Annotated in this window: 99 protein-coding genes, 2 tRNA genes and 1 pseudogene (1 of these 102 running past the window's edge); 36 read left to right on the top strand and 66 right to left on the bottom strand. The window is 59.6% G+C overall.

All coding sequences use genetic code 11. From position 1 onward, the window contains the following. From H9627_RS11965 to H9627_RS11900, 14 genes are all read right to left on the bottom strand, one after another. A protein-coding gene (locus H9627_RS11965) for a glycosyltransferase (protein WP_191734266.1) crosses the window boundary here: on the bottom strand, window positions 1–444 show its 5' end (the start). 678 nt of this gene lie to the left of the window's left edge; the window shows 444 of its 1122 coding nt (coding positions 1–444); its start codon is at window positions 442–444; its stop codon lies off the left edge, out of view. 200 nt (window positions 445–644) lie between these two features. After that, window positions 645–2159: an O-antigen polysaccharide polymerase Wzy family protein gene (locus H9627_RS11960; RefSeq protein WP_191734265.1), complete on the bottom strand. Its 1515-nt coding sequence runs from the start codon at window positions 2157–2159 to the stop codon at window positions 645–647. Window positions 2160–2561: 402 nt separating this feature from the next. Further along, window positions 2562–3674 carry a non-hydrolyzing UDP-N-acetylglucosamine 2-epimerase gene (wecB, locus tag H9627_RS11955; protein WP_225213827.1) on the bottom strand — a complete coding sequence of 371 codons (1113 nt, stop codon included), beginning with the start codon at window positions 3672–3674 and terminating at the stop codon, window positions 2562–2564. A gap of 20 nt (window positions 3675–3694) precedes the next feature. Beyond that, complete coding sequence (locus H9627_RS11950) at window positions 3695–4810, bottom strand: polysaccharide biosynthesis C-terminal domain-containing protein (protein WP_191734263.1); 1116 nt, start codon at window positions 4808–4810, stop codon at window positions 3695–3697. A 2-nt stretch (window positions 4811–4812) separates the two neighbouring features. Beyond that, the gene (locus H9627_RS11945; RefSeq protein WP_191734262.1) at window positions 4813–5841 is read right to left on the bottom strand and encodes a polysaccharide biosynthesis protein; all 1029 of its coding nucleotides are present in this window, start codon (window positions 5839–5841) and stop codon (window positions 4813–4815) included. A 60-nt stretch (window positions 5842–5901) separates the two neighbouring features. After that, window positions 5902–7119, bottom strand: coding sequence for a glycosyltransferase family 4 protein (locus tag H9627_RS11940; protein WP_191734261.1), 1218 nt, complete (start codon window positions 7117–7119; stop codon window positions 5902–5904). Window positions 7120–7121: 2 nt separating this feature from the next. After that, window positions 7122–8027 (bottom strand): 1-aminocyclopropane-1-carboxylate deaminase/D-cysteine desulfhydrase, encoded by a 906-nt coding sequence (locus H9627_RS11935; protein WP_191734260.1) that lies wholly within the window; start codon window positions 8025–8027, stop codon window positions 7122–7124. Then, entirely contained in the window at window positions 8021–9145 is a 1125-nt protein-coding gene (locus tag H9627_RS11930; RefSeq protein WP_191734259.1) for a GNAT family N-acetyltransferase, read from the bottom strand. The genes H9627_RS11935 and H9627_RS11930 overlap by 7 nt, the downstream gene beginning before the upstream one ends. Next, entirely contained in the window at window positions 9142–10152 is a 1011-nt protein-coding gene (locus H9627_RS11925; protein WP_191734258.1) for an ATP-grasp domain-containing protein, read from the bottom strand. The genes H9627_RS11930 and H9627_RS11925 overlap by 4 nt, the downstream gene beginning before the upstream one ends. After that, window positions 10153–11298 (bottom strand): DegT/DnrJ/EryC1/StrS family aminotransferase, encoded by a 1146-nt coding sequence (locus tag H9627_RS11920; RefSeq protein ID WP_191734257.1) that lies wholly within the window; start codon window positions 11296–11298, stop codon window positions 10153–10155. It lies immediately after the preceding gene. Beyond that, window positions 11298–13112: a polysaccharide biosynthesis protein gene (locus tag H9627_RS11915; RefSeq protein ID WP_191734256.1), complete on the bottom strand. Its 1815-nt coding sequence runs from the start codon at window positions 13110–13112 to the stop codon at window positions 11298–11300. Before H9627_RS11915 ends, H9627_RS11920 begins: the two co-directional genes overlap by 1 nt. Further along, window positions 13103–14113 (bottom strand): beta propeller repeat protein, encoded by a 1011-nt coding sequence (locus H9627_RS11910; protein WP_191734255.1) that lies wholly within the window; start codon window positions 14111–14113, stop codon window positions 13103–13105. Before H9627_RS11910 ends, H9627_RS11915 begins: the two co-directional genes overlap by 10 nt. After that, complete coding sequence (locus H9627_RS11905; protein ID WP_191734254.1) at window positions 14113–14718, bottom strand: arsenate reductase/protein-tyrosine-phosphatase family protein; 606 nt, start codon at window positions 14716–14718, stop codon at window positions 14113–14115. Before H9627_RS11905 ends, H9627_RS11910 begins: the two co-directional genes overlap by 1 nt. Beyond that, window positions 14711–16108 carry a polysaccharide biosynthesis tyrosine autokinase gene (locus H9627_RS11900; RefSeq protein WP_191734253.1) on the bottom strand — a complete coding sequence of 466 codons (1398 nt, stop codon included), beginning with the start codon at window positions 16106–16108 and terminating at the stop codon, window positions 14711–14713. The genes H9627_RS11905 and H9627_RS11900 overlap by 8 nt, the downstream gene beginning before the upstream one ends. A 482-nt stretch (window positions 16109–16590) precedes the next feature. On the opposite strand from H9627_RS11900, the gene H9627_RS11895 reads away from it, so the two are divergent. Continuing rightward, a complete protein-coding gene (locus H9627_RS11895; protein ID WP_191734252.1) occupies window positions 16591–17697 on the top strand; it encodes an alpha/beta hydrolase in 1107 nt (368 codons plus the stop codon). Window positions 17698–17790: 93 nt separating this feature from the next. Here the strand turns inward: H9627_RS11895 and H9627_RS11890 are convergent, their stop codons facing one another. Further along, the gene (locus H9627_RS11890; RefSeq protein WP_191734251.1) at window positions 17791–18099 is read right to left on the bottom strand and encodes a monooxygenase; all 309 of its coding nucleotides are present in this window, start codon (window positions 18097–18099) and stop codon (window positions 17791–17793) included. A 63-nt stretch (window positions 18100–18162) separates the two neighbouring features. On the opposite strand from H9627_RS11890, the gene H9627_RS11885 reads away from it, so the two are divergent. From H9627_RS11885 to H9627_RS11875, 3 genes are read left to right on the top strand one after another with little or no spacing between them, the layout of a single operon-like run. Continuing rightward, window positions 18163–20187, top strand: coding sequence for a prolyl oligopeptidase family serine peptidase (locus H9627_RS11885; protein ID WP_191734250.1), 2025 nt, complete (start codon window positions 18163–18165; stop codon window positions 20185–20187). Window positions 20188–20199: 12 nt separating this feature from the next. After that, entirely contained in the window at window positions 20200–21588 is a 1389-nt protein-coding gene (locus H9627_RS11880; RefSeq protein WP_191734249.1) for a M1 family metallopeptidase, read from the top strand. After that, window positions 21585–22823 carry a hypothetical protein gene (locus H9627_RS11875; protein ID WP_191734248.1) on the top strand — a complete coding sequence of 413 codons (1239 nt, stop codon included), beginning with the start codon at window positions 21585–21587 and terminating at the stop codon, window positions 22821–22823. The genes H9627_RS11880 and H9627_RS11875 overlap by 4 nt, the downstream gene beginning before the upstream one ends. A 21-nt stretch (window positions 22824–22844) precedes the next feature. On the opposite strand, the gene H9627_RS11870 is transcribed toward H9627_RS11875, so the two are convergent. The 12 genes from H9627_RS11870 to grpE form a co-directional block, all read right to left on the bottom strand. Continuing rightward, window positions 22845–23180: a hypothetical protein gene (locus tag H9627_RS11870; protein ID WP_191734247.1), complete on the bottom strand. Its 336-nt coding sequence runs from the start codon at window positions 23178–23180 to the stop codon at window positions 22845–22847. After that, window positions 23177–24346 (bottom strand): ATP/GTP-binding protein, encoded by a 1170-nt coding sequence (locus H9627_RS11865; RefSeq protein ID WP_191734246.1) that lies wholly within the window; start codon window positions 24344–24346, stop codon window positions 23177–23179. Before H9627_RS11865 ends, H9627_RS11870 begins: the two co-directional genes overlap by 4 nt. 119 nt (window positions 24347–24465) lie before the next feature. Further along, window positions 24466–25404 (bottom strand): tryptophan-rich sensory protein, encoded by a 939-nt coding sequence (locus H9627_RS11860; RefSeq protein WP_225213814.1) that lies wholly within the window; start codon window positions 25402–25404, stop codon window positions 24466–24468. Between the two features lie 168 nt (window positions 25405–25572). Then, on the bottom strand, window positions 25573–25848 hold the full coding sequence (locus tag H9627_RS11855) for a PspC domain-containing protein (protein WP_225213813.1): 276 nt from the start codon (window positions 25846–25848) through the stop codon (window positions 25573–25575). Between the two features lie 22 nt (window positions 25849–25870). Next, window positions 25871–26374, bottom strand: a complete 504-nt coding sequence (locus H9627_RS11850; RefSeq protein WP_060563774.1) for a hypothetical protein — start codon at window positions 26372–26374, stop codon at window positions 25871–25873. Further along, window positions 26371–26592: a hypothetical protein gene (locus H9627_RS11845; protein ID WP_191734245.1), complete on the bottom strand. Its 222-nt coding sequence runs from the start codon at window positions 26590–26592 to the stop codon at window positions 26371–26373. Before H9627_RS11845 ends, H9627_RS11850 begins: the two co-directional genes overlap by 4 nt. A 65-nt stretch (window positions 26593–26657) precedes the next feature. Beyond that, a complete protein-coding gene (locus H9627_RS11840) occupies window positions 26658–28439 on the bottom strand; it encodes a TRAFAC clade GTPase domain-containing protein (RefSeq protein ID WP_191734244.1) in 1782 nt (593 codons plus the stop codon). Window positions 28440–28447: 8 nt separating this feature from the next. Next, entirely contained in the window at window positions 28448–30865 is a 2418-nt protein-coding gene (locus H9627_RS11835; RefSeq protein ID WP_404826210.1) for a GAP1-N2 domain-containing protein, read from the bottom strand. A gap of 36 nt (window positions 30866–30901) precedes the next feature. After that, entirely contained in the window at window positions 30902–32059 is a 1158-nt protein-coding gene (locus H9627_RS11830) for a TRAFAC clade GTPase domain-containing protein (RefSeq protein WP_191734242.1), read from the bottom strand. A gap of 14 nt (window positions 32060–32073) precedes the next feature. After that, the gene (locus tag H9627_RS11825) at window positions 32074–34818 is read right to left on the bottom strand and encodes a fibronectin type III domain-containing protein (protein WP_191734241.1); all 2745 of its coding nucleotides are present in this window, start codon (window positions 34816–34818) and stop codon (window positions 32074–32076) included. Window positions 34819–34933: 115 nt separating this feature from the next. Continuing rightward, window positions 34934–36541: an Hsp70 family protein gene (locus H9627_RS11820; RefSeq protein ID WP_191734240.1), complete on the bottom strand. Its 1608-nt coding sequence runs from the start codon at window positions 36539–36541 to the stop codon at window positions 34934–34936. A 70-nt stretch (window positions 36542–36611) separates the two neighbouring features. Next, window positions 36612–37118 carry a nucleotide exchange factor GrpE gene (grpE, locus tag H9627_RS11815; RefSeq protein ID WP_191734239.1) on the bottom strand — a complete coding sequence of 169 codons (507 nt, stop codon included), beginning with the start codon at window positions 37116–37118 and terminating at the stop codon, window positions 36612–36614. A gap of 702 nt (window positions 37119–37820) precedes the next feature. Between grpE and rfbB the strand changes: the two genes are divergently transcribed. From rfbB to H9627_RS11785, 6 genes are all read left to right on the top strand, one after another. Further along, window positions 37821–38840, top strand: coding sequence for a dTDP-glucose 4,6-dehydratase (gene rfbB, locus H9627_RS11810; protein ID WP_191734238.1), 1020 nt, complete (start codon window positions 37821–37823; stop codon window positions 38838–38840). A 3-nt stretch (window positions 38841–38843) separates the two neighbouring features. Next, window positions 38844–40205 carry a sugar nucleotide-binding protein gene (locus H9627_RS11805; RefSeq protein WP_191734237.1) on the top strand — a complete coding sequence of 454 codons (1362 nt, stop codon included), beginning with the start codon at window positions 38844–38846 and terminating at the stop codon, window positions 40203–40205. A gap of 1 nt (window position 40206) precedes the next feature. Then, entirely contained in the window at window positions 40207–41073 is an 867-nt protein-coding gene (gene rfbA / locus H9627_RS11800) for a glucose-1-phosphate thymidylyltransferase RfbA (protein ID WP_191734236.1), read from the top strand. Window positions 41074–41076: 3 nt separating this feature from the next. Then, complete coding sequence (locus H9627_RS11795) at window positions 41077–41439, top strand: SdpI family protein (protein WP_191734235.1); 363 nt, start codon at window positions 41077–41079, stop codon at window positions 41437–41439. Window positions 41440–41729: 290 nt separating this feature from the next. Continuing rightward, on the top strand, window positions 41730–43340 hold the full coding sequence (locus H9627_RS11790) for an FAD-dependent oxidoreductase (RefSeq protein ID WP_191734234.1): 1611 nt from the start codon (window positions 41730–41732) through the stop codon (window positions 43338–43340). 54 nt (window positions 43341–43394) lie between these two features. After that, window positions 43395–44438, top strand: a complete 1044-nt coding sequence (locus H9627_RS11785) for an NAD(P)-dependent alcohol dehydrogenase (protein WP_191734233.1) — start codon at window positions 43395–43397, stop codon at window positions 44436–44438. Window positions 44439–44506: 68 nt separating this feature from the next. Here H9627_RS11785 and H9627_RS11780 read toward each other — a convergent pair whose 3' ends face one another. Together H9627_RS11780 and H9627_RS11775 are read right to left on the bottom strand one after the other, a co-directional pair. Next, window positions 44507–46624 carry a bifunctional metallophosphatase/5'-nucleotidase gene (locus tag H9627_RS11780; protein WP_191734232.1) on the bottom strand — a complete coding sequence of 706 codons (2118 nt, stop codon included), beginning with the start codon at window positions 46622–46624 and terminating at the stop codon, window positions 44507–44509. A gap of 198 nt (window positions 46625–46822) precedes the next feature. Continuing rightward, on the bottom strand, window positions 46823–47881 hold the full coding sequence (locus tag H9627_RS11775) for a glycosyltransferase family 2 protein (RefSeq protein ID WP_191734231.1): 1059 nt from the start codon (window positions 47879–47881) through the stop codon (window positions 46823–46825). A gap of 166 nt (window positions 47882–48047) precedes the next feature. On the opposite strand from H9627_RS11775, the gene H9627_RS11770 reads away from it, so the two are divergent. Further along, entirely contained in the window at window positions 48048–48782 is a 735-nt protein-coding gene (locus H9627_RS11770; RefSeq protein WP_191734230.1) for a glycosyltransferase family 2 protein, read from the top strand. Continuing rightward, window positions 48779–49147, top strand: coding sequence for a DUF2304 domain-containing protein (locus H9627_RS11765; protein ID WP_191734229.1), 369 nt, complete (start codon window positions 48779–48781; stop codon window positions 49145–49147). Before H9627_RS11770 ends, H9627_RS11765 begins: the two co-directional genes overlap by 4 nt. Before the next feature lie 563 nt (window positions 49148–49710). Here the strand turns inward: H9627_RS11765 and H9627_RS11760 are convergent. The 7 genes from H9627_RS11760 to H9627_RS11730 all read right to left on the bottom strand — a co-directional run bounded on the left by H9627_RS11760 (window position 49711) and on the right by H9627_RS11730 (window position 57702). Then, window positions 49711–50646, bottom strand: a complete 936-nt coding sequence (locus H9627_RS11760; RefSeq protein WP_191734228.1) for an NAD-dependent epimerase/dehydratase family protein — start codon at window positions 50644–50646, stop codon at window positions 49711–49713. 33 nt (window positions 50647–50679) lie between these two features. Continuing rightward, complete coding sequence (locus H9627_RS11755) at window positions 50680–51882, bottom strand: MFS transporter (protein ID WP_191734227.1); 1203 nt, start codon at window positions 51880–51882, stop codon at window positions 50680–50682. 110 nt (window positions 51883–51992) lie between these two features. Continuing rightward, window positions 51993–52628, bottom strand: coding sequence for an MBL fold metallo-hydrolase (locus H9627_RS11750; protein WP_191734226.1), 636 nt, complete (start codon window positions 52626–52628; stop codon window positions 51993–51995). A 2-nt stretch (window positions 52629–52630) separates the two neighbouring features. Beyond that, complete coding sequence (locus tag H9627_RS11745) at window positions 52631–53737, bottom strand: S-(hydroxymethyl)mycothiol dehydrogenase (RefSeq protein WP_191734225.1); 1107 nt, start codon at window positions 53735–53737, stop codon at window positions 52631–52633. Between the two features lie 89 nt (window positions 53738–53826). Beyond that, window positions 53827–55842 (bottom strand): glycoside hydrolase family 3 protein, encoded by a 2016-nt coding sequence (locus H9627_RS11740; RefSeq protein WP_191734224.1) that lies wholly within the window; start codon window positions 55840–55842, stop codon window positions 53827–53829. Between the two features lie 69 nt (window positions 55843–55911). Next, window positions 55912–56826, bottom strand: a complete 915-nt coding sequence (locus H9627_RS11735; RefSeq protein WP_191734223.1) for an RluA family pseudouridine synthase — start codon at window positions 56824–56826, stop codon at window positions 55912–55914. Between the two features lie 51 nt (window positions 56827–56877). Continuing rightward, window positions 56878–57702, bottom strand: a complete 825-nt coding sequence (locus H9627_RS11730; RefSeq protein ID WP_225213810.1) for an endonuclease domain-containing protein — start codon at window positions 57700–57702, stop codon at window positions 56878–56880. 516 nt (window positions 57703–58218) lie between these two features. Between H9627_RS11730 and H9627_RS11725 the strand changes: the two genes are divergently transcribed. The 3 genes from H9627_RS11725 to H9627_RS11715 are packed head-to-tail and all read left to right on the top strand — an operon-like array spanning window position 58219 to window position 61165. After that, window positions 58219–59613 (top strand): MBL fold metallo-hydrolase, encoded by a 1395-nt coding sequence (locus tag H9627_RS11725; RefSeq protein WP_191734221.1) that lies wholly within the window; start codon window positions 58219–58221, stop codon window positions 59611–59613. Between the two features lie 37 nt (window positions 59614–59650). Continuing rightward, window positions 59651–60256, top strand: coding sequence for a rhodanese-like domain-containing protein (locus H9627_RS11720; RefSeq protein ID WP_191734220.1), 606 nt, complete (start codon window positions 59651–59653; stop codon window positions 60254–60256). Between the two features lie 54 nt (window positions 60257–60310). Beyond that, on the top strand, window positions 60311–61165 hold the full coding sequence (locus H9627_RS11715; RefSeq protein WP_191734219.1) for a sulfite exporter TauE/SafE family protein: 855 nt from the start codon (window positions 60311–60313) through the stop codon (window positions 61163–61165). Window positions 61166–61169: 4 nt separating this feature from the next. Here H9627_RS11715 and H9627_RS11710 read toward each other — a convergent pair whose 3' ends face one another. The 3 genes from H9627_RS11710 to H9627_RS11700 form a co-directional block, all read right to left on the bottom strand. Beyond that, window positions 61170–61709 (bottom strand): hypothetical protein, encoded by a 540-nt coding sequence (locus H9627_RS11710; protein ID WP_191734218.1) that lies wholly within the window; start codon window positions 61707–61709, stop codon window positions 61170–61172. 114 nt (window positions 61710–61823) lie between these two features. Continuing rightward, window positions 61824–61899: transfer RNA gene (locus H9627_RS11705), tRNA-Thr, on the bottom strand. A gap of 81 nt (window positions 61900–61980) precedes the next feature. Beyond that, entirely contained in the window at window positions 61981–63225 is a 1245-nt protein-coding gene (locus tag H9627_RS11700; RefSeq protein ID WP_191734217.1) for a DNA polymerase III subunit delta', read from the bottom strand. 64 nt (window positions 63226–63289) lie between these two features. Between H9627_RS11700 and H9627_RS11695 the strand changes: the two genes are divergently transcribed. Together H9627_RS11695 and H9627_RS11690 are read left to right on the top strand one after the other, a co-directional pair. After that, entirely contained in the window at window positions 63290–64816 is a 1527-nt protein-coding gene (locus H9627_RS11695) for an adenylate/guanylate cyclase domain-containing protein (protein ID WP_191734216.1), read from the top strand. Window positions 64817–65092: 276 nt separating this feature from the next. Next, window positions 65093–65863, top strand: a complete 771-nt coding sequence (locus H9627_RS11690; protein WP_191734215.1) for an Ltp family lipoprotein — start codon at window positions 65093–65095, stop codon at window positions 65861–65863. Window positions 65864–65921: 58 nt separating this feature from the next. Here H9627_RS11690 and H9627_RS11685 read toward each other — a convergent pair whose 3' ends face one another. The 3 genes from H9627_RS11685 to H9627_RS11675 form a co-directional block, all read right to left on the bottom strand. Next, window positions 65922–66641 (bottom strand): lysoplasmalogenase family protein, encoded by a 720-nt coding sequence (locus H9627_RS11685; protein WP_191734214.1) that lies wholly within the window; start codon window positions 66639–66641, stop codon window positions 65922–65924. Window positions 66642–66644: 3 nt separating this feature from the next. Beyond that, a complete protein-coding gene (topA, locus tag H9627_RS11680) occupies window positions 66645–69638 on the bottom strand; it encodes a type I DNA topoisomerase (RefSeq protein ID WP_191734213.1) in 2994 nt (997 codons plus the stop codon). Window positions 69639–70137: 499 nt separating this feature from the next. Continuing rightward, complete coding sequence (locus tag H9627_RS11675) at window positions 70138–70341, bottom strand: cold-shock protein (RefSeq protein WP_006770210.1); 204 nt, start codon at window positions 70339–70341, stop codon at window positions 70138–70140. A 321-nt stretch (window positions 70342–70662) separates the two neighbouring features. Here H9627_RS11675 and H9627_RS11670 point away from each other — a divergent pair, with 321 nt between their 5' ends. The 3 genes from H9627_RS11670 (at window position 70663) to H9627_RS11660 (ending at window position 73923) form a co-directional block, all read left to right on the top strand. Then, the gene (locus tag H9627_RS11670) at window positions 70663–73056 is read left to right on the top strand and encodes a DEAD/DEAH box helicase (protein ID WP_191734212.1); all 2394 of its coding nucleotides are present in this window, start codon (window positions 70663–70665) and stop codon (window positions 73054–73056) included. 79 nt (window positions 73057–73135) lie between these two features. After that, on the top strand, window positions 73136–73588 hold the full coding sequence (locus H9627_RS11665) for a hypothetical protein (protein ID WP_191734211.1): 453 nt from the start codon (window positions 73136–73138) through the stop codon (window positions 73586–73588). Further along, on the top strand, window positions 73585–73923 hold the full coding sequence (locus H9627_RS11660) for a transcriptional regulator (RefSeq protein WP_191734210.1): 339 nt from the start codon (window positions 73585–73587) through the stop codon (window positions 73921–73923). The genes H9627_RS11665 and H9627_RS11660 overlap by 4 nt, the downstream gene beginning before the upstream one ends. A gap of 20 nt (window positions 73924–73943) precedes the next feature. Here the strand turns inward: H9627_RS11660 and H9627_RS11655 are convergent, their stop codons facing one another. From H9627_RS11655 to ssd, 7 genes are all read right to left on the bottom strand, one after another. Further along, window positions 73944–74282, bottom strand: coding sequence for an Rv3654c family TadE-like protein (locus H9627_RS11655; RefSeq protein ID WP_191734209.1), 339 nt, complete (start codon window positions 74280–74282; stop codon window positions 73944–73946). Further along, entirely contained in the window at window positions 74254–74556 is a 303-nt protein-coding gene (locus tag H9627_RS11650) for a hypothetical protein (RefSeq protein ID WP_191734208.1), read from the bottom strand. Before H9627_RS11650 ends, H9627_RS11655 begins: the two co-directional genes overlap by 29 nt. 12 nt (window positions 74557–74568) lie before the next feature. After that, on the bottom strand, window positions 74569–74793 hold the full coding sequence (locus H9627_RS11645) for a DUF4244 domain-containing protein (protein ID WP_191734207.1): 225 nt from the start codon (window positions 74791–74793) through the stop codon (window positions 74569–74571). Window positions 74794–74880: 87 nt separating this feature from the next. Beyond that, on the bottom strand, window positions 74881–75498 hold the full coding sequence (locus H9627_RS11640; protein ID WP_191734206.1) for a type II secretion system F family protein: 618 nt from the start codon (window positions 75496–75498) through the stop codon (window positions 74881–74883). Next, the gene (locus tag H9627_RS11635; RefSeq protein WP_225213808.1) at window positions 75495–76283 is read right to left on the bottom strand and encodes a type II secretion system F family protein; all 789 of its coding nucleotides are present in this window, start codon (window positions 76281–76283) and stop codon (window positions 75495–75497) included. The genes H9627_RS11640 and H9627_RS11635 overlap by 4 nt, the downstream gene beginning before the upstream one ends. Next, window positions 76268–77407, bottom strand: a complete 1140-nt coding sequence (locus tag H9627_RS11630) for a TadA family conjugal transfer-associated ATPase (protein WP_191734271.1) — start codon at window positions 77405–77407, stop codon at window positions 76268–76270. The genes H9627_RS11635 and H9627_RS11630 overlap by 16 nt, the downstream gene beginning before the upstream one ends. 8 nt (window positions 77408–77415) lie before the next feature. Beyond that, window positions 77416–78525: a septum site-determining protein Ssd gene (ssd, locus tag H9627_RS11625; protein ID WP_191734204.1), complete on the bottom strand. Its 1110-nt coding sequence runs from the start codon at window positions 78523–78525 to the stop codon at window positions 77416–77418. Window positions 78526–79047: 522 nt separating this feature from the next. On the opposite strand from ssd, the gene H9627_RS11620 reads away from it, so the two are divergent. From H9627_RS11620 to H9627_RS11610, 3 genes are all read left to right on the top strand, one after another. Then, window positions 79048–79869, top strand: coding sequence for an HAD family hydrolase (locus tag H9627_RS11620; RefSeq protein ID WP_191734270.1), 822 nt, complete (start codon window positions 79048–79050; stop codon window positions 79867–79869). Between the two features lie 279 nt (window positions 79870–80148). Then, window positions 80149–80739, top strand: a complete 591-nt coding sequence (locus tag H9627_RS11615; RefSeq protein ID WP_191734203.1) for a phage holin family protein — start codon at window positions 80149–80151, stop codon at window positions 80737–80739. 166 nt (window positions 80740–80905) lie between these two features. Further along, a complete protein-coding gene (locus H9627_RS11610; RefSeq protein ID WP_191734202.1) occupies window positions 80906–81994 on the top strand; it encodes an alpha/beta fold hydrolase in 1089 nt (362 codons plus the stop codon). A 30-nt stretch (window positions 81995–82024) separates the two neighbouring features. On the opposite strand, the gene H9627_RS11605 is transcribed toward H9627_RS11610, so the two are convergent. The 4 genes from H9627_RS11605 to nth all read right to left on the bottom strand — a co-directional run bounded on the left by H9627_RS11605 (window position 82025) and on the right by nth (window position 85527). Continuing rightward, entirely contained in the window at window positions 82025–83221 is a 1197-nt protein-coding gene (locus tag H9627_RS11605) for a MarP family serine protease (protein ID WP_191734201.1), read from the bottom strand. Window positions 83222–83384: 163 nt separating this feature from the next. Next, window positions 83385–84149 carry an NUDIX hydrolase gene (locus H9627_RS11600; protein ID WP_191734200.1) on the bottom strand — a complete coding sequence of 255 codons (765 nt, stop codon included), beginning with the start codon at window positions 84147–84149 and terminating at the stop codon, window positions 83385–83387. Then, window positions 84149–84727, bottom strand: a complete 579-nt coding sequence (locus H9627_RS11595; protein ID WP_191734199.1) for a TlpA family protein disulfide reductase — start codon at window positions 84725–84727, stop codon at window positions 84149–84151. Before H9627_RS11595 ends, H9627_RS11600 begins: the two co-directional genes overlap by 1 nt. 5 nt (window positions 84728–84732) lie before the next feature. Continuing rightward, window positions 84733–85527, bottom strand: a complete 795-nt coding sequence (nth, locus tag H9627_RS11590; protein WP_191734198.1) for an endonuclease III — start codon at window positions 85525–85527, stop codon at window positions 84733–84735. Window positions 85528–85591: 64 nt separating this feature from the next. Here nth and H9627_RS11585 point away from each other — a divergent pair, with 64 nt between their 5' ends. Continuing rightward, entirely contained in the window at window positions 85592–85795 is a 204-nt protein-coding gene (locus H9627_RS11585; RefSeq protein ID WP_191734273.1) for a hypothetical protein, read from the top strand. A 258-nt stretch (window positions 85796–86053) separates the two neighbouring features. After that, on the top strand, window positions 86054–86737 hold the full coding sequence (gene glxR / locus H9627_RS11580) for a CRP-like cAMP-activated global transcriptional regulator GlxR (protein ID WP_006770229.1): 684 nt from the start codon (window positions 86054–86056) through the stop codon (window positions 86735–86737). A gap of 150 nt (window positions 86738–86887) precedes the next feature. Here the strand turns inward: glxR and H9627_RS11575 are convergent, their stop codons facing one another. The 6 genes from H9627_RS11575 to H9627_RS11550 all read right to left on the bottom strand — a co-directional run bounded on the left by H9627_RS11575 (window position 86888) and on the right by H9627_RS11550 (window position 92162). After that, window positions 86888–87724, bottom strand: a complete 837-nt coding sequence (locus tag H9627_RS11575) for an MBL fold metallo-hydrolase (protein ID WP_191734197.1) — start codon at window positions 87722–87724, stop codon at window positions 86888–86890. A gap of 143 nt (window positions 87725–87867) precedes the next feature. Continuing rightward, window positions 87868–88329: a RidA family protein gene (locus H9627_RS11570; protein WP_191734196.1), complete on the bottom strand. Its 462-nt coding sequence runs from the start codon at window positions 88327–88329 to the stop codon at window positions 87868–87870. Between the two features lie 4 nt (window positions 88330–88333). Continuing rightward, window positions 88334–88489: a DUF4177 domain-containing protein gene (locus tag H9627_RS11565; protein WP_006770232.1), complete on the bottom strand. Its 156-nt coding sequence runs from the start codon at window positions 88487–88489 to the stop codon at window positions 88334–88336. Between the two features lie 91 nt (window positions 88490–88580). Beyond that, complete coding sequence (locus H9627_RS11560) at window positions 88581–88931, bottom strand: WhiB family transcriptional regulator (RefSeq protein ID WP_191734195.1); 351 nt, start codon at window positions 88929–88931, stop codon at window positions 88581–88583. A gap of 296 nt (window positions 88932–89227) precedes the next feature. Beyond that, window positions 89228–89833 (bottom strand): YdhK family protein, encoded by a 606-nt coding sequence (locus H9627_RS11555; protein WP_191734194.1) that lies wholly within the window; start codon window positions 89831–89833, stop codon window positions 89228–89230. 46 nt (window positions 89834–89879) lie between these two features. Further along, the gene (locus tag H9627_RS11550) at window positions 89880–92162 is read right to left on the bottom strand and encodes a copper-translocating P-type ATPase (protein WP_191734193.1); all 2283 of its coding nucleotides are present in this window, start codon (window positions 92160–92162) and stop codon (window positions 89880–89882) included. A gap of 377 nt (window positions 92163–92539) precedes the next feature. Here H9627_RS11550 and H9627_RS11545 point away from each other — a divergent pair, with 377 nt between their 5' ends. Both H9627_RS11545 and H9627_RS11540 read left to right on the top strand, forming a co-directional pair. Next, the gene (locus H9627_RS11545) at window positions 92540–93151 is read left to right on the top strand and encodes a CueP family metal-binding protein (RefSeq protein ID WP_191734192.1); all 612 of its coding nucleotides are present in this window, start codon (window positions 92540–92542) and stop codon (window positions 93149–93151) included. A gap of 177 nt (window positions 93152–93328) precedes the next feature. Then, entirely contained in the window at window positions 93329–95719 is a 2391-nt protein-coding gene (locus H9627_RS11540) for a transglycosylase domain-containing protein (protein WP_225213817.1), read from the top strand. A 21-nt stretch (window positions 95720–95740) separates the two neighbouring features. Here H9627_RS11540 and H9627_RS11535 read toward each other — a convergent pair whose 3' ends face one another. Beyond that, the gene (locus H9627_RS11535; protein ID WP_191734190.1) at window positions 95741–96001 is read right to left on the bottom strand and encodes a DUF2249 domain-containing protein; all 261 of its coding nucleotides are present in this window, start codon (window positions 95999–96001) and stop codon (window positions 95741–95743) included. Between the two features lie 84 nt (window positions 96002–96085). Between H9627_RS11535 and H9627_RS11530 the strand changes: the two genes are divergently transcribed. The 3 genes from H9627_RS11530 to H9627_RS11520 are packed head-to-tail and all read left to right on the top strand — an operon-like array spanning window position 96086 to window position 99886. After that, window positions 96086–97225, top strand: a complete 1140-nt coding sequence (locus H9627_RS11530) for a hypothetical protein (RefSeq protein ID WP_318247787.1) — start codon at window positions 96086–96088, stop codon at window positions 97223–97225. Beyond that, complete coding sequence (locus H9627_RS11525) at window positions 97222–98439, top strand: beta-carotene 15,15'-monooxygenase (protein ID WP_191734189.1); 1218 nt, start codon at window positions 97222–97224, stop codon at window positions 98437–98439. Before H9627_RS11530 ends, H9627_RS11525 begins: the two co-directional genes overlap by 4 nt. A 4-nt stretch (window positions 98440–98443) precedes the next feature. Next, window positions 98444–99886: a multicopper oxidase domain-containing protein gene (locus tag H9627_RS11520; protein WP_191734188.1), complete on the top strand. Its 1443-nt coding sequence runs from the start codon at window positions 98444–98446 to the stop codon at window positions 99884–99886. A gap of 30 nt (window positions 99887–99916) precedes the next feature. Here the strand turns inward: H9627_RS11520 and H9627_RS11515 are convergent, their stop codons facing one another. Further along, complete coding sequence (locus H9627_RS11515) at window positions 99917–100381, bottom strand: GatB/YqeY domain-containing protein (RefSeq protein WP_191734187.1); 465 nt, start codon at window positions 100379–100381, stop codon at window positions 99917–99919. Window positions 100382–100390: 9 nt separating this feature from the next. On the opposite strand from H9627_RS11515, the gene H9627_RS11510 reads away from it, so the two are divergent. Together H9627_RS11510 and H9627_RS11505 are read left to right on the top strand one after the other, a co-directional pair. Then, entirely contained in the window at window positions 100391–101338 is a 948-nt protein-coding gene (locus H9627_RS11510) for a metallophosphoesterase (RefSeq protein WP_191734186.1), read from the top strand. A 96-nt stretch (window positions 101339–101434) separates the two neighbouring features. Further along, a tRNA-Pro gene (locus H9627_RS11505) sits at window positions 101435–101511 on the top strand. 239 nt (window positions 101512–101750) lie between these two features. On the opposite strand, the gene H9627_RS11500 is transcribed toward H9627_RS11505, so the two are convergent. Both H9627_RS11500 and H9627_RS11495 read right to left on the bottom strand, forming a co-directional pair. Then, on the bottom strand, window positions 101751–103520 hold the full coding sequence (locus H9627_RS11500) for a hypothetical protein (protein ID WP_225213807.1): 1770 nt from the start codon (window positions 103518–103520) through the stop codon (window positions 101751–101753). Window positions 103521–103572: 52 nt separating this feature from the next. Then, window positions 103573–104544 carry a site-specific integrase gene (locus H9627_RS11495; protein WP_191734184.1) on the bottom strand — a complete coding sequence of 324 codons (972 nt, stop codon included), beginning with the start codon at window positions 104542–104544 and terminating at the stop codon, window positions 103573–103575. A 168-nt stretch (window positions 104545–104712) separates the two neighbouring features. On the opposite strand from H9627_RS11495, the gene H9627_RS11490 reads away from it, so the two are divergent. After that, a complete protein-coding gene (locus H9627_RS11490; RefSeq protein ID WP_191734183.1) occupies window positions 104713–104949 on the top strand; it encodes a helix-turn-helix domain-containing protein in 237 nt (78 codons plus the stop codon). A gap of 271 nt (window positions 104950–105220) precedes the next feature. Here the strand turns inward: H9627_RS11490 and H9627_RS11485 are convergent, their stop codons facing one another. Next, entirely contained in the window at window positions 105221–106216 is a 996-nt protein-coding gene (locus H9627_RS11485) for a site-specific integrase (protein ID WP_191734182.1), read from the bottom strand. Window positions 106217–107221: 1005 nt separating this feature from the next. On the opposite strand from H9627_RS11485, the gene H9627_RS11480 reads away from it, so the two are divergent. The 3 genes and pseudogenes from H9627_RS11480 to H9627_RS11470 all read left to right on the top strand — a co-directional run bounded on the left by H9627_RS11480 (window position 107222) and on the right by H9627_RS11470 (window position 112067). Further along, window positions 107222–110032, top strand: a complete 2811-nt coding sequence (locus H9627_RS11480; protein WP_191734181.1) for a class I SAM-dependent DNA methyltransferase — start codon at window positions 107222–107224, stop codon at window positions 110030–110032. A 290-nt stretch (window positions 110033–110322) separates the two neighbouring features. Further along, window positions 110323–111637: pseudogene (locus H9627_RS11475) on the top strand (ISL3 family transposase). 121 nt (window positions 111638–111758) lie between these two features. Continuing rightward, complete coding sequence (locus H9627_RS11470) at window positions 111759–112067, top strand: hypothetical protein (protein WP_191734180.1); 309 nt, start codon at window positions 111759–111761, stop codon at window positions 112065–112067. Window positions 112068–112155: 88 nt separating this feature from the next. Here H9627_RS11470 and H9627_RS11465 read toward each other — a convergent pair whose 3' ends face one another. Together H9627_RS11465 and H9627_RS11460 are read right to left on the bottom strand one after the other, a co-directional pair. Then, window positions 112156–114570, bottom strand: coding sequence for a CHAT domain-containing protein (locus H9627_RS11465; RefSeq protein WP_191734179.1), 2415 nt, complete (start codon window positions 114568–114570; stop codon window positions 112156–112158). Window positions 114571–114738: 168 nt separating this feature from the next. Next, entirely contained in the window at window positions 114739–115179 is a 441-nt protein-coding gene (locus H9627_RS11460) for a transposase (protein WP_318247789.1), read from the bottom strand. Window positions 115180–115343: the final 164 nt, after the last annotated feature.

Raw genomic sequence — 115343 nt, 5'->3', positions numbered from 1 at the left:
TTCCCCAGCAGCAGCTGCTTCTGAATTACCATAAACTAGTAAGCCTGAAACAGATCTATTGAGAACTTCTTGAATATAACGCTTTATACCTCGTTCGCCAACGCGACCATTCTGTCCCCAAAGATAAGTTCTCTGACCAGAAATCCGTCGACCGAATACTATTAAAAGAGTAGGTATCGACGTTGTAGCAGGGCCTAGCACCACAGAATCGAATTCGCTCGACAGGGCTCGTTTTAGGATATTATGCTGCCACGTAAACGGTCCCAATTTTGTTGTTTTAAGATCAGTAATGAAATTAAGTTCACTCGAAGTTAGCACTTTAATATTGGCTTTAGCTTCTTTGCCTGACGCAAATACGGATGCGCCGTCGGACTGCGCATTAAGTTCCTCAAGGATCTCTCGTCTATAATGAGGAAAAGCGAAATAGTAAAAAAGAGTCTTCATTTTTTCCTTTAAACTCTATGACATTAATTGCTAGTAATAATTTGGTTTATTATCCTGTCGGATTCTGCCCATCTAGTTTAATGGACCTTGTCTTCTATGCGCAGTAGATTTCACCTGGATTAGCGGACTGGGCGGTTAAACCACATCGCTACAAAGTCATCAGTAGAAAAATAAAGCCAGTAAGATACTGTTAAAATTAACTAGTTATAAATTTTCGGATACCCCCTCGATGAATTCGCAAGCTCCCGCGATCGATTGCTCTTAATCCTTAAGGGAGAAAATCGTGACCGTTTAGCAACACCAATATGCACAAGTACTATACCTAGTACTAATAAAACGCTTGCGTTCGCAAGGTCGTAAAAAAAAGTAAAAAATGACGCCCTCGGGGAATACCAAATTGCAGGCAAAACCATAAGCGCAAGCAATAAAGGAACTCGGTGGTAAAAAACCGAGCGAGTACGAGTATAGGACAAAATTATACCGAACAGTACCGACCCCAGAATGACACCAATGTATCCAAAATCTTGATAAAGCTCCGCTATGTAAGACGATCCCAGCCCCCCGCCAGAGGCAAACGTAATAGGTGATACTATATACGTTAAGATTAGATCGAAATGGCCGGAGTTTAGAGCGCTCTCAGAGCTTCTTGGGGCATTCGTTTCTTCAACAAAAATTCGATAAATTGGGTTCGTAGTAACTGCGTCAATAAGTGGAGCGAATACATAAAAACCATATTGCGATAGGGTTTCCCTATATTCGAATCCTTGCGCGATAACCCTAATGCTACCGCCCTGTTGCTCAAGCAGTGCTACAGACCCTTCCAGTACTGAGCCCGATTGAACTTCCTCCCCCTGTCGTTGATAGCTAACTACATATAAAAAGCTTAGAACGAATGGCAGTGCAACCATAATTCCTACGACCAGCCGCTTCGGGAACCACTCGCCCTTCCGATTAGAACCTACCTCTCTAATTGATAGGTAAAATAATACAATGAGCACAGCGATCATACCAGGATTTCGTTGCCCGTAACCTAGCGCAAGAAGCTGTAAACCAATGTAGATAATCGAAGCTTTATATACATGTCGTCGCGAAGGTTTCGAAGCCAAGTATAAAGCAAAAGAAAATGTAAACGCGGTAGCCGCAAATCCAAAAATAAAGGGAATTGGGGCAGCGTAAGAAGAATAATAGGATAGATATCCATTATTAGCTACATGGAGTGACTTGTGTAACTGTGAAAATAAATGAAGTACCCCGGAGGCGCAGAAAAGGACCCAAGAGATTTTCCGCACTGAATTCCATCGAAAATCTGTTGAATTCCCACCAGTAAAACTATCGCGGGACACATCCAAAGACTTGAACTTTACCGCATAACCAATATCTACTGCAACCAAACTTGTGAATAGGCAAACTAAAACATGCGTTCGCGTAGTTAAAGAGAATGCCTCGAGTAGATTTCCCTCTTCTTTAAAAAGACTTACTAACAGAGAATTTAAGAGGAAAAAATTGAACATAAGCAAAAACACGATGTAGCCGAAGTTTTTGAATGGTTTGATTACCACCGTTGTAAGATCTAATAAGAAATAGGAAAAGAGAACCAGCAGCGGAGTGGTGCCGCCAGGATCAACTTGGAGGCTGATCACAAACACCAATATTATTATTATTCGAAGAAGCCACACTACCGGCGTAAACTTTTCCGAATTTTTTACTTCATGCATTTTAAATACCTGACTCCACTGTCTGGTCTGTGCCGCCTAAAAATTATCATTACTGTCGGCGAGCAATCTTTCTAAGGCTTAGTGTTTCAATTGAGGTGGCTGCAATTACAAGCTTAAAGCCAGAGTAATGGAGATAGGGGCAGCGAAATCAAAAATTAGCCAAGACTTAGCATAAATTAATTTACTCAGGCTAACAATGAAAGCATCCACAAGTCATAGACAGTTATTCAGGCATCGTTTTCTATGGTAACCATGTCTTCTGGATAATACGCTTGCACGGAATAAACTAACCGCTTATTAGTAGTGTCTTACGATATTTGACCTCAAACCAATATGCCGGCGAAAGTCTCAAACTCAGGATTATGTAAGTCTTACTACTTTCTCATTCTTCGAAAAATATTATTATACTATACGTATTCCCTTTCTCATGTGATGTGTGGTTGCATGAGAACGTATAAAGTTTAGGACACGGCGAGATGTGTCTTCAATTTTGTAATCATTAGGCACAACCGGCGGACCATCAGCCTCAAATTGCCCAATCGCGATATTGACTGAATCCACTACGTCATCTGGTCTGAGACCGGTAACAATGATTGCTCCGGTGTCTACAGCTTCGGGGCGTTCAATTGCGTCTCGCAAGGTGACTGCAGGGAACTGCAGCATTGAGGACTCTTCTGCAATCGTCCCCGAATCAGAAATCACACAGCGTGCTGAGATTTGCAACTTGTTGTAATCATGGAACCCAAGGGGCTCATGAAGACGGATATTACTCGCTGGAGATAAGTCAAACTGTCCGATCCTCTTACGAGTTCGAGGGTGAGTAGATACTAACAATGGAACACCCTGATCTTCAGCTATCGCATTCAAAGAGTTAAAAACTCTATCGAGACGATCCTTTTGATCAACATTCTCTTCGCGGTGAATACTCGCCAGCAAGTAACCATTTTCTTCAAGACCTAAACGCTCAAGGACATCCGAAGCGTCAATCTGAGTGCGGTACGTGTTAAGTACTTCGTACATTGGGGAACCGATCACGGTTACATCCTGAGGCCTAAGACCTTCAGCCAACAGATTCCTACGGGAGTGCTCCGTATATGCAAGATTGTAATCGCTCACATGGTCTACTAAATGTCGATTAATTTCTTCCGGTACATTGGCATCAAAGGAGCGATTACCTGCTTCTAGATGAAATACTGGGACTTTCAGCCTTTTACCTATAACTGCCGAAATGCAACTGTTAGTATCCCCCAGTACGACCATCGCGTCAGGTCTCTCTTCAAGAATTACCCTCTCGGTACCCCGCATCACATCACCGAGTAATGCTCCCAGACTTGAGGTATTCACTCCAAGGAAATGGTCTGGCGCTCGCAGTCCCAGATCATCAAAGAACACCTGGTTCAAGGAGTAGTCGTAATTCTGACCGGTGTGCACAAGAACATGATCTGTGTACTCATCGAGTCGTTTCATAACACAAGCCAACCGTATGATTTCAGGCCGAGTACCTACGACCGTCATTACTTTAAGTTTATTGGACATTAAACCGCCTCTACAATCGTATCTGGGTTTGTTGGATCGAAGATATCGTTCGTCCAAAATGCCGTATACAGGGTTTGACCCCCGATATTCTCAATCTTGTGGGTATAGAAAGTAGGCATATCAATACTCAATGGAGCTTCACCAGAAACTTTATAAGTAAATACTTCATCAGTAAAAATCTTACGCAGTGAAATCTCCGCCTCTCCGGAAAGCACAGTGAAGCGTTCAACTTTCCTCCGATGGAAGTGATCTCCCCTGGTGACCCCGGGCACGGTGGTCGAAAAAGAGGTTTGACCAGTACCACCATTCGATCGAACAATCTCGAAAAATGATCCACGATCATCAGCATGACGAGTGATCAAAATCGGCGCCTGCGCTGGGAATACATAGGATCGATAAGTATTGAAAAGATTTCGACGGAAAGTTGTTGAAATATCCGGGAACTCACCAGCTGAATAGAATTCTTTGAATTCTTCCAATAAGCGCTTTATTTCTGTAACAGTCACAAGTTCGCAGTGAGAACCCATCTCAGAAACTTCAACAACCCCCAGAAGAACATCAGCAGCGTCCTGAGCATGAAGTAGGGTTAGTTCTTTATCCTGTTTGACCTCCGGACGCTCGCCATTAGCAATCTGATGAGAAAAAGTTGCCACTACAGAGTTATAAAATGGACGTCCGAACTCTCCAAAAAGATTTGGAAGCTCAATATTCTTGAATGTTGATTCAATCCCATTCGCTACGTCTTCAAGGAACACACCAGCTTGCTCCTTGGCTAAACCGTATACGCTTCCATTACCTGCCTGGATGCTGTTTGCATAAACGATCTCAGCTGGAGGATTTTCAACAGTCTTCAAAGCCGTGGAAAGCTGCTTCGCAAACAATAGATTTCCATCAGAGACTTCCTGATCCGTACCGCGGTTTACACCAGCAAGATGAATCAGTTGAGTCGCTCCTTCAAGTGCTTTTTCCGCATTCGTTAGACTGAAGGAATCTCCTAATGGGATACAGACTGCGTTGCCGCCATATTCCTGCATCGCTGCACGAACATGGAAACCCAAAAATCCGTTTGCGCCCGTGATTGCAATTTTCTTCTGTTCAGGATGAGCAAGTGACATGATTATGCACCCACCAGCTTCTGCATTTCTGGAAGCTTCAAAAGCAGCTGCTTCGTCTCTTCGATAGATAGCTGCACCGTGTTCGCAGAATCATAATCTTCAAGCCTCGGCGCTTCAGTCTCTCCCTCCTCGAAATACAGCTCATATTGCAAAGAACGAGCATCCAATGGAATACGGAAGTAATCTCCCTCATCGCTGGCCTTTGCCAGCTCTTCACTACTCAGAAGCGCTTCATGAGATTTTTCGCCATGCCGAGCACCAATCACCTGAATATCTGGATCATCATTACCCAACAAACTAGCAACTGCCCTAGCTAAAACCTCCACAGTTGCTCCAGGAGCCTTCTTTACGTAAATATCTCCTGGGTTTGCATTCATAAATGCATGTTCCACGAGATCGACAGAGTCATCGAGTGACATGAGGAATCGAGTCATTGAAGGATCCGTCAGGCTCATCGGTTTTCCTTCTTCCAATTGCTTCACAAAAAGAGGAATAACCGATCCTCGGGAATACATAACATTTCCGTATCGAGTAACGGAAACAGTCATCTCTGAATCAATAAAGTTACGAGCATAAGCTTGAGCAGTTTTCTCCATGAGTGCTTTTGACATGCCCATTGCGTTTACAGGATAAACAGCTTTATCAGTACTCAGACACACCAAGGACCTAACGCCAGCCTTTTCAGCTTCCTTGATTACATTGTCGCTTCCCACAATGTTCGTCAAGACAGCTTGCTGAGGGAAAAACTCGCATGACGGAACCTGCTTAAGGGCAGCTGCATGAAAGACGAAGTCAGCCCCACGCATCGCAGGAGCAATGCTTGCTGCATCGCGCACATCACCGATGAAAAAACGCAACCGTTCATCAGAAAACTTTCGACGCATTTCGTCTTGTTTGGCTTCATCACGACTGAAAATGTTAATTTGCTGCGCACCCTTTTCCAAGAGCTGCCTTGCCATCGTTGATCCGAAAGATCCGGTTCCACCTGTGATCGTTACGGTGGAGTCCGCAATATTATTGATTTGAGTCATAGTTCAATTGCTCTTTTCCTCTTAATCCCTCTAGCTTGCCAGGATGGCCTTTATGTAAAATTACTTTGAATCGACGACAGATGTCAGTAACGATTCTAGAGAATCAATCCCTGATTTCGTGGAGAACCTATCGACAAAGACCGCACGTGTCCGAGCACAGAGATCAGAATAATCTACTGAACTCAATGTCGCTGCCGACTCAATAGCTGATGCCAAAGATGCGGGATTTTCGCTTTCAGCAGTAAAACCAATATCTTCTTTCTCAACGATCTCCCTCAAGTCACCCTGAACTGTTGTAACTACTGGAAGTGCATTCGCAATAGAACCCTGGAACTTTGAAGGAATGGTTCCCTCGAAAACAGGCAGATCCTTAAGAGTAACCAGAGAAAAATCAGCGTCAGTGTACAAGGCTTCCATCTGCTCGCGTCGCACTTTTCCCACAAAATCTACATTTTCAAGCTCTAGCTCTCGAGCAAGTTTCTTCACTTTATCGAGTTGAGTGCCATCACCGACGATTTGAATCTGAATGGAATGATTACGCAAAATATCTGCAGCCCGAACAATACTTTCAACATCTTGCATATTTCCAATATTGCCGGCAAAAATGAATTTGATAGCTTTTTCACCGAAATGGCTCTCATCAAGCTCTAATTCTTTTCCATGATCATCCGCCCAATTGAAAATTAAATGCGGCCTATCCTTCGGATTTCCTCTTTCAGCTAGGCGTTTGACCATTTGAGGAGCAATGCCAATAACGCCAGACGACACCTTATAAATGCTCTTCAGCCAAATATTGATGATCTTTTCGATTACTCGCGCGCTCAATTTTTTTGAGACTAGCGCTGAACCTGTAATTGAATCAGGCCACAGGTCCTGCACATGAACGACATATGGTGCTCCACCAAGCCGACGCCAAATCCATGGTCCAATCGCAGCTGTTGGTTGAGGCGCATAGACATAAATCACGTCCACATCTTTTACCCACTTTAGTGCTGTGGCAGAAGACAGGCCGAATGACACATAGTTCATAATTCGACGCAGTGCATTCTGTGAATGGTCTGTATAAAGAGGTACCCTCAGGACTTCGACTCCATATGATGTTTCTTCTCGCATCCTCCAGCACTGTTTATAACCCGAATGAACTATCCCCTCGGGGTAATTAGGGTATCCAGTTAAAACACGTACTGAATGGCCTCGAGCTGATAAATTTCTTGCAACAGAATCCGGATAAAAGGAATTCTCGGGCGGGAAATACTGAGATAAGACGAGAATTTTCATTTTCATTCACCACCCTTCGAAAAATCGTGAGTTAACCAATTGGCCAGGCCACCTGTATGCCAAAACAAAACTGAAGATCCCAGCTCACCTTTTCGAGAAAAATCGAGGATAGCGGCGAATGCTTTTCCGGTATAAGTTGGATCTACTGGCAGACCATATTTCCAAGCAATCTCAACAGCATCATAAATCTCTGCGTCAGCTTTTCCATAGCCCCCAGCTCTATAAGCACCCGTGAAATGTACTTGCGGATCAGTACTGCCTGCCCATCGAGCTGCCTCGTCCACAGCCAATGGCCCTCTTTGTTCGTCACGAGCTACGGAGATTCCTATTACACTACTCTGCGGAGCATACTTTTCAGCAGCAGTAATAAGCCCTCCCTGCGTGGCACCCGTCCCAGAAGCCACAAATACTTGATCAAACCAACAATTTTTGAAAACAGATTCTCCAGCATCTCTAAAAGCCTTGGCACCTAGTGGAGAATGGCCACCACCAGGAAATACGATAGGATTCTTCCCCCTAACGGTATATTTACTACGCGCTACCGAAATACGATCCGCAATGGTGTCAGCAGGACCAATATCATAAGAAGCTCCAAGAGAGTCTAAAATTTGAAGTCCTATCCCATGATCATCAACAGGGTCTCCATGAAGTACTAGATGTACTTTAAAACCCCGTTGTGCCCCAAACATTGCTAATGTTCTGCAGTGGTTTGAGTCAACACCACCATTTGTGATGATTACTTTAACGTCCGGCGAGACTGCTGATAATTCAGATTCTATCTTACGAACTTTATTGCCGGGGAGGGGAAATGGTAAAAGATCATCTCGCACTACCCAGAATTCTGTCCCTAACAAAGAATCCAGATTTTCCCATCGTTGCAGGATAGGAGCCCATTGATTGGCTACCATTTAATCTCCATTCTGATTCGATTTTCAGGTAGCTCAGCATCAACCATTTCAAAGCCTAAACGCTCATGAATCTTTATCGATCGAATATTGGATTTAAAAATCTCCCCTGCTGCGCCATTTAATTCAGGGCGTGACTTCATGAAGTCCAACAGTAAAAGCAAAGTTGCGCTTCCAATCCGTCGCCCTTGCATATCAGGATCTACCGCGAAATAAAAGATCGGAATATCCTCAGCGGTGTGAGCTTTATAGCCGGCGATAGCAACAATCTCTAGAGTTTCTAGATCATAAACGGCTAGGTCTCTCCGAAGTGGATCTTTTCGAGCAGATTTGAGCCAATTCTCAGTACCTTCAACAGTGATTTCACCGCTCACTGTTAAAGTTTCCCGAGTACGTGGGTCATTCAACCATTTGACTCTTGCTTCAATATCCTTGGGTTCAAACCTTCTCAAACCAAATTTTCCATCATTTGGGTAGCTACGGTAAACACTTAGATATTCACCCTGTGTCCAAGGTTCAGCAACCGTACCCTCACGCTTTAACACACCTTTAAGCGTCTTGAAAATGATATGGAAATCGTCAGAAATCTTACCATCGCGAGCATATTCAGCGTCGAGCTCCAAGCGCTCATCCCAACCCAGATCGTTTCTACCGCTGACCTGTGAAACTCCAGTTATTCCAGGACGAACAGAATGACGATACCGCTCAAAATCTTTATAGTGCGGCAAATACTCCACCAATAGAGGTCGAGGTCCGACCAAAGACATGTCACCACGCAGGACATTTAACAGCTGAGGAAGTTCATCAAGGCTCGATCGCCTTAAAAGTGCGCCAAATGGTGTCACCCGCTTGCTCGGAGAAAGCTTCTCTCCATCTTTTGTACTTTCTGGGAGCATAGATCGAAACTTCAAAAGTGAAAAAGTATTCTCATTAAAGCCAATACGCTCTTGGCGATAAAAAATAGGAGAGCCCATTTTAGCCCTTACTGCTACAGCGGTAACCAGAGTTAAGGGTAATGTAACTGGGGCAGTCGCTAACACCAATACTGAATCAAGGATCCGCTTAAGTGCTATTCTTCGCCGCTGGCGACTACTAATATCAAAAATTTTTACTGTACTCATGCAACTACCACAGCTTCTACGAATTTACTTCCTACGATCTCTGGGTCGCTCTTTAACCAGGAGTTATCCGGCGTAGTTTTAGCAGCCCATGAAACATAAGCGCTAGGAACTCGTGCGCCAGCTAGATGTGAGAAAGGATAACCACCTCCGAAACGAGGATTAATGTCAATAACATAGATCTCGCCATTGCTATTGACCATCACGTCTACATCGATAGTTCCACGATGCGGTACAGCCTCAGCAATTTTACGTGCAACTGGTTCAAAGATATCTGAGTCAACAGAAACTGCACGGTCAGTTTCTCCGGCACGCATTGCGATCTTCTTACGCGCCAAGACCGTTGCAAATTTTCCATCAAAGTCAGAGACAACATCAAGGCCGTATTCAGTTCCTTGAATCATTTCTTGAACTATAAGAAGATCCTCAGGGATACACTCAGACTGTTCCTTAGCCAGTACTCCTTGTCTGGTCGTAACCTCATTCAGCGCAAGAGCAACGGCTCCTAATAAATTTTTTCCATCCGTAAATTGCAGCCCTCTAGAAGCGCTACCGAAGCGACCTTTAGTCACCAATTCACCAGAAATATCTGTAGAAGCAATAGCGTCTGAGCCACTCCACGTTTGCGGAGAAGGAATCTCGAACTCCACTAATCTTTTTGCCATCTTCAGCTTATCTTCAACCAAAGACTGGCTCTCTGCGGAAAGGCGAATTAACTTCTCAAATTCTAGAGATTCAGTCAGTTGAGACCATTCAGATAACTCAAAATCATTGATAGAAACAGCAAAATTAATGTTCTGTGTTTCAATTGTCCGTGCAAGCCATGATGAATACCCTGAGCTAGTGACTGCTGGTGCTTCGATGAAGTCATCAGCAAAAGTCTTAGCCGGAGACATCGGATCCATATCAGCCGCAATAACTTTCCCGGACAGGCCATTATCGATCAAGGCTTGTTGAAACCAACGCACCAAATACGGACGCCTGCCTGTTGAACAAAGCAGAATGTTCATTTAGGCCCCAGCAAACTCTCGTATAACACGTAACACTCGATCCATCTGCTCTTCATTCAGAACAGATCCACTTGGAAGTGACACTCCGTTGCTGAATAGCCATTCAGAATTGCCATTTACAAAAGCACGGTTGCCTGAGTAAATCGGTTGCAAATGCATTGGCTTCCAGAGCGGGCGTGCCTCAACGTTCTCATCAGCAAGTGCTTCTCTGAGCTGATCAGCACTGAATCCAGCTTCCTCTTCATTAACGAGAACTGAAGTCAACCAAAAGTTATCCTGCGTATTACCGCCCTCAAGACCAGAAGGCTCACCAAACAGTTCAGTTCCCGGAATCGTAGAAAAAAGATCTCGATACTGAATACGATGGGCTCGGCGCTTTTCAATCATTGAGTTCAAGCGTTCCAGCTGAGCTCGTCCCAATGCTGCAAGAATGTTAGACATCCGGTAGTTATATCCGACATCAACATGTTCGTAGTGCACAACAGGCTGACGTGCCTGAGTGGCTAGATAACGAATATTATCTGCAAAACCCTTCTCATCTGTGAGCAGTGCGCCACCACCTGAGGTGGTCATAATCTTGTTTCCATTAAAGGAAACAATTGCAGCTACGCCAAAAGTACCAGCAGATTTTCCATCTCGAATTGCGCCTAGAGATTCAGCTGCATCCGACAGAACCGGTACCCCATATTTTGCTGCTACTGCGGAGATGCGTTCATGATCAGCCACTTTGCCCAACAGATCTACGGGGACAACCGCCTTCACTTTACGACCTTCGGCCGTCAGTGTCTCAAATGCTTCTTCTAACAGATCCGGATCCATATTTCCAGACAAATCTGAATCCACAAATACAGCTTCAGCTCCGGTATAAGTAATCGCGTTTGTAGTTGCTGCAAAGGTCATTGACGAAGTCAACACCAGATCGCCCTGACCAACTCCTAATGTCAATAATCCAAGATGCAAAGCAGCTGTACCAGAAGAAAGAGCTACAGCGTAACCACGCCCACAGTATGCTGCTAGTTCAGCTTCAAAAGAATCAACTTCTGGCCCGAGAGGAGCAATCCAACCAGACCGAATAGCACGCACCAAAGCATCTTCTTCAAGCTGCGTAACATCCGGTGACGAAAGGTGAATACGATCGTTACTCATTACTTTTCTTCCTTATCAATTTCAGAAAGCTTTCCCGCACGTTCCATGAAACGATTCTTGTCTAGATTGTCTGGTGACAGACTCTCGGCTTGTGCATGAGAAATCTTAGGGTGGAATGGCCGATCCTCAGACTCCCCATCTCCAACGAGCTCTTCATGCATCTTTTCACCTTCACGTAGACCCGTAAATTTGATGTCGATATCCTTACCGGACATTGCGATCATCCGCTGGGCAATTTCCAGAATGTTTACTGGTTCTCCCATATCCAAGATCAAAACCTCGCCAGTGCGTCCGATACCGCCAGCTTGGAGTACAAGCTGACAGGCTTCAGGGATTGTCATGAAGAATCGGGTTGCCTCCGGGTGCGTCACCGTCACTGGCTTGTCTTCCATAATCAACCGGGTGAAGGTCGGCAGCATGGAACCACGGCTGCCAATTACGTTGCCAAAACGAACTGAAAGATACCTCTTGCCAGTGTGCTGGCCGTACCAGGCAGTCAGCTTCTCTGCCACACGCTTGGAATGGCCAAGCACACTAGTGGGGTTTGCAGCCTTGTCGGTGGAGATATTGACGAAGGTTTCCACATTTACAGCGTCAGCTGCTGCTAGAACATTCAGGGTGCCCAGCACATTCGTCTTCCATCCCTCATCTGGATACTGCTCCAGCATGGGAAGGTGCTTGAGGGCTGCCGCGTGGAAAACCACCTCTGGCTGGCGCTTCTGGAATAGTTTCTTCAGCGCTTCCGCTTCGCGAATATCAGCAAGCACCACAGCATCAGTATCAAGAAGGCCATTGCCTGCAACATTGATCAGAACCTGCTGCAGACCGGTTTCATCGCGGTCAAGCATGATCAATTCAGCAGGACCGTACTTGGAAATCTCAGTACACAGCTGTGCACCGATGGATCCACCAGCTCCTGTGACTAGAACTCGCTTGCCGGTTACATAGCCGGCGATCTCAGACACATTCGTGTCCACCGGTTGACGGCCTAAAAGATCCTCAATAGAGAGATCTCGAAGATCATTTCCTCGAACACCCTTGGACACCACTCGATCAATAGCCGGCATGACCTTGACCGCAAGTCCGCTCTTATTAGCCACGTCCTGAACTCTTCGGAGGAGGGACGCATCCGCATCGCCAATAGCCACGATGACCATTTCAGCACCTGTCTCCGATGCCACCTTGGCAATATCATCGAAAGTGCCTAGCACCTGCACACCGCGAATCTTCTGCCAGGCCAGATCAGGATTATCATCAATAACCCCGACTGGACGGAAAGGAGACTTGGGATCTGACATCATCCACTGGATGAGGTTGGTGCCAATGTACCCGCCACCGAGGATGAGCGCTGGTGTGGAGTCAGCTGCAGGTCTGGTTAATCTTTCCACCCTCATGCGGGCCGCATAACGGATACCCAGGATCATCACCAAAGCCAGTGGTGTGGCAATAAGCATGACGCCACGGGAAACCTCCCAGGCATCGCCGAACACGAGAGAAGAAATCCAGAGGATCATTCCTACGCCACCAACCGAAATGGAAATATTCAGGGTGTCTTCAAAGCTGCCAAACGGGTGGCGTAGCCCCTTGCGGTAGAGGTGCAGGAACAAGCCGAAGAGAAACTGCAATACTACTGCTGCCACTGCGAATCCTACGAAGGCATTCCAGTGCACGCTGGTCATATTGAACTCATAGCGGAAAAGCTTCGCCAGAAAAACCGCCATGATCCAGGAAAAGGCATCAAGGATAAAAAGGGTCTTCCCGACCGGCACTCTCGGCCTGGCCTTGGTCACGCCCGCGCTAGTTCCTAAAGCCATGTTTGTCCACCATCCGTTGAAATATGTTGATTCTCTCCAACCCATAGCACCAGGCTGTTACCAGATTGCGCTGCTGCGATATCGCCGGCCGCTACGGACCCGAGATTCACCATCTCAACGCAGGACACCTGCTCCGTGCCACCATCGGTTCCAAGATTAAGCAGCTGCATCCCGGAGCAAGTCTGGCCATCACCATTGGCCACGGCCAACAGGTTCTGCTTTGAATAAGCTAACGCCATGACGCCGTCCACCGGAGCTGTATCAGACCAGGTGGTACCACCATCAGTGGTGGTGATGATCGAACCATCGGCGCACAGCACACCCACTTCACGGTCGGTCACCGGGGAAAGCCCCAGCGCCTCGCAGCCAATAGTTTTGGCGCCACCTGGTGCACCGAGAGTAGACGGCGATGCCGGATCCAAATACCACGTTCCCACTGCAGAAAGTGGCCCATTCCAGGTGGTTCCATTATTGGAGGTGGAGTAGATCTGCGGCTCGCATTCTCCATTCAGTGCCACCACAAAGGTGGTGCCGCCATTGGCGGGCAGGATGCGCAGAATCTGGGTGGCGCTGGTCGCATCAAATGCCACTGAAGGGGTCCAGCTCTGTCCACCATCCGTGGAAAACTCAATGCTTCCGGGGTTGGTGCACTCCCCCACATCAGCGCGCACCCCTAAGGAACCGTCCAAAGCAATCAGGCGAGACTGGGCAACCAACTCAATCTGTTCACCGGCATTTGCCGCTTCAGTCTCCCGTGCCTGCTCACTCACAGGAGCTTCCGGAGGCGCGTCCGGCTCTTCTGATTCAGCTGGTGCCGGGATAGAAGATTCAGGGGCGGCGGTGTTGGTTGTGGCAAAGCCTTCAGGGTTTGGGTCGCTTAAGTTTTGAAAAGCCAGGTAGGACAACGCCACAGCTGCAACCGCCAGAATGGCGATGATAGCTATGCTCGCCCCCAGGGGCAGGCTCCGCCCCTGTGATTTTCTCCGCTGCCGTTTAGCCATTACTCCATCTCCATTGCGCGCCGGAGGTAGGAAGCCACATCTGCCACAACAGGAACCAACTGCTGCGCGGAGGCGTCGTACACGGCTTTGTCCTGTCCGTAGGGGTCAACAACATCATCATCATCCGGATTATCCAAAGGGATCAGATCGCTGCGGCCCAACCGGGCGGCATCAACAGCTGCACGCAGCTTGCCGACGGGTGTACCGTCGGAAGCTAGGATTTCAGCTCGGAGATACTCATCTGTAGTCACATCAATCAGTCTCTTGAACTCCCGGACGGTAAACACCTTACGGGTAGCACGCGAGCTAAGCTCGACAATCTTCCTGCGGTGCCCCCGATCCATGGCCAGAATCAGATCGGCAGAGTCTAGGTGGGCCTCGAGCAACTGCTTTCCACGGTGCAACTCAGCGTCGCTGATCTCGTTATTCTTTGCGATTTCGAGGGAATGCTCAGGCATGGGATTGTCCACCATGGCCTGGGTGCCGGCTGAATCAAATTCGATATGCTCCACCCCCCGAAGGGCAGATTTCAACAGTTGTTCCGCCAGAGGGGACCTACAGATATTACCGGTGCAGACAGTGAGAATACGGAAACTGTCACTCATCAGGATTCACCGCTGCTGTCGCGATCTTCTTCGGGTCACCATATCCGTAGTTGCCATAACCATAACCTGCCGCAGCCTTCGGTGGCAGCATGGTTACGACAACACCAAGCATGTTGGAGCCTGCATGATCAAGAGTCTGGATTGCCGCTTCAAGCTCCGGCTTCTTGGTGGCACCTGCGGCAACAGCCACCAGAATTCCGGCCTTACCATGCCCAATGACTGCAGCATCAGTAACCGCCAGGATTGGAGGCGCATCAATGATCACGTAGTCAAAGCCTTCATCCAGTTGATCAATCACCTGGGTCATGGAAGAGGATCCCAGCAATTCGCTTGGGTTGGGTGGGATACGCCCAGCGGGCAGGAAGTAGAGCTGAGTCCTACCCCACCGCTGTAGCACATCGTTGAGCTCTGCCTTGCCAATGAGCACATCGGTGAGACCTGCTCCGCCTTCTACATCGAGATACTTGCTCACCTTTGGCAGACGGAGATCTGCTTCCACCAGTGCCACCCGCGCACCCGATTCAGCCAGGGCGAGCGCCAGGTTGATGGAGGTGGTGGACTTGCCCTCACTAGGATTGGGAGAGGTGATCACAAAGACAGATGAGCTGTTATCAACATCGAGGAACTGTAGGTTGGTGCGGAATGCCCGGTAGGCTTCTGCATTTGGGCTATGTGGCCTGGCCTGCATTACCAGAGGATTCTTCTTCACCTCTGGATCTTCGAGGACACCACCAAGTAGTGGTTTATCGGTGATCTCTTCCACGTCGCTGAGGGAGTGAATGCGGGTATCCAGGATGGTGCGCAGCACAGCGATACCCACACCGATCGCAAAACCAACCAGCAGGCCGAGGATGATATTCATCGGCACATTGGGGCTCACCGCCGAGGTTGGAGTATTGGCAGTCTGAATGGTGGTGAGATTGACGGGGCTGCCTCCGGCACCAGTATCAGGCTCCAGCTCGGTCTGCACCACATTCTTGAAGCTCTCCCCCACCTCATTGGCAATCTCAGCCGCCTGCTCCGGCGACGGGCTGGTGGCGGTGATATTGATCAATGCAGTATCCCCAGGAGAGGAAGCGATAATGTGGGCTCGCAGCTGACCTGCGGTCATTTCCAAGCCAAGCTTTTCGACGACCGGCTCCAACACCACACCCGAGGTAACCACGTCAACGTAACTGTTAACAATCTGGCGGGAGAAGGTTGCGCCCTGGGCCAGTTCCGAGGTGGTACCTGCACCGGACCTGACCGAAACATAAAGCTGTGTACGAGACTGGTACTCAGGTGTGGCGAGCAGAGAAAACCCTGCTCCAGCTGCAATTCCAAGAATGGATGCAACAACAATGAGCACCCAGTTCTTCATCAAGATTGTCGCGTACTCGCGTAGTTCCATGTTTCCGGAGCCCTCATTACTTGTGGATTTTTACTTCTGGGACGTTAGAACTACCTAACCACCCATGCTATCGCCAGAAAAAATCCAGCTTAAAACAACGTTTAGACTTAAATCAGCATAACCCGATTTCGGTAACCCAGCTCCCTGAGTGTCCAAATAGACAAATGTAGCCTGTCAACGGAACAAATTCAGCGCATCCCCGAAATGCGCCTTCCCCCGTCCTCCCCCGTGAACATCGGGAGGGAACTGTCGCGGAAAACTATCGAATATAAAAATAAGATTTCAGATTCCCACTGAAACTGTTAACGTCAAGTCACGAATCGTCGATGTACCAAAAAGAGCCTCGCTAATAAGAGGCATAACGGGCTGTACGGCCACTTTTGGTTTATATTAACTATCACATGGGTTTAATACCCCGGATGTCCCGATCTGGTTCTAACCAGCCTTTGGGGCCACTGACCATAATTTCACGAGGGAAAAACATGAAGCTTCTTCGCCGTATTGCCGCGCCCATCGCCGCGCTGGGTATTGCCATGTCCGCCATTGCTGCTCCTAACGCTGCAACGGCAGCTGAGCTGAGCCCAGCTGATGTTGCCGGTGACACCGCATTATCTACCATCACCGAGGGTGCGAAATACCCGGAGAAGCCGGCACCGCGTTGGCGCGCATACGTCAACGCTGCTGATGACCGCGTGAAGGAGATGTGGGCCTACTCCCCCTCCATGGACCGCGATGTTCCCCTCGTTGTCATCACTGCCGATGAGTCCGCTGGCCCGCGCCCGGTCATCTACCTCCTCAACGGTGGCGACGGCGGCGAAGGCGCAGCCAACTGGGTCATGCAGACCGACGTGATTGATTTCTACCTTGAGAAGAACGTCAACGTGGTCATCCCCATGGAAGGCAAGTTCTCCTACTACACCGATTGGGTGCAGGAGAATGCAGCACTCGGCGGCAAGCAGATGTGGGAGACCTTCCTGGTCAAGGAGCTTCCAGGGCCGCTGGAAGCAGAGCTCAACGCTGACGGACAGCGCGCCATTGCCGGCATGTCCATGTCCGCCACCACCTCACTGCTGTTCCCGCAGCACTACCCCGGTTTCTACGATGCGGCTGCGTCCTTCTCCGGTTGTGCATCCACTTCTCAGCCTCTGCCGTGGGAGTACCTGAAGCTCACCCTCGATCGTGGCAACGCCACCCCGGAGCAGATGTGGGGTCCACGCGGTGGGGAGGTCAACATCTACAACGATGCCCTGATCAACTCCGACAAGCTGCGCGGCACCGACCTGTACGTCTCCAACGCCTCCGGTCTGGCTGGCCACTGGGAGTCGGCCGGCAGCCCCCGCTTCGAAGGTCTGGATCAGGCCTACCTGTCCCTGGCCATGACCGAGACCATCGTCACCGGTGGACTCATCGAGGCAGCCACCAACAAGTGCACCCACGACCTCAAGGCAAAGCTGGACCACGCCGGCATCCCTGCCGACTGGAACCTGCGCCCCACCGGCACCCACTCCTGGGGTTGGTGGCAGGATGACCTCCGCGGATCCTGGGACACCTTCGCCCGTTCCTTCGGGCTGGAGAACGAGAACGCTTAAAGGTCCCCTCGTTTAGCCTCTAACTACAACGGCACCCCACTTAAAAGGTGGGGTGCCGTTGTGGGTTTCCCTTACGAGTGGTTTCAGACGAGATCAGCGCTCCAACACCGCATGATCAATACGTGACAGCCCTTCATTCACCTCATACGATGTCGCAGTGATATCGGTTATCCCGAAACCAGCCAGCCGCGCGGTGTGCTTCTCCACATAAGCCTGGGCGCTTGCCTCGTCTGCGAAGAGGTAGACACCGCCAGCGACCTCGCGTTGTGGGTCCTCCGTCCATACCTTCCAGATCAGGCCGTCCTGACCGGCGATATCGTGGGCCAGCTCAGCGTAGGCAGCCTCGGCATCAGCACCGAAGGGGCCTGTGGAGGGGAATTCAAAAACCAGAAGTGTAGTCATGCCCCCGAGGATACGCCGGGACGGACCACTTCCCTCCCGCCCCATACAGCTACCCTTGTCCCCATGACTGATTACTCCTTCCTCGAACCCATCGATTCACCCGAGGCCCTGGAATGGGCGGAAAAACATTCGGAAGCCACCGTCGACAAGCTCCCTGAGGCGCCACGCACCGCACTGCAACAGCGCCTCCTGGAGGCACTGGACACCGATGACCGCATCCCTTATGTCAGCCGGCGCGGGGAGAGGCTGTACAACTTCTGGCGTGATGCCACCCACCCGCGGGGGCTGTGGCGCACCACCACGCTGGAGTCGTATCTCACCGGCGAGCCAACCTGGGAGGTGCTCATTGATCTTGATGCCCTGGCGGAAGCCGAGGAGGAGAACTGGGTGTGGAAGGGGGCTCAGGTGCGCGCCCCGGAATATGATCTGGCGCTGGTGAAGCTCTCCCGCGGTGGTGCGGATGCCACCGTCATCCGGGAGTTCGACCTCACCACGGCAACCTTCGTGGAAGATGCCCCCTTCACCATCCCCGAAGCTAAGACGGATGTGTCCTGGTTGGACCGGGAAACCCTGTTGATCGGCACGGATACCGGTGAGGGTTCGCTGACCACCTCCGTGTACCCGGCGCGCGTGCTCACCTGGAAGCGCGGGGAAGATCTTGCCAGCTCACCGCTGTTCTTCGAAGGTGAAACAGAGGATGTGGCGGTGGGTGCGTGGGTGGATCCAACGCCTGGCTGGGAGCGTACTTTTGTGTCCCGGGCAGTGGATTTCTACAACTCCCGTGAGTTCGTGGAGGTAGATGGTGAGCTCATCGCCCTTGAGGTGCCGGATGATTGTGATGTGGTGGTGCGCAATCAGTGGATCTTCATCAATCCACGCACGGAGTTTGCCGGCATCCCGGCCGGTGGTCTCGGTGTGATGGAGTTTGCTGCTTTCCTGGATGGCCAGCGTGCATTTGAGCCCGTGTTCACCCCGACGGCCTCCACCTCGCTGCAGGGATTATCCTCCACCAAGAATCATCTGCTGTTGACCCTGCTGGATAATGTGTCCACCTCGATCGCGGTGGTGGATATTGATAACCCCACCGGTGAGCAGCGCCCGTTGCCCCTGCCGGAGCATGCCACCGCGCACATTGTGGCCACCTCTGCGTTGAGTGGGGATGAGATCTGGGTGCAGGCCACCAGCTTCACCCAGCCAGGTGCCCTGTTGCGTGGGGATCTCTCTGAGTCCCTGGAGCTGACCGAGGTACGCCGTTCGCCCTTGCAGTGGGATAACACCGGGCTGGAGACCCGTCAGCATTGGGCAACGTCCAAGGATGGGACGAAGATCCCGTATTTCATCTCCGGACGGTTCAGCTCTGACCAACAGCCACTGCCCACCCTGGTGCATGCCTATGGCGGTTTCGAGGTTTCTCTCACCCCGGGTCACTCCCCCACCCGGGGTATCGCCTGGCTGGAGAAGGGTTACCTGTTTGTCGAGGCCAATCTGCGTGGCGGTGGTGAGTTCGGACCGCAGTGGCATTCCCAGGCCACCAGGCTGAACCGGCTGAAGGTGTGGGAGGATCACCGCGCCGTCCTGGAGGATCTGGTCGCCCGCGGGTATACCACCCCGGAGCTCATCGCCATTAGGGGTGGGTCCAATGGTGGCCTGCTCACCAGTGGGGCACTCACCCAGTATCCAGAGGCGTTTGGGGCGGCGGTGGTGCAGGTGCCGCTGACCGATATGCTGCGCTATCACACCTGGTCGGCAGGGGCGTCGTGGATGGCGGAGTACGGCAACCCGGATGATCCAGACGAACGGGCGGTGATTGAATCGTATTCGCCGTTGCATAATATCTCGGGCGTCGACAAGCGCCCCTACCCGCCGGCCCTGGTGACCACCTCGACGCGGGATGATCGCGTGCACCCCGCGCACGCCCGCTTGTTCGCCCAGGCGCTTGACGATGCCGGCCAGCCCGTGGATTATTACGAAAACACCGAAGGCGGTCACGCAGGTGCCGCGGATAACAAGCAGGTGGCGCACATGGAGTCGTTGATCTACACGTGGATCGAAACGGCGCTGGGTTTGGTTTCAGCTGATGAGGGGTAATATCACCTAGCGATGACTACGAGACGGATGCGATCCACCCCTGTACCCGGTACCCGTGATTCCTACACCGGTATCGACTTCAACCTCGGATTCCACATCCGGAACTACGAGCTTGACCTCACCTACCGGGTATCACCGAATCTGCTCATGGGGACTGCGACGCTGCATATGGTGAACTACCATCCGCTGACCTCGCTGACCCTGGATTTGAGCAACAACCTCCGCGTGGAGAAGGTCACCGCGCAGGGCACCGCCGGCACCAATGTGCAGGTGGCACGGTTTAGGCACAGCAACAAGAAACTGCATATCAGTTTCCGCGAGGCAATCCCGGTGGATCAGGAGTTCTCCCTGACCATCCGCTACCGCGGCAACCCGCGTCCCACGCGCACGCCCTGGGGTGCGATCGGGTGGGAGGAGCTGGACAACGGAGCCCTGGTGGCCTCACAGCCGTGTGGCGCGCCGAGCTGGCTGCCCAGCGATGACACCCCCGATGAGAAGGCGCGTTTCGATATAAAGGTCACCGCCGACAATGACTACATGGTGATCTCCAACGGCGACCTGGTCGGGCGCATCACCCGTGGCAGTGCCACCACCTGGCACTACCGCACCCGCGAACCCATGGCTACCTACCTGGCCACCATCCAGGTGGGTTCGTATGAAGAGGTGTCGCTGGGGGCGTCGAAGTCCGGGGTGCCGGTGCTGGCGTATATCCCCACCGGTGATATCGACCTGCGCGAACGGGTGCTGCAGGACTTCCGCCCGCAGGCGCAGATGGTGGATGTGTATGAGGAGCTGTTCGGCCCCTACCCGTTCGCTAACTACCGCGTGGTGATCACTGAGGATGACCTGGAGATCCCCATCGAGGCGCAGGGGCTGTCCACCTTCGGATCCAACTTCGCCACCGGGGACGGCGAATGGGAACGCCTGATCGCCCATGAGCTCTCCCACCAGTGGTTCGGCAACTCCCTGGGCTTGGCGCAGTGGAATGACATCTGGCTCAATGAGGGCTTCGCCTGCTACGCCGAGTGGTTGTGGTTTGAGAAGTCCATCGGGATCTCCGCCGCGGAAAGCGCCCGGAGGCATTACGCGAAGATCGCCGAGCTGGGCCAGGACATTGTGCTCGCCGACCCCGGCCCCAAGGACATGTTCGATGACCGCGTGTACAAGCGCGGTGCGCTCACCGTCCACGCCTTCCGGGTGTTGCTTGGTGATGCCCACTTCTTCCCCGCCCTTCGCGCCTACGTCGCCGAGGGCAAACACGGGCTGGTGGAACCACGTGATCTGTGGCGACACCTCGCCGCGGCGTGCGCGTCGGCGGGGGTCGCCGAATCCGAGCTTGTCGACGTCTGGAACGCCTGGCTGAAAAACCCCCAGCTGCCAGCGTTTCCTGACCGCCCATGAAATACCTGACTCTGGCCACCATCATCGCCGGTATCTCCGGCTTCGTGGTCATTATCATCGCCGCCTGGGCACTCGGCTCCTCCGGCACACTGACCGAGGAGTTCACCGCCTACTGGGGGCTGTTCTTCGCCGGCACTGGCGTGCTGACCGGGCTGACGCAGGAGACCACGCGGGCGGTGTCGGCGGCGCGGGGTGGGGAGAAGGTGGCGTCGAGAAGCTCGGTGCGGCCGATCCTGTTCTCACTGGGCGCTGCTGCGGTGACCGCGGTGGTGCTCGGGCTGACCGCACCGTTCTGGATCGGGCGGCTGCTTAGCGAGCACCAAAGCATCGGCGTCGGCATGCTCGCCGTCGGCCTGGGCAGCTACGCCGTGCAGGCGACAGTCTCGGGGATTTTGTCGGGATGTCAGCTATGGAAGCAGTACGCGGCGCTGATCTCCCTGGACACCGGCGTGCGTATGATCCTGGCTGTGGTGGCGTGGCTGCTGGGATACCAGCTGCTGGCCTTCCTGTTCATCACCGTGGTGGGGGCGGTGTCGTGGGTGGTGATTGTGGGGCTCTCGCGCTCGGCGCGGGCGGCGCTGGGCTCGGTGACCGATGTGTCGGGGCCGGTATTTATGCGACAGGCACTCACCGCGATGGCAGCATCTGGCTCGACGGCCGTGCTGATCACTGGCTTTCCTACGCTGGTGAAGCTGACCAACCCCGACACCACTGGCCAGGCCGTGACAGCTGCGGCCGTGATCTATGCGGTCACGCTGACACGCGCTCCTTTGCTTGTGCCGCTGCAGCAATTCCAATCCGCGATCATCGTGCGATTCGTGCAGGGTGGGCGTTCCCCGTGGAATGCACTTGCCGGGCCCCTGGCGATTGTGTGGGGGGTCGGGCTGGTTGGCTCCGGGTTGGCGTGGTTGATCGGGCCATGGCTTTTCGAGGTGATCCTGCGTCAGGAGATCTTCGCCGTGCCGGGTAGTCTGCTGGCTGCGCTGACGCTGGGGGCTACGACAACTGCGATGTTGATGGTCACGGGTTGCGCGACGATTGCCTACGACCGGCATGGACTGTACCTGGCCGGCTGGGTGGTCGCGACGGTGGTAGCGGTGGCGATTTTGATGGGGCCGTGGTCACTGGCGATGGGCGCTGCGCTGGCTTTGATTGTTGGGCCGTTGGTGGGGCTGGTTGTGCACCTGGTGGCGTTGTTCGGGAAGAACGCGCCGGTGGTGGGGGCTGGGGTTTGAGCACCCCATGTCTAGCAGTTTCTAGCCGTCCCATACCTCGGCGTACCTGTCTGCCACCAGGGGCCAGATAATCTCTACCCCATCCTCCACAGAATCCACCTTCTCGGCGAGATCCGCCAGCAGGACAAAATCATGATAGATAAACCGTCCAGCCTGATCCTTGCGTCCCTCAGGATCCTTCATTCTGAGCGCGACACGCTCCGGTGAGACCCGGCGGCAGAACTCATCCTGCTGTATGAAGGGCTCGAAGGCATCTTCATACACGGTGAGGGGATTCCAGGAATCGTCATTCTGGCTTCCCTCCTCCAAGAACTCAAATCCCCACTGATACCCGCGGGCCAGCCAGATGAAACTCATAACGGACTCCGGAAAAGAACTTTCTCCTCTTCTCCCCTCTTAAGATCACGAGCAAAACGAGCCAGGATTCCACTCAACGCATCGTGCTTAACGCTTGCATCACGGTTGATCTCTGCGATTTTCTCCTGAACCTTCTTCATGATCTCGATCATCGCCTGTTTCCCCACTACCTTAATGACGGCTTTCTGGATCATCCCGAAAGGTCCAGGAAGGTCCTTCTTCAGGAGGAACGCCAAAGCGATCTCCGAAGCCAGTGATCCCGCGCCCAACAGATTCTCGAGAACATCCGAAGGCAACTTAATCATCTCCGCCCACTTAAGATGTCGTTCGAAAGGCAACATCGCAGAGATCGGCAGTAAAAGATCCAGCCCCACCCGCTTCGTCACCACGATTTTCTCCGGCTCAAATTTCGCCGATGACAACAGCACAAAATCCTGGGCCAGGGAGAGAGCATCAGGGGTATCAACGAACTCTGCAATTGCAGCGCCAAGGTGAGTGAGGTCTTCCCCAGCTTTACCGATCACCAGATCCCGGAAGGCAATGATATCCATATCAGGAAGCAGATCAGCCTTAGATAACGCTAGAACCCATACTCGTGGGAATTCCGTCAGCTTTTGCCCGTCCTCAAGGATGTCCTCCTTCAGATTAAGCAGGCCCGTCCTGAAATTGGAGAATAATAACTTCAGATACCGTTCTTCCTCACCCGCATAATCGATGAGCCTCTGCCCATCGACTAGAAGGAGTGCCACATCTGCACTCAACAGGGAACGAAACGTATCAACACGGCGTTGGGTAATCTCCGCATTCTCAATGTCCTGCGTAAACCACTCCCCCGGATAGTCATGCCAGACGAGCCGGAGGGCATCAAAAGGACCCTGACTCTGGGCACCTTCACTACCTTTTTCTTTAAGCTTCACTTTGAACGAGTACTCATGCGCCTTCAATTTTGTACCTTGAGGGACTACACCGTCATTCTTCATCCCAAGGAAGATCTGTTGAAGGACAAGACCTTGCTCTCCGCTTTCTGCGATCAAGTGATAGTCGCTGGTATCAAGAAATTTCGGTTCTTGAGCAGCACCATAAAATGATGACAGCAGCACTGTTTTTCCGCTGCCGGCTTCGCCGAACACCGCGATTTCCTGGTCAAGGGTTCTGAGGATAGGCATGGGAGAAGTCTACGGTGAAACTGTCACTCACACAGCTGGCACCGGGCCGAAAGCCTGTGAGGCTCGGTCCGGCGCTGCATCGTTTCTCGGTAAAGCAAGTGAACGGCCGATGGCGGGATCTAGTGAGCTTGTTGCTCAGCCCCAGCAGCCAGGGATCGCCCGCTGGTGGCGGAGCGCCTCAATGCCCATGCGATCAGGGCGGTCAGCACTACAACTGCGGAAGCAGCACCCCCGGTGATCACCAGAGCCTGGGATTCGTAGCTGCCCTCCATGCGTGCCACCGCGATCCAGGCCAGTCCCCAGGAGGTGGCGAGGGCCGGGGCGATGCGGCCGCCGTCGATAATGGCTGCGACAACGCCGATCAAGCCTGCCAGCACAATTCCGCCAACGCCAACCGGGATGGTGGTGAAGGCATTGAGGCCCTCGGCGGAGAAGTAGGCGAAGAGGTTGGCAAAAGTAGCCACCAACACCCAACCGAAGTACAAGCCGAAGGTGCCCTCGGTGAGGATCAGATCAGGCCAGCCACCAGTGCGGGGTTCGCCCAGGATATACATGATGCGGATGAGGACCACGAGCAGAACCGTGATCACCAGAACAGAAGCCCAGACCTGGTCGAATTGCACGGTCCAGATCCATACGGAATTCAAGATGACAGAAGCAATCGCCCAGGGACGCAGATGCTTTTGGCGGGGTGAGCGGCGGGCCGCTGGGAATAACTGCCAGATGGCGTACCCGGCCAGTCCCGCGTAGATCACGCTCCAGATGCTAAAAGCGCTACTAGCCGGAGCCAGTGGCGTGGCATCAGCGGACAGCGCCCCTCCTGCTGCCTCCGCAATCGGGGTGCCGCCGATGGCGCCACTGCCGAGGAATGCGGTGAAAATGGCTGCTGCCGTGACAATGACCGTGAGAATGGGCATCGCCCAGCCGGCATCGGTGTGTTCATTCTGGGTGGCTGCAGGGCTCGTGCCTACATGATGATTCAGAGTAGCGTCCTGATGAGTCGTGCCAGGCGCGGTGGAACCTGATTGGGGTGTGATCTCGCTCGGTTGCGTGTTCATTGTTAACCTCCTTGGCCCCAGCGTATGGACGGAAGGAGGTACGGACAATGTATTTATAGGGATCCCGATCAATTGAAGCTGAACTGTGATGGAACCTGTGAGGGAATTGGGTACGGGCTTCGAACCTGAAATAGCGATACCGATCAACGAGCGCGCCGGCAGGGCTTCTCACTCGGTCCTTGATTCCTTCGGCATTGCTAACCACGCCACGAAATAGACGGGAAACTGGGGGCCCGGCAGGAAGAACGACCCGAGAAAAAGAAGGCGCAGCCACACCGGATGAACACCATAAGTTGCCCCTATGCCGCTGAACACTCCCGCCACCCATCGGCCCTTACGTACTCGCCGGATGGTGCCCAATTTGGACTTACGAGTGATGTCCTTCAGAATTTCGGACAACGTCGTGCGATCCATTGGCTCATCCGAGTGGTCAGGATTGCTCATTTCGCATCACCCCGACCGTTTTTCAATAGATAAGCATCCATTGGACTCCGCTCTGCGAATCAATAATCTCGACGTGAGTACCCGTGAACGAACCCTGCAGCTCAAACTGATTTCCGGTTTGGGGGCTGATTGTCGACAATACGAGCGCACCATCACCTTCGAAGCGCTCTCTAGCGGTGGCTCTCCGCCATTCAGCGGCGATCTGATCAGCGAAACCACACCCTAGATGCTCGTAGAACACGACCACGTTGTCCAATTTACCCCCCTGGCTACAGTAGTCAGCACCCTGCGCTTCTATGGGTTCTGATACTGGGGATGCGAGAAACCGCTCATAGGTGCCGGTCGCTCCACCCTGGGCAGTCCGTATCGACTCGCCCCCGACAGAAGTCAGCATGAATACAAGCAACAGTGTGAGCACCCCTCCAATCATGTAGGCAGGCAGGGTTCCTTTGAGCCGTGGTAACAGCAGGTGTCCCCTGGCATCGATGTCGGGCACGAACAGTGTCTCGGTGTCGCGTGAACTCACGATAGCCCCCAGGGATAGGGAATCAACCCGCTGAGAACCTCACCAAGATCACCGATCCGCGCCAGGAGCGTCTGCAGGTAAGCCGCGCCCTGTCCTTCATCCAGGAACCACAGAACGAAGAAAGTCAGGAGGGCTACCACCATGAGCCCGTGGATCAGGGAGGTAACCATTCTGAATACGCGATAACTCGTCGGTACGGACAGGGTGCCGTCACTCATTGTCTCTCATCTCCACATTGCTTGTTACTCGATATGAGCTCTTCACTTCGCCAACTTGTTCCGTGTTAGTGGTCAGTTGCCGGCTGAGGGGTTGTCTTTGCCACAGGGGTTTTTGCCTGTTGCCTGGCAGCCGCGGCAGCGGCCTTGCGTTCACGTTCAGCTTCCCGTTCTTCGATGACGCGCAGCAGTTTCTCCTGGGGGAACATCTTTACGGAAGCCAGGATCTCTTCTATCACATGGACTGGATTGACGTGGTCCGTAAAATCCAGGCTGTGGAAAGAATCCACCGCAACGTACGCGGCAGTGGGGAAATCAACAGAAATCGCATCAACAAGATTGTTGAACCCATGTCCATTCAGCCATTCGCGTAACTTTTCACTTCCCATCGCACCGAAATTGAGGGCGGGCAGCACTTCCTGAAGTTGGTCCACCCGGCTGATGACTACAGTCAGCTTCTTCTTGGACAGGTCAATCTGGCCAGCGCGAAGGACACTAGAAAAGGTCGTGTAAACCTTCATCTGATCATCAGTGTGGTCGCCTTCCGCGGCTGGCATCTTGCTTTCCCGTAGGCGTTTCATATCAGGATCCGCAAAGGGATCAACGGTGAGAATGAAGTGCTCAGCTCCGCGCAGGTACTGGAGCCGTGCGATCGTATCCGCACTGGTGAATTGTTCGCCAGCAACATCCATGATCTGTACTTCCACAGGCTCTGGAAGGCCTTCCACACGCAGGACATATCCTTTACCTACTGGTTTTGTGTTGCTGGTAGGCTGCGTCGCCGCTTCTTTCTGTAGTCGCTCCCACTGAGCCAATACAAAGTTCTTGGCTTCCTGATCGAGTGGTTCGACCTCACCGCCGGCGGTGAGGGCATGCTCTTTGAGACCATTGAGCGCAGATCCCAGAAACATGGTCTTTCCTGAGTTTCGGGCTCCGAGCACGGGAAGAAGCAGGGTGGGCCGACCGCCGGAACCCGCCATCAGGAGTTGCCCACAGGCCGGGCAGGAGGGTTCCAGAACTGCTGACGCCCTGTTGACCGTATTGGGCAGGCGAGTTCCACAGCCGCATATGCGGGACAGCAATCCCAGGGGCCCCGGACGGATATTATGGTGGTTCGTTTTGCAATTGGGGCATTGATACGACGGCATGGTGGACACTGCGTAGCAGTATTTGCAGTGCAGCTTAGCTCGTCGTCGGTTCCTGTTCCTGCTGTCCGCCCAACTGAGCAATTTGTTGCTGGTGGACAATAGGATCGAGCCCAGGAAAAGGGCAAGGCGGTACACGACGGTCCAGCCGAGCATCGAGATGTAGAGTCCCATAATCAGACAAAAGTAGGGCAGTGCGAGAAGTACCTTGACCAACGTGCTGGATACCCTCGGCTGGACGCGGCGTTTAATCGACAGCTTCCATTCATCTGTGGTCGATTCATCTGCATCATCGATCTCGGCCATTCCCATCCGCAGAGCAACGATCATATGCAGGTAACGGTATTGTCTGATCACTGAGGTGAAATCATGTTTCGCCTGATAGGGCAGATAAAGCGGCCACGCCCAGTCCCAGCCATAGTGTTGATTTTCGCCAGTCTGTTTCCCGCGAATCACCTCGCCGTCGCGTACCTTGTCCGGTGTCATTGTCACCAGCGGTGAGACCGTTCGCTGCGCGAAAACAAAGAGTGGAAGAACAACTCCCACCAATAATCCCACGACAAAGAGAATCAGAGAGACAACAAGCAGCAACATCACAATGTAGCTGAGAACCCGTACAGCTGTTGCAAGAAGAACCCAGAGGACAAAAACAAGGACAACGGCGCCAAGAGCGAATGCAAGCAGAATCAGAAGAAAGTCATCCATGGTGCTCTCTACCTCCCTTTACCGGTCTTCTTGCGGGAACCAAAAGGACTCAACAGGTTTCGAGCAGATTCGAAGGTGTCCTTGAGCTTCTCGCTGCTCGAACGACCAGAGAGGTATGCGTCAACCAAAGCCGATGTGTCACGACCGTCCTCCTTTGCCAGTCGCCGCAGAACCAGCGGGGTGATCATAGCCAGAGTGCTGCGTGCGCAATCAGCGGAATCCGGAACCTCACCATTCATCTGGACAGTGGAAGCTACATTTCTGAGCACGCCAGGTACTTTTTCCTCTATCTGGCGTCGGGTTTCCATGTGGGTCTGATTCTGGAGATTGGCATCATACAGTGTCCTGATGAGCTCTTCGCATATGACCAGATCGGCATGTTGCCAGGCTGTCTTAACAATGATCTCCAGGTGAAGGAAGAGTTCCTGGGGAGTCAGTCGTCGGATCTCGGACGGCTTTCTTCTCCCCTGGAGATTAGCCAGTTCGTGCCGGACTACGTGGAACTGATCGAGTATTCGACTCAGCTCCCGGGAGGCTGACATGGAGGGCCAAGCAACCAGGAATTCCAGTATCCGTGCCAGCTGCGCGGGGTTCTGCTGGTACCACGTCGCTATCGCATCCCCGAGAGAGACAGGACAGGACCCTTGAGCTCGAAGCCACTCGAGTCCACCTGTGAAATCCACATTGCCATCGAGGTCGTGGAAGAACGGCCACCAGTTCTCGATTGTCGATCGTAAAGCCAGTTTGTGCAGGCCGCTGTTCAGAGCGCGCCCCTCATCGCCATGATGCTCCCGACGCAGCTGTGCCACCAGAATCCAGGTATCGAGGTCATGGCTGTACTGCTGGGAGAGGAAGGAGTCATACTCGCCCCTGGCCACGCCCATGGTCAGTGGAGATTGGTTCGTGAGCAGATCAGTGAGGAGGAGGTTCCTAGCGGCATCGAAAATCAGATCCCCTTCTTCCCACTCGTGAACAGACGTACTCAATGCGGGGTTATCTGCAAGGAGCCTTGCCTGACGGTCATAGAGATTGAGGTCGATCCTGATCTCCTCTCCCCGATTCACGGCCTTCAGCAGGCTGAGATAACCCCCGATAGATTCCGAGCGGAAGTCATCCCCGTATGCGCCAATCGACACCAGGGAACGACGAAGCTCAGCTATGCGCTCTTCCGCCCAGTCTCCCCTGTCAGCTGACGAGAGTACGGGCAGCGCCTCTGCCCAGTAACCGGGTGGGCCGATGACGCGCGCTATATCCGAAGGTTTCCCGATACTGCGGCGTACCACTTCGTTTAAGATGTGAACACCTGCGCCCACGTGCCCACCTACGATGAGGCTGCGGGAGACGTCGACAAGCTCCCCTACGGCGGTACCCGCTTGTAGGAGGTAGTCTGTGCAATCGGCCACCCAGGCCGCCACCGAATCGTTCTCCGGAGAAACCCTGCTGAAGGCCACTAACGCCTGGATCACCGCGCCGGTGAACTCATTCCCTTTCTCCCCCAGGAGAATGGTTCTCACGGCTTCAACCGCAACCGTGGACTCCATGTAGGTTTCCCATTCCCGGAGCTGCTCCACCGTGCGGATCACATCACCGGAATCATGGGAATTCAACCAGTCGACCACCCTGGTCGCTGTAGGACTTGGCTTTATATCACTCATTCCCTGGCCAATGAGGTCAATGAAGGACTCATTGGTCTGGGCCAGGTCGAAGCCATGGAGATCAGCGAGAACGGCGGAGTGAACGCCAATCACCCGGTATGATTCACTCTCCGGATTATAGGTACCCATGCGGAATGTCAGGCGCAATTGTTGGGGCCTGGAGAGAAAAAAGCTGAATAGAGCAAGGCAGTTGAGGAACTCTACTTCATCATCCGTCTGAATGAACACCCGTGGCCCCGAGGGTTCAAGACTCTTCTCGATCAGGGTGAGCATCACCGCGAAGTTATCCCAGAACCATGTCTTTCCCCGAAAATACCTGATCAACTCATCAGGAGTCTGAGACTGGCTCGGAGCTGCCTTGCTCCCCAGCTTCCCGGGCGTCGCGGACAGTGGTTGTACCCACAGCTCCTCAATGCAGAGGGTTTGGGCCGGACTGGTCCAGTAGAAATCCTCTGGCTCGGTTGTGACCAACACCCGGGTGAAGTGGTTCCCCGGTCGTGTGGTCCCTTGGAGCTCCGGAATTGATTTTCCATTTGCTAGATAGAACCTGCCCCCATTTTCATCGAAAAGAACGGTTCTGGGATGAGTGGAGGGATCCCTCATATCGATGTCTGGGTAGTCTTTCGACGGCAGCGCATGGAAATACTTCTCCGTCACCCGATTCCTATCGTCAGAATCCAGGTGTTCCGAACATGCAGAAAGTTGCCACCCGGGTAAACCGTTCAGAGACATCTCCCGGGTGCAGTAGGTGTAATCTATCGTTCCGAACATGCCCTCATCACTACTCTCATATCTTGGGTTAGAGGCCTATTTGGTGGGTACGAACCGTGTAAGAGACATGAGCCAGAGAAAGGGCTCGGCCACGCGAATCGGTGTGACACCGAGCTGGCTCGCCGTGGCTGTCGCATAATCCGGTTCATTGCCCAGAGCGGAGAGACTGAAAAGACGATAGTTGTCGTAATACGCTTCGAGATGATCGAGGAAGGCCCCTCCACCCCATTCCACGATTTTCGCTCCCACCTCGTTGTGGACTCTGAGGGATTCCTCCTGAGACAGAAACGGTTCCTTGGAGGATTCCTGCAACAGCGGAGAGTTGGGGGAAATCTCCTCGGCAAAAGCATCCATTTTCGCCACCGCTATCGCCAGTGGTTTCTTGATTTTCTTGTTCTTACCGGTCCTTTCATGTGCCTGAAGGACCTGTGTCAGGTTGATCAGGATCTGCTCCGGATTGACCAACTCGATATCACCGATGCCACGTTCCCGAGCTTTATGTTGAACCGCTGGAAAAGCAAAGGGGTTCAACAGCAACACCAGGCTGTCGGTAGCCGCGAGGTACTGCATGTCACGAGCATCCGCGACGCTGGCCAGCGATTCGCCGGCAGTGTCGTAGAAGCTGAAGATGGCGCTCTTCGATCGATCCAGATACCGCCATTCGTAGATGTACGGAATCTTTTTGCCACGGTTCGTACTTCCCGGGAGCCCACCGCCCTGATTCATCTGTTCGCGCCACTGACTCAACTCATCGGTCATGTTCATGTTGTCCGAGATATTGGCAATTGAGGCTCGGAAGCGGGGACCGACCGTATTGCTGAATTCAGTATTCAACACCGTCAGCAACACGGTCTTACCCGCTGCCCGTGCACCAACCAGCCCCATGAGCGTGCTGTCCGCGGAGAAGTTGGCGGGGACCGGGGAATGACAACAAGAGAACAGCCTGGTGAAACAGGGACCACCGCAGTACGAGCAGGTGGCTTTCTTGCCATTCTTATTCTTCGGCACGCTAAACGGGAGGTACCGCCTGGGATCTGAGAAGCGCTCCCGCACTTCATCGGGCTGTGGCTCGCAGGCAGGCATACCCGGGGCCGGAATTCCCGCACACCGGTACACACAGTCATCCAGGGAGGTTTCTGTGTAGCAGTAGGGGCAATTGACGGTACTTTTCTTGAACAGATCTTTTAGACCCATGACGGCATTCCTGTCTAATCTCTATTTTCCAACAGCACGCCGCTGTCTTCGGTGAAGGCACGAACCCAACGAAACTCACCCCGGCCGTCGAGTGATACACGAACATGTGCACGGGTATTCGCCCCCTGCTCCGAGGCCTCCTGCATTTTCACCCGGACCGGATCCAAGGCGATCGCACCGTTCACAGTGGGATGCGCCGGAGGGTACTGCCCCACCCCCAACACCGGTATGAAGGTGAAGGACAAACCGGCGGATGCCGGGGACACCGAGAAGCAGAAGTCCACATGTTTCGGTCTGTTGCGCCAATTGCGGGAAACCGCTGTCACATAAGTCACCACCTGGTCGATCGCGGGAATGCTGATGAGTTTCTCCTGGGACATCCACATGGTGTCCTCACCGAAGGCAACAGCGCTCAAGGTCAGGCGTGAGGCGGTGGCTCCCACATCTATCCGTAACCCCCCTTCCTTCTGGTATTCAGTACGCGAGATCATGCGTTGTCCCTTGTGCGGTCCAGACCACTTAGCTTCCACATCATTTACCCCCTGCGGCCACTCCCAGGAAATGAGAGCGGTGTTACCCAGGCGTTTAAAGGCCACATTGGTCAAAGACGGCGTGAAACCGATCGTTGTGGATTGACCTATAACACCGACGGTGCCGTCGATAGTCACAGGGACGTAGATATGCTCACCGGATTTCGGGGTCGCCTTCAACCCTTCCACTGTGCCCCGCTGAAGTGCAGTGCCCGTCATCCTCGTGCCATGCTTTTTAAGATCCTCCAGAGGGACCCGCTCGCCGAAACCGTAGGGACACTTGTGAGCCAGGGCGTAGATATAGATATCGTATCCACGCAACGTCGACCAATAGAGCGATAATTCACTCTGACCACCTGGTCCCCGGCCAAAATCGTGTGTCAGCTGTTTGACTGGACGTGCCCGCCCACGTGGTACCGCGGTGAGGGAAACCGGCTCAGAGCGGAAGGTCCCGCCTTTCCGTGAGGTGTACTCAGCTGTGAGAACAAAGCGATAGGATTCGCTATGTTGCAGGTCAGAGATTGTTATTCCCTGAGTCTGTGGTGATGTCACCTTCTTTTCCGTTCCTGCGCCGGAATAACTCACCCGCACTGCCGTGACAGCGGGATGTGCTTCCCACGTCAGATTGACGGCGGTTTCCTCGGCGACTACCCGGACGTTACTCACCGGGGGCGCAACAACCACCTCTACCCACGACGGCGCGGACCATCCACCACCGTTTGTACTTGACACACCAAAATGGAGGGTTTCACCTACCTCTGTCACGGGTGCCAGAAAAGAGAATTCGGTTGTCCTGGACGCCAACACGGTACCGTTAGTGGTGCCCTCAGGCACGTCACCGACCTGCAATGACACCTGGTGCTGCGTGGAGTCTCGGGTATTGATCCCTGCAGACCAGCTCAGCTGCACGGCCTTGTGGTCAGACAAAACCTGCGCCGAGACATTCCGCGGAGGCCCCGGTGGAAGCTGGGTGACCATCCGTTGCAGGTCCGGGTCATCAGTGCACAGCCGCTCAGCGTCCTTCAACGCGGTAAGTGCTGTGTGCACATCACCCCCATCGAACGCTCGATGGTAATCCTCAACCAGAGAAGCAACCTTTTGTTCGTGTTCATTCAAACGGTCGAGTGCTTTGCCCCGCTCAGAATCATCCTCCGGTTTAGCTGAGGCACTTTCCACTTGATCCGCAAGCTGACGAGCTTCGCGGAGCCTTCCACCGGCCAGAGCTGCGAGCACCATGCCCCAGGTGGGTTCCGAACTTTTTCCAGGAACACTCTCCGAGATCAAGGCTAGCACGATGCGGGAAGCATCTGTGATCTCGACACCGCGATCGACGAGGTCATCCCGTGCTTCTACCGGCGTTGACAAGCCCGCGAGCCGTTTGGCCGCTACGTTCTGAAGTGACAGCCTCAGAAGATCCCTGAGTTTCTCATCAGTAGGGTATTCCCGCATGATCAGATCGATTGAAGCGGGAATCTGATCGGTATGGATGCCCGTGCCGTGTCCCTTATTGACCCGGTCTTTTGCTTCCGCGAGCTGATCCCGGGAGAGAGTGCACCGTTCCAGTACCGGGATCTTCGGGATGGTCTTTTGATCAAAGAAGACCAAAGCGATCAAACTGAGCATATTGAGATCCTGGTTCATCATGCGGTGGAACCAGGGGGGAACGTCCCCCGGCAGGGGGGAATACGGTTCCACCACCTTCAGACCGGACGCGTTGAAATGCGCCTCCACGTCCTCAGATGCGTAGCCTTCGGCGTACGTGGCCCTCAATTCCTCCAATCGAGCGCGTGGAAAAACACCGAGTCCATCTGCTTCTTTCCTGGCCCTGTCAAGCAGGCGATCGAGTATCTCCTGCCCGGTAGTCTGAGCCTGGCTCATAATCAGATTGACCAGTTCATCAGACCATTCACCACCGCGAGATGCCTTCAGCCTGTCCTTCAAACCTTTGACGCGCACCGGAAGTGGGTTTTGGGAGTTATTCAACGCCATGTCGACCCACATCAGCTGCGTACTGACCTGATCCTTATCCATGTCCGCGGTGACCCAGAAAAGTTGGGCCAGGTTGAAACCGGATAACGCTTTCTGGAGGTCACCGCTGAAGTCCCAGTTGTTTTCTTCCAGGCGATCGAGAAGGACAGCCAGTTGCAACCCCTGTTTTGTGGAAGGTTCGAATTGACGCAGGTGCCGGGTAGCGAAGGTCTTCCTGAACTCCTCTTGAGTCTTCGCCATCTTTTCGAACCTCTCTCATGTGATTGTTACACATGTGCGGATGCGGTTATTCCCATGACCACCACCCCGCTACATCGCGACGTTATTACTGCTGGGTAAGCAAGAACACGCGGTTCTACTCATTCCGGGTCAGGCTCGAGACAACTTCTTTCGCTCTCTCCACTTCTTCCCGCTGCATGGTGGACACCTCAATCTCCAAACGCAGGTACTGGTCGGTCGACGGTTCATAACCCTCGAAATGAAGAAGGCCTGAAGCGTCGACTTTCATGGTCATGTGGATGGGTGACCCCTTGGGTAGGTTGGGAAGGTCAGTGAAAATGGCGCCGCTTTCCGGGGTGATCTCCACATTCGCGCCGAGTTCTTCACTGGGGACCTCACCCTTTTGTTCGAAAAGGTGAACGGGAAGACTCTGCACACTATCGCCGAGGGTGGACGCCTTCACAGAGCCCTCTGCGGGCAGTGGGGTGTTCTGCTCGATGAGGTGTCCGATGTATTGGGAGCCATCCTCGTTACTGAACTTAACGCCCACGGCCTTGGACAGTAGATTCTGAATGGTCATGGTTCCAGCCTGGCCATGGCCGGGAAGCAGCAGCTCCCTGGGCCCCTCCTGCTTATCGGGCAGGCCGTTGTCTCCAGCGGGTACCTCCACGATTCCCTGCCCAATCATGGCTGCTCCCTTGGCAACCGCGTGGTCAAAGTGCGTCTTTTGAAGTGTCCAACCGTATTTCTCGGTGAGCGCGTCAGCCACCTGAGGCATGCGGGAAGAGCCACCGACCAGGAGGTACTTATCCACCTTGAGGCCAGGGAAATTCTTGTTCCCCAGAGCAAGAGTGCGATCAACGCACTCCAGGGTTCGGTCGAGAAGATGGCGAGTCGCACGCTCGAAATCCTCCTGAGTGACCTCGACGAGCGTGGAGGCGCCTGCATAAGCACAGGGGACGCGGACCTTCGTCTTCTTGGTCAGGCTGATCTTGGCGTTCTCAGCGGCGTTCTGGAGTTCCTGAACAAAGGCGACATCATCTTCGGGGTACTCATCTCCCAACTGAGAGGCGCATGCCTCCCAGAACTGATCGAGGACGAAATCATAGAGCGCCTTATCCCAATCAGCGCCTCCCAATGTTCTGTCACCATCAACAGCCTTCACCCGGATACCCTCATCAGGGCTGAAGGTCATGATGGTGCAGTCGAAGGTGCCACCACCCAGGTCATAGACAAGGACAGTTTCTTCCCGTGTGAAATCAAATCCCTCAGCAACCGCAGCTGCCACAGGTTCGGAAACAATATCGATCACGTCAATACCCGCAATCTCACCCGCGAGTTTGGTGGAATTCTTTTCATTCAGTCCGAAGTAGGCCGGGACAGTGATTACTGCCTTTTTCGAGTCTGTATCCACCTCCTCCATTGCATTTTCGATCAACTCACGCAGGATGATCGCAGAGATGGATTCCGGGGTATATGTGTTGCCGAAGAACTGGCGTTCCACCTCGGGACCCTTCCGACCCATTTCGCGTTTGATCAGAGACACGGTCTGCTCAGGGTTGAACTTCGCACCCTGCTTAGCAGTTGCTCCCACCACGACGTTTGTTGCATCTTCAAAAAATACGACGGACGGAGTGGTGCTCTGACCGTCAGCATTGTCAATGATTTCGACCGTGTCAGAATCGGTGATATGTGCGATGGCTGAATAGGTGGTGCCGAGATCGATACCGAATACCTTGCTCATGTTTTTCTCCTTCACACGGGTTCCCATGTATGGCTTCTAGCGTTTAATGATGTTTGTCTGATCCTCAAGCTCAGGGCTTGTATTTGAGCACCACCACATGGGCTGGAAAGGCCGCTCGCTTCTGCTTCGGATAGAGAAACCCACGCTGCTGAACAGCGATAACCTGGCGATCTGCGGACTCATCCCCGGTGTCTTCGACAGCGACCACCTTGTGAATAGATCTATCGAAGGGCTGTCCGACCTCGACCGGGACTGGACTGAGTCCCAGCGAGGCGAGCGCATCAACGAGCTGGTCTGCCAGATACTCAAGGCCCTGTGTCAATTTGCTCTCTGCCTCTTCATCCACGTTCACCAGGGATGCCGGTGTACGGACCCACCGGTCGATCTGCGCCACTACGGTGATAATGGCCTGGGCAGGGGGCGTGAAAAGAGCCTGGACCTGGTCCCCCTGCAGCTCGGAGACACGCTGCTCCAGGGTTTCCACGACTCGACTCAACGTGGAGATGGTTTCCTCCAGATGCGACCGGTCACGGAGTGCGTCAATGAGGGCCTCAGTAGGCACGATGGGCGTATCCACAGGTTGACGCGCGTGTCCTCCGGTTGCCCAGGTGGACGTCCCAGCTTCCGGTTTCTCAACAGGGGTGCTCTCCTGTACCGACGGTTCCGGGGGCTCCTGCTCCCATTCCGGAGAAGGTGACTGCACCTCATTCCGCGGTGCGTCATCATCCCTGTCATGACTATCCGGAGCTGGAAGTTGACTACCGGCATGCCAAGGGGACTGTTCCGCCTTATGCTCTGGAGACCCATAGGAGGAACCAGGGGTCGGGGGGTCTGGCAAGGTTGTCATGTGCGTTTCAAGCCCTTTCCTCATATGCGGTGTAGTCCATAGCAAACCGGCGCATTCAATGTCAGAAGCTGCGTTTCTATGGTCGTCCCGCCTTAGTGAAGCCGGGTGGGAACTGGCATTTGACCGCCCTGATTTCGTACATGTGATCAGAAGTGCTGACTTATTCTCTCCGACCACTGTGAACTTCGCCACCGATACCACCCCCGGGTGGGTGCCATCAATAATGGGGGCTTTTGTCCGGGTGTTCAGAAAGTCCGCAAGCCGTGGCCCCTACGACAGCTGAGCACAGCCCATGTGGAGAAGTGGGCATGCACTATCCGTGGCTTTTCCCCATACGTTTTCACACCGCACCGAAGCTGGGTCACGGCTGAATTGACATGCCCGTCAGCGACAACACGCGCAACGGCAGGAGCCGCAACTACTATGACGACCATGACTTCTTTGCTTGTGACCGGTGGTGCCGGGTTTATCGGTGCGAACTTTGTCCGCCAGACAATCCAGCAGCATCCTGAATATGACAAGATCACGGTGCTGGACAAACTGACCTACGCCGGCAACGCTGACAACCTCGCAGGCCTCCCCGAAGACCATGTGCAGCTGGTCGTGGGTGATATCTGCGACGCTGAGCTCGTCGACAAGCTCGTCGCCGAGCACGACATCACCGTGCACTTCGCCGCCGAGTCGCACAACGACAACTCCCTGAATGATCCATCCCCGTTCGTGCAGACCAACGTGGTGGGCACTTTCACCATCCTGGAGGCGATCCGCAAGCACGGCAAGCGCCTGCACCATGTGTCCACCGATGAGGTCTTCGGTGATCTCGCACTTGATGATCCCAACCGCTTCACCGAAACCACTGCGTATAAGCCCTCTTCGCCGTATTCGGCCACCAAGGCAGGCTCGGATCACCTGGTGCACGCCTGGATCAGGTCATTTGGCATCAAGGCCACCATCTCCAACTGCTCGAATAACTATGGGCCGTATCAGCACATCGAGAAGTTCATCCCGCGTCAGATCACCAACATCCTCTCCGGTCTCACTCCGAAGCTGTACGGCACCGGCGAGCAGGTCCGTGACTGGATCCATGTCGATGACCACAATGATGCCGTCCACCTGATCCTGAAAGAAGGCAGGCTCGGTGATACCTATATCATCGGCGCGGATAATGATCATGTGAACAACAAGGCCGTGATCTCGATGATCTGTGAGCTCATGGGTCTCGGCCCCGACGCCTATGAGCACGTCGCTGATCGCCCGGGCCATGATCTGCGCTATGCCATGGATTCCACCAAGCTGCGCACCGAGCTCGGGTGGGCACCGAAGTACACCGACACCGACACCGGTATGCGCGCCGGCCTGGAACAGACCATTAAGTGGTACACCGAGCACCAGGACTGGTGGAAACCCGCCAAGGACCAGGTCGAAGCCACCTACGCCAAGCAGGGACAATAACCCATGACCTCATTCAATAAGGAACTCACCCTGCGCGACACCGCCATCGAGGGCCTGCTGATCTTCGATTTCCCCGTCCACGGCGATAACCGCGGCTGGTTCAAGGAAAACTGGCAACGCAACAAGATGACCAGCATGGGCCTACCGGATTTCGGACCGGTGCAAAACAATATGAGCTTCAACGCGACTGCCGGCACCACCCGTGGTCTGCACGCCGAGCCCTGGGACAAGTTCGTTTCCGTGGGCACCGGCCGCGTCTTCGGCGCGTGGTGCGATCTGCGTGAGGGATCCCCCACCTTTGGTGCGGTGGTCACTCAGGAGATCACCCCGGATGTCGGCGTCTACGTCCCGCGCGGGGTGGCCAACGGTTTCCAGGCGCTCGAGGACAACACGCTCTACACCTACCTGGTCAATGACCACTGGTCGCCTAACGCGCACTACGCCAACGTCAACCTCGACATGATCGACTGGCCCCTGCCGATCACCGAGATCTCCGACAAGGACAAGAACCACCCCGCGCTTATCGACGCCTCCCCCCTGCCCTCCCGCAAGGTTCTGATCACCGGCGCTGCTGGTCAGTTGGGCACCGCCCTACGGGCGGTGTTCCCGACGGCCGAATTCGTCGGCCGTGAGGAACTCGATATCACGGGCCCACTGGATCGCCCTTGGAAGCAGTACTCCGCCATCATCAACGCCGCCGCTTACACGGCAGTGGATAAGGCCGAAGATGACGGCCGCGCCGCAGCCTGGGCCATCAACGCCCAGGCGGTGGCCAACCTCGCCACGGTGGCACGGGAGAACAACCTCACCCTGGTGCATATCTCCTCCGACTACGTCTTCGATGGCACCGCCAATGGTGAATACACCGAGGATGCGCCACTATCCCCCTTAAGTGTCTACGGCCAGACCAAGGCCGCCGGTGACATCGCAGCGTCCACCGCACCGCGGCATTATGTGGTGCGCACCAGCTGGGTCATCGGCGAGGGCAACAATTTCGTGCGCACCATGAAGTCCCTGGATGAGCGCGGCATCAAGCCGTCGGTGGTGGATGACCAGATCGGCCGACTGAGCTTCACTGAAGATATTGCCGCCGGCATCAAACACCTGCTGGATACCCAGGCGCCCTTTGGCACCTACAACCTGAGTAACTCCGGTGCGCCTGCGTCCTGGGCTGATATCGCACGTATGATCTTCCGCAACCCCGAGGATGTCACAGGTGTGAGTACGGCGGAGTATTTCGTCGATAAGCAGGGGGCCGCACCGCGCCCACTGAACTCGCGGCTGGACCTGAGCAAGCTGAGTGCTGCTGGGTTCACCGCGCCGGATTGGCGCGATCGTCTGGCTGATTACTTGAAGGAGCTATAAGATGAAGGGCATTATTCTCGCCGGTGGGTCCGGCACGCGCCTGTATCCGATCACCAAGGCCATCTCCAAGCAGCTGATGCCGATCTATGACAAACCGATGGTCTACTATCCCCTGACCACGCTGATCCAGGCCGGTATCCGCGAGATCCTCATCATCACCACCCCAGAAGACCGCCCTGCGTTTGAGCGCCTGCTTGGCGACGGCACCCACTGGGGTATTTCGCTCAGCTACGCCGTGCAGCCCTCCCCTGATGGCCTGGCGCAGGCATTCATCATCGGCGAGGACTTCATCGGCGACGACGATGTGGCACTCGTGCTTGGCGACAACATCTTCGACGGCGCCCAACTCGGTCGCGCGCTCAAGGAATGCTCCGATCCCGATGGTGGCATCGTGTTCGCCTACGAGGTCTCCGACCCGGAGCGCTACGGCGTGGTGGAATTCGACGCGGATAACCGTGCGGTGTCGATTGAGGAAAAGCCGGTGGAGCCGAAGTCCAACTTCGCGGTGGTGGGCCTGTACTTCTACGACAACCGGGTGGTGGAGATCGCCAAATCCATCGAACCGTCTGAGCGTGGCGAGCTGGAGATCACCTCCGTCAACGAGGCCTACCTGCAGGCCGGCGCCCTGAACGTCCAACGCCTGGACCGCGGTGACGTGTGGCTGGACACCGGCACCATTGACTCCATGAGTGAGGCATCTGCATATGTGGAGGTGCTGCAAAAACGCACCGGCAACATCATCGGCTCACCTGAGGTCGCAGCCTACCGGGAAGGGTTCATCAGCGCGGAGGAGCTGGTGGCACTGGGCGAAGGTCTGAAGAAATCCGGGTACGGCCACTACCTGCTGCGGGCTGCGGGGGATCGCTAGATCATGAGTGAGGAGGCTGTCGGCCTCGTCCCGTTGTTGTTCTCCGTGGTGATGCTTGCTGCCCTGTGCATCGGGGTGACGCGGGCTGCCGCGGATGGACGGCTTCCCCACAACGGCGGGGTGGGCATCCGAACCCGTCGAACCACCCGTTCGCCGGAGGCCTGGTACGCAGGGCATGCCGCTGCGTTGCCGGTGCTGGGGTGGTTGTGGTGGGTGGCTGCCCTGACGGTTGTGGGGGCCGTGGTGATGCAGTGGCAACTCGGCGGGGCCTGGGGCATCGTGGCAGGTCTGGTCGGTCTGGCGGTGGAGGTAGTGATACTGAGTTATGCCACCTACCTGGCGGGCAGGGCCGCGGACAGGGCCTGATCCCCGGCGTAAGGTGGTTGACGGTGTGTGGGTGAAGCTACTCACAGTCTCTTGGGCGAGCATACCCCAGGGGGTATACTGAATGGCAGAACAATCCTTCACCCTGCTCTAAGGAGACCCCCATGTGTTACCCCGTTAAATGCCCAACCTGCGGCAAGACCACCTGGGATGGTTGCGGCCAGCATATTGACCAGGTCAAGGCCAGCGTGGCACCGAACCAGTGGTGCACCTGCGCACACAACCAGCCTGCAGCCAGAAAATAACAACCAGCAAAGGAAACAACTAACCTCATGACCACCACTGTGATCGTCGGCGGCGTCGCCGGCGGAATGTCCACCGCTGCTCGCCTCCGTCGTCGTGATGAGGAGATGGAGATCATCGTCCTCGAGGCATCAGGTTATGTCTCCTTCGCCAACTGCGGCCTGCCCTACCACGTCTCCGGGGTCATCCCGGAGCGTGATTCCCTGCTGCTGCAGACCCCGGAATCACTCGCCCAGAGGTTCAACCTGGATGTGCGCGTAAACACCCGCGCCACCGCCATCGACCGGGAGAACAAGACCGTGACCACAGGAAACGGTGAGTCCATCTCCTATGACTACCTGGTGCTCTCCCCCGGCGCGACCCCGATCATGCCGCCCATCACCGGCATTGAGCGCGCCCTCAACCTGCGCACCGTGGAGGATGTGGACACGGTCATCGCAGCCCTGACCGAGGACGTGAAGACCGCTGCCATCATCGGTGGTGGTTTCATCGGCCTGGAGATGGCGGAGAACCTGCGCCACCGTGGGCTGGAGGTCACGGTGATTGAGCGGGCGCCGCAGATTATGACGCCGCTGGATGAGGAGATGGCGGTGATCGTCGAAAAGCATCTCGTTGACAACGGCGTCACGGTGATCACCGGTGGCGACACCACCGACATCGCCGCCGACCGCCTCACCCTCGCCGACGGCCGCACGGTGCCCGCCGACATGGTCATCGCGTCCATCGGCGTGAAGCCGGCCAGCGACCTGGCCGCCGACGCCGGGCTCGAGGTGGGTGAGCGCGGTGGCATCAAGGTGGATGAGCAGCAGCGCACCAGCGACCCGTCGATCTTCGCGCTTGGCGACGCCGCCGAGAAACTCGATGCGGTCTCCGGCGAGGACACCCTCGTCCCCCTCGCCCAAACGGCCAACCGCCACGGCCGCCTGGTCGCCGACATCATCACCGGCCGCGACGTGCGCCGCACCCCGACCCTGGGCACCGCGATCGTCGGACTCTTCGACATGGCCGCCGGTTCCGTCGGCTGGAATGAGCGCCGCGCGCGTGCCGCGGATAAGAACATCCGCGTCATCCACACCCACCCCTCCGATCACGCCGGTTACTACCCCGGCGCGGAGATGCTCCACCTCAAGCTGGTCGTCGACGCAGACACCGACGCGATCCTCGGCGCGCAGGCCGTCGGTGGTGCGGGCGTGGATAAGCGTATCGACGTCATCGCCACCGCCATGCGCGGCGGCCTCACCGCCACCGACCTCGCCGACCTGGAACTGGCCTACGCCCCGCAGTTCGGCTCCGCCAAGGACCCCGTCAACCTGCTCGGGTACGTCAACGACAACATGGTCAGCGGCGAGAAGACCGTGCAGTGGCACGAGCTTTCCGACGCGCTTTCCGACGGCTGGACGCTTGTCGACGTCCGCACCCCCGGCGAGTTCAACGCCGGCACCATCCCCGGTGCGGTGAACATTCCCGTCGACGACATCCGCGACCGCATCGATGAACTCGAAGGCCGCAAGGCCCTCGCCTTCTGCCGTGTCGGCCAGCGCGGCCACGTCGCCGCCAGCCTGCTCACCCACCTCGGCGTGGAATCCGCCAACCTCGACGGTGGCTTCATCACCTGGGAGCTGTCCCCGGCTGCTCAGTAGCGTTTGAGAAGGTGCACGTAGCCTACATTGCTCCCGGCCACTATCCTGGCCCGCATGACAATTCCAGTGAAGGCACTGCAAAAAACCGGGCCAGACGCACCATTCCAGATCACGACAATCCAGCGCCGTAACCCACGCGCAGATGATGTGGTGATCGACATCAAGGCCGCCGGCATCTGCCACAGCGATATCCACACCGTCCGCAACGAATGGGGCGAGGCGAATTTCCCACTGACCGTCGGCCATGAGATCGCCGGTGTGGTTTCCGCCGTGGGTTCAGAGGTCACCGACTGGAAGGTCGGTGACCGCGTCGGCGTGGGCTGCCTGGTGGATTCCTGCGGCACCTGCGAGATGTGCCAGCAGGGCTTTGAGAACCACTGCCTCAATGGGGCCGTTGGCACCTACAACTCCGTGGATGTGGACGGCACCATCACCCAGGGTGGCTACGCCGAGAAGATCGTCGTGTCCGAGCGGTTTGTCTGCCGGATCCCCGACGCACTGGATTTCGATGTCGCCGCCCCCCTGTTGTGCGCCGGCATCACGACTTTCTCCCCCATCGTCCAGTGGAATGTGAAGTCAGGCGACAAGGTGGCGGTCATGGGCCTGGGCGGGCTCGGGCACATGGGCGTGCAGATCGCAGCCGCCAAGGGCGCTGAGGTGACCGTGCTGTCGCGCTCCCTGAAGAAGGCGGAGGTGGCGGAGTCCCTCGGCGCTACCCGGACCCTGGCGACCTCCGATGAGAGCTTCTTCAACGACTACCGCGGGGAATTCGATTTCATCCTCAACACCATCAGCGCAAACATCAACCTCGGCGCCTACTTGAGTCTGCTCAAGCCCCGCGGGGTGATGGCCGTGGTGGGTCTGCCACCGGAGAAGCAGCCCCTGAGCTTCGGTTCCCTCATCGGTGGCAGCAAGGTGCTCACCGGTTCCAATATCGGCGGTATCCCGGAGACCCAGGAGATGCTGGATTTCTGCGCCGAACACGGCCTGGGCGCGCGGATCGAGAAGATCAGTGTTCACGAGGTGGATGAGGCCTATGACCGGGTGGTGGCCGGCGACGTGCAGTTCCGCTTTGTGATTGACACCAGTACGTTCTAAACGTTCACCAAAAAAGTCCCTATCCCCACCTGTGTGGTGGAGATAGGGACTTTCTGGTTTAGCGGGAATTACATGTACTGACCTGCGATGGCCTGGATCTGGGCATTGAGCTGCGCCAGAGCAGGAATCTGAGCCAGGGCGGCCGGGAGTGCGCCACCCATGACGGAGTTGAAGAGGAAACCGGCGATGCCCGCGATAGCGGCGATCACGCCAGCAACACCGGCGAAGGCACCCACCGAGGAACCGAGCGCGGAACCGGAGACGGAGCCGTTATCGGAGCCGGTGCTGGGTTCGTCGTCGACAGGCGTCTCGGTGACGGTGACCGGCAGGGAGAAGGTGGTGCCGGCGTCGGTTTCCACCGACAGCTCGGTTGCGCCGGTGGGGACGGTGACGGTGACCGTTGCTGTGCCGGTGTTGTCGTACTTCTCAGGGAGGATGGTGGTGTCCACATCGGCGGTGACCACCTGGTCGCCGAGGGTGACGGTGACGGTGGTGGGCTTGGTCTCGCCGCCGGTGTAGGACAGGGAGGACAGATCGATGGTGATTTCCTCACCGGCGATCAGGGAACCATCCGCTGCGACACCGGGGCCGTCGAGCTGAATGCCCACGGAAGCGTGGTTGTCGCGGATCTCAACGTCGGGATTTTCCGCGAGGTACCGGTTGAACAAGTCGATGTCGATCATGCCGGAATTGAGCATGTCGCTGCCTTCAGCCAGAGCGGTGAAGCCGTCGCCACCGGCGAGCAGGAAGCTGGCTCCGGCCACACGGTAGGTGGCGTCCAGATCAAGTGGTACGCCATTAACGGTGACGTGGGTGATGCGCTCGCCGTCTGGACGGGACTCATCAAAGGAGTACTGAACGTTGTTGGACAGACCCAGTGCCAGGCGGGGGTGCTCCGCAGTGGGAGACTTCCACTGCTGCTCAAGAGCCTGCTTGAACTGGGCACCGGTGATATCGACGACACCGTAGGTGTTGCCGAAAGGCTGGACTGCGTACGCTTCGGCGAAGGTGACCGAGCCGGCCTCGAGGTCTGAGCGGACGCCACCGGCGTTCATGACACCGATGTCGGCAGACAGTGCAGTGAGTTCGTTCATGCCCCACAGTGCGGCCTCGGCGAGCAGGTTGTTGAGGGAGGATTCCACGCCACGGTTGCTGCCGTACGCGCCTTCGGAAGTCGCACCGCGGTAGAAGCTGTTCTCGATGGTGGTGACCACCTCGCCGCCAGCCTCGGCGGAAGCGTCGACCGCTGCAGTGACGATGTTCTGGACAGCAGCCACGACGGCGTTGCCCGGCACGGTATCGCAGGCAGCCAGGATCTCCTCCGCCACGACGTTGCGTGCCTCGATGTTGGTGATCTCACCGGCGGTGCGGTCGAAGGTGATCTCGACATCGGAGACAGCCTTGCCGTACTCCCAACCCTGGATCAGCACGAGTGGCTGCTTGCCCTCGCGGGCCGGGCCGGTCTCGACGCGGTTCTGGTGGGTGTGGCCCGCGAACACAACGTCGACGTCAGTGGAGAACTCGTCGGTTGCGGAAGCACCGGAGTGGATCAGGGCGATGACGACATCGACGTCAGCGGCGATGCGGGCGGCCTCGGTGTTGATGGCCGCGATGTCGTTGGTGAAGGTGAGGCCCGGGATGCCCGCCGGGGAGACCAGTGAGGCGGTCTCTTCGGTGACTGCGCCGACGTAACCAACCTTGACGCCACCGAGGTCCACGATCTCACTGCCGGCGGGTGCTGGGATCGCGCCGACGACGTTGGCGCCCAGGTACGGGAACTCTGCCTGGCCGGTGCCGTCCAGGGAGACGCGACCAGCCAGGTCAAGGAAACCTGCATCGAATTCGTGGTTTCCCAGTGCGGAGGCATCGACACCAATCGCGTTCAGCGCGTCCAGGGTCGGCTTGTCGTCCAGGATCGAGGTCTCGAAGGGAGAACCACCGATGTTGTCACCGACGGTAACGAAGCTGGTCAGTGGGTTGTCTGCACGCTCGGCCTCGACGTAGCAGGCGATACCGGCGATACCGGCTTCAGCGCCCTTCGGCTGCAGGTGACCGTGGAAGTCGGTGATGCCGAGGATGTTCAGCTCGACGGTGTTCTCTTGCGCGTAGGCGGGAACGGTGAGCGCACCCAGTCCGAGTCCGGTGGCGGTGACGACAGCAAGTGCCGTGCGGGAAAGCCTCTTCATTTGATCAAATTCTCCTGTGGGAAGGCATGCGTTCTTTAACAGGAGCATTGAAACCCATGGGAAAATGCACGAGCAGGGACTTTGTGTTCTATAAAAGTTTTATTAAGCATGAATTCATCCCCTTTGCCCCGCAGGTTCACCCACCCTGCCCCCGGTCGGGGTGGGCGGGGCGTGCGGGAGGGGATGAGGGAGGCGTCGTTAAGCAATAACGCGGAGGATCGCGCGGCAGGCCTGGTAATAGGCTTTGTAGATCCTGTTTACGGTCTTATTGCTGCCGAGCGCGCCGAGATTGGGGTTATCGAAACGCCACTCCATCTTCTCCAGGTACTCCGCAGGGGTGAGGGCACGAAGCTGCTGGGTCTTCCTGCGCAGGGCGACGATCTTCGGCAGATCACGGATGAGCAGACGCAGGGATTTCACCTTCAGGCCCAGGCGGTTCTCCTTCGCGGCGATCGCCCACAGACCCAGGTTCGCACCGAGAATCTGCGGGATGAGCACCACCAGCGTGGGCAGCGGCAGCACACTGAGCAGCAGCACATGCCGGTTGCGCTCGATGTAGATCCACTTGTAATCACCCTTGGCGTAGTCATAGTGGTGGGTGACATAACCCGAATGAACCAGACCAATGCGGCCGCCGGAGAGCAGCAGACGCGCCGAGAAATCCGTGTCCTCGTGGTACATGAAGTACAACTCCTCCATGCCACCGAGCTTCTGCCACCACTCGGTACGCACCACCAGACACGCGCCCGACGCGATGGAGATATCCGTGACCTCGGGGGTGTCATCAGCACTCTCCGGATGCAGACCGACAGGCTTGTCATCCAGCCCCGTCACCCACGACAACCCCGAGATGTGCAACGCGTTGCCCGCGGAGTTGATCGTGCCATCGGGGAGCAGGAGGTACGGCATGAACGCCGCCCACCGCTTATCGACGCGTCGCAGAGTATCAAACAACGTAGGATCCTCAATCACCGTGTCCGGGTTGAGGAAGAACAGCAGATCCACCTCATCCTGGATGCGCGCGGCCCCCACATTGCAGCCTGCAGCGAAACCACCGTTGTCGTGGTTGATGATCATGGCGTTATGTTTCTTGAGGCGATCCCCCACCACCGACTCCAACAACCACGGCTTGCGGTTATCCACCACCACCACGCGATCATTGGGGCGCAGCTGCCCGGCAAACGAATCCACCAGATCGGCCACATCCTGCTCGTGGCCATAGGAAACAATGACCACACCGATGCTGTTGCTACCCATCGATATCCTGGCTCCTTCATGCTGCTGTGGTATCCGGCGGGGACTGTGCGCTGCCCCTGATCTCGGTTAGCTTACCCGCCTGAGGTGTGGGTGCGGGGTGAAGGAGGCGTGGATAAGCCTGGCCTACCGGCAGACGCCGGAAAATGCACTAAGCTCTTTCAACATCATGGATGCGATACAGACAAGCAACACCGGCGCGCACGCTTCGCCGGATTTCAGCGACACATGGCTGGTCGTGCCCTGCTACAACGAGGGCACAGTCATCAGGGACGTCCTGATCAACGCCCGTCGGACCTTCCCCAACATCGTGGCGGTCAACGACGGCTCGCCCGACAACTCCGCCGAGGAAATCCACGCCAGCGGAGCCCACCTGGTCAACCACCCCGTCAACCTCGGCCAGGGCGCAGCGATCCAGACCGGGGTGGAATACGCCCGCAAACAACCCGGCGCTGCCTGCTTCGTCACGTTCGACGCCGACGGCCAACACCAGGTCAAGGACGTGGTGCGCATGGTCGAACGCCTGCGACAGGAGAACCTGGACATCATCGTGGGCACCCGCTTCGGCCGCCCCCGCGAAGAAGACGACCAGGTGCCCTGGATCAAACGCCTGGTGCTGCGCACCGTGGTGCTGCTGTCCCCAAAGACCCGCAAACTGGGGCTCACCGATGCCCACAACGGCCTGCGCGTGTTCAATCAGAAAGTAGCGCAGGAACTCAACATCCGGATGAACGGCATGTCGCACGCCTCCGAATTCATCGACCAGATCGTCGACCGCGGCTGGCGCATCGCCGAGGAACCCGTGGATATCCTCTACACCGAATACTCAATGAGCAAGGGCCAGTCCCTGCTCAACGGCGTGAACATCCTCGCCGACGGATTCCTCGCCAGGAGGCTGCCATGACCGACTCCACCACCCAGATCATCATCCAGATACTTCTGCTGCTCGCCACCGGCGGCCTGGCACTGTACTTCCTGAGCAACCGCCGAAAGGCCCGCGCCAAGGCATGGGTGAAGATCGGTTTCCTCATGTTCATCGTGGCCGCCGTATGGGCAGTACTGCGCCCGGAGGACCTCACCGCTGTAGCCAACCTCGTCGGCGTGGGCCGCGGCACTGATCTGCTGCTCTATGTGCTGGTGGTGGCGTTCATCTTCACCACACTGTCCAGCTATGTGCGATTCCGTGAGCTGGAACTGCGTTATGCCAAGCTGGCACGTGCCGTGGCCCTGCAGAATCCGGTGCTGCCGGAGGACTCCGTACAGAAGTAGCTGGTAGGCGCCGTTTTAAGAGGTTGATGACGGCCGGATGCACTCAGGGGTGGGGGCATGGTTGCTGGGCGCTTAAACGGCGCTGTGGAGGGGCCGGTTTTCGGGGGCCGGGTGGGTGGAAGTGGAGGATTTCGACACACGGGCTGGTCAGCAGGGTTGCTGTGTCGAAAAAATCGAACCCGAATGGCTCTTGGGTTTAAAAAATCGACACACCCCGGGCTTCGGTGCCGGGGTGTGTCGAAAAAATCGAAGGGTGCGGCAGCGACCTGGTGGCGGGTGGTTGTCGGCTGCTGGGTAGCGCTGCTCTAAGGCGCTGATGCTGGCTGGATGCACTCAGGGGTGGGCGCGTGTTTGCTGACCGCTTAGACGGCGTTGTGGTGGGGACGTTTTTCGGGGGTCCGGTGTGCGGAAGTGGAGGATTTCGACACACAGTCTGGCCAGCGGGGTGGGCGTGTTGAAAAAGTCGAACTCGAATGGCCTTGGGGGTTGAAAAAATCGACACACCCCGGGCTGCTGGCGCAGAATGTGTCGAAAAAATCGAAGGGTGCGGGGGGCGGGGCGCGCTAGTTGTGGCGGAAGTACTCCACGGTGTTGGCCACGCCCTGCTTGATGTCCACCTCAGGCTCCCAACCCAGGACCTCCTTGGCGCGGGCGAAGGACAGGGCACTGCGGGGCACATCGCCGAGACGGGCCGGTGCGTATTCCGGATTGTCCTGTGCGCCGGCGGCTTCGGCGACCAGGGTGTGCAGCTGGCGGTCGGAGGTTTCCACCGAGGTGCCGATGTTGAAGCGCATGCCGCCGCCGATCTCGCCGGAGGCCAGGTAGAAGGCGCGGACCACATCGCCGACGTAGACGTAGTCGCGGGTGTTGCCGCCGTCGCCAAACACGCGGGTGGGTCCACCAGCGAGCAGGCGCTGGGAGAAGATGGCCACCACACCGGCCTCGCCGTGGGGATCCTGGCGTGGGCCGTAGACATTGGCCGGGGCGATGTGGGAGCAGTCCAGTCCGTAGAGGTGGCGGTAGGTGTTGAGGTAGATCTCGCCGGAAACCTTGGAGGCGGCATACGGGGAATGCGGATCCACGGGGATGTCCTCGCTGACGGGGAACTCGGAGGGTTCGCCGTAGATGGAGCCGCCGGAGGAGGTGAACACCACCTTGCGCACACCATGCTGGCGAGCTGCGTCAGCGATGCGGATGGTGGAGAGGATGTTGGTTTCTGCGTCGTGAAGCGGGTCGGCGACAGACGCTCGGACGTCGATCTGGGCGGCGAGGTGGAAGATCACCTCGGGGGTGTGCTCGGCGAGGAACTCATTGAAGTCCACGTCCAGGAGATCCGCCTCGACGAAGGTGAGTTTTCCGGTGGCTTCGGCGTCACGGAGGTTCTCCAAACGACCGCGGGAGAGATTATCGATCACCACAACCTCGTGCCCGTTGGCGATGAGAAGGTCTGTGAGATGGGATCCAATGAAGCCGGCGCCGCCGGTGACTACTGTACGCATGCAGACAACTCTAATCCCATACCCCGGAATTGGTCAGAGTTTGCGGGAGGTTACGCTCACAATGATCAGGCAGATGACCGCCATGACGGTGCCGAAGCCCAGCATCTGCGGGTAGGTGAAGAATTCGCTGAGTCGGGTGAGCACCGCGGGAAAGATCATGCCGGTGTACGTCAGGGCGTAGAAGATGCCGGTCAGGCCCGCCAGGTCGGTGGGGGTGGCGATGCGTTGGGTGTCGGCAAGCCCCATGAACATGCCCAGACCATAGGCCAGACCCAGGATCACGCAGACAACCAGCGCCCACCACGGATGCGGATTCGTCGCGACCCACACCGAACCTGCCATGCCCAGCACAGTCACCGACATCGCGAGGATCGGGCCGCGGGTTCTGCTCTCCCCCATGATCTGCGGGCCGAACTGCTGGATGATGAAACCGGATCCCAGGGTGACCAACGCAATCAGGGCGGAATACGCGACGGAGTATTCCACCATGTCGCGCAGCAGTGTGGGCAGGATGGCGTAGGAGACGAAGGCCGCGCCGAACACCCACGGGGCCATGGGCACCACCACAAAAAGGAAGCGTTTGTTCTTCGCCGAGGGCACCAGGATGTCAGCCCAGAAGGAACCCTTCACCTTCAGGTGTGCGGACTGACGGGTCTCCGGGGCGGTGAGGATCAACGGCAGCAGGACCAGCGACAACACGATATGCAGCAGATAGGGCAACTGACCGGGCAGCGGCAGCCACTGCGCCATGACACCAGCCACGGCGGGACCAAGTGCGAAGCCACCGGTCAGGGACATCGATGCACGGCGGGCGCCCTCGCTGGGTTTCACGCCGGGCTCGAAACGCGGATGGGCCAGTTCCTTGATCCAGGAACCCCCCACCGTCATGGCCATGCCCACCGAGATACCCGACAGGGTGCGGCCGATCGCCATGAGCACACCCAGTTCCTCACCGGAGGCGATGAACGCCGAACCCAGGGCCGCGATCAGAGGCGCAGGCAGCATGAGGGCCCGTCGGCCGAAACGGTCGGACAGCGGGCCTGCACCCAGCAGACCCACGGCCACGCCGATGGCATAGCAGACCAGCATCATATCGATGAAGAGATCACTGAAGATGCCCTGCTCCCGGTAGAGCACCAGCAGCGGAGTGAATTCGTTTCCACCCCATGCCACGGTGAACACCGACAATGCCACCGCCAGCCAGACCTGCCGTTGCCCACGCTTGTTCACATTCATGACCGCTATGTTATGGATCACACCGGGTTTGTGAATAGGAAAGGCGGAACAACCGCATACAGTACGGTCGTTCCGCCCTAAATAGGGGGTGATTTACTTACGCCCTGGCGTTAGTAACCCCTCTTGATCCATTCCTCCAGGTGTGGAGCCTCGGCACCAACCGTGGTGTGGTCACCGTGTCCGGTGCGCACCGTGGTTTCGGCGGGAAGGTCCAGGATGGAGGTCTTGAGGGATTCGATGATGGTGTCGAAGGAGCTGTACTTGCGCCCCGTCGCACCGGGACCGCCCTGGAAGAGGGTGTCGCCGGAGAACAGTTCATCGGCCTCGGGGACGTAGAAGCTGCAGGAACCCGGGGAGTGGCCGGGGGTGTTGAGCACGATGAGTTCGGTGCCGGCGATGTCGAAGCGTTGGCCGTCGACAAGCTCTTCGTGCTTGAGGTCCCCGTGGGTCTCCTCCCACAGCATCCGGTCACCCGGATGGACGAAGATGGGGGCGTCGAATTCGCGCGCCAGCTCGGGCGCGACGGTGATGTGGTCATTGTGTGCGTGGGTGCACAGAATGCCCTTCACCTTGCGGCCACCCACCGCGTTCATGATGGGGGTGGCGTTGTGGGCGGCGTCGATGATGTAGACCTCGTCGTTGTTGCCCACGATCCAGATGTTGTTGTCCACCTCCCACTCCCCGCCGTCGAGGGCGAAGATTCCGGAGGTGACAACGTTTTCTACCTTCAGGTCATGATGTGCCATGTTTACAACTCCACCACCGATCGCAGGACGTCGCCGGCCTTCATAGTGTTGAAAGCCTCCTCGACATCATCCAGACCGATGCGCTCAGAAACGAACTTGTCCAATGGGAAACGGCCCTGCAGATGCAGTTCCACATAGGCCGGGAAATCGCGTTCCGGCAGGCAGTCGCCGTACCAGGCCGGACGCAGGGAACCGCCACGACCGTAGAAATCGATGGCGGGGATATCAATGCGAGAGGTCAGGTTCGGGACACCGACCATCACCATGCGGCCGGCGTGGTCGCGGGAGTAGAAGGCCTGCTGCCAGGTCGGCATGATGCCCACGGCGTCGATGGTGACATCGGTGCCGAAACCGCCGGTCAGCTCACGGATCTTGGCCACCACCTCGGACTCCTCGCCCTCACCGGACAGGCCGGAGGAGTTGATGACATCGGTGGCGCCGAAATCCTTGGCCCACTCGAGCTTGCGCTCGTCGATATCCACGGCGATGATCTTCGACGCACCGGCCAGTTTCGCGCCAGCGATCGCAGCCATGCCCACGCCGCCCAGGCCGAACACGGCCACGGACTCACCGAGCTGGATATCGGCGGTGTTGACGGCCGCACCGAGACCGGCCATGATGCCACAGCCCAGCAGGCCGGCGGCGGCCGGATCCTCATCCGGGTTGACCTTGGTGCACTGGCCCTCATGGACCAGGGTCTTCTCAATAAACGCACCGATGCCCAGGGCCGGGCTCAGCTCGGTGCCGTCCTCCAAGGTCATCTTCTTGGAGGCGTTATGGGTGTTGAAGCAGTACTTCGGCTCACCCTTCTTGCAGGCACGGCACTCGCCGCACACCGCACGCCAGTTGAGCACCACGAAATCGCCGACCTCCACGTGGGTGACATTCTCACCCACCACGGAGACCACACCCGCGGCCTCATGGCCGAGCAGGTAGGGGAACTCATCGGAGATATCACCGTCGCGGTAAGCCAGGTCGGTGTGGCAGACACCGCACGCCTGGATGTCCACGATGACATCATTGGCGCCGGGATCCGGCACAACAACGTTGACCTTCTCCACCGGCGCGCCCTTGGACCGGGCGATGATGCCGGGAACAGTAAAACTCATAGTCACTCCTCTGTATATTGCAGATGCTGTCACCACGAGGTTACCGATTCCCCGGCGGCCGGGTCGCGGGCGTCGGCGGGCCCGAACGCCTAGAACGTCAGCCCATGCCCATAGGCGTACGCGACCCCGGTGGAATCGACATACACATAATCATCGCCAAGGAACTTACCCGGCACATCCCGCGGTGACTCCGCGATCGCCTCAGCGGAGGCCGGCACGGTCAGCGGCAGCTTGCCTTTCGGCCCACCGCCCTCACCAGCCAGGGACACCAGCATGAGTTCCGGTTTGATCTCGAAGGTCGCGACCACGGCCGCAGCCCCCGGTTCCAGCTCGGACAGGATCCACGGGTTGGTGAAGTTGACCGCCAGAATGGTCGGGACGGTGGCCTGGATCTCGCGGACACGGTCCACATCCACACCGTTGTCACGCGGATCCACCGACAGGGACACACCCTCCAGGTCATCCTCGAACAGGGCGATCTCCGGGCGGGCCCAGACAAACGCCAGATCCGCCTCGGCCTCGGAGCTGACCAGCTCCACCTGCGGGAACACCTCCCCGAACGCCTCCTCCAGCTGACGCTGCACCTGCTCGATCTTGGTGCGCCCAGTCACCCAGGCGTATACCTTCAGGGCCTTGTCGAGGTCCATGGGGAGCAGTCGGGCGTCGTTACGCAAAAGGGTGACCGACTCGATCTGCGCCTTACGGCCCAGCGCCGCCACCGCCTCCGCGCCGATCGCGGCACCATCGGTGACGTACGGGTTCTCGAACAGGCCGAGCTGAAAGATCTCGGCGAGCAGGCGCGCGACGGGCTCGTTGAGCTCCGACTCCTCCAAATGCCCCTCGGCGACGGCCTCCAGCAGGCGCGCCGGGTTGGCCATATCGGAGAAGATGGCGGTGCCGGCCCGCACGGCCGCGGCGAAGCGCTCGGGTTCAGAGAGCTTCTCGACGCCCCACATCATCGCATCAATCACCCCCGAATCGGAGTTGATGTAGCCCTCAAAGCCCATCTTCTCCCGCAGCAGATCCTGGAGGAAGGTGCGGTTGTAGGCGAACGCGACCTCCTCGAACTGCGTGGTCGGGTTCATCCACAGCTGCTCCTCCAGCTGCGGGGCGGAGTTGTTCATCGGGCGCGCGTAGTACGGCATGATCGAGGAACACCCGGCATCCACCGCCGCCTGGAATGGGGGCAAATGGTACTGGTAGAGGGCATTTTCGGTGGGGTACTCATTGGTCTGGCCCCAGGCGAAGTGCGGATCATGGCCATCCAGGCGCACGCCACCGCCGGGGAAATGCTTGATGGTGGTGGCCACGGATGCGCTGCTCAGCTCGGGGCCCTGCATGCCGCGGACCACCGCGCCGATGTAGTCGGCGATGAGCTCCGGATCCTCACCGAAGGTGCCGTTGAAACGTGACCAGCGCGGCTCGGAGGCCAGATCCGCCATGTACCCGTAGAGCTTGTGGATACCCCCGGCACGCCACTCCTTCGCGATCTCCTCACCGAAGGTCTCCATCAACTCCGGATCCCGCAGCGCGGCCAGACCTAACTCGCCCGGCCATTCGGAGAACACACCCGCGGATTCATTGACACCGAACTGCGCCACCAGAGCCACATGGTTACGCGGGTTGGAGGTGAACACCACCGGGATGCCCAGGCGGGAACGTTCGGCGACCTCCTGCACGGCATTGGTCCAGGTGGTCAGATCCTCAGGTGAGAGGTTGTCGCGGACGATGAGGTACCGCTGGTGACGCTGGTTGATGGCGGTGTCGGTGGCAGAGGTGACCAGCACCGGCTCGAGGAAGGGCACGCCCGTGATGGGGTTCTCGGTGCGCCAGACATCCTCATCATTGAGCAGCTGGCCTTCCTTCGGGTTGGGCAGGAACTTCGAGTAACCCGGGTGGTGGGAGCCGATGATCATCAGGCCCGCCTTCTCCTCCGCGGTCATCCGGCCGACCAGATCGCGGGCGCGCTCCTCGGGGGTGAGTCGCCAATCTTCATAGGGGGAGAGCTGGCCGTCACCGTCGAGGTCCTTGAATTTAAAGCCATCGACCTCGATGATTGCGGCGGCGCGGGCGCCCAGATCAGGCTGTGTGACATGCTGCGACATAATGGTAATCCCTTTCGACGTCTTCCCTCAAGGTTAACCGATTTTCCAGCCCGTGGTAGGTGGGAAGTGTCACAGGTGCTGCAGGTCCCAGTGGCCGGGAACCGGTGCCGAGAATTTCCTCGTCGCCCCATCCGGCATGGGCACCGTGAGCTCGGCGGCATGCAGAAACATATGGGTGGCACGGGCGAGTGGATCCCCGTATTTCCGATCACCGATGATCGGATGCCCGGCGTGCCGGGCATGCACCCGGATCTGATGTTTACGCCCGGTGGTCAACCGCGCCTTCACCAACGTGGCCCGATTACCGAACCTCCGCTCCACCTCAAAAAGGGTCAGCGCGGACTGCCCGTCGGGATGAACCCGCACAGTGGTGGCGGTGCGCTGCAGCGGGGCATCGATCTCCGTGAGGTGGTCGGGCCAGCGCCCACGCACCACAAGCGCGTATCGACGCGGTATCGCCCGGTCATCCTCCCGCAGGAGCTGCTGAATATGCCGCAGCATGGCAGGGGCCTTGGCCACCATGAGCAACCCCGAGGTCTCACGGTCCAGGCGGTGGGCCAGCTCCAGATCGGGCTCGGCCGGCCTGAGCTGCCTTAGTGCCTCGATGACTCCCCCGGCAACCCCCGTGCCGGTGTGCACCGCGATATCCGCAGGCTTATTCAGAACAATCAGATCCGCATCCTCGTGGATGATGCTGTTGTCGATTTGGTTGAGCAGCTGTCTGGGCAGCGGCGCGGGTGGGGGCAGATTCTCCGGCAGGTCCATCTGCAGCATCTTCAACATATCCCCAGGCTGCGTGCGGTAATCGGGCTTGGCCTTGCGACCATTCACCTTGATCTTCCCGGTGCGCAGGTTCCGGAAAATCAGTGAAGCGGGCACACCCTTCATGTGCGCCCGCAGATATTTATCCAACCGTCGTCCCGCGTGTGCCTCCGGGATCTCCACCTCCACGAAGGTGGGCTTAAGTTTCGTCTCCATGGCCATAGCACCTTACCAGGAATAAAACCCCAGCTGAAATGGGAAAAATTCATTGCGCTACGCAATGCGACCGTTGCGCTGTTGGCGGGCAAGGTCCACCTCCTCCCCCACCCTCGCCAGGACTTTCCGCCACTCCGTCTCACTATTCAGGATGGTTGAGGTGGCCTCCAGAATGGTCCACCCCGCCCAGCGCAGATCATTGGCACGCTGCGCATCCCTGGCGCGTGCATCCCGGTCGAAATGGTGGGCACCCTGATACTCGATCCCCACCTTCAGAACCGGATCACCCACATCCACAAAATAGAACCCCTCCCTCCCCCGCACCCTGATCTGGGGTTTCCACTCCTTGAAACCAGCGCGGTGGAGCCTCACCCTGACTATCGATTCCGGCCTCGACTCCGCCAACGGATTCACCAGGGCGGATATCCCCGCCGTGCCCGGATCCTTCCGAAGCCTGCCGAAGAGATCCAACTTCTGTCGCACCAGATGATCCAGGACCGCCACCTGCTCCTCGATTCTGGCCCCGTCACGGTAGCGACCCCAACTGTCGGGCCTGGCGAGGATATCCACCACCGCCTGAACCGCCGTTACGGTGCGCCTTCCGTTGATCATGTGGACATCTTCTTCCACCAGCCGCAGAATGTTGCCCCTGTGGGCACGAACTGCCGGGGACTTCCGCGGAATCGAGATAATCGGTGTCCACCCGTCCAGGTTGAGGGTGAAACCCATATTGCTCAGAGCCGCAAAACCACGGAGCATCCCGTGCGGACAACGCATCAGGAGCGCCTGGGTGACCAACTCGGGATCATCAGCCCGGTCCCGGTGCAGGTAGATGCTGCCCACAACCTTCCGGTAATACTTGGCGAAGGTCGGCCTGGACATCACTCCGGCAACCTCGCTGTATCGCACCGGGCGGAGAATCACTGCTTTTTCCATACCCTGTAGGACTGCCCAAACCCCGCGCGGGTTCCCGGCGTTTTAAGGCGTTGAGGGTGGCCAGATGGCCTGGGACCTGGGTAGATGCCGTTCGATCGCTTAAACGGCGATCTGGAGGTGCGACTTTTCCGGTGCCTGATTGCCGGGATTGCACAATTTCGACACACCGGGCCGCCGGCGCGGGGTCGGTGTCGAAAAAGTCGAACCGACCACCCGCCAGAACGCGAAAAATTCGACACAGCCAGCCCAGATTCGGCCAGCTGTGTCGAAAAAATCGAACCGAGCGGACGCCCAGCCCCAACTCCGCCATCTGCCGGCATCTCCAGGCACCCACAGCACAGCCAAACCCGCCCCACCAGCACTTTTACATACCCCCCACCGTATAACTTGATACCCCGGGGGGTATATGGCATAGTGGTGTTCGCACACCCCACCACTACGAAATTCTGGAGTGATCCCCTCATGCTGCTGCACCGTTTCTATGACGAAGACCTTGCCCAGGCCAGCTACTTCATCGGCTGCCAGGCACAGAACACCGCTGTTGTCGTCGACCCCCGTCGCGATATCACCGACTACCTCGAACTGGCCAGGCACCACGGCATGACCATCACCGGCGTCACCGAGACCCACATCCACGCCGACTACCTCTCCGGCACCCGGGAACTGGCCACCGCCACCGGCGCTGACATCTACGTTTCCGGCGAGGGCGATGAGGACTGGCAGTACGGTTTCGATGGCACCCGCCTCTATGACGGTGACACCATCACGATCGGCAATATCACCATCGAGGCCAAGCACACCCCGGGCCATACCCCTGAGCACCTGTCCTTCCTCATCACAGACGGTGCCTTCGCCAACACCCCCGGCTACCTGCTCTCCGGCGATTTCGTATTCTCCGGTGACCTCGGTCGCCCGGATCTGCTGGATGAGGCGGCCGGCGGCGTCGATACGCGTTTCGGTGGCGCCAAGCAGCTGTTCGCCAGCCTCAAGAACGTCTTCCTCACGCTGCCCGACCATGTCCAGGTCTACCCCGCCCACGGTACAGGATCTGCCTGCGGCAAGGCCCTCGGCGCACTGCCGTCGACCACTGTTGGATACGAGCGCAGCTACGCCTGGTGGGCCCCCTACCTGGAAAACGACGATGAGCAGGGCTTCATCGACGAGCTGCTCGCCGGCCAGCCCGATGCGCATGCCTACTTCGCCCGGATGAAGCGTCAGAACAAGTCCGGCCCGGCCGTCCTCGGATACCCGCTGGCACCGCTGCCGGAGTTCACCGGCTCAGATATCGCCGCCGAAGTCGAGGCCGGCGAGAAGATTGTCGTCGACACGCGTCACCACAGCGAGGTCCACGAGGGCACCGTGACCGGCGCCGTCAACGTCCCCGGCCTCGATAAGTCCGCCACTTACTCGGCGTGGGTCTTCGACCCGGAGACCGACACCGGCCGCCTGGTTGTGCTCGCCGCCGATGAGGAGGAGGCCGCGGCCTACCGGAATCACTTCATGCGCGTCGGCATTGATGAGGTTGATGGATTCATCACCTCCCTCGACGGCCTGTCGATGACCACCCCGGAGATCCTGCCGCAGGGCGAACTCGAGGGCCACGAGCACACCATGCTCCTTGACCTGCGCAACAAGACCGAGCACGCCGACGGCCACATCCCCGGCTCCAGCCAGCTCTCCGGCGGCCGCGTCCTGTGGAACCTGGATCAGCTGCCCGCAAAGGACGACACGATCGTCACCTACTGCCAGTCCGGTGTCCGTAACTCCGTCGCGGCCTCCGCTTTGCGACGCCACGGCTACACCATCGTCGAGCTCGAGGGGTCCTACCTCGGCTGGCTGGCACACAACAACAAGTAACCACCCCATCTCTCCGAAAGACAGGAACCCTTCACCTATGACTGCCACCACCACCATCACCTCCCTCGAAGCAGAGGACCTCAAGGCACGGCTCGCCCGGGATGAACAGCTGATCATCATCGATGTGCGCACGCCGGCGGAGTTCGAATCACTACATATCCGTGGTGCCTACAATGTCCCACTGTCCATGCTCGCGGAGCACACCGCGGAGTTCGCCTCACGTTTCCAGGACGGTGTGGTTCTGGTCTGCCAGTCCGGTATCCGTGCGGAGGAGGCCCGCGAGAGGCTCGCCTCCGCCGGCCTGGAATCCGCCAGTGTACTCGCCGGAGGTACCGCAGCCTTCGCCGAGGCCGGTGGTGATGTCGTGCGTGGGAGGAAGCGGTGGGCCATGGACCGTCAGGTCCGCATGGTTGCAGGTTCCCTGGTTCTGGCCGGGTTCGTCGGTTCCCGCACCCTTGCCCGGCCGGTTGGTTTCCTCTCCGCCGCTGTCGGCGCCGGCCTCACCTATTCCGCGCTGAGTGATTCCTGCATGATGGCCACCGCCCTATCGAAGATGCCGTGGAACAGGGCATCGGTCACCCCGACCCTCGAAACCACAGTCAACAACATTCCCGTGGTCACCGGAGCGGTCACCCGTTCCTAAATCCATATCCGTGGGCTCACACCCGACCCCCTCCCCCAAGAAAGGGCAGGAAAAATGAGTATTCTCCTCGCAGTTGTTGTCCTGCTCGCCACCCTGGTCGGGCTCAGCCTCGGACTCCTCGGTGGCGGCGGCTCCATCCTCACCGTTCCACTCCTGACCTATGTCGCCGGCATGGACGCGAAGGAGGCCATCGCAGCGTCACTGTTCGTTGTGGGCGCCACGTCCGTGGTCAGCACCATCGCCCATGCCCGGCGCGGCAATGTGCAGTGGCGCACCGGGTTGATCTTCGGTGTGGCCAGCATGGCCGGCGCCTTCCTCGGTGGTCTGCTCGGTGGGTTCATCCCGAGCACGATCCTGATGGTCGCATTCGCCCTGATGATGCTCGCCACGGCCACCGCCATGCTGCGCGGCCGGAAGAAGAAGGCCGACACCGGGGAGAAGAAGGCCCTGCCCCTGGGCAAGATTCTCGCCGAGGGTCTGGCGGTCGGCCTGGTCACCGGTCTGGTCGGTGCCGGCGGTGGGTTCCTGGTGGTTCCCGCCCTGGCACTGCTCGGCGGTCTGCCCATGCCGGTCGCGGTGGGTACCTCCCTGCTGGTCATCTCCATGAAGTCCTTCGCCGGACTGGCTGGTTATATGACCTCGGTCAGTCTCGATTGGTCGCTGGTGCTCGTGGTGACGGTCGCTGCCCTGGTCGGAGCGCTCATCGGTGCCCGTCTGACCTCGGTGGTGCCGGAGCAGGCACTGCGCAAGGGGTTCGGCGTGTTCGTACTGGTCATGGGCGTGTTCATCCTCTACCAGGAGCTCCCCGCCCCCTGGGGGCTGGTGGTGGTCGGCGTGGCAGTGCTGCTTGCGGTCGTCGGCCTTGCTTATCGACGCTTTAACCGCTCCACCCAACCTGTCTCCAGCTAAATACTCAACCCCCGGTAACCCCCGTCCAGATTCTGGAAGGGGGGGTTACTGCGCAGGACACCTGGCCGCGTAGTCGCCAGATGAGGGCCGCACCCGTCAACACCAGCCCGACAAGGGCCAGGTACGGCTGGACGGGAGCAAACCAGGTCAGGGCACCGGAATACCCCAGTGCCAGGAGTGCGAGCTTGTTGCACACCGGACAGCCCACGGCGAACCAGGTGAGTACTCCGCCAGCCAGTCCCAGATGGCTGGACCGCTGGGGACCGGCATCTGATCGGTCCGTCGACACGTAGGTTGCGATGAGCATGCCGGAGAAGATCGAGGTCAGGATCCACACCGGGTAGTTCCACCACACCGGTGGGATATCCCGCCCGAAGATGGGATTGGGAATGAGCACGCTGGACAGGCCAATGATCAGGGCGACCCCCACCGTGGCCATCACCGCGGCGAGGACATGACGGGGAGTCCAGAGGGACAACGCGGTGAGGATGTCGGGGCGTGTACGCCCCGGCCGCTCAAGGATGGGGACGGTCATTTTCTCCATGGCCTCCAACCTGCCATAGATCAACGACATCATCTACCCCGGCCCGGGTGCCCCGGAAACACAATCAAGGCCACTCTCCCTGAAGGGAAAGTGGCCTTGAACTGCTGTTGTACGTGGAGCCGCTTAGGAGAATCGAACTCCTGACCTTCTCATTACGAGTGAGACGCTCTACCGACTGAGCTAAAGCGGCACGGTGACAACACCGATTGCTGAGTTTACAACACTCTTTCGGTGTCGCCACAATCAGGGGCACCAATCAGCCCGGCCAAAGCTAGCGCACCTTGTAGGCCTTGCGCAACCGGCCCACGAGCGCATCCATCGCCACCACGGGGCGGACGTTCTGCCCGAAGTATTCGCGGCTCTTGTTGATGGCATCGAGGCAGTCCAGCAACCCCTCCGGGGTCACCCTGGTGGCCAGTTCCGCAGACAGGCCCTCCATGTCGGGGTGGGTCAGGCCCACCTCTGCACCGGAGGCGATGACCAGGGCATCACGGTAGATCCCGGCCAGGTCGATCAGGGCCAGGTCGAGTGCATCGCGAAGGAAACGGGTGCGGCGTTTCTTGTGGTTATCCTCCAGTGCCTTGAGCTGCCCGCTGGTTCCCTGCAGTGCCTTGTGCACGCCCTTGCCACGGGAGCCCATGCCGAGGGAGGTCTCCAGTTTCTCCCGCTCCTTCTCCTCCAGTGGTTCGAGGGTTTCCCCCATCTCCTTCTCGATGCCCTTGATCAGCGAGTTCACCGCCTGGAAGGCCTGGTCGCCGTGGAAGATGAGTTCGGAGAGGTTGAGGATATTGGCGCGACGGACCTGGACCTTCTGGTTGTGTGCGAGGTGTCGGGCCCGCCCGATGTGCCCACCCGAGGAGGCGGCGGCCAGGCGGGCATCGTCTTCGGCCACCCCGCCCTCGCTGACGAGAATGCGGGTGACCTGGTCGATGGTGGGGGTCGGGATATAGACATGCCGGCACCGGGACCGCAGGGTGACCATGATGTCCTCCGGGTCGGTGGAGGGTGCACACAGGATGATGATGGTGCGCTCCGGCGGCTCCTCCACCGTCTTCAGCAGGGCGTTGCCGGCGGGTTCGGTGAGGCGGTCGGCATTTTCCAGGATGATCACCCGCCAGTTGGACACCGTGGGCAGACGGGCGGCGTCGTCGACCACGGTGCGCATCAGGTCGATGCCGATGGACAGCTCATGGGGTTGGATGAACACCACATCACCGTGGGCGTCGGCCAGGGTGGCCCGGCAGTGTTCGCATCGTCCGCAGCCCACCTCATCCGGGTCGGAGCACACCAGGGCGGCGGCGAAGGCCCGTGCCGCCACGGAACGGCCGGAACCGGGCGGGCCGGTAAAGAGCCAGGAGTGCGTGAAAGTCGAATCCCTCGCAGTCCCCGCGTCACCGGCCCCAGCCCCCGCTCCACCGTCGCGCGCGATCTGGCGGGCGGTGGTGGCGGCGTCGATAAGCGTCTGCACAACCGCAGGTGGGCTGGCCAGGTTGTCGAAGACACGGGAGTTACTCACAACGTCCACACTAATAGGTTGGCACTGCCGGTCTCATGTCCGCAGGCACGATAGAGTATTGGGCATGAGTCGACTGCTTCAGGCATTGAAATGGCTGTGGGGCACTTCGTGGCCGCTGTACGCTGCGATGGTGCTGGGCACCAACGTTCTCGGCGCGCTCGCGATCATGCTGTTTGTCCGGTATCTGATCCCCCATCCGACCGAGGCCAGTTTCGACTCCGACATCTCCTACCTGCCGGTTGTCGGTGGTGTGTACGTGGTGTTCGCGGTGCTCGTGGGCATCCTCGTGACCTTCCTGATGTTCCGCCCGGTGCTGGACTGGCAACGCCACCCCGAGGAGCATGATCCGAACATGGTGCGCAACCTGGTGATGCGCATCCCCATCTACCAGGCGATTCTGTGTGCTGTGGTGTGGTTCATCGGCATCATCATCGCCACGGCCATCACCGCCACCATGTCCACGCCGCTGGCGGTGATCGTGTTTGTCTCCACCATGCTAGCGTGCGCAGTGGTGTCCCTGCTGACCTTCCTGGAGGCCGAACGTCTGGTGCGTCCCGTCGCGGCCACCGCCCTGGCGCGGCGCTACGAGGATTCCACCCTGGAACCACCGGTCAGCCAGCGCCTGCGGATGACATGGGTGCTCACCATCGGCGTGCCGGTGCTCGGCATCCTGCTGATGATCCTGGGATACAACTCCGGCATCTTCGGCGAGGACGCCTCCGTGATCCTGCCCGCCATCATCTCCCTGGCACTCGCCGCGATGGTCACGGGTTACTTCGGCACCAGCCTGGCGGTGGCATCCGTGGTGGATCCCATCCTGGAGCTGCAGGACGCCATCGGACGGGTGCGGCGCGGTGACAACGATGTGCAGGTGGACATCTACGACGGTTCCGAGATCGGCGTGCTGCAGGCCGGCTTCAACGAGATGATGCGTGGCCTGCGTGAACGCCAGCGCGTGCGTGATCTCTTCGGCCGGTATGTCGGTGATGAGGTGGCCCGCCGTGCGCTGGAGGAACGCCCGACCCTGGGTGGCGAGGACCGCAAGGTCGCCGTCCTGTTCGTCGACGTCATCGGTTCCACCACCTTCGCCGTCAACCACGCCCCCGAGGAGGTTGTGGAGGCGCTCAACGAGTTCTTCGAGCGTGTCGTGGAGGTGATCCACCGCAACAAGGGTGTGATCAACAAGTTCCAGGGCGATGCCGCACTGGCCATCTTCGGCGCTCCCCTGCCACTGTCCGATGCCACCGGCCACGCCCTCGCCGCCGCCCGCGAGCTGCGCATCGAGTTGAAGGACCTGCAGCTCAAGGCCGGTATCGGCGTGGCCGCCGGGCATGTGGTCGCAGGTCACATCGGTGGCCACGACCGTTTCGAGTACACCGTCATCGGCGACGCCGTCAACCAGGCCGCGCGCCTCACGGAGATCGCCAAGACCACCCCCGGCCGCACCGTCACCAACGCCTCCACCCTCCGCGAGGCCAACGAGGCCGAGCAGGCCCGCTGGACCCTCATGAAGTCCGTGGAACTGCGCGGGCGCGGCGAGATGACCCAGCTGGCCCGCCCCATCCGGGCGACCCTGGCCGACCGGTCCTGAAAGAGCTTGTCGACGCCTCCCCCAGCCCCCCTCCACCCGCTTAACCCAGAGATCCTATTCCCAGAAAACAGTAGTGATCTCTGGGTTAACTTATGCCCTTTCTGGAAAGAGGATCTCTGGGTTAATGAAAAAGTAGGCGGAAGAGTAGAGTCCACCCCTTCCTTATCGAACCTGCAGCCTAATCCGTAGGCTGCACTAAAGGCGTCATTAGCGCAGCTCAACTACAATCCGAGGTGGTTAGCCTACCTGTTCTATCACCTCCTTTTCGTCGCGGTCATGTCCGGTGTGACTCCTACCTTGATCAGTGAGACATCAACCCGCCCCCTCACCGATCAGGAGCCCCGAGCCATGACCACCCCATCCATACCCCACAATGCTGCACCGAAGAAGAAAGGTGGTTGCATGAAATGGGGCGCCGGCATCGTCGGTGCCATTGTCACCATCAGTATCTTCTCCAACCTCGGTGATGACAGCGATGACACCACCACTGCATCCATGGACCGCGATGCGACCACCTCTGTCACCTGGGCAGCGGAGGAACCCGATAGCGCTGCACCTGAGGCTGCTCCTGTTGCTGCGGAACCGGACAACTCGGTCCCCACCGAGTACCGTTCCGCCCTTCGTCAGGCTGATACCTACGCCAACTCCATGCACATGTCCCGGCAGGGACTCTACGATCAGCTAACCTCCCAATACGGCGGACAGTTCACCGCAGAGGCGGCACAGTACGCGGTGGATAATGTCACGGCCGACTGGAACGCCAACGCGCTGGAGAAGGCGGAGTCGTACTCCGACTCGATGCACATGTCCAAGCTGGGTGTCTATGACCAGCTGATCTCCGAATACGGAGAGCAATTCACCCCTGAGCAGGCCCAGTACGCCATCGACACCATCGAGGCCGACTGGAACGCCAACGCCCTGGAAAAAGCACGCAGCTACCAGGAGAACATGAACATGTCCCCCGGTGCGATCTACGACCAGCTCATCTCATCCTATGGAGAGCAGTTCACCGCGGCGGAAGCTGATTTCGCCATCGCGAATCTCTAACCCCGCACCGCAACGGACCGCGACACCAAGGACGGTGTCGCGGTCCGTTATTGTGCGCTCAGGTCAGTGGTGATCGTGAGGAAAACAACCCGTCGACAAGCAGCAGCTGCGCCACGGTGTAGGTGCCCATGACCGTGGCGTCGGCCACACAGGCGGCGGGGGTGCCCGGTGTCAGGAGGGTCTCGCGGGCGAACAGCACCGCATCAGAGATGAGGAACAGGTTGCCCCCGTGCCCGAGACCGTACGTGGCGGGATCATCGGGGTTGATGAGGGCGGGATCATCGGCCAACACCGAGGTGGTGGCCAACAGTCCGCCGTAGCCGAGCACCACCGGCAGCAGCCCCGGTGCCTTCCTGGCTGCCAGCACCGTGGCCGCGGCGAGCGGCACAGCACGGATGGCGACGCGGGTGATGCTGGGGCGGGCACCCCGATTGAGCAGAAGATAGATATAAGCCGCGTGGTTGGCGGCGAAACCGGTGGCCCCGGCCCGGATGTTATCCGGTTTCATCAACGCCAGATCACCTGCCCAACCGCCGGCCAAAGCCACCACACCGGCAACCCGGTCCGGGGCTCCCGAACGCCACACGCGGCCTGACAACAGGGGCATGAGAGCGGGTTTGGTGACCTTCTTCGGTCCAGACCACCCCAGCAGTGATGCCAGGATGTTGGTATCCGCCGCCACCAGGTAGGCGGCCCGCTCAGGTTCGCGGCCCGCCCCGGCAACCGCGGTGACCAGGGCCCGGACACCCTGCCGGGTGCGTTCGATGAACCCCGTCACCGTCTACGACTGCTTCCTGGAACCGGCCTTCACCACGCGCTTGGTGGTCTGGGGAGCACGCTTGGCGGTGGTTTTCTTGGCCGTTGTTTTCTTCGCAGTGGTTTTCTTCGCGGTCGTCTTCTTCGCCGGCGACTTCTTGGTGGTCTTCTTCGCAGCACCACCTCCGTCGGCGGCTTCCTTGGCGCGACGCTCAGAAAGCAGCTCATTGGCACGCGCGTCGGTCAGCGACTCCGGAACATCGCCCTTGCGTAGGGAGGCGTTGGTGGTGCCGTCGGTGACATAGGGTCCGAAGCGGCCGTCCTTGACGGTCATCGGCTTACCGGAGACGTCATTGTCACCCAGGGTCTTCAGCGGTGGCTGCGCGGCGGTGCGGCCACGACGCTTCGGCTCCGCGTAGATGCGGCGCGCCTCGTCGAGGGTGACCGTGAAGATCTGCTCCTCACTGCTCAGGGAACGGGAATCAGTACCCTTCTTCAGGTACGGACCATAGCGGCCGTTCTGCGCGGTGATCATCTCACCATCGGCAGGATCCACACCCACCTCACGCGGCAGGGACAGCAGCTTGAGGGCCTCCTCAAGGGTGACCGTGGCGGGTTCCATACCGCTGAACAGCGAGGCGGTGGCCGGCTTGAGGGTTTCCTCCACCAGCTGGTTGATACGCTTTTCCTTTTGGGCAGCTGCGGTTTTGGTCTCCCAGTTCTTCGCGCGCATCCCGTCGGCGGCGCGCTGTTCATCCTCGGCCTTGCGCTCAGCGGCGACAACCTTCTCGGCCTCGACCTCCGCGCCGGCACGCTCATCCTCGGTGACCTGCTCGGTGACATAGGGGCCGAAACGACCCTCCTTGGCCACGATCATGCGGCCGTTGGCGGGGTTGATACCCAGTTCGCGTCCGCCCTGCGGGGTGGCGAACAGTTTCTCCGCCACCTCGAGGCTGAGCTCATCGGGGGTGGTCTCCTCCGGGAGGTTGGCGCGCTGATATTCCGGCTCACCTTCGGCGGTGGTGCCCACGACACGTTCGATGTAAGGGCCGTACCGGCCGACGCGGACGAAGACGGGGCGGCCCTGTTCGTCGTCGAAAAGCTTGAGCGAGTTCACCGACCGGGCGTCGATCTGCTCGAGGTTCTGGTCCACGAGTGCCTTGAGGCCACCCTGGCGGGCGACGGATTCCGCCATGGAATCATCGGCCTCGGCGTCACCGAAGTAGAAACCGCTGAGCCACTCGGTGCGGCCCTCGCGGCCGGCGGCGATGTTGTCCAGCTCATCCTCCATGGAGGAGGTGAAGTCATAGTCGACCAGGGAGGTGAAATTGGCCTCCAGCAGGCCGACCACCGCGAAGGCAACCCAGGACGGCACCAGGGCATTACCACGGGAGTAGACGTACCCGCGGTCCTGGATGGTCTTGATGATGGAGGCATAGGTGGACGGACGCCCGATGCCGAGGTCCTCCATCTTCTTCACCAGCGAGGCTTCGGTGTAGCGGGCCGGCGGGTTGGTGCTGTGGCCATCGGCGGTGATATCGGTGGCGGTCAGGGCATCGCCCTCGGTCAGGCGCGGCAGACGCTTCTCGGCGTTGTCGGCCACATCGCGACCATCGGCGGTGGGGGTGGTTTCCACATAGGCACGCAGGAAACCGGGGAAGGTCAGGGTGCGGCCCGTTGCGGTGAACTCGGTCTTCTCCCCCGAGGTGGCCGCACCGGCAATGGTCACCTTCATGGAGGTGCCTTTGGCATCCGCCATCTGGGAGGCGACGGTGCGCTGCCAGATCAGCTCATAGAGCTTAAACTCCTCCGCATCGAGCTGACCATGCAGCTGACCGGGGGTGGCGAAGGTTTCACCGGCGGGGCGGATCGCCTCGTGGGCCTCCTGGGAGTTCTTCACCTTGCGGTCATAAGTGCGCGGGGTGGGTGAGACATACTCACTGCCGTAGAGCTCCAGGGCCTGGGCACGCGCGGCCTTGAGTCCCTGCTCCGACAGGGAAGTCGAATCAGTACGCATATAGGTGATGTGACCGTTTTCGTACAACCGCTGCGCGATGCGCATGGTGCGCTCGGAGGTGAAGTGCAGTTTGCGGCCGGACTCCTGCTGCAGCGTGGAGGTCATGAACGGCGCATAGGGGCGGCGGGTGTACGGCTTCTCCTCCACGGAGGCCACCGACATCTCCTGGCCCTGCAGCGCGTCGGCCAGTGCCTCGGCGCGCTTCTGGTCCACCACGACCACGTCGGAGGTCAGCTCACCGCGGTCGTTGAAGTCACGGCCCTGGGCCACACGCTGACCGTCGATGGTGGCCAGACGTGCGCTGAAGGTGGAGGGGTTGTCCGCATCCGCCTGCGCGGAGGCATCACCGCGGAACTGGGCGGACAAATCCCAATAATCCGCGGAGATGAACGCCATGCGCTCACGTTCCCGCTCGACTATGACACGGGTGGCCACCGACTGGACACGACCAGCCGACAGGCGCGGCATGACCTTCTTCCACAACACCGGGGAAACCTCATAACCGTAAAGACGGTCGAGGATACGGCGGGTTTCCTGCGCATCCACCAGGTTCACATCCAGCTCACGGGTGTTCTCCACCGCGGCGAGGATCGCCGGCTTGGTGATCTCGTTGAACACCATGCGGCGCACCGGCACCTGGGGCTTGAGCACCTCGAGCAGATGCCAGGCGATGGCCTCACCCTCACGGTCGGGGTCTGTGGCCAGCAGAAGCTCATCGCATTCCTTGAGCTTGGCCTTGAGGTCTGCGACCTTCTTCTTCTTATCTGGGCTGACCACATACAACGGGGAGAAACCGTGCTCGGTGTCCACACCGAGGCGTGCCCAGGGTTCCTTCTTGTACTTCGGTGGGACATCTGCGGCACCACGTGGAAGATCACGGATGTGACCGACCGAGGCTTCAACGATGTAGTCGTTACCCAGGTACGGCTGGATCTTGCGTGCCTTGGTCGCCGACTCCACGATGACCAGACTCTTCTTCCGCGATCCCTGTTGTTCTGCCACGGGGCTGCATCCCTCTCATTGACTCCAGCGCCCCTGATGGATTCCGGGGCCACTGTTTCTACGTTGTTGTTCACCGACCATCCCCACCCGATGTCACTCGGGTGCCGGGATGTCCAGTTCTGTTGAAAAGCATAACCACACCGGTGCAGCTTTCCCTGAATCCGTCACCCCTCATGGGGTTCCCGCGATCCCGGGCCACCCCGCCGCGACACCATGTACGACGCTCTGCGCGACACCATGTACGGGCCGGGGAAACCACCTGGGAACCTGACCGCCCTGCCCCCGCGCGGGGACTGTTCGGCATGTTCGCCATTGCCCTACACCGTACACAGTATTATTTAGGGCTCCTGCAAACATGGGGAAAAATTCCCCTGGCATACACTACGCACACTCTTCACCCGGTGCGCCTGAACTGCCCACCAACCACCCGCACCCACAGCCCCCATGAAACGCGAAAAAACCGGTAACCATGGTTACCGGTTTCTTGATTCAGCTGCGTTTAAACGGCGCGAACCGACTGTGCCTGAAGGCCCTTGGCGCCTTCGCCGATCTCGAACTCTACGAGCTGGTTCTCCTCGAGGGTACGGAAGCCGTTGCCCTCAATCTCGGAGTAGTGGACGAAAACGTCAGCGGATCCGTCGGAGGGAGCGATGAAGCCGAAGCCCTTCTCCGGGTTGAACCACTTAACTGTGCCCTGTGCCATTTGTCTTACCTTTACTGATTGGAAAAAATACCGGGTTCGATGCCCCCACGACCCACAGCGTGTGGACCATTCAGTGACATCTGGCCGTTGCTGCTCGAACGTCAACAGTTTGAAATGCCGACGCCCGCGTCTATCCTTGCGAGCGTTAAACACTACGCACTGAAACTGCGACCTGCGGACAAGTCTTTCACGTTTCCCCCGCCAGCGATAGTCTTACCCAGGATAAACTCAAGTTTCAGCAGGTCAACCCCGCTTAACGCCATGACCAGCGGGGGTGATTGCCCAACCACCCCCGATTTTGAGAACGAAAAACTACCCACTATGTCAGGCATCAACGCCCACCGAAGTGCCACCCCGAGTTTCGGCGAGGATCTCGCCGGGATCATCACCCGTCGCTACCCGGAGTCCACGTTGACCCACATGGTCACCCTGCCGGCGCGGTCAGCCCGCTTCGCCCCGTGGCCGGAGTGGGTGCCCGCCGGGCTGCGTGAAGAGCTGGGGCATCGGGGCGTCGACAAGCTCTATGCCCATCAGGCCGAGACCGCCGAGCTCGCCTGGACCGGGCATCATGTGGTGGTGGCCACCGGCACGTCCTCCGGCAAGTCGCTGGGGTACCAGCTGCCCATCCTGGCCACCCTGGCCGCCGACCCCACGGCGTGCGCGCTGTACCTGACCCCCACCAAGGCGCTGGGGTCGGACCAGCTGGCGGCGGCGTCCTCGCTGATCCGCGCCACCCCGGAGCTGTCCGGCGCCGGCATCCACCCCGCCCCCTATGACGGCGACACCCCCGGCGAGGCCCGTTCCGGCATCCGGGAACTGTCCCGGTTTGTGTTCAGCAACCCCGATATGGTGCACGCCTCGCTGCTGGCCAACCATGCGCGGTGGGCGCGGGTGCTGCGGCATCTGCGGTTCATCGTCGTCGATGAGTGCCACGCCTACCGCGGCGTGTTCGGCGCCGGCATCTCGCTGGTGCTGCGGCGCCTGTTGCGCATCGCCGCCCACTACGGCTCCCACCCCACGGTGATCCTCGCGTCCGCAACCAGCACCGATCCGGCGATCCACGCCTCCCGCCTCATCGGCGCCCCGGTGCGCGCGGTCACCGATGACGGCGCCCCCACCGGGGAACGCACCGTGATGCTGTGGGAACCCGGTTTCATCGAGGGAGCGGAGGGGGAAAACGGTGCACCGGTGCGCCGGGCCGCCAGCACGGAGGCAGCCCACCTGATGGGCACGCTCATCGCGGAGGGCGCGCGCACCCTCACCTTCGTGCGTTCCCGCCGCCAGGCGGAGATCGTCGCCCTGCGCACCCAGGAGGAGCTGTCCCTGCTGGGTCGGCCGGATTTCGGCGCGCGCGTGGCCCCCTACCGGGCCGGTTACCTCGCGGAGGACCGTCGCCGGTTGGAACGCATGCTTGACGACGGCACCCTGCTCGGCGTCGCCACCACCAACGCCCTCGAACTCGGCATCGATGTCGGAGGGCTGGACGCCGTGGTCACCGCCGGTTTCCCCGGAACCATCGCCTCCTTCTGGCAACAGGCCGGCCGCGCGGGCAGGCGCGGACAGGGTTCCCTGGTTATCCTGGTCGCCCGCGACGAACCGATGGACACCTACCTGGTCCACCACCCGGATGCCCTGTTGGCCAAACCGGTGGAGGCGGCCGTTTTCGATCCCACCAACCCCCACATCCTGCGTGGTCATGTCTACTGCGCGGCGGTGGAACAACCCCTCACCGAGGCTGAGGTGGAGGCCTTTGGCGCGCGGGAGGTCGTGGAGGAGCTCACCACCGAGGGGTTCCTGCGCCGGCGACCCCGCGGCTGGTTCGCGGTCCACCGGCCGGCCGGTGACCTGCCAGAGGAGCAGGAGCTCACCCCGGACACCGCCCACCAAATGGTGAACCTGCGTGGCGGATCGGGGTCCGAGTTCATGATCGTGGACTTAAGCGACGGCCGTCTGCTCGGCACCATCGATGCCGCACGCGCGATGTCCCAGGTCCACCCCGGCGCGGTGTACCTGCACCAGGGTGAACACTTTGTCATCGATGAACTCGACATCGACGAGCAGCTGGCACTCGCCCGACCGGAGAACCCGGAGTACACCACCTTCGCCCGCAGTGACACCGATATCCGCATCACCGGTTCCCCGGATGAGGATGAGGTGTTCAACCCCGGTGGGGGCCTGTGGGTGGCCAATGTGGCAGTGGAGGTCACCGACCGGGTCACCGGTTTTGTCACCAAACTGCCCGACGGGACCACGCTAGATGCCACACCGCTGTATCTTCCCCCGCAGAAACTCAACACCCGTGCGGTGGCCTACACCATCGATCCACTGGCCTTAAGCGCCATGGGGATTGCCCCGGCCGATATCCCCGGTGCGCTGCACGCCGCCGAGCACGCCGCCATCGGCATGCTGCCACTGTTGGCCACCTGTGACCGGTGGGATATCGGCGGGGTCTCCACCGCACTGCACCCCGACACCGGGTACCCCACCGTGTTTGTCTACGACGGCATGGAGGGTGGCGCCGGCTTCGCCGACTGTGGCTTCCGACGGTTCGGCGAGTGGATCGAGGCCACCTTCGAGGCGGTGCGCAGCTGTTCCTGCGAGTCCGGGTGCCCGAGCTGTGTCCAGTCCCCCAAGTGCGGCAATGGCAACAACCCCCTGAACAAGGCCGGTGCGATCAAGCTCCTGGGCGCGATGGTGACGCTGCTGCAGGGGTGATCATCCAACCCTTGACGGTGCGGCATCTACTTTCTAGAATGGAAAGTACTTTCTCCCTCCTTTCCGGAAGGCCCCCACCATGAGCACCAGCCTCAACCCCCACGACGCCCAGCAACTGCTCGACCGGGCCGACAAACTCCGACACTCCGTCGCCGGTTTCTCCCTCAGCTGGATCGGATTCGTCGGCATCTGCGCGGGCAGCGCCCTCTACGCCATCGGCGCCCCCATCTGGACCACCACCGACTTCCCCCATGCCATCCTGCTCACCACCGCCCTGGCCTGGATCCTGAGCTTCGCCGTCTTCTCCATCGTGGTGGCCATTCGCGCCGGGAGTGCCCCGCGCGGTTTCGCCATCCGGTGGGGCCTGATGATGGCAGCCTGGGCCCTGCTGTGGGTGGTCACCACCTTCCTGAGTCCTGAATTCACCGCGTGGCAGGCGGCGGGAACGGCGGGTGGTTTCCTCCTGCTCGCCCTTATCGGTACAGCCTGGGAACTGATCAGCACCCCGCGATCGGCCCGGTCAGCGCAGTGAGCAGCCCCAATCACCGGCACCCGCGGCTGGATCTGAACCCGGCGTTCACCAACCCGCTGCGTTTCTCCCTCATGGCGGCGCTCTCTGGCGCGGAATCCCTGACCTTCAAATACGCCCGTGATTTCCTGGACACCACTGACTCCACCCTGTCCAAGCACATCTCCGCACTGGAGGAACTGGGATACGTCCAGGTGTCGAAGGGGTTCGCCGGTAAATTCCCCCAGACCAGCATCAAACTCAGCGGCGCCGGGAAACGTGCCTGGGGTGACCATCTGGATGTGCTCCGCGCGATCGCACAGTCGGGTCCGGCCCCATCTGGTCCGGCCCCATCCTGACCTGACGGCGATCACACCGGTCACACCGGCCCCGCGCGGGCCTCGGCGCTCCTCCCACGCACCTCGACGGCCACCACGAGATCCTCACCCAGGGCATCACAGGTGAGCAGGGTGGCGTCATTGAGGTGGGCCACCTGACCGGCCACGGCACAGGCCGCCGTGGGGGTGTCACCGGTGGCCAGGCGGAAGGCCCCGGCCACCACCGCCAGATCCGCGGCCCGCTGTGCCTGCACGGAGGCCACCACAGCCCCGACATGCCAGGCAAGGAGCGCGCAGAGCATCACCAGAACGGAGGAAAAGCCCGCCGCCGCCACGGTGGCATATCCGGCATCAGTGGCTCTCCCGTGGGAAGACCGCACTCGCGCTCACCTCCCCCACCGTCGCGGGAATGGACACCGTCGCGGTGACCAGTCCACCGTGTTCCTCCACGGTGACGCTGCCCCGCGGAGGGTGGTAGGTCTCGCCGATGGCATGGGCCCGGGCCGCAGCCCCCGCACCGCCCACCGCCGCCACATACAACGCCAGTGTGGTCAGCACACCGATGATGAGTGCGCTGACCACGACCAGAGAGCTCAGGGCGAGGGCCGCCTCGATACTGACCGAACCGTCCTCATTGCCCGTCATCTCACGCATGGTGGCTCACGGTCACGGTGCGGTGTTGAGGGCGTTGACGATGATGTCCTCGAAGGCGCTGGCCACCGCCCCGCTGTTGACCACGGTGTAGAGCAGGATGGCCAGGGCTGCGGCCGCGAGGGTGCCCAGGGCGTATTCCACCGTGGTCAGGCCCTCCTCGCCGCGCAGGGTCACGAGGGCCCAGTGGACGGGGTTGATGGCTGTGGTGGGTGTGGTGGGTGTGGGATTCTTCTGCATGGTCTTCTCCTTGTAGATAAATGGGTTGTCGTTGGTGTGGCCCCGCTCGGGGAGTCGGCCCCCGGCGGGAAGTGAATCAGTAAGGGGTTACAGGTTGCCCAGCACCTTCATGCCCAGGCCCAGCACCACGGGTACCAGGCCGATGATCATGAAGGCGGGGAGGAAACAGGCAGCCAGCGGCAGGGCGATGAACACCCCGGCCCGCTCGGCGGCCGCCGTGCGGTGGTCCGCCGCCGAGGCCACGAGGGCATCGGCGATGCGGTGACAGCCCTGGCTGAAGGCGCTGCCGGACCGGTGGGACACCTCCGCCAGCACAGCCAGGTCCTGCAGTCCATCGACACCGGTCATCGTGGTGAAGGCCTTCTCCGGCCCCACCCCGATGCCCAGCAGCGCCACCGTCTCCTCCCACAGGCGTTGGTGCGCGGGGTTCGCGGTGCGCGCCAGCAGGTGGGCTGCGTCACGGGTGCTCAACCCGGCGGCCAGGCATTCGGCGAACAGGGCGATATCGGCTGCCGTATCCAGGGGATCAGGACCTGACCCCCCGGGATGCACAGCTGCCCACACCGCCCCCAGCCAGCCTGGGGCATCCGGGCCGGAATCAGGGCCGGCCCGGATGCGCTTCTCACCGGGCACACCGGCGCGCACCCCCGGCATCGGTGGGGTGATGAGCAGGGCGAGGACAGCCACGAGGCAGGCGGTGATCATGCCGGGCTCGCCCCCTCGAGGATCTTCTCGGTGAGGATGAACCCCGCACCACTGAGCAGCACCCCGGTGATCAGCAGGATCCCGCCCACCCCACCTCCGGTGAGAAAACCGATCGGATCAGCACCCATGGCGGTGCCCATGAGCACCCCGGCCAGTGGCAGCAGGGCCAGGATCACCGCGGTGGCCTGCGGTCCCTGCAACTGGGCGGCGGAGGCCTGACGGTGGCGTTCCCGCGCATCCAGGCGGTGTTTCAGCTGGTCCAGCAGTCTCACCAGCGGGATGCCGTGCCGGTCGGACACCTCCCAGATCGTGCCCAGGCGTCTCAGGTCCATGGTGGGTGCGTCGATAAGCACCGCCGACCCACTGCCCCCTGACCGCACCCGGCGCGCGGCCGCGGTGAGCGCCCCGGTGGTCGGGCCACCGGATCCGGGGGTGTTGGCCAGGGCGTGGTCCATCGCATCGGCCATGGGGGCACCGGCGCGCAGGTTGCCGATGCACAGACCGAGGAACCCGGCCAGCGTCGTGGTCTGTGCCCGCGCGGTGCGCCCCGTACCCACCCGTTTCAGGCGCCAGCTGAAGACAAAGCCCGCGATCAACAGGGCGATCACCGTCGCGGGGTCGATGCCGGTGGCCACGAACAGGGCCACGCCCACGGGGACGCCGGCGGTGACGGCCACCGGTGGCAGGGGTCCCCGACCTGCTCGCTTGACGACGCCCCGTCCCCCCGCCGGCCCCTGCCCCGGCACTGCGATCCCCGCGGCCAGCAGGATCAGCGCGGAAACCATGTCGCCACCTCTGCGTCCCCATCCACCACGCCGTGTTCCCAGTCCCACACCACATGCGCCTCGACGGGATTACCCCGCAACACCCCCAGTTGCGCCAGGCGTCTGCCCTGCGGGGTGTGGCGCATCACGATGACCACATCCAGCGCGGCGGCCAGCTGGGAGTGCAGTGCATCCCGGGTGAGCCCACCGAGTGCGGCGAGCGCCTCCATCCGGGCGGGCACCTCGGTGATGGAATTGGCGTGGATGGTGCCGGCACCACCCTCGTGCCCGGTGTTGAGCGCAGCCAGCAGTTCCACCACCTCCGCGCCACGGATCTCGCCCAGGACGATCCGGTCCGGGCGCATCCGCATCGCCTGTTTCAACAGATCCGACATGGTGATCGCACCGGCGCCCTCCACATTCGCGGAGCGGGTGATCAGGTTGACCGTGCCGGGATGGGCGGGGTTGAGTTCGGCGGTGTCCTCGATGCAGATGATCCGTTGGTCAGCGGTGACCTCCCCCAGCATCGCTGCGAGCAGGGTGGTCTTGCCCGACCCGGTGCCACCGACCACCAGGAAGGCCCGGCGCTGCGCCACAATGGTCCGCAGCACCGCGGCGGTGTCCGCGGTGAGGGTGCCGCCGGCCACCAGATCATCAAGGGTCAGGCTCGCCTGCCGCAGGATGCGCATGCTCAGGCAGGTCCCGGAATCCGCCAGTGGTGGCAGGACCGCGTGGATGCGGATGATGCTGCCGTCATCGCGGGTGATGCACCCGTCCACGAACGGCTGGGCATCATCGAGCCGGCGACCGCACTGGAGTGCCAGCCGGGCGGCCAGTCGACGCACCGCCTCCTCCGACCCCAGATCCAGATCAAGCTGTTCCAGTCCCCCACCACGGTCGATCCACACCTCACGGGGGCCGTTGACCAGCACGTCGGTGACCCCCGGCAGGGCGAGTGCCCCCTCCAGGGGGCCGATCCCCACCGATTCGCTGCGCAGGCGCCGGAGGACCGCGATGACCTCCTCATCGCTGATCACCCCGGCCTGCTCCCGGATCACCCGCACCACCTCCGGGGAGGTGGGGTGTTCCGGCAACCCGGCCAGCACCCGCTGCACCTGTTCCAGCAGTGCATCCTGTGTGATCATCGTGGTCATCAGCCCCGCCCCCTGAGCTCCGCGGTGATGGCGTTCCCCACCGTGACCAGGGGCCTGGGCAGTGTGCCGGTCAGCCCATGCATCTCCACGGCGCGGGGCAGACGGGTGATCGTGCCGAGTTCCGCGATCACCGGGGTGCCCAGGATGCGTTCGACCTCGATGACATCCAGTCCGGACCAGCCCCGGTGGCGCAACACCACCGACACCGGCACCTGGAAACCACGGAGGTGCCGCAACCGCTCCGCGGCCGCCGCGACGGCGCGCACCTCCGCGGGCACCACCACGATGAGGTGACCGAGCAGGGGGATCACCTCCCCGGCGATGGCACCCGGGCACAGATCCACCACCACCTCCAGGGCACCGTCGGCCGCGGCGAGGCAGGTCAGTGCCGCGGTCACCTCACCGGGGCCGAGCTCGAAGGGATCCCCCACCGGGGAGCGCGCACCGGACAGGATGAACATGGTCTCATCCATCACCGGCAGCGCGGCCAGCACATCCTCCGCCTTCACCGCACCCCGGGTGAATCCGAGGTCCGGCCACCGTGCCCCGGTGATCTCCTCCGCACCCACCAGCAGGTCGATGCCACCGGAGGAGGGGACGGCGTCGACAAGCACGGTGCGGTGGGTGGCCGACCGCATCCGCGCCAGGGCCGCGGCAATCGTGCTCACCCCGACCCCGCCCGCCACCCCGAGCACGCCGGTGACCGTGGTGTTGTGGCCACCGGGTGAGACAGGGGCATCCTCCCGGCCGAGTGCCTGGAGCAGTTCCGCGGTCTGGGCGGGCAGCAGGAAGGCCTGCTCCGCCCTGATCGACAACGCGGTGTGATAATCCGGCGGCCCGGGATCAGACCCGAGCAGGAAGATGCGGTCCCGGCGCCGGTCATTGGTGATAGTCGCGGCGGTGGATGCATCGAGGAGCACCGCGGAGACCCTGTTGAGGTGACGGTGGATATCCACCGGGTCAGTGGTGTCGACAATGGCGCGCCCCGTCGCGGCGGCAACATGCATGGCCTCGGGGTGGAGGACCGGATCATCCACGGCGACGAGAATGGCCTGGTTCTGGGTGGGACGTGACGGCCGTGCGGTTCTGGTGTGGGTGGCTGCGTTCATGCCCCACACTCTGCTGCGTGCGGGACAGGCGCTCAACGATCCCGGCTCCAGCCTGTGGATAACCCCCGGGTTTGTTGATGGCTGTACAAGAACATGTGGATAACCCGGGAACCTTCTGCTCCCGGGAGCAGTCCTACGGACAGGGGGAGTGGAAATGGGGACGGCCCGCGCCTCGGGGGGGTGTGCGCGGGCCGTCGGTAACCCGACCTCAGGGGGGTGTGGTCGGGGCAGGCCGCACAGTATATCGGGGCCTTGCACCTGAAATTATTGCATAAGAAGCTGAACATGACAATAACCGCCCGCCCACCCCGGGCTGCGGCAATGGGTGCGGAATGGTGCGGACAATTAGCACATGTGATCGTCAATCCCCTGCCACGCGCCATCGATGCCGCCGAACCCACCAGCCCCAGAAACCACATCAGCCCCAGGGATGTTGGGCTTCGCCCCGTGATTCACAGGAAAACTCGCTAGACTACCTGTGTGACCAACCCAGATTTCTCACCCCGCGGGCCCCACAACGCCGTGGCCCAGGGGGATTCCACCAGGGCGACACCACGCAGGGTGGCCGCCTTCTTTGATCTGGACAAAACCATCATCGCCATGAGCTCCACCTACGCCTACGGCCGGGAGTTCATGCAGAGCGGCCTGATCTCACCGGTGACGGCACTGCAGCTCTCGCTCGCCCAGGCCACCTACATGTTCGCCGGGCACACCAGCGAACAGATGGACAACACCCGCGATCAGCTCACCGCCATGGTCCGGGGCTGGGATGTCCAACAGGTACGAACCATCGCCGAGGAAACCATGCAGACCGTGGTCACCCCGACCATCTACGCCGAGGCCCGCGAACTCATCGACTACCACCGCGAACGTGGCCACGATGTCATCATCATCTCCGCCTCCGTGAAGGAACTGGTGGAACCGATCGCCCGGGAACTCGGTGTCCACCAGACGGTGAGCACCACACTGGAAACGATCGACGGCCGCTATACCGGGGAGGTCCTCTTCTACTGCAAGGGGGCCGCCAAGCAGCAGGCCATCCTCGATCTGTCCGAGCAGCACGGCTATGACCTGGCGGCCAGCTACGCCTACTCCGATGCCGCCACGGACCTCCCCATGCTCGACATCGTCGGCCACCCCGTGGCGGTCAACCCCGACCGGGCACTGAAGAAGATCGCCCTGGAACGCGGCTGGGACATCCTGAGTTTCAAGAACCCGGAACCGCTCTTCCAGATGCCCAGCACCCGGGAGATGGGGATCGGGACCGGCGTGGTCGCCGGCATCGCCGCCGTGACCGCAGGCAGCATCTGGTGGGCCAGACGCACCCGGCGCGGAAGCGCCTGACACCCCGGGCACCACAGGTGCCAGCCCCCGCCGACGGTCAGGAAGGGTGGGCGGGGTGGGCGTCGATAAGCAGCCCACCACGATGTTGAGGCCGAGATACCTCTATCATGTACTTCAGTGCCCTACTCGAACGTGGAACTCACGTCCGTTGACAACATTTGAACAACATTCTCCCAGCGTAACCGCCGGGAACTCCACCCCGGATGAAAATCCGTGGCACGATTGGGTCTAAAGAATGCACAAGTTATACGCCTTAAAGAACACTGGAGGAGCTTCCAAGTGAGCAACAATGACGGCCTTTTCACCGACGGCACGGACACCTTCTCGCCGAAGGTCAACGCGATCCCACTCAGCGACGTCGATACCAGCATCAGCGGTGAAGCGTCCATCGGCACGCTGATCTCCAACGCCACCTCCCAGATGTCCAGCCTCTTCCGCGCCGAGGTCGAACTGGCCAAGACGGAACTGGCCGGCGAGGCCAAGAAGGCCGCGATCGGCGGCGGTGCCTTCGGTGCTGCGGGTGTCATCGCGCTCTACAGTTCCTTCTTCTTTTTCTTCTTCCTCGCGGAAACCCTCGACATCTGGCTCGACCGCTGGCTGTCATTCCTCATCGTCTTCATCCTCATGCTGCTCGTCGCCGCTGTGCTGGCGCTGTTCGGCTGGAAGAAGGTCAAGAAGATGGGCGCACCGAAGAACACCATCGAATCGGTCAATGAACTGAAGAACCTGGTTCCGGGGCAGGCCACCTCCAACCTGGAGCGCTCCAACAAGCGAGGTCTGTACACCTCGAATTTCCACTCCCCCGGCTCCACCGCCGCCAGCAGCACCTCGATCCCCTCGGGCAGCGGTTCCACAGCCGTCAAGAAGTAACCACCACAGACCTCTCACCCCGCCACCGTCCGCGGAGCGCAGGGGTCTGTTTCGTTTACCCACCTCCGGGCGGTCACCACGGCAGTAACCCCGGGCGGTCACCCAGGCGGTTGCCCAGGCCGTCATCCCACGCCCATCCCGGTCTATCCACTCCCTGAGGATTTCCATGACCACACGCACCACGTCCCCGGGCATCTCCGCGGTTGACGCTGATGAGTCCCCTGTGTCCCCTGTGTCCACTGAATCCCCTGAGTCCCCGAGGAGCCGGATGGTGATCAAGAGATTCACAGAATCCTGGAAGCTGTGGTGGACCGCGCTGAACCGGAGGCACTCGGTGAACCGTGCCGTGGCCTCGCTTGAGCGCTCCCCCACTGTGGTGGCTGTGGAGGGCCCCTACCGCCACGATCATGTCTATGTCCGGGGTGTACGCCTGCATGTCGCCGTCGCCGGTTCCCCCGCCGATCCCCTGGTTCTGCTCCTCCACGGGGCGTTCGGCGGGTGGTTCGACTACAAGGATGTCATCGCTCCCCTCGCGGCGGAGGGTTTCCATGTCGCGGCCGTGGATCTGCGTGGTTATGGGCTCTCCGACAAGCCACCCAGCGGTTATGACATCCGTCGTTCCGCCGGCGATATCAACGGTGTCATCGGTGCCCTCGGCCACGATGATGCTGTGCTGGTCGGCACCGACACCGGTGGCAGCCTCGCGTGGGCGGTGTCCACCCTCTACCCCGACCGGGTGGCCGGGGTGATCTCCCTCGGTGCGGTCCACCCGGCGGACCTGCGCCGTGCTTTACGACGCAAACCCCATCTCTTCGGCTCCATCCTGTCCAGGATCGCCCTGTTCAACCTCCCGATCCCGTTGTTGCGCCTCCTCCGCTTTGTGGTTCCCCGCGCATCCCGGCGGGAGGTTGTGCGCGACACCACCCCGTCCTACCAGCGCAGCAATGCCTACAGCGGTGCGATCAAACTGCGTCAGAAGGCCCTGGCGATCGACCACACCTTCACCCCCATCGTGCGCACCAACCGGCTCATGGCCGCCGCGCTGCCCGGCAGGTCCGACCATCAGATCGCCCGGTGCCCGGTCTGGTTGCTCACCCCGCGTGACAACCGCACCGAATACCTGGCATCGCTGGCACGGTCACGTACCTCGGGGGACTTCCGGTTGGTGTCCGTCCCCGGTATCACGCCGTTGTCCTTCCTGGAGGACCCGCTGTCCTTCACCGGGATGATCGCCGGTTTCCTCAAGGACTCCTGAACTGGCCCACCCCAGGCCGGGAAGATCAGGCTAGGACACCGCGCACTGCAGCGTGTCCACCGGGGTGGTCAGGCTCTGGAGATCCCCGATGCGGCGTTCCACCTCGGCGGTGGTGAGGACGAAACCGGTGTCGGAGCCGTCGATCGCCGCGCCGAAGACCACGCCGACCACATTGCCCTCCGGGTCCACCATGGGGCCACCGGAGTTGCCGGAGCGGATGTTGCCACGCACCGAATAGACCTCACGTTCGTGCTGGCCGGAGGCGTAGATATTGGCGCCGGTGATGAGGATCCGCTCACGGACACGGGCCGGGGAGGCATCGAAAGGCCCGGAGAGGGGGAAGCCCATGACGATGGCATCCGCACCTGAGTTGAGGGGATCATCCGACAGGGGCAGCGCGTCGAGGCCCAGGTCAGGGCTGTGGAGCACCGCGATGTCGGCGTCCGGGTCGTAGAAAACCACCTCGGCTGCGCGGATACCCACCACGGTGTCGAGGTTGACCGAGTCGGTGCCGGCCACCACGTGGGCGTTGGTGATCACATAATCGGGGGCGGCGACGAAACCGGAGCCCATGAGGCGTCGGCTGCATTCCCCGGCATCACCCATGACATGCACCACCGACGGTCTCATCTGTTCGACCAGGGCCACGTTCGAGACATTGATGTTGGGTGCCTCGACCTCCCGGACCGGCTGGTTATCGAACGGGGAGACCAGCGGCGGCAGGCCGGTGTCGGTGAGCATCGCGGCGATCCTGGCGGGGAGGGTCTCCAACCCGCGGGGGGTGTTGTCATCGACGAAGGCCAGGATGCGTGATTCCCGGATCCCGGATGCCACGGTGCCGGGCATGCCGGTGGCCAGGGGGATCGCCACCAGCCACGCCACGATCAAGGTGGCCAGCACCTGGAAGATGGAGCCGACAAGCGAATCCAGGAACCGCGAACTGCGGAACCGGATCCCATCCCGGATGGCGTGCCCCAGGTGCGCGCCGATGAGATTGCCCAACCCCACCAGCAGCACCACCGTGCCGATCGCCAGCAGGAACCGCAGGGCCGGGGAGTCGGTCAAACCCATGGCCAGGGGTGCGACAGCCGCACCGATAACCAGGCCGGCCACCACACCGATGGTGGCGAGCAGGGAGATGAAGGCGCCCTGTCTCCACCCACTCCACAGCGCGAACACCAGGACGATGCCGATGATGACATCGACGACAGGGATCGAAGCTAACAATGTTCTACGGCGCTCTACTCTTTCACAACCCGGCGCGGACCCGCCGGATTTGGGTGCGTTCTAAAATAACGAGTTTAGGCTACCCGCATACCCTGGCATAAACCCGCGAAAAACAGCACAGCTCAACCCCCCAGGCAGGTCTACCCACCCCCGCGGACCCGCACTACCTCAGTGGCTCATTGTTGCGGGAGGTGGCCAGGGTGTCCTCCAGGTCATAGATGCGGTCGGTGTCCCAGTCCTTCGCCCAGCCGGCCTGGTCGATGATGGCGGAGAGCAGCCCACCGGTGAACCCCCAGATCACATACCCGTTGATGCGAAATGCAGGACCCTTCCACCTCCGCCAACCGACCATGAGGCGGTTCGCGGGGTCGATGAGGTCATAGACGGGTGCGTCGAACACCTCATCGGCCTCATCCGGGCTGACCACGGCCACGGGTGAGGGGCTGTGCCAGTGCCCCAGGATGGGATAGACCGGGTAGCCGGTGGCCCGGATGTGGACCTCCTCCAGCTGCGCGAGCGGGGTGGCGGTGCGCCGGTCCAAGCCGGTCTCCTCCCAGGCCTCGCGGAAGGCACAGTCGACGGCGTTGGCATCCTCGGGGTCGATCCGCCCACCGGGGAAGGCAATCTGGCCGGAGTGCGACCGCATGGTCGGTGAGCGGTGGGTGAGCAGCACGGAGGCGTCATTGGGAAGGTCGAAGGAGGTCTCCGACCCGGAGAACAACATGAGCACCGCCGCCTGTTTCTCCGCGTGGGTGGTGCCGGCGACCTCGGTACCGGCCAGTGGATTGCGCAGGTGACCGGCATCGATGCGGTCCATCAGCCGCCGCATCCACACCGGGGCCTTGGCGGGTGACAGCTCGGTGTTCTCACCGGGAAAATCATGGGGCAGGTCCGGGTAGAGGTGGTTGGGGGTCAGATGCCGGGACATCACAACACCCCCGCCACGGCCAGTTCGAGGTCCTGCACGCTGTCGAAGGTGCGGGGGAAGGTGCCCACCAGTTCACCGGCCGGGTCCACCACCACCGTGATGGGCACCACGGCGGGCAGGCCGAGGGTGCCGGCGAACAGGTTGGATTCATCCTGGTAGCTGGGCAGCTCGACACCGAGATCACCGAGCATCGCGGCACCGTTGGCGGCGTTGGTGTCGGCGTGGACACCGACCACGTTCAGCTCGGGGTGACTGGCGGCGAACTCATCGAAGACGGGCAGTTCATCCCTGCAGGGTTCACACCACCACGCCCATACATTGACCACGGTGGGCAGGTCATTGCCCTGCCCCTGCTCACCACCCAGACACGGCAGCTGCACGCCCGCCGCGCCGTCGTCCTGGCAGTCGGGGCGATCCGCCACGGTGCTTGTCGACGCCTCCCCCACCCCGTCCCCGGCCGCGCCGGTCGCGTCACCGTCGCCGGTGCCGGAACCCGACAGCAGCTGCGGGATCAGGGCCACCAGCACCGCGAGAATCACCACCACGCCCACGAGGGACCATTTAGCGCTCGTTGTCATCTGCTCTACATCCCTGCCATCTTCAGCAGGTGCTCCCTGTCATCACTCTTGATCAACTTCTGTGCCTCCATGGGGTCGGCCGGGCCCTCCAGACCGAAGGAGGGACAATCCGCGGCCAGCATGCAGGCCCCGCAGGCAGCGCGCCTGCTATGGCATATCCTACGTCCGTGGAAGATCAACCGGTGCGAGAACAGCGTCCACTCCTTCTTCTCGATGAGCGCGCCGATCTCATGCTCCACCCGGACCGGGTCGGTTTCCTCCGTCAGTTTAAGCCGTCGGGCCAGCCGCCCGAAATGGGTGTCCACGGTGATGCCTGGAACCCCGAAGGCATCACCGAGCACCACATTGGCGGTCTTCCGGCCGATGCCGGGCAGTTCCACCAGCTGCTCGAGGGTATGGGGAACCTCCCCGTCGTAAAGCGACACGAGGGCGCGCCCCAGCCCGATCAGCGAGGTCGCCTTGTTGCGGTAGAACCCGGTCGGGCGGATGAGCTCCTCGAGCTCGGCGCGATCGGCGTTGGCGTAATCCCAGGCCGTGGGATAGCGGCGGAACAACGCCGGAGTGACCTGATTGACGCGCACATCGGTGCACTGTGCCGACAGGATGGTCGCCACGGTGAGCTCGAGTGGGTTGGTGAAATCCAGTTCGCAGTGGGCATCCGGATAGGCCTGCGCCAGGGTCCGGTTGATGCGGCGGGCGCGACGTTTGCGCCCGATATCCGTCTCACCACCCTTATTGGCGATGTGTGATCCCACGCGGGGGCGTTTGCGTGGGGTGATGGATCCGAATTCTGCAGCCATGTACCCCAGAGTGCCAGACACCTGGTGTGCGCGCGAAGCCCGTTTCTCGTTACACTGTGGCCTTATGACTGGTTTCCTCGTAGTGTTGATTCCGCTTCTCCTGCTGTTCTTCCTCTTCGCCATGCAGCGGATCGAGTACTCCCTACTGAGCAGCCCGGGTGTCGACAGCTCCAGTGAAACCACCAGTTCGGATGGTGGGTTACCCACCGAGTCCGGCGAGGATTCCTCCGGTGACGAGGGGTCCCCATCGCAGCCCAAAGCCGCTTGATAAGTTAAGCTGTTCAGAGCCGGGGAATTAATTAGGTAATTCTGTTATTTAACTGGGAAAGTTAGATTTCTCCGGTTAGAATGTGACAATTTAGGCATTTCAACTATTGCGGTGACCAATCGCATAGTAGAGTGTGGATAACACATAAGGATGCCCCCACCCAGGCACCGTCCGGAGCACTGTTTGACCCAAACACTGAAGGTGTTGCCATTCATCCGGGCCCAACTCGACATGTGTTCAGATGAAGGAGAAAAATAAGTGGAAGGTGTACAGGACATCTTGTCGCGCGCCGGTATTTTCCAGGGCGTAGACCCGACGGCCGTCAACAACCTTATCCAGGACATGGAAACCGTCCGCTTCCCCCGCGGAGCCACCATCTTCGAAGAGGGTGAACCGGGTGACCGTCTCTACATCATCACCTCCGGCAAGGTGAAGCTGGCACGCCACGCCAACGACGGCCGCGAGAACCTGCTGACCATCATGGGACCCTCCGACATGTTCGGTGAGCTCTCCATCTTCGATCCCGGTCCCCGCACCTCCTCCGCGGTCTGTGTGACCGAGGTCCACGCCGCCACCATGAACTCCGAGATGCTGCGCAACTGGGTCTCCGACCATCCGGCGATCGCCGAGCAGCTGCTGCGCGTGCTGGCACGTCGCCTGCGCCGCACCAACGCCTCGCTGGCCGACCTCATCTTCACCGATGTCCCGGGCCGTGTCGCCAAGACCCTGCTGCAGCTGGCCAACCGCTTCGGTACCCAGGAAGCTGGCGCCCTGCGCGTCAACCACGACCTCACCCAGGAGGAGATCGCCCAGCTGGTCGGCGCCTCCCGTGAGACCGTGAACAAGGCCCTGGCCACCTTCGCCCACCGCGGCTGGATCCGCCTCGAGGGCAAGTCCGTCCTCATCGTGGACACCGAGCACCTGGCCCGTCGCGCGCGCTAGCGCCCCTGGCAACAGAACACACAATGTCACGTGGTCCCCTGTGACGGGGACCGCGTGACATTGTCTTTTCCGGGGTGGAACGACTCACCGCCCGGCTCCCCCTAAAGCGGGGAACCGGGCGGTGGATGTATCTTCTACGTGGTGGTGGAACTAGATCTGGCCGGAGTCCACGGAGTGCTCCTGTGCCAGCAGGTAACGGATGGCCACATGGGTGGACTGCTCGGCAGCGCCGCGCAGCACGGGGTCCACGTCATCGTAGATGGCGTCGATGAGATCCTTCATGGACACCTCCCGCCCCTGGGTGGCCCACACCTCACGGATCTGCTGCAGGCGCTGTTCCCGGCGGTCGATGTACTTGCGGGCGAACCAGGACACATCATCACCCTCGGGACCATGCCCGGGCAGAAGCGTGATGTCCTTGCCGCGCTCCTCCAGGATGGCCAGGGACTCCAGGTACTGTCCCAGATCACCGTCGGTCTCGGAGATCATGGTGGTGTGGCGACCGGCGATGGTGTCGCCGGTGATGATGCCCTCCAGGGTGGACTCATGCGGGGTGCCACTCCAGATGAAGAAGGACACGGAATCACGGGTGTGGCCCGGGGTTGCGACCACCTCGATCTGGGGGGTCACACCGTCGATGGTGATGATCTCCCCGTCGACAAGCTCCTCGGCCTTCTCGCAGTAGGAGGGGTCGAATGCGCGAATGGGCGCACCGGTCAGCTGACGGAAGCGGGTGGCGCCGTCGGCGTGGTCATGGTGACGGTGGGTCAACAGAATCAACCCGACCTCCTCACCCTTGGCGTTGAGCACGTTGAGGTGCCCCTCATCTTCCGGGCCCGGATCAATGACGATGCTCCGGGAATCCTCGGATGCGCGGATGACCCAGGAGTTGGTGCCTTCAAGTGAGCTGTAGCCGGGGTTGGGACACAGCACCACGGAGGCGGACGGGGTGACTGGGCGCAGTTGGCTATAAGCAGGATGCTCCATAAGGTTCAGCTTAGCGCCCATGATGACTTTCGTGGAACCGGGGAGGGACATCCCCCACCGCGGACTTCAGGCAGGCCACGCGGAGGGTGCGGAAAAAGACAAAACCGGAGACAGAACATGTCTCCGGCCGGCTCTGAGAAAATCTATTCAGAGACCTCGACGATGAGCTCCACCTCGACGGGTGCCCCGAGCGGGAGCTCAGCGACACCAACTGCCGAGCGTGCATGGGCACCGGCCTCACCGAAGATCTCCCCGATGAGGTTGGAGGCACCGTTGATCACAGCCGGCTGACCGGTGAACCCCTCGGCGGAGGAGACGAAACCGACGATCTTGAGTACGCGGGTGATCTTGTCAATACCCACCAGTGCATCAACTGCCGCCAGGGCGTTGAGAGCGGCGGTGCGGGCGTAATCAGCGGCCTCCTCAGCGGTGACCTCGATGCCGACCTTGCCGGTGGCAGGAAGCTCGCCAGCGACGAAGGGGAGCTGACCGGAGGTCCAGACCTGATTGCCGGTCTGTACGGCGGGCACATAGGCGGCCACCGGTGCTGCGACGGCGGGCAGGGTGATGCCGAGTTCGGCGAGGCGTTCAGAGTGGGTGGTCATGTACTTATGCCACCTCGCGCTTCATGTAGGCCACGAGGTTCTCGGGGTTCATGCCCGGCATGACGGTGACCAGTTCCCAACCATCCTCACCCCAGGTGTCGAGGATCTGCTTGGTTGCGTGAGTGATAAGTGGCACGGTGGCGTATTCCCATTTAGTCATGGGTGCCATCCTACCTTCGGGCACGACCCCATCAGATGGGGTTCCCCCGGGGACATCCCCAATCCCCATCTTCGAAGCGGGGATAGTCGGTCTAGATACCGATCAGTTCCCCGCCCTGCGCCAGGTATTCACCCCAGTTGGTGATGTGGGGGTTCTTGCGCAGCAGCGCACGGCGCTGACGCTCGGTCAGACCACCCCAGACCCCGAACTCCACCTTGTTGTCCAGGGCATCAGCCACGCACTGCATGGCCACGGGGCAGTGACGGCAGATGGCGGCGGCACGGCGCTGGGCGGCACCGCGGACAAAAAGCGCATCCGGATCACCGTTACGGCACTTGGCCTGGGTGACCCACTCACCGCGTTCGGCGGTATCCATATGTGCAGCCGCCACGCCATCACGGGAGAAAGGGTTATTGCGTTGTTCGGGGATGACAGACGTCATGACTCGCTCCTTAGTGGGACCGCTCAAAATACTTACTGAAGTTAATGTAATCACACACAGTTTTTGCTGTCGAATGCATCACACCATATGGGGGAGTCTCCGACATTTCACTTCGGGCAATCCGAACTCCGCCCCAGCTGGCAGAAGTGTCACATCTGCGACAAATTCATGTCATCACATATAACTTCCCGGCGCACCCCGGGGTTGCCTCCGCATCTTCGCAACTCATGCTCACACCCCCGGGGAGGGGATGTGCGCGGCGGGGTGGTTCGTCGACAAGCACGGTCCCGACGGGGTCACCCTGCTGGCCTGAGCTCGCTTTCGGTGACCCACTTGTGGTTGGTCATGGTCATCCCGCCGGCTGTCAGATCAACCATGTACACCGTTTCCTGCGTTGAATAATCAATCGTGGCCTCTGCCCCCTGCATACCGGACATGTGCCCGGCGTCCAGGACAACCTGAGTTCCATCAGGCAATGGGGCTTCTCCCGGGTTGACGAGTTCCTCATGCACGACCCAACGGTGATCAGTGACCGGCTCTCCCCCATGACGTGGCGTGAAGCTGACCGAATACACGGTGGTATCGAATGCTCCGGAGATCGTTGCCTCGGCGCCGTTCATGCCCGGCATGTGATCAGCCGTGAGGATGACCTGGCTTCCCACCGGGTAGGTCGGGTTTTCCTCCGTCTGGATCCCCGCCGGTGGCTGACCACCATGGGCAGGGTGATCGTGGGCACCGTGCGGGCCTCCGGGCCTGGTGGAGTCTGGTGTGGTTGTGGTGGTGGCGGTGGTTTCTGATGTCGTCGTAGTCGTGGTGGTGTCTGTCGCGGTCTCCCCGCCGCAGGCTGCCAGGGCCAGCACGGAGGTCAGGGTGAAAGCAACGAGAGTGGTGCGGTGCTTCATGAGGGGTCCTTTCATGGAAACAAGACAGGTTTAGAGATAAATGGGGTCAGCGGGTTGCGGTGGCGGAGCTCTGAACAGGCACCTCCTCCCCTGCCGCACTTGTTGGTGCCAGGCGGGCTGGGTCGAGATCGATGCGTCGCAGGAGTTGGGCGTTGAGCGCCACGATGACCGTGGACAGGGACATCAGGATGGCGCCGACCGCTGGCGGCAGGATGAAACCGATGGGCGCGAGCACACCGGCGGCCAGGGGCACCGCCACGATGTTGTAGGCCGACGCCCACACCAGGTTCTGGACCATCTTGCGGTAACTGGCCTGGGACAGCTCGATCATGGACACCACCGCACGGGGATCGTCGCTGGCCAGCACCACGCCCGCGGACTCCATCGCGACATCAGTACCTGCACCGATGGCGATGCCGACCTCCGCCCGTGCCAGCGCGGGGGCGTCATTGACACCGTCACCGACCATCGCCACACTCAACCCACGTTCCTGCAGTTCGAGGACCTTGGTGTCCTTATCCTGCGGCAGGACCTCGGCAAAGACCTCGTCGATACCCAGCTCCCGACCGACCGCGTCGGCGACCTGGCGCGCATCACCGGTGATCAGGGCGACCTTCACCCCGCGGTCCTGCAGAGCGCGCACCGTGGCACGGGATTCGGGACGCACCTTGTCCTCGACCGCCACGGCCCCGATGATCTGGCCATCACGCACGACGTGGAGGACTCCGGCACCGCGCCCGGCCCACTGGTCGGTGTCATCGATGATGTCCGCCGGGGCCGTCAGGTCCAGTTCGCGCAGCATGTTCGGCCCGCCGACGAATACGTCCACGCCCTCGACGGTGGCCCTGACCCCGCGGCCGGTCGCGGCGGTGAAGTTGCTACCGCGCAAGTGCTGCTTCGATGCCTCGGGGTGTTCCGCCGCGGCCGCGATGATCGCACGGGCGACGGGGTGCTCACTGTCAGCTTCCGCGGCCGCGGCCACGGCCAGCAACTGCCCGGTGGACACGCCCGCGGTGGCGGCGACATCAGTGACCGCGTGCGCACCCTCGGTCAGGGTTCCGGTCTTGTCGAACAGGACCACATCAACAGTGCGCATGCGCTCGAGTGCCAGACGGTCCTTGATCAGCAGTCCGGACCTGGCGGCGCGTTCGGTGGAGATGGCGATCACGAGTGGGATCGCCAGGCCGAGGGCATGCGGGCAGGCGATGATCAACACGGTCACGGTACGCACCACGGCCTGATCCGGACTGCCGATGATCGTCCAGACAATCGCGGTGATGATTCCTGAGATCAGTGCGAACCAGAACAACCACCCGGCTGCTCGATCCGCCAGCGCCTGAGCACGGGAGGATGAAGACTGCGCATCGGCCACCATGCGTTGGATTCCCGCCAGGGCGGTATCCTCACCGATTTTCTCGACGCGAACCCGGACGGTGTTGTCGGTGGCCACGGTACCGGCGACCACATGTTCACCGGTGTCGCGGAATACGGGGCGGGATTCGCCGGTGATCATGGCCTCGTCGAATTCGGCTGCGCCGTCGGTGATGGTGCCATCGGCAGGCACCCGGGCTCCGGCCCGGACCAGCACGATATCGCCTTCGACCAGCTCAGCGAGAGGTACCGTGTGGACTGCGCCGTCGACGATTCTCTCCGCCTCATCGGGCAGGAGAGCCGCCAGGGCGTCCAGTGCGGAGGACGCTGATCCCAGGGCACGCATCTCCATCCAGTGCCCCAAGAGCATGATGGTCACCAGCAAGACCAGCTCCCACCAGAAGTCCAGATCAAACCCGCCGATACCGAGGGTGGTCACCCAGGAGGCGACAAACGCCACGGTGATCGCCATGGAGATCAACAGCATCATGCCGGGTTGGCGTGCCTTCAGTTCAGCCCAACCACCCCGGAGGAACGGGTCGCCACCGTAGATGAAGACCACGGTGCCCAGAATGGGGGCGATCCAACCCGCCCCGGGAAACTCCGGGATGGTGTAACCGAGCAGGTGGGCAACCATCGGACTGAAGAACACGACCGGTATCGAGAGGATCAGACTGAGCCAGAACCTGCTTTTGAACATCTCGGCGCTGTGATGCTCGTGTCCGTCGTGACCGCCATGGCCGTCATGGCCGTCATGGCCTGCATGATCGTGGCTGCCGTGACCACTGTGATCATCGTGGCCGTGGTGATGATGGTCCCCCGGTGGTGGATGTTCCTCATCGACGGCAGAATGCGGCGGGGTGCCGGGCATGGCCTGACCGTGGGTATCGGAGTGAGGGTGGTGGTCGTGTCCGCTGTGCTTATCGTGGTGATCACCGTGGTGCTGGTGGGTATTCATGACTCTCCTTATCGCTTACCCCGGATCGGGGAGGGTGACGTGGTGGCCAGTGATCGACCAATCGATGAGGCCATTCCAGTGCCTTTCTTGACGCGCCATTGCCACAGGTGGGGAGCCGCCACAGTAAACGGGGGCTGGCGGTTCATCAGAGCTCTCCTTCGGATCCGGCGGATCGGGTCAGGCTTCCCTATCCATGGTATACCCCTAGGGGGTATCTTGGTAGGGTTTGAGGAGTCGGACCCCCTCACCAGGTGCCGCTCAGCATTTCCGGCCCCGAGACCGGGCGTGTTAGAAAAAGACCCCAAGACCCTAATCGGCCCCCATCGGCCTCCATCGACCCCCATGCCCTCCCGCCCCCTCTACCCAAGGAACCTGACGTGAAAAGAACCGCGATCATCCTCGCCACCCTCTCCCTCACCCTGGCCGGATGCTCGGCCACGAACCCGGACGCCAACCCGGACCCCGCCACCGCAACAGACACCACCGCTGCCAACGGCGCAGCAGCCACCCAGGATCAGTTCCTCGCGGACCATGGCCTTGCCGACATGGATGCATCCCAGATCATCGACCACCTGGACGCGCTGCCTGTCGCTGAGCGCCCCACCGGTCTGATTGCCTCGGTGCGCTCCTACGAGCTGCTGCTGAGTGATGATCGCCAGGAGATCACGCTCGACCTGCCGGAGAATCAGACGTATGTGTCCATCGCCCCCTATGCCACCCAGACGCATGACTGCTTCTACCACAGTCTGACCACCTGCCTGGGTGAGCTGGGTAATGAACCGGTCCACGTCACCATCACCGATGAGGCATCCGGGGAGGTCCTGGTGGATGAACAGGCAACCACCTTCGACAATGGTTTCGTCGGTTTCTGGCTGCCAGATGAGACCACCGGCACGATCGAGATCACCCACCAGGACCGGACGGGCACGACCGCATTCTCCACCAACGACGACGGGGCAACCTGTGTGACCGATCTCCGCCTGACCTAGCGGGTCCACCACACCAGGCCCCGTGCACGGGCGGTGCGCCCCGGTGTGATCAGCTGGCATCACGACGGCCTTGACCGACCACACAGTTGCGACCACAACACGAACCACAGCATGGTTGGCCAGATTCACGAAACAGGCTTCAGTAGCTAGGCTGTTACCGTGTCCTTCCCAAAGTCCATGACCAAACTCCTGGCATCCACGGTGGCAGCGGGGTTGCTCGGCGCCCTGGCGCTGGTGCCCGTCGCCAGTATCACCGGGGTCGCCTTCGCGCGCACCAATGAGACGATGCAGTCCAACCTCGCCGATCTGGAGGATGGACGTGGCCCCGGGGTCACCACCATCACCGATGCCACCGGCGAGCCACTGGCCTACCTCTATTCGCAGCGGCGTTTTGAGGTGACCGGGGATCAGATCTCCCAGCCGATGAAAGACGCGATCGTCTCCATCGAGGACCGCCGGTTCTATGAGCACGATGGCGTTGACCTGCAGGGATTCGGTCGTGCGATGCTCACCAACCTGGCCGCGGGCGGGGTGGAACAGGGTGCCTCCACCATCAACCAGCAGTATGTGAAGAACTTCCTCCTGCTGGTTGATGCCGATGATGAGGCCGAGCAGGCTGCCGCCATCGAGACCTCCATCCCCCGCAAGCTGCGTGAGATGCGGATGGCCTCGGACCTGGATGACAAGTTGAGCAAGGATGAGATCCTCTCCCGGTATCTCAACATCGTGCCGTTCGGCAACGGGGCCTACGGTGTTGAGGCCGCCGCCCGCACCTATTTCGGTGTTTCCGCCGCCGAGCTGACCATTCCGCAGTCGGCGATGCTCGCGGGTATCGTGCAGTCCTCCTCATATCTGAACCCGTACACCAACTATGATGGTGTCTTCGAGCGGCGCAACACCGTGTTGTCGGCGATGGCGGACACCGGTGCGATTACCCGCGAGGATGCCGCGAACTACCAGCAGCAGCCATTGGGCGTGCTGGAGACCCCGCAGGGGGAACCCAATGGGTGCATCGGCGCGGGTGACCGTGGTTTCTTCTGCGATTACGCCCTGAGCTACCTCGCGGAGCAGGGCATCACCCGGGACATGCTGGACAAGGATGCCTACACCATCCAGCTCACCCTCGACCCTGTGGTCCAGGACGCCGCCCGCTCATCGGTGGTCAATCACACTGATCCCACCACCCCGGGTGTGGCTGAGGTGGTCAACGTCATCGAACCGGGTTCCAACTCGCGTGACATCCTGGCCATGGCTTCATCCCGTAACTACGGGCTCGACCTGGAGGCCGGTGAGACCATCCTGCCGCAGACCAGTTCCCGGGTGGGTAATGGCGCGGGTTCCATCTTCAAGATCTTCACCGCGGGAGCCGCCATTGAGCAGGGCATGGGCCTGGACACCATGCTGGATGTGCCTACCCGCTATGAGGCGAAGGGTCTGGGAACAGGTGGTGCGCAGAACTGCCCGCCAAATACCTACTGTGTGGAAAACGCCGGCACCTACAAGCCCCGGATGACCCTGCAGGAGGCGCTTGCCTACTCCCCCAACACCACGTTCATTCAGATGATCGAACAGGTCGGTGTGGAAAATGTGGTGGATCTGTCGGTGAAGCTCGGTCTGCGCAGCTACACCGAGGAGGGCAGCTTCGACGGCACCTCCTCCATCGCGGATTACATGAAGAACGCCAACCTGGGCTCTTACACCTTGGGCCCCACCCCCGTGAATCCCCTGGAACTGTCCAATGTCGCCGCGACCCTGGCGTCCGGTGGCGTGTGGTGCGCACCGAACCCGATTGTCTCGGTCCACGACCGTGACGGCAGCGAGGTTTACATCGACCGTCCCGAATGCGAACGCGTGATGGATGAGCGGGATGCCGCGGCCCTCACCGTGGGCATGAGCGAGGACATTACCGAGGGAACCGCCGCCGGCGCTGCAAGCATGTACGGCTGGACCAAGCCGATCGCGGCGAAGACCGGTACCACCGAGTCCAACCAGTCCTCCGCGTTCCTGGGTTTCAACAACAACTTCGCCGCGGCGCCGTACATCTACAACGATGGCACCACCACCACCCCGCTGTGCAGCGCACCGGTGCGCCAGTGTGGCTCCGGAACCCTCTACGGTGGCACCGAACCCGCCCAGACCTGGTTCCAGCTCGCCAACAATGTTCCGGCTGCGGTCGCGGGCACCATCCCGGATAACTCCACCGACTTCCAGCTGGGGGCGAGTGCGGCTTTCATCACTGAGCTCACCGGGCAGAGCGAAGCCGCCGCCAGGCGCGCGGCGGAGGCGGAGGGCTACCGGGTGACCACGCGGTCGGTGTCAGCCACCGGGCGACCACGCGGCACGGTGGTCGCGGCGCGCCCGGAGAACGGGACGCTTGTCGACGGTGGAACCATCATTCTCGACATCTCCGACGGTTCCAGCCCGACCCCGCCACCGGCATCCAACCCCGACACCACGCAGGACGCACCCACGCGTCGGACGACAAGCCCCACCACCCCACCGGCGCCCACCGTCCAGGATGGCGTGAACGCCATCAACGATGCGCTCCGGCAGTTGCTCGGTAACTAGGGCCCGGTAGACAGAACGCTACTATGCCGTGCGGGTGAACTTGATATGCCAGTCGGTCGGACCCTCCTGGAGGTACTCCAGTTCGAAGGTCTCGTCGCGGGCCTCAATCTCCCTGAGTAGTGGCAGCGGGTTGTGCGGGGCGATGAGGATCATGGCCTCGCCGACGTTGCGGGTGCCGAGCGCTCCGTGGATGGCACCGTGGCGCACCGCGTGCGGAATCTCAGAGGCGTTGAGGGTGGGGACCTGGCCGGCCTGGCCAGCTGCGGAGATCGGTAGCTGCATCGTGCACATCCTGTCTGGGGGCGGGTATCGGGGAGTCCGCCCTGACACTTGGGGAACGGACAATTTAATAGTACGATAAAACCCGTGCAAATACACCACCGTCCCCAGCCATGGACGTGGAACCCACCACTCGCGCTGCGATTCGGTTTCCTGGTCTTCGCCGGCGTCTCCGTGGTCACCGGCCTGTTCGCCGGCACGGTCAAGCTCGGCTACCTGCTGGACAGTCCCGCCGCTTCCCTGGCCGAGGACCACGGTCCGCTCATGGCCTTCGGGTTCGTCGGCGGTGCGATCGGCATCGAGCGCGCCGTCGCCGTGCGTACCAGGTGGGCGTGGCTCGGGCCACTGGCACACGCACTCGGCGTGGTCACCACCCTGTCGGGCCTGCCCCGACTGGTGCCCGGAGTATTCTTCGCCCTCAGTTTTCTGGTCCTGGGCGCGACCTACCTCGAGGTCCACCGTCGCCAGGCTTCCTTCGCGGTGCTGACCCAGGCTGCCGGGGTCATCGGTGGCGTCGCCGCGGCGCTCGTGTGGGCTCTCGGTGCGCCCTTCGCCTACGCGATGCCCTTCGCCGTCGTCTTCGCGGTGGCCACCATCATCGGTGAACGACTCGAACTTGCACGCATCTCCTTCGGAGGCGTTGCGGCGGAAACCACCGTCACGGCACTCACCCTGGCACTGACCGCCTCCTCACTGCTCTTCGGCTTCTCCGCCCAGCTCGGTTTCGCCGTCATGGGCGTGCTGCTGGTACTCGTCGCCGTGGCTACCGTGCGTGTCGACGTCGCCCGCCACCTGGTCAGATCCCGGGGCCTGCCGCAATTCTCGGCGGTGTGCATGCTGCTGGGTTACCTCTGGCTCATCGTCGGCGGTGTCATCTGGGTCGCGTTCGGCTTCACTGAGACCGGCTTCGCCTTCGACGCCGGTGTCCACGCGGTCTTCCTCGGGTTTGTCATCTCGATGATCCTCGCGCATGCGCCGATCATCCTGACCTCCGTCATCCGCTACACGCTGCCGTACCACCCGGTGATGTACGTTGCGGTGGCGCTGCTGCACGCCGGCCTCGCCCTGCGCCTGCTTGCCGACGCCCGCAGCCACACCACGCTCTGGCAGGCCGGTGGCCTGATCAACGTCACCGCGGTGATCGTCTTCCTGCTTGTGTCCGTCTCCCTTACCGTGCGCCACGCACGCCGGCGGGCAGCCCGCAAGACTGAGAAGGTTCCCGCATGAGCACCCTCGCCGTCTCGGATGTGTCGCTGCGCGCGCGGGGTCGGTGGCACACCACCGCAGGTGCGGTCATCGCGTTCTGGCTCGTGGTCGGCATCGCGGCGACGCTCGGTTACCACCTCGGGCTCGGCGTGACCTGGTGGGACGTCATCCACCCATTCACCATCGGCGCGCTGACCACAGCGATTCTCGTCTACTCCACGCACTTCGCCGAAGCCCTCACCCGCACCGCCACCGTCGGTTACCGCGGCGTGGGCCTGCGGGTGGCGATCGTCAACCTCGCCATGCTCGGCCTGCTCATCGACCGCGCCGGTGACGACTGGGGCCCGCTTGCCGACGCCAGCGCCACCGCAGTCATCACCGCCCTCATCTGGCAGATCGCGGTCGTCGTAAAGCGCCTGCGCGGCTCCCTGGCCGGCCAGTTCGCCGTCACCGTCCCGTTCTACCTGGCGGCGGCGGGTTTTCTCATCGTCGCAATCCTCTTCGCCATCCTGGCCACCCGGGTCGGAAGCTACTCCGATCTCATCGCCGCGCATTCCCGGGCCACGGTGTGGGGGTTTGCCTGGCTGACGGTCATCGGCACCGTCGTCACGCTGCTGCCCACCCTGGCCGGATCGCGGATCTCGGACACCGCCCGACAGCGCTGCACCCGGGCCCTGTCCGTTCACGTCGTGGCCCTGGCGGTAGCTGTGGTCCTGCATTCGTTCGGTGAGCCCACCTGGGCCGGGCTGACGCAGCTGGTGATGGTGCTGGCCGCCCTGCTGGTGGTGCAGCCGGTGATCGGCATGCTGTTTTCTGCCGGTTCAACGTGGACAACCGCCGCGGTCTCCGTGGTCGCCGGGCTGCTGTGGATGCTGGCTGTGGCCGCCGCCGATGCCGTGATCCTGATGACCGGCGGGGACCCGCGCGCCGGCACCCTGCTGCTGCTCCCAGCACTGCTGGGCGGTGGCCTGCTGCAACTGATCACCGGGGTGCTCCACCACCTGCTGCCGACACTGGTCGGTGGTGGTCCTGAAAAGGTGAGAACGGCACGCGCCGCCACGGACCGGGCTGGCGGGGCCCGCCTGACGCTGATCAACCTGGGCGGACTTCTCACTCTGCTCGACGTGACGGGCCCCGCCCGTTCAACCGGCCTCATCCTCATCGGCCTCGGCCTTACCTGGCACGTCGTCGCCATCACGCGGGCAATCATCGCCCAGTACCGAATGGAGAACTAGAACCATGAGCATCCCGATCGGACCCGCCGGTGGCGCAGGCCCCCGCCCCGCGCCGAAGAAGCCCGTCGGCGGCGACAAAGACGTTGAGTGGGCCTCCTGGGTGCTCGTTGGCCTGGCGATCGCCACCGTGGTCACGCTCGCGGTCCTCGCCAGCAGTGGGTTCGGTTCCACAGGTCAGGCGACCACGCAGGCGTCGACAAGCAGCGGGCAGGCCGTCACCGACGGCGACACGGTCACCCAGCAGGTGAGCATCGAGGGCATGCTTTTCGCACCGAACACGGTTGAGATCCCGGCCGGGTCGACACTGGTGCTGGAGATCACCAACAACGACTCACAGAACCACGACCTCGCGCTCAACGGCATCAACACCGGCCTGATCTCCCCGGGTGACACCGTCACCCAGGACTTCGGTGTCTTCGATGAGTCCACCGCAGGCTGGTGCACAGTCGCCGGACACAAGGCAATGGGCATGACCTTTGACGTGACGGTCACCGGCGCTACCGACACCGTCACGGCGGGCGGGACCAACACGGCCGCCGTCGACGTGCCCGGCGCCGGAGCCCGCAGTGTCGACCACGAGGGCTTCACCCCGGTCGACCCGGTCCTGGCCCCGGCCCCGGCCCCGACCGGCACGGTCCACGAATACGACTGGAACATCACCGAGGAGGTCCGCCAGATCGCGCCGGGCCACGAGCAGGTGGTCTGGCTCTTCGACGGGCAGGCGCCCGGCCCGACCCTGCGTGGCAAACTCGGCGACACCTTCCGCATCACCCTGCACAACAAGGGCACGATGAGTCATTCCATCGATTTCCACGCAGGCGAAGTCAACCCGGACACCAACATGGCGCAAATCCCTGTCGGGGAGTCCCTAACCTACGAATTCGTCGCCGACCGCTACGGCGTCTGGATGTATCACTGCGCGACCGCCCCAATGAGTCTGCACATCGCCAACGGTATGTTCGGCGCGGTCATCATCGACCCGCCAGCCGACTCCGCAGACGTCCTGAGCGACGTCGATGAGGAGTACCTACTGGTCGCCAGCGAGATGTTCCTCGGTGAGCGTGAAGTTGGTGCCGACGCCCAGCGCGTCAACGACCGCGACTACGACCTGACGGCGTTCAACTTCTACCCCAACCAGTACGATCTGGCCCCGATCGAACACAAGGTTGGCGACACCGTGCGTGTGTGGCTGATGAATGTCGGCCCGGACCAGTCGCTGAGTTTCCACGTCGTCGGCGAGGTCTTCGACACCGTCTTCTCGGAGGGTCGCTACCTCATCCGCGACGCAGGGACACGTGGCACCGGTTCACAGGCCGTGGACGTATCCGTCGCCCAGGGTGCGTTCGTCGAACTGACCTTCAACGCACCCGGCAGCTACGCCTTCGTCAACCACCAGATGACCGACGCGGAGAAAGGCCAGCACGGCTTCTTCACCGTCACCGACTAAACAACTGATGACCCAGGGCGGGCATGAAACCTAGGACAGACGGCGCTTCACTGCGGTGGAGAGTCGTTTGCCGTCAACCTTGCCGGCAGCCTTTCCGGTGGCGGCCTTCATGACCTGCCCCATGTGCTTCATGGTGACTTCCTCCCCGGTGGCCTGGGAGATCTCGGCGATGCTGTCGTCGATAAGCGCGTCGAGCTCTTCGTCGCTCAGCTGCGCCGGCTGGTAGGCCTCCAGGATGGAAGCCTCCTTCAGTTCGACGTCGGCAAGCTCCTCACGCCCGTTCTGGGTGTAGATCTCGGCTGATTCGCGACGCTTCTTGATCTCGCGCGCGATGACCCTGAGAACATCCTCATCGGTCAGTTCATGCTTGGCTCCGGTGGTCTCCTCCTGCGTCAGTGCGGAGAGCAGCATGCGCAGGGTGCCGGTCGTATCCTTGTCCCGGGCTTTCATGGAGGTGGTCAGGTCTTCACGGATTTTCTTCTTCAGATCACTCATGTTTCCCCAATGTACTCCCCGGGTAGGGTGAACAACGTGCCAACAAATGTTAAAACCTTCGCCAAGACCGCCGGTGGCATTCTCGGGGCCGGAATCGCACTCGGACTGGGCGCCGCTGCCTGGGGTTATTCTGAGCTGACGAAATTCCAGCTCAAGACCCACACGCTGCCCCTTCTCGAGCCCGGGACGCTCCGCGGTCAGAAGGAGTTCCGTATTCTCCACGTCTCGGATCTGCATATGATCCCCGGCCAGGACACCAAGAAGGCGTGGGTGTCCGCCCTGGATACCCTGGAACCCGACCTGGTGATCAACACCGGCGACAATCTCAGTGATGAACAGGCCGTGCCTGATGTCCTCCAGGCCCTTGAGCCGCTGCTCAACCGCCCGGGAATGTTCGTCTTCGGCACCAATGACTACTGGGCACCGCGACTGGTCAACCCCTTCCGGTACCTATTGCGCATGAAGCGCCCACCCAGCTATGTCGATCTCCCGTGGCAGGGCATGCGGGCCGCCTTCATCGAGCGCGGTTGGCGGGACGCCAACCAGAAGCGGGTGGAATTCCAGGTCGGGCGGGTCCGGCTCGCAGCAGCGGGTGTCGACGACCCACACCACCACCTCGATGACTACTCCGAGATCGCCGGTGCCCCAAACGCCGATTCCGACCTGGCCATCGCACTGCTGCACTCCCCTGAGCCACGTGTTCTGGAGAAGTTCGAGGCCGACGGATACCAGATCGCCTTTGCCGGCCACACCCATGGTGGCCAGATCTGTCTCCCCGGTGGTCGTGCCATCGTGACCAACGCCGATATCGACCGGAAACGTGCCTCCGGACTCCACAGGTTCGGTTCCATGTGGATGCATGTCTCGAACGGCCTGGGCACCTCCAAATTCGCCCCGGTACGTGTCTTCTGCCGCCCCAGTGCCACCCTGTTGAAAATCACCGAGCGCGACTCCTAACTCCTGTCATTTCTCTGTCAAACCATCCCCATAACAATCCCCTGAGCTGGCGTTTTGGCCTATACAACTCAGAGGACTAAAGTGGGGCAAGTACCACGGGATATGGCGCAGCTTGGTAGCGCGCCTCGTTCGGGACGAGGAGGTCGCAGGTTCAAATCCTGTTATCCCGACCACTAAGCAGGACGGTTTTAGGTTACACCCCAGAATCGTTTGGGAAACTGCTAGATATTAACAATCCCCGCTGATTTTCAGCGGGGATTGTTTGTTTTTCCTCTTTTCCCGGGGCTTAACACCTCCTCCAGAGAGCTTCGCGGCCCCCTCCCAGCGCTGTGTTCCGCATGTGGGCATGGCAGATCGCCAGCGGTCCACGGGATCGCCGGTGATCAGATTCAAGTATGTAATTCTTCACGTATTAGGCTGCTATCTCGCCGGTCGTATCATGTGGAGGTCCATGTGGTTTCCCCACCGGCGACGACGCACCAGGCGGGGATGGAGGTGCCGTCACCGGCGGTGGCACCGTGAGGTTGGCAGCGACCCGGCGAAGGAACCGCGCGATCAAGGAGAGGTTCGTGCTAATGACACCCAGTGCGGTGAACATCCACGCAGCAGCGAAGCCGCGCACCAGACGACGAGTGTGATCACCAATGGAGGCACCCATGCCCCGGCCGTTCTTGATGAGGTCATTACGCGTCTCGATGACGTTACGGAAGGTGCCGAACGTCTTCCTCCACGCCGGCGTCTGATACGCCGGTCCCGTTTGGCGGTACTTCATCCCCTCACTGTGAGGAATGCTCACCGACGTCGAGTTAGTGCAGCAGCTACGACGATCACGCGGCAACTGAGCCTGCACCATGCGAGGCAGCCTCTTCTTCTTAGCATCATCACGCTCTGATTTTTGCGCGAGCGGGCAGTATAGCGTCTTACCCGATCCACGCGCGGGACACATAAACGCCATAGACGTACCCGTGTCATCGGTACCTTTATGACGCATCGCGTACAAGCGCCGTCCCTCGATACGGTCGTCATAGGTCTGCTCGTCGATGCGGCCAGCCTGTTTATCCTCCGTGGTGTAGACGAGGTGATCCGGAATAGCCGGGCAATACCACGCGCCTTCCACGAGTTTCATTGACTCAAACTCATGCGTCCTGCCGAGCTTATTCTTCGGGTAGTCGCCCACCAGGGTGTATCCCGCACGACGCAGCGGCTCGTGATAGTTCTCTGTCATCGCATTGGGGAAATAGGCTCTATCACCGACGATGGTGCCCTTAGGTACGTCGTCGTTACCCATGAGATGCCGAATAGCCTCCAGGGCACGGACAGCTGGGGAGTGACCGGGCCTGTCCATGGACATGGCGTGAATCAAATGCGGCTGGTTGTGAGTGCCTTGATCGGTTATCACACCAGCAACAATGGTGGCTTCGTAGCCCCATCGCACCTCGCCCTTGGTTTTTGTCAGGGCTGTCTGTGTGCCCTTATGGTCGCCTTCACGCACGTACCATCCTCCCTCAGGGTCACTGGAGACAAGATCGTGTGGGCGCAAGTTCTTACGCGTTCCGCGCTGGGAGCTGGCGATGAATGTGCCGTCCACAGCGAGGTCGCCGAGCCAATTGTCGCGGTAGTGCTGTGGCAACTCCTCCATCGACGCCGCAATAAGCCTGTTGAAGAACTCTGTCGCTCTGGCCCAGCACAGCTCTTCGCGGTCGTCGTCGTGCTCCGTCATGATCGCGTCATACTCAGCCTTGGTGAGCCTGCGCCAGTGCGGGATATCACTGAAGGGGTCAATACAGTCGAGCACCCGTTTGAGTGCACGCCATAGTCTGCTATACCAGCGCGGATAGGTGGCCTCATAGGCGTCGCCGATGGTGCGCGCCTTGTCACGGGCGGGAAGACCCAGCAATTCCAACGCCTTATCGGTGGTGTCCGGATCAGTCAGCAAGCTGGCGCACTGTGTCAGATGCAGCGGGTGGCCGGAGGTGGCCACAATGAGAAAGATGATGAGTATTGCGCCATCAGACACGACCGCAGGCCGCCCACCCCTGCTGGGGTCGTAACCGTCCTCGGTACGCCACTGCGCCAACAGGTCACATGCCCCGGCCCGGTCGACGATGGCACCGAAACGCCTGACCTGTTCTGCGTCTAAACGAAAGAGCGGCCGTGGCAACGGTGTGATCGTTGATCCCATGTGGTTCACCTCCTTTCTTGGGCGTGGGTTAATATCTCAGGTGCGTCGGGTGCTACAGCGCAATCAGTGGCGGGTAAGCAGCAGGTTCAGGGTCATGTCGCCAGGCATCGTATTCGTCTTCACTCATCACGCCGGTGGAGATGATGGTGTGTCTGTAGGCCCGGTCGAGACCGCGTGTGATGCCAGCGGCGTGTTCAAGAAGCTCAAAGGGAACACGGTGACGGGCATGTCCCATCACCCATGTGTGTCGTAACCGCCTGACAACGGGGGCACGACCGTGGCCGGATACCGTCCTGCTGGCGTCGATAAAGTTCGTGACGACCATGGCCGGTCGTTGTCGGGTAATCGTCCCGCTCTGCGGTGCGACGATCGGAGAGGAGTCCGTGTGACCGGATGGTCTGTAATGAATGACGTCTGAGAGCACCGTGTCCCAAGGTGCAGTCACGGGGACATGGCGACTCCACGTGCCTCGGGCACCGCCTGTAAACACAATGATGGCGTGCTCGTGGGCCATCACATCGTCGTAGGTGATGCCGATCATTTCACCCGTTGTGACGCCGGCACCGAGGGCGAGAGCGACGATCGCGGCTGCGCGACGCTGTGAGTAGGGTGTTGGTTGAGCGTTGACCCAGTCCACAACGTCGAGCAGCTCGCGTGTTGTGTATGGCAGAGACTGCGGCGGCTGCCCCAGACCATAAGGTTCCGGGGTCCAGCGCTTCACGGACTCATGAGATAATGGAACACCGTCAGAGCATTTATCGAGGCGCCGGACCAGGCGGGTGAGCACCCTGAGTTCCTGTTGCAGACTGGACGACTTCTTCTGCCCCTCGTGAATATCGATATAATTCTGCACCGCCGCGTGATCAGCGATGTACGGTAACGCCGTCGAGAGTTCGATATCGAATCCGTAATATTCGTGGAGCCACGTAATATATTTTATGAAATGTGAATATTGACTTTTTCGCGTATTTTTATTGCTCGAGAGAATGTCATATTTTTTATGAAGCATGTCGATCAGGACCATCACCTGCTTCGTTTTGTCGCGCCGTAGGCGCTGTTGAGGTCCGGTACCATTCGGAGGCTGAAGGTGATGGCGAGCACGCCGCGAGACCCCTGGGGTAGCATCCCCCACAATGCCCCTATCCGCCGCCACCCCGCCTGGCCTCATGCCACCGATATCACTGATCCTGTAATGCTCAAACTCCAGGACTTCGCCCGGACCATTGGAGAGTTGATCAACTCCGGGGAAGTAGCCAGCAGTGCCGCACTGGCCAGACGTATTCACCGGGATAAGTCCACAATTACGCGCATCATCCGAGGTCAGCTGATTCCAACCGCGACTATTATCGCTGAGATCGAGCAGGCGTGTGGACGAACCCTGTGGCCGGATCATGATGTCCAGCGTTTCGGCGGTCCACCCGCCGGGTAGCGCCCCTGCGCTAGGCGCATCAGAGACGGGAACCGAGCGAAGATGTGGTGAAAATATACATTCCATACCTTCGTCATACCTGCTGGCAGGACACCATTTCTAGGCACACGCGTGATACATATAATATTTATTAATAAATTATTCATTGTTCATACCCTTTGAGCAGTCGCAATACCGACATGAGTAGGAGTCGGACCATTTAACAACCAAACACTAAATTGCGTATCCGCAACTCATTGGACAGAATTATGAGCCTCAATATTTCCTGCGCTTAAGGCCCATATACCTCACATACGGGAGGAGTAGGACTACGCCCACCCTGGAGCATGAACCGGAAGTTCTGTGCTCGTGAACGTCCGGCCTCAAGGACATATTCCTCAAACTGAGCTAAACTCCTCAACCCGGCAGCGGCGCAGATCACGTCTTCGGGGACACCACTGAGGATGCGCGACTTGATCCACGTATTCCGCAGTCGCCTTGCATCCGGGGCTGCGGTCGCCGTGGACAGCGTCGCTCGGCGCAGATAAGCCGAGAGCTGACCCACATTCTCATTGGTACGCCCCGGACGAAAGATGTAGTCGTCAAAACCCCGCTGCTCCAGCACTGCATCGATATGCTGATGAAACAACAGGTGCAACGGCACAGCCCGTCGGGGCGCCCCACGGAAACCATGGGGATGAACGATGATGCCAAAGGGGTCACGGCAGACATCTTTAGCACGCAGTGTACATATCTCGCCGGCGCGCAACCCCGCTCCGAGGGTGAGACTCAGAACGGTGTGGAAGTTTTCCCGCCGTTGGGACGTAGGCTGGCTACTGGCCCAGTCCGTGAAGCGCTGGATGTCGCGTGTGCCGTAGGCAGCCAGTGCAGGCTCGTAGGTCACCGGATGCTGAAAGTCAGCACTCCATTCCGGATTCACGGCTTCGCCGATACGCATGAGCAGCGAGCGTTGCGTACCCACGGTCGTACGGCTCAGAGGCTTAGTCTCGGGGGACTCAAAGTAGTCACCGATAATACTGGGATGGAAGACCGTCTCCAGACTGACGGCCCCGTAACGGGTCCAGACCCAAGCGGAAAGTTTGGCCACGGCACTGAGTATGTTGCGCAACGTATCGCGGCTGGTTGTTGCTGCGTCGATCCCCAGCGAGCGGACGACGCTCCGGACGAAGTCCTCAGTATCTGCCCACACTTCTGCCCGGACACTCGCAGGCGTGTAGTTCATGATGATCCGGGCATAATCTGCGTCGGTGAAGTGATGAGGGGACATGGTGGCCAGATACCTTTCTTCCTGTGGGGGACGCCATCACTGTGAGCAGCCGCCACATAGGGGTGAGGAAATCACAACTAACGAGATAAAGGGTGCTGCGCGCTGACCTGTCGTCGGATAAGGAGTGTTCTGCCATCTCGCACCCTCATTGTTCGTTGCGTATACGCAACTGTCAATGGTGTATCGATTAAAATCGAGAGACGGATTAGTGCCATACGCAGGAGATTGGCCAAGATCCCCGTGACCTCAGGGCCGTATCCCCACCATTATTGCGGTGGGAACGTACGACTCGAGATGGACGAGCATTGCCGGCGAGCGAGTGACGGAGGCGCACGCGAAAGGACATAACGAGGGGAATCACCCCCATATGGGGCATGTTTCTCAAACTTTCCCATCAGTAACGAGACACTCTCTGCCGTTGTGCATTCTCACTGCTGAGAAGTGTTGTTTCCCCAGTGAAACCCGGGATATTTGGGGAAGCACCACGGGCTTCTGACCGCCGGGCGCTATCCGGGGTGCCCCTATGCTTCTACCAGATGGTCGGGATAGCATATCTCAGAAAGCGACCGCAAGAAGCTTGGGATCTTGAAGTCATACCACTTCCCAGGATGGAGTCTTGCGATATTCCGGTGCTGTTGCGAACTCGCATTTTGAGCCCGTCTCCCCAATCTTCCGACTGCTGTGAACTGCGGTTCCCTGAATCGGGCGCAGCCGAAATTCGCTGTTTGCAACAGCACTCTCAAAACGGCTCTTCCGGAACGAGCATGCGTTGATCTTGGCCTGCCAGCACTTGTGAAGCGAAATGAAAACACGGTAGTCAGCGCGGCTACCTTATTAATTCTTTTTAATAGACGAGACAGTCCTTCTCTGATGGGGCTCAGCTGGGGACTGCCTCGCTCTTAGCGCTGCTGCCCCCTTCCCAACCCCTGCGGCTGCCTCTGCGTGAACGGTCTAAAATTAGATTTCCACTTCAATACCCCTCCCCGATAAGGAGATTTCCGCTCGATGAACTCCGTACAACGTAAGAAAGCTGCCCACGCGTTTGCCGAGAGGTGGGCTAAGGAGCCTGGCGGGGAGAAGCAACAAGCCGCATCATTTTGGCTGGAGCTAGCCAACGAAGTCCTGGAGATGCCCCGGCCTACTCAATACATCTTCTTTGAGGAGCAAACCAATTACGGGGGATACATTGATGCCAAGGTACCTGACGCGAAGGCGTTCATTGAGCAAAAGTCACGAGGCGTAAACCTAGATAAGAAGGAATTGCGCCAGGGGGAATCGGTCACCCCCTTTGAACAGGCACGTAATTACGCCAACGCCCAAAGGAATAGTGATCGTCCCTTATGGATCGTGGTGAGCAATTTTGACGAGATCCGCATTCACAACCTGGATGTGGATTACCCCGAGCAGAATTACACGAGTTTTCAGGTCGATGATTTAGCCAATAATCTTCACCATCTCGACTTCTTAGTGGATCCGACAACTAAACGGTTGCAGTTCGAGCGTGAAGTGTCATGGGAAGCCGGTGAGCTCATCGGTGAACTTTACGGCAAGTTGCTCGAGCAATATGACGATCCGGACTCAGATGAGAGCCAGCACGCGCTAAATGTGCTCAGCGTCCGTCTCGTGTTCTGCCTCTTCGCGGAGGATGCCGAGATCTTCCCCAAAAATGCGTTCTATAACTACCTAGCAGGCAAAGACCCTGATTCAGTTCGACGGTCACTGCGCATCCTGTTTAAGCACCTGAACACCCCTACCGAAGAGCAGGATAAGTATGACGAGGAGCTAAAGAAATTCCCTTACGTCAATGGTGGCCTGTTTGTCGATGATGTAGAGATCCCCAGCTTTACTGAGGACATCGTGGAGCTGTTAGTGACCCGCGTCGCCGCCGGGACCGATTGGTCGAAGATTAGCCCCACCATCTTCGGTGGCGTCTTTGAATCCACACTGAATCCTGACATCCGACGCCAGGGCGGCATGCACTACACCAGCCCTGAGAACATCCATAAGGTTATCGACCCTCTGTTCCTAGACGCTCTCAAGACCGAACTTGACGATATCGTGGCGATGCCGAACGGCACCCGCAAGGAATACCGGGCACGGACGCGGTCACTGAATGCGTATCAAGAGAAGCTGGCTTCCTTAAAGTTCTTCGACCCCGCCTGTGGTTCGGGTAACTTCCTAACTGAGACGTACATGAGTCTGCGCCGTCTCGAAAACGTGGTGTTAACGCAGCTCATGGCGGGCCAGACTTCTTTTGGTTTCGAGGATGTAGCTGAGTCTCCTGTGAAGGTGAACCTGCAGCAATTCCACGGTATCGAGATCAATGACTTCGCTGTCTCCGTCGCCGAGACCGCCCTGTGGATCGCAGAGTTGCAGGCCAATATGGAGACCGAGATGATCGTGACTCGCTCCATAGAGGATCTTCCCCTGCGCGACAGCGCCCACATCGTCAAGGGCAATGCGCTATTAGTTCCGTGGGAAGACGTACTGCCGCCGAGTGAGTGCAGCTATATCATCGGGAACCCGCCGTTCATTGGCAAGATGACCCCGAAGCTTAAGGCTGAGCGAGCATTGTGGTTTAAGGACAAGGCCAGTCGCATTGATTACGTGGGATGTTGGTTCAAGGCTGCTGCCCACTACATGAACGGCACGAAAATCGAAGCCGCTTTGGTAGCCACCAACTCCATCTGCCAAGGCGTCCAGGTCACCCCGCTGTGGAAGCCATTATTTGAAGCCGGCCTCACGTTCAATTTTGCGCACCGCTCATTCCTCTGGAAAACCGAGGGCCGCGAAGGCGCGTCTGTGATGGTAGTGGTCATCGGTTTCTCCTACGTAGATCGTAAAGAGAAATGGTTGTGGGACTACTCGGGTAAGGAAATCTCGATGACCAAGGCCGCGCGAATTAATGAATACCTGGTTGATCACCAGAACATGTTCATAGAAACACGCAGCACACCACTGGACAACGTGCCGCCGCTTATCAACGGCACTAAGCCTGCAGGTAAGGCCCTGACGTTCACAGTGGATGAATATGCGGCGGTGTTGAAAAAGTACCCCGACACTAAGAAGTTCTTCCGCAAGTACCTCGGCGCTACCGAGCTGACCAACAGTACTCATAGATACATTCTCTGGATTGAGGAGTCTGACCTGCCGGAAGTAGCAGATGTTCCGGTACTTGCTGATCGCCTAAAGCAAGTCAGCGTCCAACGAGCAGAATCTTCCCAAAAAGGAACATATGCCCTTCGTGACAAACCTTGGAAGATGTTTTATGTCGGTGACCCTGGCGGGGAGCCGTTCCTTGTCGTACCGTCCGCTACCTCCGGAGCACGCCGCTACTTCCCCATGGGGTTCATAGAAGACAATACGCTGCCTAGTAACCTGGTGTTCTTCCTGACTAATGCAACTATCTATGACTTTGGCATTTTGACCAGTCGCTTTCACAACACGTGGCTGAACGAAATTGGCGGAAAGCTAAAGGTTGATTTTCGGTACGCGAACACCCTGGTCTATAACAATTACGTCTGGCCCACTGTGACTAAGGCGCAGCGGGAAGAAATCACGCACCTTGCACAGGCAGCCTTGGACGAGCGTGCCAAGCTGGAAACAGACAAATCCATGACGTTCGACAAGATGTACAAGCCTGGTAAAGAATGGGCTTATCCCGCACTGTTTGCAGCTCACACTGCCCTAGACGAGGCTGTGGAACGCGCCTACGGCCTGGAACCGGGTTGCGATGAAAAAGACATCATCTCCCACCTGTTTAACCTGTACGAGCAACGTTCAAGAGACGAATACCTCGCATCCAAGAAGAAGTAGACGGCTGAAGACGACCCCACGATCTAAACGGGGGTCGGGCCCCAAGTCTAGAGAAAAGAAAAGAGCCATCTGCCTAACATTGCATCAGCATCCTTCCTTTCATAGGATACGAAGTATCACTCTGACGTGTCGCAACCGACGTCATAGGCCGAAGGGTTAAGGGGCTCTTCACGATTTAGAGTGCGTAGTTGACCACAAGGTGGGTTTCGGGGTGGCACAACATATAGAGGTCCTGGCCGGTACAAGATGAGAGTTACGACGCTTCCATCTGACCGAACCAGGACCCTACTGTGCAGCCTACTACTGGCAACCTTGTCGCCGACACCATCATCCGAACCGTCGAACTCGGCCTGACCATCACAGGCGCCGCCATCGATGACCGCCACACCTGGATCACCTGCCGCCCGGTCACCGTGGACCCCTCGTGCACGGCCTGCGGGATGGAAGGGAACCTGCGTGATCACCGGATCCGTGAACTCGTCGACCTGCCCGTCGTGGGGCATCCCACCCGGCTACGGATCCGGCTACCACGCTTCACCTGCCCCAACACCGGATGTGGAACCAAGATCTTCCAGCAGCAACTGGTCTGCGCAGCACCGAAAGCCAAGTTGACCACCCGTTGCACCCGCTGGATTCTCCAACGCCTCGCGATCGACCGCATGAGCGTCAGTGCGATCTCGAAGTCGCTGGACATCGGCTGGGACCTGGTCAACCAGGTAGCCCTAGATCAGGCCCGGGATCTCGTCTACGCCGATCCCACCCATCTGGCCGGCGTGCGGGTTTTGGGTGTGGATGAGCACAAGTGGAAACACTGCCGCGGCGACGGTAGTCCCGGCTTTGTCACCGTCATCGTCGATCTGACCCCGAACGTGGACGGCACCGGGCCAGCGAGATTGTTGGACATGGTCCCGGGACGGTCCGCTGAGGCGCTGCGTCGCTGGCTTGCCTCCCGGGAGAAGTCCTTCCGCGACAGGGTGAAAGTCGTGGCCATGGATGGGTTCGCCGGCTACCATTCGGCCACCACCGAGCAGCTGCCGAAGGCCCGGAAGGTGATGGACCCCTTCCACGTCGTGCATCTGGCTGCCGACAAGCTGACTATGACCCGCCAGCGGATCCAGCAGGACACCTGTGGGCATCGCGGCAGGTCAGGTGACCCGTTGTACGGGGTGCGTCGGATACTGCTGACCCGGATGGGTCTGCTCACCGCCAAACAGAAAACGAAGCTGGACGCGGTGTTCGCCGACGAACAGCACACGGCTGTGGATGTCACTCACTGGACGTATCAGGACATCATCGCAGCGTATGAACATCCCGACCGTCGGGTCGGGAAGAGATGGATGTACAAGGTCATGTGCCGAATCCGGAAGGATCTCCCCGGCGGGGTGCAGGAGCTGGGGCAGTTGGGTCGGACGATGTGGAAACGCCGGGCGGAGATCCTCGCCTACTTCGACACCGGTGCGTCCAACGGCCCCGTTGAGGCGATCAACGGCAGGCTCGAACACCTGCGTGGCATCGCCCTGGGCTTCCGGAACCTCAACCACTACATATTGATTGCGGTCACTGATCCATTCCGGAGGACTCCAGGCCAAGATCAACGCACTCTAAATCCGGAAGGGCCCGTTAAGGCAGTGGCCCCTGAAGGCACTACTGCTGGACCCCAACAAAGCGAATATTCAGCAACGCTGGGGACGCTAAGACCTCGCTGTCGATCGCCTACCAGAACTCCATGAATGAGTGGGCTCGGCTACGTCCAGATTTCATTTTCTTGGAGGAGGTTAACGGCAAGACGAGGGCTTCGCTGATCGATCCGCATGGCCATCACCTGGCCGATGCGCTGCCCAAGATAAGGGGCCTGGTGCGATTCTATGAAGCTCATCCCGACGCCTGGTTCCGGATGGAGGCCGTGTCAATGTTCGACGGCGTAATTCACGGGCTGGACCTCACCGACACAGTGGTACGGGAACGAATTGCCGAGGCGCTCTCAGCAGAGGAACTTTATTTAGATGACAGCGTTTCCTTCGTGTACACGCCCTAGAAGTACTTCGTTAGGTGAGGCCTGCTCGATAGCAGTAGAGGCCTCGCTCAGAGACACCTAACGAAGTATCACTAGTGCTGAATGGATCCTAATTTGAAAGACCATCAATGGGATTACCCACGAGACTGAAGGCAGCCCAATCTAAATGGTCAGTAAACGACTCTCGTAGGGTGCCTACTGCTTTGACCCAGCTCAGATAAATGGCATGACTTACTGGTAAATCATCCTCAAAAATTTTATCGAACAGCATGCCATAAAAGGCTGTAGCGAACTCTGCGGCCGCGCGGTCGCCTACGGACCAGTGAGTTCCAGCTACGTAACTAACGCCGGAGTACCAGAAAGCAGACTGGACGCTTAAATACTCATCTTGTAGCTGGAAGTTCTGAGGCAGGCCAGACTCGCAGGAACCAAGGACTATTAGCTGAGCTTTTGCAGGGCTGCTGAGAATCTTTTCCACCGTAAGCGGTCCAGCATAAGTGTGGAGTGCAGATTGTAATGGATCATAGTGGGAAGATGAATGCCCTGCGAAATGAACGAAGTCATTGTCCCTCCCTGCTTGAAGAATAGATCCTGGCGTTGCTGTTTCCAGGGAAGACGCCAAGCTTGGTGGCGCTGACTCTACAATCCACGAGCATTCCTCTTCGGCCAGAGGGAGGGGATTTTGGTAGGCAACTGTAGCTGCCTCTTGCACAGAGAGAGAGTTCTTGCCTGGGGCTGTCGGATTCGATTTAGTCGCCGAGAGGGATTGTGACGGCACCTGAAAAAGGAAGATGTCACCTCGCTCAATGGCACCAGGCATAGGCCCCACTGACCATATGGGGAACGCTTGGAAGTAGCCGCCGGGGTGCAGCACTACCGTTTTTGATTTCTGGTTCAAAATCCATTCCACAACAGGAATAAGGACTGCGGAGATTCTAACTACGGAATCTCGACGGGTTTCGCGAGACCCCCCGGGGGAAAGCAGACCCGGAGGATGGAATCCACTGAAAAGGGGTGCAAGAATCGAGCCAGAGAGCTGAGGAAATTCCGCGCCAAAGTACCTACCGCTCTGGGCACAAATTGCGTAAGTGCCAGTGGGACTGTGGGTCAAGTGAATCCACATGAACTCATCCTCCGGAGCTGAGGTTCTCTCACCAGAGTGCATGAGAGAAGCACTATTACTGGCGATGAGACCTCGGGTTAATTCGAGGAGGTGAAAAGCGTCCTCCCATTGTTGCAACCTTCCGAGTTCACATGCCGCGAAGCGGAGTTCTTCAGGGTAGCGGCGGAGAAGCCCATGTAGCCGTTCTTCTGGCCACGCTAACCTCACAGAAAGGATCGCTTCACGGATGCGAGAAAGCGCTTGTCCATATCTATGCGAGGTTTCTTTTGCTGTCGCCGAAATCGAAAGTTCCTGAAGCCCACGGCTCACATAGGTTTCATAATCCTTGGTGGCCCATATGGCATCTAATTCATCGAAAGGTAATGGCGGTTGTCCTCGAAGCGGCGCCAAAATACCTCGTAGTCGGTTGATGCCGAGTTCGAGTTCATCAGTAGCGTCGGGATGGGAGTAGGCAAAGTTCCTGGCGGCGTCAAGGCGGTCGTCGAAGTGGGGAATCTGATCAATGGATTGGCTCAAGATTGTGCTCTGCTGAGGCACCCAGGCAGGGGTCTGATCAAATCCTAAGACTGAAGGATTAACCCGAAGCGTCGAAACCAGCTGTTGATTACTGGCGGCAGGCCACTGGTTGTGAAGGGGGGCAAGTTCAGGAATGGAATTTGCGAGATCTCGTTCTGCGATGGATCTCTGCCAGTTAAGCCAGGTAGTAAGTGTCTCGACAATATTGCGGTGGTAGGTTCCGACATCAAAAGCATGGTCATGCTTGTGGAATAGCTGATGTGCTCTATCAAACCCGCGTAAAATCTCCTGGAATATTTCAGGTGATGGGGATATTTCCCCCATATCCACTAATTTTTTCGTCGCCAATGAGAGCTGAAAGTTATTGTAGGCAGAGTCAACGCTGCCTTTTTGGCGCCACTCACGTGTTGTGGACAGGGTTTTGTGTGCTGACCAGAGTTCGTCTTTGGTCGGATAAAAAAGTTCTAAAGTGCACAGCGCAGAATTCGTGAAGGAGATTGCCGCAGATTTTTTGTCTTTCGCCGCAATAAACTGATCCCCAGCGCGGTAAAAAATTCTCGAGGCATGTCGCCGTGCTTCATCTCGATCGGGGAGGATTGCGTAAGTAATTAGCATGGCTAGGTCGTCAAGCGGTGATATTTCTTCTGTTACATTTTTGAGAAAACTCCCGATTTTGGCTCGTTGGCCCAACATCTTCGTCACTCTTTGGACGGTTTCTGGGGACATCCCTCTCACCATTTGTGAGCGAGTTCGTTTTGTTAATCTCTCCCCTACTTCAACAGCTTCCTGCTCCGATCCCTGGAAGAAAAATTCTTCGTAGGCAGTTTTCATGATGAGTTCTAGTTCATCGAGAAATTTAGTGGTGGGCGAAGTCAGATTTGTCATATCTGAAGCATATTTGAAGGAGTTGACTGCGAGCTATGGATGGATCCCTAGTAGTACTTCGTTAGCTCTTATGGCGGGGTGCCTGCGGGAGTAAACCTGATCGTATGGGGCCGGATGAAATCGAGCGGGTGCGCGGGGCACTAGGACATGTCTTCTAAAAACCCTGAGTCAGGTGATCACGGCACAGAGGACCACGGCTCCACGGTAGACTACGGTGAGCTTGTCATAGCGGGTGTCCAGGCCACGCCACTGCTTGGCCGAGGCAAACGTCTGCTTCACAACGTTGTGGCCCTGGTAGGCCTGCGCATTAAAGGCGGGCTGGCGCCCACCCTTACTACCTTTACCTTGACGGGCCGCGACACTGTCACGCGCTTCGAGAATGACCACGACGATCACCGTCGTCGCGTAGCCACGGTCGGCCAAGACCGTATCCGGACGCGACCTGGCACGCTCCGGTCCGCGGCAGGGAACATGAATGTCTTTCAGCACGGTTGGAAGCATCATCCCGTCGTGTCGCCGCCCACCGGTAACCACCAAGGACAAGGGACGACCATGCCCGTCTACGCTGGCATGAATCTTGCTCGACAGTCCTCCACGCGATCGGCCGATGCCATGACCAGCCGGTTCAGTCAGTGCCAGCGGCAGATTCTTGTGATTCGACCGTGCCCCCTGGGTCCTGTTCGGTCAAGTCCACCCGAGTGGTGTATCTGCCCTTTCGATAAAACAAGCAGCGTAACGACCTCACGGACCATCACGAGCTAGAAACCGATGCT

It is taken from the genome of Corynebacterium gallinarum (genome assembly GCF_014837045.1).
GTDB classification, from domain to species: Bacteria; Actinomycetota; Actinomycetes; order Mycobacteriales; family Mycobacteriaceae; genus Corynebacterium; species Corynebacterium gallinarum.
This window is presented reverse-complemented; position numbering and strand designations above follow the sequence as displayed.

Excerpts from the sequence above, each read along its gene's own strand:
- H9627_RS11785 (WP_191734233.1), top strand. The coding sequence starts at position 43,395 with ATGACAATTCCAGTGAAGGCACTGCAAAAAACCGGGCCAGACGCACCA.
- ssd (WP_191734204.1), bottom strand. The coding sequence starts at position 78,525 with ATGAACGCAGCCACCCACACCAGAACCGCACGGCCGTCACGTCCCACC.
- H9627_RS11735 (WP_191734223.1), bottom strand. The coding sequence starts at position 56,826 with ATGGCCATGGAGACGAAACTTAAGCCCACCTTCGTGGAGGTGGAGATC.
- H9627_RS11520 (WP_191734188.1), top strand. The coding sequence starts at position 98,444 with ATGAGCATCCCGATCGGACCCGCCGGTGGCGCAGGCCCCCGCCCCGCG.
- H9627_RS11790 (WP_191734234.1), top strand. The coding sequence starts at position 41,730 with ATGACCACCACTGTGATCGTCGGCGGCGTCGCCGGCGGAATGTCCACC.
- rfbB (WP_191734238.1), top strand. The coding sequence starts at position 37,821 with ATGACTTCTTTGCTTGTGACCGGTGGTGCCGGGTTTATCGGTGCGAAC.
- nth (WP_191734198.1), bottom strand. The coding sequence starts at position 85,527 with ATGGCTGCAGAATTCGGATCCATCACCCCACGCAAACGCCCCCGCGTG.
- H9627_RS11490 (WP_191734183.1), top strand. The coding sequence starts at position 104,713 with ATGCTCAAACTCCAGGACTTCGCCCGGACCATTGGAGAGTTGATCAAC.
- H9627_RS11835 (WP_404826210.1), bottom strand. The coding sequence starts at position 30,865 with ATGTTCGGAACGATAGATTACACCTACTGCACCCGGGAGATGTCTCTG.
- H9627_RS11740 (WP_191734224.1), bottom strand. The coding sequence starts at position 55,842 with ATGTCGCAGCATGTCACACAGCCTGATCTGGGCGCCCGCGCCGCCGCA.
- H9627_RS11635 (WP_225213808.1), bottom strand. The coding sequence starts at position 76,283 with ATGGTTTCCGCGCTGATCCTGCTGGCCGCGGGGATCGCAGTGCCGGGG.
- H9627_RS11535 (WP_191734190.1), bottom strand. The coding sequence starts at position 96,001 with ATGCAGCTACCGATCTCCGCAGCTGGCCAGGCCGGCCAGGTCCCCACC.
- H9627_RS11725 (WP_191734221.1), top strand. The coding sequence starts at position 58,219 with ATGCTGCTGCACCGTTTCTATGACGAAGACCTTGCCCAGGCCAGCTAC.
- H9627_RS11870 (WP_191734247.1), bottom strand. The coding sequence starts at position 23,180 with ATGAGTTTCATCTGGCTGGCCCGCGGGTATCAGTGGGGATTTGAGTTC.
- H9627_RS11485 (WP_191734182.1), bottom strand. The coding sequence starts at position 106,216 with ATGTCCCCTCATCACTTCACCGACGCAGATTATGCCCGGATCATCATG.
- H9627_RS11540 (WP_225213817.1), top strand. The coding sequence starts at position 93,329 with ATGACCAAACTCCTGGCATCCACGGTGGCAGCGGGGTTGCTCGGCGCC.
- H9627_RS11585 (WP_191734273.1), top strand. The coding sequence starts at position 85,592 with ATGACTGGTTTCCTCGTAGTGTTGATTCCGCTTCTCCTGCTGTTCTTC.
- H9627_RS11480 (WP_191734181.1), top strand. The coding sequence starts at position 107,222 with ATGAACTCCGTACAACGTAAGAAAGCTGCCCACGCGTTTGCCGAGAGG.
- H9627_RS11500 (WP_225213807.1), bottom strand. The coding sequence starts at position 103,520 with ATGGGATCAACGATCACACCGTTGCCACGGCCGCTCTTTCGTTTAGAC.
- H9627_RS11905 (WP_191734254.1), bottom strand. The coding sequence starts at position 14,718 with ATGAGTGACAGTTTCCGTATTCTCACTGTCTGCACCGGTAATATCTGT.
- H9627_RS11650 (WP_191734208.1), bottom strand. The coding sequence starts at position 74,556 with ATGCGTGAGATGACGGGCAATGAGGACGGTTCGGTCAGTATCGAGGCG.
- H9627_RS11610 (WP_191734202.1), top strand. The coding sequence starts at position 80,906 with ATGACCACACGCACCACGTCCCCGGGCATCTCCGCGGTTGACGCTGAT.
- H9627_RS11885 (WP_191734250.1), top strand. The coding sequence starts at position 18,163 with ATGACTGATTACTCCTTCCTCGAACCCATCGATTCACCCGAGGCCCTG.
- H9627_RS11910 (WP_191734255.1), bottom strand. The coding sequence starts at position 14,113 with ATGGCTAAACGGCAGCGGAGAAAATCACAGGGGCGGAGCCTGCCCCTG.
- H9627_RS11765 (WP_191734229.1), top strand. The coding sequence starts at position 48,779 with ATGACCGACTCCACCACCCAGATCATCATCCAGATACTTCTGCTGCTC.
- H9627_RS11710 (WP_191734218.1), bottom strand. The coding sequence starts at position 61,709 with ATGGAGAAAATGACCGTCCCCATCCTTGAGCGGCCGGGGCGTACACGC.
- H9627_RS11565 (WP_006770232.1), bottom strand. The coding sequence starts at position 88,489 with ATGACTAAATGGGAATACGCCACCGTGCCACTTATCACTCACGCAACC.
- H9627_RS11825 (WP_191734241.1), bottom strand. The coding sequence starts at position 34,818 with ATGGCGAAGACTCAAGAGGAGTTCAGGAAGACCTTCGCTACCCGGCAC.
- H9627_RS11720 (WP_191734220.1), top strand. The coding sequence starts at position 59,651 with ATGACTGCCACCACCACCATCACCTCCCTCGAAGCAGAGGACCTCAAG.
- H9627_RS11465 (WP_191734179.1), bottom strand. The coding sequence starts at position 114,570 with ATGACAAATCTGACTTCGCCCACCACTAAATTTCTCGATGAACTAGAA.
- H9627_RS11600 (WP_191734200.1), bottom strand. The coding sequence starts at position 84,149 with ATGTCCCGGCATCTGACCCCCAACCACCTCTACCCGGACCTGCCCCAT.
- H9627_RS11675 (WP_006770210.1), bottom strand. The coding sequence starts at position 70,341 with ATGGCACAGGGCACAGTTAAGTGGTTCAACCCGGAGAAGGGCTTCGGC.
- H9627_RS11940 (WP_191734261.1), bottom strand. The coding sequence starts at position 7,119 with ATGAAAATTCTCGTCTTATCTCAGTATTTCCCGCCCGAGAATTCCTTT.
- H9627_RS11645 (WP_191734207.1), bottom strand. The coding sequence starts at position 74,793 with ATGCAGAAGAATCCCACACCCACCACACCCACCACAGCCATCAACCCC.
- H9627_RS11525 (WP_191734189.1), top strand. The coding sequence starts at position 97,222 with ATGAGCACCCTCGCCGTCTCGGATGTGTCGCTGCGCGCGCGGGGTCGG.
- H9627_RS11945 (WP_191734262.1), bottom strand. The coding sequence starts at position 5,841 with ATGACTCAAATCAATAATATTGCGGACTCCACCGTAACGATCACAGGT.
- H9627_RS11775 (WP_191734231.1), bottom strand. The coding sequence starts at position 47,881 with ATGGGTAGCAACAGCATCGGTGTGGTCATTGTTTCCTATGGCCACGAG.
- H9627_RS11755 (WP_191734227.1), bottom strand. The coding sequence starts at position 51,882 with ATGAATGTGAACAAGCGTGGGCAACGGCAGGTCTGGCTGGCGGTGGCA.
- H9627_RS11515 (WP_191734187.1), bottom strand. The coding sequence starts at position 100,381 with ATGAGTGATCTGAAGAAGAAAATCCGTGAAGACCTGACCACCTCCATG.
- H9627_RS11900 (WP_191734253.1), bottom strand. The coding sequence starts at position 16,108 with ATGGAACTACGCGAGTACGCGACAATCTTGATGAAGAACTGGGTGCTC.
- H9627_RS11855 (WP_225213813.1), bottom strand. The coding sequence starts at position 25,848 with ATGAGCAATCCTGACCACTCGGATGAGCCAATGGATCGCACGACGTTG.
- H9627_RS11860 (WP_225213814.1), bottom strand. The coding sequence starts at position 25,404 with ATGAACACGCAACCGAGCGAGATCACACCCCAATCAGGTTCCACCGCG.
- H9627_RS11890 (WP_191734251.1), bottom strand. The coding sequence starts at position 18,099 with ATGACTACACTTCTGGTTTTTGAATTCCCCTCCACAGGCCCCTTCGGT.
- H9627_RS11745 (WP_191734225.1), bottom strand. The coding sequence starts at position 53,737 with ATGAGTTTTACTGTTCCCGGCATCATCGCCCGGTCCAAGGGCGCGCCG.
- H9627_RS11760 (WP_191734228.1), bottom strand. The coding sequence starts at position 50,646 with ATGCGTACAGTAGTCACCGGCGGCGCCGGCTTCATTGGATCCCATCTC.
- H9627_RS11570 (WP_191734196.1), bottom strand. The coding sequence starts at position 88,329 with ATGACCACCCACTCTGAACGCCTCGCCGAACTCGGCATCACCCTGCCC.
- H9627_RS11820 (WP_191734240.1), bottom strand. The coding sequence starts at position 36,541 with ATGAGCAAGGTATTCGGTATCGATCTCGGCACCACCTATTCAGCCATC.
- H9627_RS11925 (WP_191734258.1), bottom strand. The coding sequence starts at position 10,152 with ATGAACATTCTGCTTTGTTCAACAGGCAGGCGTCCGTATTTGGTGCGT.
- H9627_RS11470 (WP_191734180.1), top strand. The coding sequence starts at position 111,759 with ATGAATGAGTGGGCTCGGCTACGTCCAGATTTCATTTTCTTGGAGGAG.
- H9627_RS11960 (WP_191734265.1), bottom strand. The coding sequence starts at position 2,159 with ATGCATGAAGTAAAAAATTCGGAAAAGTTTACGCCGGTAGTGTGGCTT.
- H9627_RS11930 (WP_191734259.1), bottom strand. The coding sequence starts at position 9,145 with ATGAGTACAGTAAAAATTTTTGATATTAGTAGTCGCCAGCGGCGAAGA.
- H9627_RS11560 (WP_191734195.1), bottom strand. The coding sequence starts at position 88,931 with ATGACGTCTGTCATCCCCGAACAACGCAATAACCCTTTCTCCCGTGAT.
- H9627_RS11920 (WP_191734257.1), bottom strand. The coding sequence starts at position 11,298 with ATGAGTAACGATCGTATTCACCTTTCGTCACCGGATGTTACGCAGCTT.
- H9627_RS11665 (WP_191734211.1), top strand. The coding sequence starts at position 73,136 with ATGAGCACCAGCCTCAACCCCCACGACGCCCAGCAACTGCTCGACCGG.
- H9627_RS11640 (WP_191734206.1), bottom strand. The coding sequence starts at position 75,498 with ATGATCACCGCCTGCCTCGTGGCTGTCCTCGCCCTGCTCATCACCCCA.
- H9627_RS11845 (WP_191734245.1), bottom strand. The coding sequence starts at position 26,592 with ATGAGTGACGGCACCCTGTCCGTACCGACGAGTTATCGCGTATTCAGA.
- H9627_RS11555 (WP_191734194.1), bottom strand. The coding sequence starts at position 89,833 with ATGAAGCACCGCACCACTCTCGTTGCTTTCACCCTGACCTCCGTGCTG.
- rfbA (WP_191734236.1), top strand. The coding sequence starts at position 40,207 with ATGAAGGGCATTATTCTCGCCGGTGGGTCCGGCACGCGCCTGTATCCG.
- H9627_RS11550 (WP_191734193.1), bottom strand. The coding sequence starts at position 92,162 with ATGAATACCCACCAGCACCACGGTGATCACCACGATAAGCACAGCGGA.
- H9627_RS11770 (WP_191734230.1), top strand. The coding sequence starts at position 48,048 with ATGGATGCGATACAGACAAGCAACACCGGCGCGCACGCTTCGCCGGAT.
- H9627_RS11830 (WP_191734242.1), bottom strand. The coding sequence starts at position 32,059 with ATGGGTCTAAAAGATCTGTTCAAGAAAAGTACCGTCAATTGCCCCTAC.
- H9627_RS11840 (WP_191734244.1), bottom strand. The coding sequence starts at position 28,439 with ATGGATGACTTTCTTCTGATTCTGCTTGCATTCGCTCTTGGCGCCGTT.
- H9627_RS11715 (WP_191734219.1), top strand. The coding sequence starts at position 60,311 with ATGAGTATTCTCCTCGCAGTTGTTGTCCTGCTCGCCACCCTGGTCGGG.
- H9627_RS11730 (WP_225213810.1), bottom strand. The coding sequence starts at position 57,702 with ATGTCCAGGCCGACCTTCGCCAAGTATTACCGGAAGGTTGTGGGCAGC.
- H9627_RS11915 (WP_191734256.1), bottom strand. The coding sequence starts at position 13,112 with ATGGCTTTAGGAACTAGCGCGGGCGTGACCAAGGCCAGGCCGAGAGTG.
- wecB (WP_225213827.1), bottom strand. The coding sequence starts at position 3,674 with ATGACGGTCGTAGGTACTCGGCCTGAAATCATACGGTTGGCTTGTGTT.
- H9627_RS11865 (WP_191734246.1), bottom strand. The coding sequence starts at position 24,346 with ATGCCTATCCTCAGAACCCTTGACCAGGAAATCGCGGTGTTCGGCGAA.
- H9627_RS11895 (WP_191734252.1), top strand. The coding sequence starts at position 16,591 with ATGAAGCTTCTTCGCCGTATTGCCGCGCCCATCGCCGCGCTGGGTATT.
- H9627_RS11935 (WP_191734260.1), bottom strand. The coding sequence starts at position 8,027 with ATGGTAGCCAATCAATGGGCTCCTATCCTGCAACGATGGGAAAATCTG.
- H9627_RS11495 (WP_191734184.1), bottom strand. The coding sequence starts at position 104,544 with ATGGTCCTGATCGACATGCTTCATAAAAAATATGACATTCTCTCGAGC.
- H9627_RS11875 (WP_191734248.1), top strand. The coding sequence starts at position 21,585 with ATGAAATACCTGACTCTGGCCACCATCATCGCCGGTATCTCCGGCTTC.
- H9627_RS11880 (WP_191734249.1), top strand. The coding sequence starts at position 20,200 with ATGACTACGAGACGGATGCGATCCACCCCTGTACCCGGTACCCGTGAT.
- H9627_RS11690 (WP_191734215.1), top strand. The coding sequence starts at position 65,093 with ATGTCCGGTGTGACTCCTACCTTGATCAGTGAGACATCAACCCGCCCC.
- H9627_RS11575 (WP_191734197.1), bottom strand. The coding sequence starts at position 87,724 with ATGGAGCATCCTGCTTATAGCCAACTGCGCCCAGTCACCCCGTCCGCC.
- H9627_RS11950 (WP_191734263.1), bottom strand. The coding sequence starts at position 4,810 with ATGTCACTTGCTCATCCTGAACAGAAGAAAATTGCAATCACGGGCGCA.
- H9627_RS11780 (WP_191734232.1), bottom strand. The coding sequence starts at position 46,624 with ATGAAGAGGCTTTCCCGCACGGCACTTGCTGTCGTCACCGCCACCGGA.
- H9627_RS11595 (WP_191734199.1), bottom strand. The coding sequence starts at position 84,727 with ATGACAACGAGCGCTAAATGGTCCCTCGTGGGCGTGGTGGTGATTCTC.
- H9627_RS11805 (WP_191734237.1), top strand. The coding sequence starts at position 38,844 with ATGACCTCATTCAATAAGGAACTCACCCTGCGCGACACCGCCATCGAG.
- H9627_RS11750 (WP_191734226.1), bottom strand. The coding sequence starts at position 52,628 with ATGGCACATCATGACCTGAAGGTAGAAAACGTTGTCACCTCCGGAATC.
- H9627_RS11695 (WP_191734216.1), top strand. The coding sequence starts at position 63,290 with ATGAGTCGACTGCTTCAGGCATTGAAATGGCTGTGGGGCACTTCGTGG.
- H9627_RS11795 (WP_191734235.1), top strand. The coding sequence starts at position 41,077 with ATGAGTGAGGAGGCTGTCGGCCTCGTCCCGTTGTTGTTCTCCGTGGTG.
- H9627_RS11630 (WP_191734271.1), bottom strand. The coding sequence starts at position 77,407 with ATGATCACACAGGATGCACTGCTGGAACAGGTGCAGCGGGTGCTGGCC.
- H9627_RS11510 (WP_191734186.1), top strand. The coding sequence starts at position 100,391 with ATGTACTCCCCGGGTAGGGTGAACAACGTGCCAACAAATGTTAAAACC.
- H9627_RS11670 (WP_191734212.1), top strand. The coding sequence starts at position 70,663 with ATGTCAGGCATCAACGCCCACCGAAGTGCCACCCCGAGTTTCGGCGAG.